Origin of the sequence: Paenibacillus sp. FSL H7-0735 (assembly GCF_038008505.1) — a bacterium.
In the GTDB taxonomy this organism is placed as follows: Bacteria; Bacillota; Bacilli; order Paenibacillales; family Paenibacillaceae; genus Paenibacillus_AQ; species Paenibacillus_AQ odorifer.
Map to the genome: position 1 here is coordinate 5,421,126 of NZ_JBBOZH010000001.1, position 115,343 is coordinate 5,536,468.

A 115,343-nucleotide genomic window follows, 5' to 3' on the forward strand; every position below is an offset into this window, starting at 1 on the left:
CTCAATATAGGATCATAGACAACTTCACCCGCGTAGACGCCGAACCACTTCGCCCATTTTTCGACTGTCTCTTGCAGACGAATCACTGTAAATCCGACCTCACTAAGCTTGAGAAGTCCACGTTCATGTGGAACGATCACTCCGGCCTCCTGCAGCTCTTGCTTCCGCTTCGATTCTTCTCCTTCCCACTGAATGAAGAAGGGAAGTGGGAGCCCGTCTTCTACATCGGCTTCTCCTGCGAATAAGAGCTTCCACTTTAACAGCGTACCGTCCGGTCTTCTGCGACTACCTTCCTCCGGTCCAATTACCTCAAGACCTTGACTGCGCAGATGCGCTGCAAGTCCTTCAATATCATGGGTACGAAGTGCGATTCTGCTAAGCCCTTCCTGGAATCCATCTTCGGCCAACGTTTCTATCAGACCATAACGGCTTGTCCGGTCTCCAAGTGGAAGCAGACTATGATCGTATACACCGATCCACTCGATATAACTGAGATCGAAGTAGCTGAGTGCATTATAAGTCCCAATTTGTTCGTGTCTTCCACCCTGTATGGCACTGATGCCGTAAGGTTCCAATGCTTTAAATACCTGCTCCGGCTGATGTACATAATGAACAATATGGTCAAACTTCAATGTGAACCCGATAATGTCCACCTCCCCTATGGTTTGATAATGATCTTGCCAAAAAATTCTCGCTCTTCAATGATGCGATGAGCTTCCCTGATTTCATCAAGTGGCAATACTCTGTCAATAATCGGTTTCAGCTTGCGACTTTGCACAAGCTCCAGCAGAGTGATCAGATCGCCCGCTTCCCAACCATTGGAGCCGATAATTGTAATTTCACGTACCCACACATATCTCAGATCCGTCACTGCTTCAAAACCAGTCGTTGCACCGCAGGTTAGAATTCGTCCACCTACCCGAGTCGATTTAATACTTTGAGGCCATGTGGCCTTTCCGGTATAGTCAACGACGACATCCGCTCCTTTTTTGCCCGTGTAATTCCAGACTTCTTTCGAGAAATCTGTTTTGTTATAGTTAATGACCAGATCCGCTCCAAGCTCCTTAAGCTTCTCCAACTTGTCATCAGATCCGGCTGCCGCAATAACTTTGGCACCCGCCAGCTTAGCGATGAGCACAGCCGCGTTACCTACACCGCCGCTTGCACCCAGAATCAAAATCGTTTCATTCGCTTGTAGCTTGCCACGGGTAATCAGCATTCTCCAGGCTGTTCCATAAGCAATAGGAAGAGCAGCCGCATCTTCAAAAGAAATCTCATCCGGCAACGGGATCAAATTCTGCGCTGGAACCTTCACATATTCTGCAAGTCCTCCAGTCAGGTCTTCCCCCAGCGCCCCATGACCCGGAATAGATGGATCAATGAGAACCCGGTCACCAGGCTTGGCGTTTAGAACTCCTTCTCCTACTTGTTCCACAACTCCAGAAATGTCCCCACCAGAGATATGTGGCAAAGGGAGCTTTCTCCCCGGAATTCCTCGCCGTACAAAAATATCAAGGTGGTTCAGTGAAACTGCTTCAACCTTAACAACAACTTCGTTTAGCCCCGCTTCGGGTTTCGGGTACTCTCCTACAACAACATTATTGCGATCTCCATGTTCAAGAATAAGTGCAGCTCTCATCGTATATCTTCTCCTCTTAGGTTAAATTTTGAATGACTTGCTCTTTTAAAGACATTCGATCAAGCTTGCCCGGTCCGGTAAGTGGCAAAGCATCTACAAAGATGACTCTGCGGGGATGAGCGTAAGCAGGACCATTCAGGATGAAGAACTGCTTCACCTCCTCCTCCTTAAGTTCACCTCTTTTGCCTGTCACAATGACGGCTATAGGAACTTCTCCCTTTACTTCATGAGGAATGGGCAGGACACAGACATCATCAATCGAAGGATGCTTCAGCAGAATGTTCTCCACCTCTTTGGGATACACGTTCTCTCCGCCTACATTCATCATGTCGTCCTTACGTCCAACAATGTAAACAAATCCATCCTCATCCCTACAAGCTGCATCCCCAGTCTTCAGCCAACCATCTGGTGTAATCTTGCGAGCAGTAACCTCCGGGAGATTCCAATAACCGTCAGCCACTCCCGGGTTGTTCACCCAAAGCTCACCCGTTACATTCGGCCCGACCTCGTTCTCGTGTTCATCCACGATTCGGATCTTACAGCCTGGTACTGGAATACCTGCCGAGCCCGTTCGCTGAACACCCTCCCGGGATTCCAGCACAACGGGTCCCCCTTCGGTAAGTCCATACCCTTCATATACCGGCATCCCCATGAGCAGTTGAACCTCATCCAATAGTTCGCTAGGTGTATCGGAAGAACCGCAGATACCAAAAAGTAAGGACGTAAGATCAAAACCGGGATGCTCTTTAAGATAGTTTATTAACATTCGATAAAGAGCGGGCACTCCCGTCATATATGTAACGCGATGAGTCTCAATGGCTTTCAGGATCTGCTCGGGATCTGCTTTAGGCAATATGACGGCTGAGGCACCAAGCCAAAAAATGGTCTTCATCGTCGTCATGGCATTCTTGTGATAGAGAGGCAGAGAGATGATCACCCGCGTCTCATCCGTTAAACCTCTAAGCTGCGAAGTAGACTGAACATTCCACAACTGCCCTCGGTGAGTTAGCCTGCAGCCTTTGGGATTTCCGGTTGAACCGGATGTATACGGGAGGAAACAGATATCTCCCTCCTCTGACGGGTACAGTTCCAGACTTAAGGACTGCAGAGGAAGCAATTCATCGTAGGACAATGCAACGGGAGTCTTTTGTTCATTCACGCTGGCGCAGCGTACCAGAATAGAGGCTTCACTGATCTGCTGCACAGCCTGTACCTTCTCACTCAGTTCATCATGAAAGATGAGTACACGGCTGCCGCTATTGCGATACACATAAGCTAACGTCTCCGCACCCAGCTTGGCATTCATCGGCACTGGAATAGCTCCGATCGACATCAAGCCGAAGCAGATTTCCAGGAATCGGTAATCATTGTTAAATAATATACTGACACGATCTCCCGGATTAACCCCAAGGGATAAGAAGAAATTCCCCGCTTGATTCACCCGCTGAGTCAGCTCTGAATAATTCAATGTAATCTGGGGTGTGATCAACGCAGTCTTTGAAGGATATCGAGCAGCAGATTCTTGAATGATGCTTGCAAAATTATACGTATTCATAACTCCTCTCCTTCTAGGGCTGACTTCCTAATAGTTATGGTTACTGCTTCGAGCTGAACAATCCTCGGCCTACAGCAACTTCCTTCTCTGTATGATCTGTTACTGAAATATTTACCAGACTAACCGTTCTTCCCAACTTAACTAAATTGGCCTTGGCATGCAGAGCACCTGGCGCAGCTGGTCTTAAATAGTCAATCCGCAGATCAATAGTGGGTGTGGGCAGATTTACCTTGCGATGTACTGCAAAGTATCCGGCAATGTCAATCAGCGTTGCAATAATTCCACCATGAATATATCCAGCATCCCCTGTAACAAACAGATCATTTTCCGGAAGTAAAATCGTAATTGACTCTTCACTTAATTCTTCTACTTGAACATCCAAAAAGCGGTGATACGCCGAGCTTCTAAGCAAGGCTTCAATCTGCTCTCGGTTGATTGCATCTTTCATGCTGTGTCACCCCCTTTTTGTTTGCCAACGAAACATTTTAATCATACTAAACCGATATGATTTAATTGTCAATATACTTTTTTTCATCCTTTTTTCAATTAAAAAGCGTTGACACTGCGCTATTTCTGGATTATAGTTCATACTAATTTCACAATTCCGATAAATCAGATTAAATTAAAAGGAGATAAAGATGAACCATTCAGAGCTGCGCATACATCAAGTGAGATTACCTCTGCCCCTGCGTCTCAATCATATGAATAGTTATCTCATAGAGGATGAAGAGGGATGGAGCGTAATTGATCCTGGTTTAGCTACAGAGGATACCTTAACGGTCTGGACTGAAGTATTGAAAAACTATCATCTGACTTTCGGCGACATCAAAAGGATTATAGTGACTCATTATCATCCGGATCATTACGGCCTTGCAGGTCTGTTTCAGCAGTGGACGGATGCTGCTGTTTACAGCAGCATGGAAACATTTGAATGGGCAGATCGCATCTTTCACAGCGAATCTATCAGGAAGTCTGCTCAATTTAGCCTAAAGTGTGGGGTTCCAGGTTCGCTCGTAAACAAGATGAGTGAACACCATGAGGAACTGTTTACTTGGGTGAAGCCTATCGAGGGAGCCAAAGTGATCCTAGAACCAGAGGAGAACATTCTATTAGGAGGGAAGCAATTTCAAATTAAATTGGGTAACGGTCATGCGGAAGGGAGTATCGGCTTTCTTAACGAGTCAAGCAAATTATTCATAGGTGGTGACCTTCTGCTTGAGAAAATCACGCCTAATATTACGTATGATTACAGTACCAACACCAACCCCCTACAAGATTATTTTGATACCCTACAAATGCTGCGGACATTACAAATCCAAACTGTACTTCCTGGGCACGGCAAAGTATTTGAGTTAGCTGAATCGTTCATCGATGGCGTAATTAAGCATCATCTTGAACGTCTTCAGGAGATCCGGTCCATATGGAGAAACTTAAACGCCGAAGAACTCACCCCTTACGAAATCAGCACCTATTTATTCCCTAAGGTAGTCGATCCTGCTTCCCTAAATTTTGCGCTTGGAGAAACGGTAGCGCATTTGCGGTACTTACAGAAGAGGAATGAGCTTAGCATTATAGAACGAGATGAATCGTTATATTGTGTTTTGAACGATGTTCTATGAGTAGCGGGCGCTTTTTTTGTTTTTGAAGCATGGCCATATAACAGGTTTGTTTTGATGTAGGCTTCTGCCGTAAATAATGAAAAATCAAAAGCCATGCGGGAAATCCCGCATGGCTTTGCAATATTTTTTATCCACTACATGCCTACAGCTGAGGAAACTGCGGCAAAGATTGCCGCCACCAGCCAAAGAATCGGAAACAGCTTGAGAATTACCTTTAACCATTGTCCAAAATTGATCCGGGCGATGGCCAAACCTGCCAGCAGCACACCACCTGTTGGCGAAATGAGATTCGTTAATCCATTTCCAAATTGGTATGCGGTTACTACTGCTTCGCGGTTAACACCCACAAGATCGCCTAATGGTGCAAGCACAGGCATCGTCAAGGCCGCCTCTCCTGATGAAGAAGGAACCAAGAACGTAATAATATTATGCACGACCAGCATGATGGTGGTGAACAAGTAATTCGGCAAGCCCTCAAGCATAGTAGCCAGCCCATTCAAAATGGTATCGATAATCATCCCGTTCTCTGCAACGACGAGGATCCCCCGGGCCAAACCGATAATCACGGCAGCGTAGATAAATTCTCCGCAACCTTTAACAAAATTCTCGGCAATTTCCTTCTGACTCATCCGGGTGACAATCCCCGAAAAAATCCCAAGTACAAAGAAAAGCGCTCCGATCTCGGTCATATACCAGCCTTTGCTCAGTATTCCCCAGACAATTAGCCCCAAGGTAAAGATGAAGCCTCCAATAATTAATTTATCCCGGTTCGAGAAACTTACATCTATCCCTTCGTTCTCCTTGATGAAGTGTTGGCGGTTTAGAATATCATTTTGGAATACCGCTGATTTCTCCGGATTCTTCTTCACCCGCTGCGCATACCACATCGTAAAACCAATCGATATCGCAGTAAAAACAACCCATTCAATAAATCTGAGCCATAGCTGTGGATTTCCCTGCACCCCTGCTACGCCTTGCGCAATCAATACAGAGAAAGGATTAACGGTTGATCCGACATAGCCGATCTGTGTTCCGAGAAATAGAATGAGAATCGCCGTCATGGAGTCAAAGCCCAAGGCAAACATTAACGGTATAAAAATGGCATAAAGCGGAATGATTTCTTCACTCATTCCAAAGGTTGAACCCCCCAGGCTGAAAATCACCATGGCTATCGGAATCAGTAATATCCCTTTACTTTTGAGTCTTCCGGCTAGAGCCATCAGTGCCCGATCAATCGCCCCAGTCTGCAGAATAATTCCAAAAGCTCCCCCTACAATCAGGACGAAGGCGACGACATCAGCAGCATTGATGATTCCTTCTAACGGCGCACTGGCAATTTGGGCAAGTCCTTGTCTCAAATCCCCTTGCTCACTGATTTTGGGAACGGTATGATAGGTTCCCGGGATAATGGCTGTTCTGGAGGAACCATCCACCAGCACTTCCTGACGGTCAAATTGGCCGCTCGGGACAATCCAGGTTAATCCGGCAATAGCCACGATAATCAGAAAAATCAATGTATAACTATGAGGAAGGGACCATTTTATTTTACGTTTAACCGTTTCCATTTCTACCCCTCGTTCCTGGCAGCATCATAGGTGATTTGACCGGCGGTAATTGTCAAAATCACACGTGCATCTCTAATCTCGGTTGCAGCTGTATCCAGAAGATTACGGTCAAATACAGCGATATCAGCAGCTTTTCCAACTTCCAAGGTTCCTGTACTTTCCATACCGCAATGTCTGGCCCCGTTAATCGTCCAGGCCTTTAGGACTTCTGATGCCGGCATCCCCTGCTCGGAATTCCAGCCTCCCGGAGGGGATCCATCAGGGAACAACCGAAAAGAAGCCGCATACAGCGAATCAGGAACACTGGTGAGGAAAAGCGGCAAATCTGTACCTATCGTAATCGGTACATTGGCCTCAAGCATGGACTTGTAATTATAAAACCGGCTTTCATTCTCTTTTCCGGCCACAGCAGCCATATAAGCATCCTCATAAGAAGGATTTAAGAGCAAGATCTGGGCATATACCTCGGCAAAAATCCCGTTCTCCCCCATCCTCTGAATGTCTTCGGGATGTGGATATTCCAAATCGCTGATTGAATGCCTAATCCGCTGTGCTCCCCGGTTACGATTGCAATCTTCGATCATGTCTACTGACTTACGAATTGCTGCATCCCCCTCAGCCGTTAGACAGCATTTGATTCCATGGCTGTCTGCTGCCCGAAATGCCTCTTCTAACCCTTCGTAGTCAACTGACTGCAAGTTTGTAACACCTGGCATATCCGCATAAGGCTCCAGCATATCTCCCGTATGATCAGCTACCACACCATCCAACATCAGCTTATATCCCTGAAACCGAAGAAATTCTCCTTGATAACGCTCTTTGTACTGCAAACCCGTGGAAATATCAAGCGGCTGCAATACAGGTTCAAGCGCAAAATGGACCCGCAACGGCAGCTCTCTCGCTGCTTCCAGCTCTTCAAGGACCGGCAGCAAACCGCTATGCCTGTCAAAGCCTATATCTTTTATCGAAGTGACACCCCGTTTAGCAAGCACTCGGGCAAAGTCCAAAAACTCTTGTCTGACTAATTCCTGATCCTGCATCATGTCATAAAGGAGGAGGGCGCGTGATTCCGCGCTGCATTGGTCAGGGAGAAACTGATACTTATCCTGAGCAAGCTTGTTCATCCAACAATAGCTTTTCGTCAGATTAATGGCGATTACAGCCCTTTCAGTAAAAGCTTCGTCTAATAAGCTTTGCCCCGGAAGCTCGCCCCAACAACCTTCACTCCACCCGTAAGCGTATACATTTTGCTTTGAGGGTATTTTTTCTGCTTCTTGTTTAAGCAACTCTAAAGCCTCTTGAATTGTAGCGACATTCGTCAGATCCACTCCACGGTGCATGGACATGTAACCGGTAAAAAAAACATGGTTATCATGTATACCAGGCATAATGAACGCATCCTTCAGATGATGAACAAATGTTGCCGGTCCTATCCATTCCTCTGCTTCTGCCGGGATTCCAACCGCGACGATTCGCTCCCCTTGCAGGGCAATAAATGCCGGTGAAGCGCCATCTTCTATTCCTGTAAATACTGCATTAGACAACAGTACCCGATCTGCAAAACCATGTTTAACTGCTTCCATGATTTCAACGCCTTTCTGCCGATTAATAATACGACTTATAACGTTATATCGAAGCTTCTGCTTCCCGCTTACCGCAAGAAGCAGAATGAATTATAAAGTAAATTGATAACGGTCACCGATAATGTACTGCTTGCCTACATGAACCGGCTGACTGTCCTGATCATAAATAATAGTGTTCATATAGAACAAAGGATCACCAATGGGAATCTCCAGTAATTTTGCTTGCTGTTCATCAGCCAAGGTGATTTGCAACACCGTTTCTCCCGGCTGATTGGGATAAATATGATAACGTTTCCGCAGCAGCTCATATACCGATCCTTCAAGCTTTTCATCCATTAAGAAAGAAAAACGGTCATACGGATAATAGTTATTTTCCAGCATTAGGGGTCTTTCGCCAGCATATCTTTTACGTTGAATATATAACACCGGTTCACCCTGCTGTATTTGCAGCCGCTCCGCGGTTTCCTGATCGGCTTTAAGTTTAGTTCTCTCCGTAACGACGCTGTGTGATGAAACACCATTGGCTTTGCAGGCCGCCGTAAAACTGATGACATGCTCAATCTTGCGGCCGATCTTTTGTGCGTTGACAAAAGTGCCCTTGCCCTGGCGTTTCGTCAGATATCCCTCATTCACCAATTCCTCTATAGCTTTCCTAACAGTAATTCGGCTGACATTATATGTTTCACTAAGCTCAATTTCAGTAGGAATTTTATCTCCTGAATTAAAGGTACCGTTCGCAATGGCGGATTGGACCGCTTTTTTCAATTGAATATATAATGGCTCTGCCTGCTCTGAATTTAACATGATTTACCCTCACTTGTTATATAACGTTATATTACTCTATTGTTAGAGTAACAAACGATCCTCTTTTTCACAAGCAAAGATAAGTACACATCCGTTGTTAATAAGAAGCCCCGAATCCAAAGGAACCTTCCACCATACAGCTCTTGGCAGCTAATCTGGAGCCTTCCCGCATAGCAGCTTGAATATCACCATCCTTAATCATACTCATTAAAAAGGCAGTAATATAAGAGTCGCCTGCTCCCATCGTATCAACAGCCTCAATAAGCTCAGGGGTCTGATAATAAAAGCTTGCTCCATCATAGGCAATGGATCTGTCTCCCCCGCGTGTTGCCACCAATACTTGGCCTTCTCTTCTGCGTTTAGTCTCAATAAAATTCTGCGTCTCTTCATCTGTCATATGGCTGCAGGAAAAGAAAGCAAAATCTGCATTGCCAATATACCGTTCTACCTGCGCATCCTCGAAGTCATCGGAGAAATCAAAAGAGAGGGGAATTCCCAGTGCATTCAGCTCCGCAAGCAAATGTCCGGTGTGACTATAAAGCCCTGTATGGATGATATCAAACCCGCGGATATATTCTCTGTCGGCTTCACTCAACGCTATTAGATTCAGTCTGGTAACCCCGCCTTCGTTGCTGCCCAGAAATACTCGTTCCCCATTCTCTAAGGTTACCCGTGCACATCCATTCTCTCCGCTATGATGTCTGCAATGTGAGATATCGATTTCCAGCTGCTGCAGCGTATTTTCCACAAGACGTGCCTCGTCATCATCGCCGAAAACACCGAGGAAAGCCGCGTCAGCTCCTTCACCTTTGGCGAAAACACTAAAGTTGAGCGCATTGCCGCCGGGATACATCGTACGCTGATGAACATACTTGTCTACCACATTATCGCCAATACCTAGAACTTTCATGGTTTATCCTCCCGATTAGTAGGCTACTTTCCCCATATAACGGCGGGTTTCTAGCGGATGATTTCTCACCTCGGCAAGAGCCTCGCGATAGACACAAATGATACTGTAGAATAATACCGGATTAAAGAATTCCACAACTTCATCAGCAATTGTACCAATTCCCAGCTCTTTAGCATCAATCACTTCGACTTTCTCTGCATACTGATTCAGGAAAGTCCGTGCCCGTTCATCCAGCTCACGGGTGCGCCCTTCATTAATCATTAGGATGAATGGGGTTTCTTTATCCGTCACTTCAAAAGGACCATGGAAGAATTCACCGGAGTGAATCGCCGCAGCATGCAGCCATTGCATTTCCATCAAAGAACAGATTGCAAATCCATAAGCATGTCCGTACGAAGCTCCACTCGTCAAGATATAATAAAGCTCCTCATTACGGTATTTGTTGGCAAACACACGGGCACGTGGAGCGACCTGCTTTTTACCCTGGTTAATAATGCCATCGATGGCTTCCAATCCTTTTTGAAAAGCTTCAACATGCGCATACCCTTCAGCCGCATCTAACAATTGAGTAGCGAGATCCAGAATGATAGCCATCGGGTTATTTTTCACATTGCTATCATCTCCCCATTCATACAAGAAAGAATAATCAGAGTAATTCAGCAGCGCAGCTTCCTTGTTATGGGTTAGGCCAATGGTGTGCGCTCCATGCTGTTTGGCTACTTGCGCCGCAGCTACCGATTCCGGTGTATTTCCGCCATGGGAACAAACGATTACTACCGATTGTGTGCCCAGACGTTTAGGCAATGCATGAACAAACTCATTCGCCGTATAGAGCCCTGCTACCAGTTTCTTCGCTTCACTATCCAAAAAATATTTCGCGGGATACATATCAACCAGTGAACCCCCACAAGCTACAAAATATACCTCTGAAATCCCCTCTGCCACTTTTTCACGGATACTTTGAACAACCTGATTTGTATTCATTTGATTCTCTCCTTTGATATAACGTTATATAACGTATTGTTTACGAGATAAATATAACCGCTTTCAAAAATGCTGTCAACTATTAATTTATTCAGGTATATTTGAGAAATCGAAGAAACCAGAAGACAAGGATAAGCCATAAGCTAAATGCCGGAGGGTAAATGTTTGTAGGGTTAGAGATCACCAAACCCAATAGATAAGAAGGATTGAGAAGCTGAGTTAGAAGACAAGGAGAAAAACCGCAATAGAGAATCCATGCAATCGCTATGTGCCTAACCTTAGAGGTGAAGATGCACGTGCACAGTTCGTAGTGTACTCACTGCAGACGGAGGGGAAAACGAAGAAGCTACAATTGCGTTTGATAGTCTCGTTCATATCAGCGATTGGAGCAACAGTCCGTTCGCGGAGCGTCTGTCAAATCAACAACTTCAACCCTACTATGAAACAAAGGGTGTCCCAGCCACCATTTGCATGGCTTTTGGGACACCCACTTTCACTTATTACTACTTATTACTACTTATGATTGTTATTCTTTTGAGGATGGTGGTGTTGGCACTGATGTATATTCATTTACTTCAAAAGTAATGATTTTATCGTAAATAATATAGTCTTTACGACTTTTAAAAGGACCTTTGTTATTGGACTGTTTGTCGATTGCAAAGGTTACAGGACCCACGCCTTTACCACGATTCTCATACCATTCCACGAAAGCATTAACTACTGCGATGGACACATCATATTCTTTCTGCTCTCCGGTATTAAGCATAATGAACAGGAGAGCTCTGTCACCATTGTCTTCACCCACATCACCCACGTTAGGCTTAGCGGAAGCTTCATTTGAATTGGCACTCTCCGTTTGTCCGTACAAAGCAGTCACTACATAATAATAGGTTGTTTCGTTCACTACATTGGTATCCAAATAGGTTAGTGTGGTTGAAGGAACAGTAACTAATTTCAAAGAATACGGCCCTCCTGCTGCTGTTCCACGTTTCACAATGTATCCAGTAGCACCATTTACAGCTTCCCACTTTAACGTTACCTGTTTGTTTCCACCTACCGCAGTGAGATTCGTCGGTACTTTCATTTCAAAATTAGGTGTAGCAGAAACCTCATTGGAGAGGCCGCTTTCGCCTGTACCTATTTTCCCTATAACAGTATAATAGTAGGTTTCACCATTTATAACATTACTATCCAAGTAGGTGTAAGTAGTGCCTGTAACGGTTTGGATATCAATGTAAGGACCACCCGCTGTGTCACTTCGTTTTACAATGTAACCTGTAGCATTAGCCACGGCAGCATCCCAATTCAAAGTAACTTTAGCATTCCCAGCAGTCGCAGTAAGATGCGGAATTGGGCTTGCCTCTCCGAAAACGTTGAATTCACGTACATACAAGTTGGCAGTAGTCGTTGATTTGATTACAACGGTATACACACCTGTTAAACGACTCGGAAGTGTTTCAATTACATCATTCGCAGCAGGAGTGTATTCACCGATTTTGATATTATTTTTGTCGTAGAATTGTACGAGTGATTTATAACTACTCGACGCGTTATTTATAATAACCGCTTCAATATCCAGTGGTGCAGAGAACGTATACCAAGCAATGTTTGTACCCATATTTTTTAATGTAGCTGCATTGTTATCTGTTAATTCTCGCACTGTATTAGCTGTCGTGCCTACCGATGCGCCTACATTGATTGGCAATCTATCTAATAATCCTCCGGTATATTTCGTTGCATTGGGTTGCGCACTCATCACATTTGAATTTCCGCTTTCACCTGCTTCATTGTTACTAGTGACGACATAGTAATATGTTGTTCCATTTGTAACCGTGGAATCGCTGTAGCTTGTTCCCTTTACATCGGTAGCGATTGTTGCGAATGGTCCAGTAGCTGATGTAGACCGTTTGACGTTATACCATTTTGCTCCAGTCGAAGTCCAAACAATTTCAGTTAATTTATCCCATCCTGCAGAAAAACTAATTGTCGGTGCATAAGGTGCAGCCGTTGGATTTGAGAATAGGTTGAATTCACGTACATATAAGTTGGCAGCAGACGTTGATTTAAGCACAACCGCATATACACCTGTTACAGGACTCGAGAGTGTTTCTACTCCATCATTCGTAACAGGAGTGTACTCACCGATTTTAGTATTATTGTTATCGTAGAATTCTATCTTTGAACTATAGCTGCTCGACGCGTTATTTATAATAACTGCTTCAATATCTTGTGGTGTAGAGAACGTATACCAAGCAATGTTTGTACCCATGTTTTTAACTGTAGCGGCATTGTTATCTGTTAATTCTCGCACTGTATAAGCTGTCGTGCCTACCGATGCGCCTACATTGATTGGCAATTTATCTAATAATCCTCCGGTATATTTCGTTGCATTGGGTTGTACGGCAGCCGATACAGTGGAGTTAACACTTTCACCTGCTTCATTACTAGAGGCGACGACATAATAATATGTTGTACCATTTGCAACTGTAGTATCGCTGTAGCTTGTTCCCTTTACATCGGTAGCAATAGTAGCGAATGGTCCAGTAGCTGATGTAGAGCGTTTGACGTTGTACGCTTTCGCTCCGGTCGAAGTCCAATTAATTTCAGTTACTTTGTCCCATCCTGCAGAAAAACTAATTGTCGGGACATTAGGTACAGCTGTTGGAGTTGTGTATACGTTGAATTCACGTACATATAAGTTGGTAGCAGACGTTGATTTAAGCACAACCGTATACACACCTGTTATGGGATTCGAAAGTGTTTCTACTCCATCATTCGTAACAGGAATGTACTCACCGATTTTAGTATTATTGTTATCGTAGAATTCTATCTTTGAACTATAGCTGCTCGACACGTTATTTATAATAACTGCTTCAATATCTTGTGGTGCAGAGAAAGTATACCAAGCAATACTTGTACCCATGTTTTTAACTGTAGCGGCATTGTTATCTGTTAATTCTGAGACAGTATAGGAAGCACTACCTACACTGACTCCCACATTCATAGGAAGACCATCCAATACTCCCCCTTTGTATGTAGTTACCGCTGCCGAAGCTGATAGCGGTGGAATCAATTGAAACAGCATTGCAAAGACTACAAATAAATAACTAATTTTTTTCAAGCTTGTTTCCCCCTGTATAGTTAAATTTTGGTTATTGCGATCAACTTATATTATAATACTGCAAGGTGGAATAATTGTGAATACTTACACAAACAGTTTATCCCTTCCAAGGAATACTTTGTGAACGTTTATATCCAGTTAGATCCATTAAAGGGAATACATGATTTTATAATTGCCAAAGACTATGGGACCAACATCAATGTGCATTACTTACAAGTAGATAATTGAACCAAAATCATGTTCCATATATGATAGCTTTATCATTTTTTTCAAGAGAGGCCTCAGTTTTGTGACAATATAAATCAATGAACAGATAAGAGCATTGGAGGTGGTGTTGACCGGACTTAGGGGCGAGAAGCTCGGGGTCGCCTCCAGAGAGGAGGCGCTGGCAATGGCCCGTTCGCAAAGGAGCATATTTGGTGTGCACCTTGCCGATGAGTAGCCTGCCGCCGTGCAGCCTGATGGCGAAAGGCAAGGAAAAGCGGCGGCGTTCAAGGCGGATACCGGACGAATGTCCAGGTGAAACAGTAAAGAGAAGGTCAAGGAACTGCGCTTCACCGCGCATATCGAAGAACATAATGATGACACGAAGCTTTGCCAGGCAGACAAACATCTCCGCTCTGGCAAGCCGGTACAGTTGGTCGTTAGAGCATCGGGCGCAAAGGAAGCCACTGCCTCGAAGGCAGTACTGGAGCGTCTAGTGGCCGATGCGATGTACCTTAATTGAAAGAAAATGTGCGCAAAGAACAGTTAACTAAACTCCAAACTTATGATTTTCATCCCTAGCCGCGAAATATATGTTGGGTTTGTCTACTTATTTGAACCCTCAAATTTCGGAGCGTCACTGCCGGTTTCACGAATATCAACACTGGTGCGGATGTGGGTTGTGCAAATAATTTACCGCAAGGTGGAAAACAATATCTTACTAAACCGAATTCCAGCACCGCATATGGGGCTCAGGCGAGTACTTTCAGCACAATTGAATATGCGCAGATGAGTGTGGTTGACGGATAACTCCTCAAAACCCACCTACTAAGGCGGATTCTTCTAACTGCTCATATGATTCTGTTGAATCAGGGAAATGTTCACAAAGCATTGACGTGCATGGTGTAATCAAAGATTGTATGTTCATTGAGGTTATTCGCTTTCTTCTAATTGATAAACTGTTTAATGCTCTTCCATTGTTGATAGTGCTGCCTTTAACTTTTGTTAAACGTATAACCATTAAAAAGTCTCCTTTACTGTTTAATCAGATACAGTAAAGGAGACTTATATACTTCTACGCAAATTCTGTATTTCTAAGGTTTTCACTATGATGCCGGGGACGTGGCAAGTACCGCATATTTCGAGCCATTGTTTCAAACATCAGCGACCATCGTCCGGTTTCTTCCCCTGCTCTTGGCCAGGTATAACGCTTGATCCGCCTTCTCCAGCAGCCCCTCCCGCTCCAATGCATGAATAGGATAATGGGCGATTCCTAGAGAGATCGTAACCTGTGTCGGGATTGGCCCCCTGCTTTGTTCCATTGCCCGCCGGACTCTTTCAGCTATGGTGAAGGCTTCCTCGAGTCTAGTGTGGGCTAGCAAGATGATGAACTCTTCACCGCCGTAGCGGTGGCAAACATCGTCTGGACGAAACGAGGTAACTATAACATTGGCTACATGTTTCAGCACTTCGTCGCCGATGAGATGGCCGTAGGTGTCGTTCACGAGTTTGAATTTGTCTACATCCAGCACAATGAGCGAAAATGGTTGTCCTGAGTCAATCCACTGACTCATCGTATACTCTAAGGATCTTCGGTTCATTAAACCGGTCAGAGCATCCGTCGTAGCCTCTTGGGTCAGTTGATCCGTCTGCTTCTGAATATCCGTCACGGCAAGCAACACAGCCTTGGTCAGCAGATCTGCCTCTCGGCTCCATTGCGGCTTCGCTTCTGGCAATTCAATCTTCTCCTTGCCCATCCTGCTCACCAGATTTGCCAGGTACACAAAAGGCCGGGCCAGCTTGCGTGCTACGAGAATGACGCCCATCAGGAGTATAATGAACGGAAACAACGAATACCAGAGAATGGTCCGAAGGTGCCCCATCAGTTGATGATGGATGACACTAATCGGCGAAACGACCACAATTCCCCATCCGTTGGCTGGAACGCTGGAGTATCCGGCAAGCATTTCAACGTCACGGGTGTTACGCACTTGCTGTTCCCCACTCTCCCCATTCATGAGTTTCTGCACAACCTTGTTATTGCTAACATCCTCCCCAATGAGCTGCTTATCCGGGTGGTACAACAGATGCCCGCTTGAATCCACAATATAATAATAGGAGCCAGAATCGTCCACGTTATTATCGCCAAAAATCATAGACAAAATATTGTTCTCCTGCAGATAAAATGTGCCGCTCAAAATACCGCGATATGTACCATTCTTGCTAAAAATCGGCTGACTCATAAAAACGATTAGTCTCTTGGTGGTTTGGGTCATGTAGGGGGAGGATATGTAAGGTTTTTTTAACGCCAGAGCTTCCAAACCGACCTTAGAAGTAATATGGTTTCCTACTGACCCCAAACTAGCCGGTACTACATTGCGGATCAGCCCGTCAGCATCGAGCACGGCGATAGAATTGAAGTAATTGCTACTATTGCGCATCAGTTCCAAATTATCATCCACTTGCTTGGGTGTTAAGGTTTCGTCATCGGAGAGTGTTTCAGCACTGTATTCCAAACTGCTGCGCATGGACTGAAATAAGGAATCCATTGTTTTGGTCATTCGGTCAGCGTTGTAGTAATTCAGATGGAGTGTAGTCTCCATCAATGATTGTTTTTTAGACTCGTAAGAGCCAATCAGAAGAATGCTTGAGGTTAGTAGAACCACCAGCGTGACCAAGCCCGTAAGCAGCGATGTGAGACTGAGCTTTTTACTTTGACGCGGCTCGGCTCTTCTCAGTGTAAGCAAACTTTAACCCTCCTTGGTTCTTGAAAACTAGATTAATCAATAATACAACAAATTAAGATGTTATTCGACAGTAATCAATGGGCTCGGATCTCTCATACCACTGTGCGTACCGTTTGATATACGGCGGTTCATGAAAACTTCCATGCTAAAAACTCCCCTCCAGAGCTTGTGATTAGACAAGCACTGAAAAGGAGTGTTATCACCCTGAGTCCTGTGTGTTTGAATGTGATTCCCAGATATACAGAACCTTAGCTTTTGATGGAAGCTTTACTCAAGAAAAACAAAAAAACCTTGATTTCTCAAGGTTTTCACTATGATGCCGAGGACGGGGGTCGAACCCGTACGGTACTCACGTACCGCAGGATTTTAAGACATGGGTTTTTATTGATATGATATGGAACTAAACTCAATAACCTAGTCATATCAAGGACTCAACCCGTTCTTATATTGTTCTCATTTGGACTGGTTTCTACTGGTTGACCTAGAGTCTGTCCCCAGTTCGTCCCCTGCGATTATTTAACAAAACCTTGTATTATAAAGATAAAAATACCACTTATACTATAACCAGAGTTTTGATCCCTTGCAACAGAAATTAAAATCTGTGCAAGGGCTTTTATTTTTTTTTTGGGGTTAGTGCCTGACCTGGTTAATATCTATTTGGTGTAATTGCTTTACTTACTTTGCTCTCATTAATTTGCATATCTAATAAAATCCTAAATGTAATCTATCAATTACTTGATACATGTTAAAATATCTTTGGTTACAGAGAAACGCAAAACCCCACCAGTATAATCACTGATGAGGCATATTTTTACAATCGTATCGGTTGGGTGTCTTATGTCTATATTGAGCTAACGTTTCCCGTTAGCGCAACGACTTACTCTGTTGGATTTCGTGTTCCTCAACATAAAGCGGTATCAGAGAAGGCGGATCGTACCTTATCGCGGCCTTTAAACGACAAAATGGTGCCGATAGCCATAGCCCCATAGCCGCAACGAAATAATGAGCCTAATCCGACAATGCCCGCATGATGTTGGATTTCGCCTCTGCCGCAATTGCTTCATTCCCGTCATCGACCGCTTGCATTAAGATCAGTATGGGGATGTATACCGCGATTAGCCGCGCCAGCAGCTTCGTTTCCTCGTCCGCTCCTCCGTACGTTTCGAAAAACACGCCGCGAGCGTAAGGTGGTAAAAAGCTATAAGCAACGCTCAAATCGCAAGCCGGATGGCCTACGCTCAGATCGCCCCAATCAATGATGCCGGAAACGATCCCGTTCTCATTCACAAGCATATTTTTGAAATGAAGATCGCCATGTAGCAGTGCATTCACCGCCTCGACACGGTCCTTTTGCAGCCTGCTAATATACGCTTCGATCACACCGGACTCCTCCGGCGACAAGTGTTCAACCACCTTCGATAGAAAGCCCTCCAATTTCACTTTGCGCGATGCTATGTCCGTCAAGTTTCGATGATCTTGCTGAACTCCGCACTTCAGCGCCGCCTGCACCGGAAACTCATGCAATCTCCGCAAAAATTTCGCCAGCGTCTCTGCCGATAAAGCCCGGCGTTCTTCCGTCAAACCGATTGGGAAATCTCCTAGCACGTAGGCATAGCCAAGAAATGGTGCCGGGTATTCGTCACTTGCTTCGCCATAAAACAACGGTTTCGGATAGGGGATGGTTATATATGCCTCCAGCTTTGGCAGCAGCTTCCCTTCCATACGAATCGAGCCAACTGCAATCGTTCTTCTTGGAAACCGGAACACGTACTCGTCACCGATGAGAAAAACCGTATTGTCCCAGCCCCAGCCCAGTCGCTTCACTTGCTTCGATGACAGCTGAGGGAATTGTCTGCCGATCAGCGTCCGCGCCTGCTCTTCGTTAACCTCCCACTCCGCATCCCATACATTCGTTCCTCCCATGAATTGTCTGCCTCCTCGTTCCTTACGTTATTTAGATGTTTACATTCCCTAAAAGTTACGCATAACTGCCCGTTAGCTTAAATGAAAAAGCAGCCGGTTGTTTGAGCGGCTGCTTACATGTTTTTATTAAATTAACGTTTCCCATTAGCTTAATGATCATTTACTGATTCAGTACACAAGGGGCATTTGAAATTCCCCATATATTAGTTATCAAGTATTTTTTCCATTATCGCATTTCCATCATTGTTCTCAACTTCTTTATATTTTAGTTTTTTATATAGATTGTAGGCTGGTTCATTGAAATTAAATACACTAAGTCTGAGTTTTCTAATTCCTTTATCTTTGGCATCCTGCTCTATCAATTTCATAGTTTCAAATCCATATCCCTTATTTCTGTAATTTTGCTTAACCAAAAAATCACAAATGAATCCTGATGTATTCTCTTTTTCATACCAAATAAAACCAATTTTTTCTAAACTATGATTTATCATTACATATAAATAATTATTTTTTGTTGATAAACCCATCGGAAGTAGTTCATTGAATTCTTTTTCAGCACATTTATAAGCATCTTTATCGCTACTCATTTTAGATTTGATTAAATCTTTTGCATAGTCATTAACAGACCACTCTTTAAATTTTTCAAATTCATTTTCTGTCATATTTCGAATCTTTATCATTTATTAACCCCTATTCATTTAAATTTCTCGTTCGTATTTTTTCACAAACATGTTCGAGTTGTATAAAAGAAATTCCACTAAATAATCTTTTGCATAAGGCAACAAAATGTTGCGAATGAATTACTTTAAAAGTTTTTTGGGGCCGCTCTTTCAGATAATGCCATATTTACGAACTTCGTAAATAATTCCATATGTAGAGTATTCGCGAATTTATTGAGCCATCCTGCCCGAATCTAATTAGCTTTTCGTTCATCCTCAATTCCAAACAGTACAACAGATGCTTGCCCCACTGGATTTAACTCTATTTTTCACACTTCTTCTGTAAGGCTATTCCAAGCTATTTAACTTATTGATGACATTCTGAAGTCCCTATTTTGTTGACTTCTTGAAACAGAAAATTTCAAATTACTACTCCTAGTTTTGAGAGAACCCGATCCATTTCATCAAAATGTTCTTTGTCGCTTGAAGCAAAAATCAAATTAAAACTATCGTCATTATTCATCACCGTTATTATGCTGTCATCGTAATTCCCATAAAATTCGATGCCAATCCAATGCCGAAAGGAAATATCTTTGTTTTTAAAATTTTCACGAATAAAATCCAAGTCGGTTTGTTCAATGGAATAAAACGATTCACAGCCGTATTCAAGAGCGAATACGGTTTGCAAATAGGCCATCGCATGAAAAAAATCGGTCAATGCTTCAAATTCCATTTTCCATACCTTTTCATCGCAACTCATATAGACAGGGGGATTGGACCTGGATAAATCGTTCCTATGGATTCCCCAGACACAGGCACGCTGATTCTCGCAATAAAAAATTAAATATTCGCTATGCTTGAAGTATTGGAATTGCTCGGGCTTGATCAAACTATCTTGCGTATGATTCAGCCGCTCGTCTTTACCGAGTTCCAAATAATAATCTATAAACACCTGGGGCAATTCACCGAAATTATTTTTAATGGTTTGTATCTCATCATGACTAAACCCGTTTCGTTTCGTAATATGAAACAGCTTTTTAATCATTGTAAAATCAGTCATCCGCATCACACCTTATCCTTGTATAATTTGCTATCGATTGACTAAATTTGTCCAATATTATCATCCTTTGTTAAGGAATTTTTTCCGAAACCAATAAAAAACAAAAAAACCTTGATTTCTCAAGGTTTTCACTGTGATGCCGAGGACGGGGGTCGAACCCGTACGGTACTCACGTACCGCAGGATTTTAAGTCCTGTGCGTCTGCCTGTTCCGCCACCCCGGCATATTATGTGTTGAAGCTTCATACGTTGTTCACATATAACGCGACAAGAAATATAATATCATGAATATCGATAACGCGCAATCCTTTTTCGAAAAAAATTTATTTACAATAAAAATAACCCGTTCAGCCTAAACCGACACGGGTTATTATAGACGGGGATTATCTACGCTCGTCACTTCTGCTTCTCATTCCGGCAAGACCCAAAAGTCCAAGCAGACCGAGCCAGCCCCAGTTAGATCCTTTGTTAGTCGCAGCATTCGTTGTTGTACTAGTTGCACGGTATTTGCCGGTCTGTGTAGTGTTGGTTGCCGGGTTAACAGTGCTGTTGGTTCTGTAGTTATTGCGGGTGTCATTGTAGTTATTGGTGTTGTAGTTGTTAGGTCTGTAATTATCATCGATGCGGATCTTATCTTTCATAATGCTCTCATGCTGATTCATTGTTCCCGTGGTGCCATTCATTAGATTGCCTTCCGTATTCATCATCCGAGTGTGTTCCGCAGTGCCATCCATTCCGGTATTCGCGGCTGGGATACCGCCCAATGCTGCTGATCCAACGGCATTTGATGCATAGCTAGCTCCCATTAGACTCATTGACAGTACAGTACCGCATGCAAGGCTTGTTATCAGCTTGTTCACAGTGTTATGCCTCCCTTTAAGGTTAGTTATCACTGATAATTTCCCCTTGGACGGCACTGTCTATGCATGATGATTTTACTCTTTTACTACATTAACTGTCTTGGTCACAGCATCATAAGTAACCTTTGCTCCAAGTGCCTCAGCCAGCGCACGTATGGGCACATAGGTTATTCCGGTATCGAGAACGCCATCGGTAAGCTTGCGGCCGTTTAGGTTAATGGTCACTGTAACGTCTTTGTTCACCTGATCATCCCCTCCGGTAATCTTTTTTAAAGCCTCTTTGGCTTGGTCCGTCGTTGGACGTTTACCTGCCCGAAGTTGATCTATAGTTAAACCGAAAGTCATCTGCAGATGTGAATAGTCTTTAAAAGAAGTCCAGTCCCCGCCCCATTCTAATCCAAGCCGCTTAGCCTCCTGTACAACCTCTTGCCAATCCGCAGTCTTATCTTTATCACCATCACGTTTGATGTCCCAAGAAAGGCTAGTGCCATTCGGCAGCAAAATCGCAAAATCAAACGCAAGGCCATAATTATGATAGCTGGTACCGCCTTTAGCGTTGGTAACTATCGGCCCCGGTTTGCTTCTACCCTGCGCATACAAAGCATTTTGCTCAGCGATGGTCCGTAGACCCTGAGTAATAACGATAGGGACTCCTCTCGCATGGCTTTGCTGAATCAAAACATTCGCACCTGCCGCCAAGACAGGATGAAGCCCGACCAGACGCGCCGCGGATTTTTCCCTCAATTGCTCCAAAGTCAGCATAGAATCACCCCTTTGGTATATTCAATGATGCCGCTGTCCTATTTGCCTGTACCCCTGTCCCCTTAGGATGATTTCCACAAAAAAGGACAACATATTTAACGAAAGGTGGGAGACATATGGATATTCATAGCGATAGCTATAAAGTTGCAGCCCTTAGTGAACAGGAAGAAGCACTGGAAATTATTCGGAATGCTGAAGCTTCCATTGCACATCTGACCGGTAACCCTACCGTTACCTTAATCGCTTATGAGAAAAGCGAAGGCAACGGTTCTCAGCATTAAACGATGTAGACCTCGACAATATCATCCACATCGATCCACTTCCATTCCTCCGCCCACTGCAGCTTAAACTCACGCGAGTGGGTGTGAATGGAAGTCACAAAGCCACTTAACATCGTATTTTCAAAAGGATCAAACAGAACAACTGTCACTCGTACATGACTCCGCAACGACAAAGCCAGTGTACATTCGATCTCCTCCAGCTTTTGCTCATCCAGAATAGGCTTGATGCGGCGCAGCGTCTCCCGTTCATCTCTTATAATTCTTGTCTTATGCTCCGGCAGCATCATGCGGCTGCTTTCCCACAGCCCGTTTTTTTCCAGCTTTTTGCCCATGGTAACCCCTCCCTTATAATATATCTATTCTTCTGAACACGAACGTATGTTTGTATTATATCCGCATCTTCGCATATTAATCAATAATCAGGAAAAAGATACCTTTTTGAAGGAGCGCTTTTTATCCAAAAGATGTATATCAATGTATATCCATGTAAGCGCAGCAAAAAGACGCTGACAGATAAACTGTGCAGCGCCTGATTTGATTTATTCTTGAACAACATCTCCAGATACTGAGGTAGCTTCACCTTCGGAATCTATAAGTCCAGTTGCTTCTCTTGCCTCATTAAGCTTGGAGATACCGAACAACATCGCTATATCAGCTTTTTGATTCAATTCATTAAATTGCTCAGCCGTAACATTTGCGGAATCTGCGCCCTGAGAAGCCTCTTTTTTTAAAGAATAAGCACTTTCAAAGGAAATTTTAGACTCTTCAAGCAACTTACGAATGTCTTCAGGCAAGCTGGAGGAAATTTTTACTTTCTCGGCTTGATTCGATAAATCAGTTGCGGTACTCTGAAATTGCTTAATTTTCTTCTCCAACTGCTTGTCCGTGAGTTCTCCTGCTGAATAACCAGCAATGGCTTCGTTGAACTCCTCTAAAGAAGATTTTCCCGACTCTTCAAGTTTAGACATTTCATTGTAGAAGTTTTGCACAGTCTCCTGCACTTCTTCTTCCGTGGCAGGTGCCGATGAAGTTGAATTATTGCTGCAGGCGCTAAGGATGACAGTCATCATCAGCATTCCTATTAGTAAAGCTTTTTTCATTATTTATCCCTCCACTTAACAGGATAATGTCGGTTTGTGTAAAGCGCAAATGAAATATATGTAAAATGACTGTTATGTTATAATTATTTTAATTGTGATCAGAAAAGGAGGGTATTTATGCCTTATTGCACCACCTGCGGAGCGGAATACAAGCAGGGCGCTAAATTTTGTGGAGAATGTGGAACCAGCCTTAACGGTACCGCTCCAGTGACCGCCCATCGACCAGCAGAAGATAATCATGTCAATCAAGAAGTTGTGCTCTGGAAAGGCAAACCTGCCGGCATCTCAGATCGACTTAAAGGAATTATAGCTCTTAACACAACTTCATATACCATTACAAGTCAGCGCATTATGTTAAAGACCGGACTTATCGGTAAAAATGTTGAAGAAATCGAATTGCTGCGCGTACGCGATTTATCCGTAAAACAGTCTATCATGGACCGGATGCTTGGCATTGGGTCATTAACTGTATTTTCTGATGATGCCTCAGCGCCTCAGCTTCTTTTTCGAAAAATCCATGATGCCCAAACCGTCAAAGATGTTCTGCGCAAAGCCGTTCGTGACGAGAAGATCGCCAACAACATTAGCTACCGCGAACAAATTTAAGACGCTCATACGTAAAAAGGCCCCGGAAAACCGGGGCTTTTTGCTTGCGCTTGTACACTTGAAGTACTCTTTTTTAAGGAAGATAAAATGCCCCCGCTGGGATAACCCCCTTGATCTGGCTAGGACTCTCCCACTGCAAAACAACCCGGGCGTCGCCCGCATTCTCATAATACTCCACCTTTATTTCATACGGCTTACCTGCTATCAGACTTATGCTTCCTTTTCGTTCCTGGCCGCTCTGATTTACCCAACTATCAATGACTAGCCCGCCATCAATCCATACCCGTATCCCATCATCAGAGTAGGAATAAATCGTATAAATCTCGCTAAAAGCAGCCGTCAGCTTCCCACTCCACCGCACAGAAAACGCATCTACACGAATGGCAGGATCAGGCGAACCTTGTCTCCATGAAAAGTTAATATTGGCATCCGTACGCAAAAGTGCAGGTGTGCCGCTAAGCGTCATGTTATTGTAGTATTGCCCACAGAGTCCACTCTCCAGCACACTATCCCCGATAGCAGCGAAAGCGGCGGCCTCAGCAGCATACTCCTCTCGTGTGAATACCATTTTGTCGTTCATAAAAGCTTTTATCACAGCATCGGTATTCTTCTCATAGAGGAGTTTCCCCCAGGTCAGCTGATAAGACCATTTGGGCTGCGTTTTGGACAACAGTTCAGCAGACGGAAGCTCTCCATTCTCACCAATCGCAATCAGCTTGCCACGACCCAGATCCCATAAATTATCATAATGGCTAATCTTGAAATCCGCGTCATAAATGTCGAGCGCCAGCACATCTACCTTATCACTGCCCGGATAGTATTCTGCCGGCTCATCACACCACTGATTTTTTGCATTTGGACTCCAAACCCACAATAAATTATGCAGCTTATGATAATTGGTAAAACGATCGAACATAAGGTTCCACAATGCAGCGTAATTGCTCTTTTGCCCCCACCAAAACCATCCACCATTCATTTCATGATACGGCCGCCAAAGTACAGGAATCCCTGCGTCATTAAGCTTTTTCAGCGACTGGGCTATCTTATCCAGATCAGCTAACAGCGCATTATACTGGGTGGTACCTGAGGTTATATATTTATCAAAATCAGCATTGCTTAGGCTCGTATTTACATTCCCCCAAGTTGGCGCTGTCCCCGGTAATGCAGCGTGATAACACATCGTTACGATCCCGCCGGCCCTAGACCAGCGTATCGCACTGTTGACGACCCAATTCCGCTGATTGTCAATTAGAGCCTGGGACTGATTATTGATTGCGCCCAGCTCGTAGCCATGAAGCGCAGCATATTGCCCACTGGTATTTTTAAGCTTCTCCATGAGCTCGTCTGCACTTTCCAAATAATCATGTTGGCCGCTTATCACACCCTTTCCCTGCAAGTAATAGAGGGTATTCAGCAATAGCTGAGCCGAGGACGACAGTCCCGAATCCGCCGGAGCCATTTGTAATCTGCGAAAAGCCATCTGCCACTGCACATCGCCCACGAACCTTGATGCTGAATCAACCATCTGACGAATAATCCGCTGCTCCATCTATTCTCACCATCCTTTTAAATCTTTTTAAGTTATAGTATGGGGACAATAGTGACATGAACTCAGCGAATGGACATGAAGTTGTAAAATAAGTTGGGACGATATAAGGAACTGCTGAATAATTTCACGGCTCAACAAAAAAAGGAGCTCAGCGGCTCCTCATTACTTTTTTTCTTATCTCGTGTACCTTAAAGGCAATAGCTCAGTGATTTCATATTTAGCTAATCGGTCATCCTCCGATACAATTATCTTGCAGTCTATTCCGTAATCCGCAATTAACTCTCGGCACATGCCGCAGGGAGAGACTACTTTAATCTCTTTTTCCTCGCTGTCTGGATCAGAATGCCTTACCGCAACAATCGTATCAAATTCCTTATAACCTTCGGATATCGCTTTGCCAATCACCATCGCTTCTGCACAGACTGTAATCCTCCCCATGCTGGCTTCCACATGTACCGCTGTAAAAATCTCTCCTGTTTTAGTACGAAGCGCTGCACCCACATGATGACGCCCCCATTCATAACGTCTGGTAATTATATCTTCGGCAGCCGTAATAAGCGTCTGATCCTCAATGGTAATTATGTACTCCATATCCAGTTACGTCCTCCTTTATTTTACCTAATTATATTAAATCGCACTGAATTATGATATAAGATATACTATTTTAAGTGCCAAAAAAGGAGGAGCAGAATTGAAAGTGAAAAAATGGATCTCCAGTCTCATCATTGTTGCATTACTTGCTTTGGCTAGTTACTGGTTTGAACAAAACGGAGAGCCTACAGACCCCTCGTCTCCATCCAATTCGAGTGTTGTTCAGCTAACCTTCCCATCAGACCGCTATCCTGAGACCGCCAAGCATATTCAGGATGCCATTGCGAAAGGTGAATCCGCCACATGTACGATTAACCGAGAGCAGGCTGAAGAGAACCGCAAAGAGTCCTTAAAAGGGATCCCTACTAAAAAGGGATATGACCGGGATGAATGGCCAATGGCTATGTGTGAGGAAGGCGGCGTTGGTGCCGACATTGAATACATAACGCCAAGCGATAACCGCGGGGCAGGAAGCTGGGTTGGCAATCAGCTGGAGGATTATGCAGACGGAACCCGGGTAGAATTTATGTTTAAATAACGATCTGTCTGACCATCCCCAGGCAACAGAATAGCCCCACCTGGCATTCGCCAGACGGGGCTACACTTCACATCAGCTAACTTAGAATAAGCAAGCTTTAGTGATGATAACCAGCAAGATGAAAAGTACCAGGATTGCTCCTGTAGAAGTCCAAGGACTACACACCGGACCTACTGATGCTGGACTTACTACCGGACCTACGTTACAACCACAACCATGTTCCATACCCATTTTCAATTCCTCCTAATGATTAATGACTACAGCACAAGATATGTAAAAAGGAGATAAGCCGTTTGGGCGAATTGGCAAACAAATGCCAATCACCTAATGAATTGAAGGCGGACAGTCGATAAACAGGATATACACAAAGGAGGTGCAATATGGATATAGCTGCATTATCAATGGCAATGAGCCAAGCATCCTTAGCTCAAAATGTTGGGATACAGGTCATGAATATTGCCAAGAATCAGGCTGAAACCCAGAGCCAAACTATGGTGGAAATGCTGGGCAAAAGCGTTGCTCCGAATTTGGGAAAAACACTTGATATTAGTGTGTAATTGCTTTATGCTAAGGATACATGAGAACGAACGTTCCTATGTATCCTTAGACTTTTTTTACTCTACATAGCCCTTCGGGCTTTTCTTTTGCGCATTTATACGAACATACGATCCCGTTAGTGATTTATTAGTGATTTTAAACGAGGTGAATAAGTTGGAGAACATGAAATCATATTATCAAATGACTGTGCTTGAGAAATGGACGGAGGATTTATACAAGCGATTAAATCTTCATCAGCCTTCGCAAATTTCAATATCGTATATTGCAGAGCGGCTTAATATCTGGGTTCATTATTTGGATGTGAGAAGCAAGAGCATTGAAGCGTCTGCAGGGATGTACAGCCTGTTTATCGACAACCGCCTTCCAGCCAATCTTCAACGGCTAGAGTTTCTTCATGAACTGTGTCATCTACTTCGCCATGGCAGCGATAATCAGACCTTGATGCCAGAGCATTTCACGCGGGCACAGGAGGACGAATCAGAGCGTTTTATCTTGTATGCGGCGATGCCTTACTCCATGATCTCCCGCATGACATTGCCTGAGCAACGGGAAGATGCCATCTCCTATCTTGCAGCAGAATTCCAAGTACCTGCCGAGCTGGCCTTACAGCGGATTGATCAGATCCAAAGACGTGTGTTCCAAGGGCAATTATTGGCCGTGATGGGAAGAAGCGAAGAACGACAGACACATATTCGCAACGGATCACGGAGATAATAAACTTAGTTGCAGTAGTTCTCTGCATATTCATTTATGGTGGAATTTCTCGTGAGGGGGAACGACATGGAAGCCATTAAAGTAATTGAATTATTACTGACTCATCCGGATTATAATGTAGATGCAGTACACCCCGAAATCCCGGATTTTGTGGGCATTGAGACGATTGAGGTGGATCACGAAACGGGGACCTTCTCCATTTTATTGCAAGAACCCAAAGAAGACTAAAAGAGAATCATTATTCTTCATAAGTTAAAAGGCAGCAAATATAGTATGTCCCGGCAATTCTTCGTTCGCCTACGCCTGGATTACTATCGGTATTTGCTGCCTTTTTGTATTACACAACCCCAAATTAAAAACCATAAGATTTTCATCCCCGGCAGCCTCGGACTTGCCTGGTTTTCCAGCACCTTAATTCGCTGCTCCAGCTCCAGTATTTTCTCTTCTTCCTGCGTCATATTCTTACCTCCTTTCTTATTTGTACATTTACAAGATATCTATGAATGACATAATAGTCTCTGTATATTATCTTATACTACATACAAATTATCTATATGGAGGGAATTAATGAAGAAAAATACAAAACTAATCTTCATCGTTCTAATCCTTTTAATCTGTGGAATAACATCCTTAGCCCTCCACTCCTTCCGAAATCATATGAACAGAGAAGTCATTCATTATCTAATAGAGACGAGAAATTATAAGAAGGAAGATTTTTATAAAGTATACACCCAGATTGCCAAAGCTCCCCTCGTAAGTACCACGGTGATTTTCGCAGACGAACCCTACGCAAGATACTTTTATCGAAAAGAAAATGGAAGGATCTATCAATACAGCAGGGCTCCTGTTAAAGGTAATGATCCTAGCTATACATATAAACATATCGAAGAGGATCTCCAGTGAAGGAGTCACTCTATTAAAAAGACGCGTTTGTCCAGCAGTCAGCACTTGGTGCTTGGGCAAATGCGTTTTTTTGATCTCCCCTGTTCTAAATAAGTAACCATCGTTTGCGTAGACAATATTGGCGTGGTGCTTAGCAGCTATCGGACACAGTTGATCTTATGCGTAGCATAACCCTCCATTTCGAAGTGTAACGGACCCCATCGCCTTTATTGGCATGAGAAACACCTTACAAGGCCCACTTTTTAAGGAATAGCGTCACTGGGGTCCGCGAACTTGCTCAAAAGTCTATTTATATGCAAATAACGACTTCTGAGTCCATAACCCTCTGGCGATAATTTATGAATAGGCATCATCTACTCTCAAACACAAAGAAATTTTCTCAGGAACAAAATGTGACCTAATGCCGTCCTAAATGGTGTTATAGGTAAAGGGGGGCACAGTATCATGCAGCGATCCATGACCCGGCCGGGAAATCATGTGATGAAGAGTTACGAAATCTACGCAGATATGCTGTTCCGGATCGCTTTGGTCCATCTAGGCAGCCGGCAAGATGCCGAAGAAGCCACTCAGGATACCTTCATCAAGCTAATAGAAAAAGCGCCAAAGTTCAAAGATGCCGAACATCAGAAGGCATGGCTGATCCGGGTAATCACCAATCATTGTAAAACACTACTGGGCAGAGGCTGGCGCAAGCGCGAGGTTAAGCTGGAGAGCGCTGAGCCAATTGCGGCAGACAGCCCCGAGGATTGGGCTCTGCTGCAGTTAGTTATGGCGATGCCCATGAAGTATAAAACCGTAATCCATCTTTATTATTACGAGGACTATCCCATCCAGGAGATCGGCAAGATTCTGCAGATTAGTCAGTCTGCCGTGAAAATGAGACTTCAGCGGGGACGGCAACGGTTAAAACTGGAGCTGGAAGGAGCGGAACCACAGTGAAGGAAGATCAGTTTCGAACATCATATAAGAAAGCGGTGGATTCGATGAAGCCAGGTGAAGGAATGAAAAAAGAATTGTTCGACAAAATGGAGCAGCGGCAGGAGCGGAAACGTCCGCGCAAGACGGTTTATATCGCGGCAAGTGTCGTGCTCGCCGCAGGAATCGGTCTGGCTGGGCCTAGTATATGGCAGCAGTTGAACAGTCAGAGCTCCCCGGGGCAGGTTGCCCAGGTAACTCCGGGTGTAAGCAATGCTGGCAATTCGGGCACAGCTACATCGGGCAGCATTGTCATTCCCAAGCTGAAACTGCCAGATAAGGAATCTGGCGTGAAGGCAGATATGATCGCCTTGGTCGTGTATAAAAATAATATTTACACACAGTCAGCGACTCGCATCGACGCTGCCGATGCTGCCGCTCTGCGCGGTGACAAGTTAGGACGCACTACAGGCGGCATCAACGAATGGAGCGGTAACGACGAATATATTGAGTTAGCCTCGAACATCGGCGAAACGGATCTCTATTCCGTGAAGGGCTATGACTCCAGCTTCCTGATTATGTCCTATTCGGAAATCAACGGCGAGGTATTCGCTGAACTGTATGAGCACACGAACGGCATCACCATAAACAGCGGCGCCGACCTATTCGGCAAGCTGAATCTTGAAGGCCGAGTTACTTCAGCTCAGTGGGAAAGCTTCAACAGCTGGAACAACGGCCTCCAGCAGCAGGCGCCAATCGCCAATGGCGAGGCGCTTGATGGCTTCCTGACAGCACTCCAAGCGGCTAAACCGCTGGCAGCAGAGCCGCTGATCGAGCAAGGCATCTACGACAGCGAAGACCGCAAGATCATCTATCTGCAGCTGGAAGACAACGCCCGAGTAGAGCTGACGCTGTTCGGTCAAGGACTTGTACGCTACGGTCAGGCACCGGTATTCTTCGAGGTCGAATCCGGGGCATTCCAGCAGCTGTGGGACAGCATGAAACTTTAGGGATGTTGGTGGATACCCAGGGCCTGTGGTTGGGACTGCGGTTGGGATTGGGACTGTGATCGGGACTGCGAAATGCGACTAGGAGTGTGATTGGGATTGGGATTGGGATTGGGATTGCGATCGGGACTGCGACTAGGGCTGTGGTTGGGATCGCGATTGCGATCGGGGCTGCAACTGCGGTTGGGACTGCGGTTGAGATCGCGATTGCGATTGAGATTGCGATTGGGCCAGCGGTCGGAAGCAATTGGGTACATCGTTTCGGTCGCCTTGCTCTCCATTGGAGGAATTTAGCTGACTGCTAACAAAAACGGCGCTGCTTCCAAACCATTTCATGGTTTGGAGCAGTGCCGTTTTGTGCTTTACTGTATGGTTTATGAGCTCGCATACTAGATATGCTGGTTGCAGAGGTGAAACTACTGATTGTTCCTTTATAGGCTACTTCTCATTGTAATTTCTGCAACTACATCTGCGAGGAGCATGGCACTAACGAGCTAACGAACTAACCTCCTTCACCTCGAGCTATCGGACCTAGATGCCGCTATTTGCTGATTTTCAGCCTTTGGAGCATGGTTTCGGACTCCATGGACGCTAATGCCTAGAAAGAGACTCAAATGCGGTACTTTTTATGCCAATAGCGACTATGGGGTCCGTTAGAATTGCAAATGTGGAGAAAAACCTCTTTAAGGGTCAGCTGGGTCCGATGGGAGCCTCATACCAAAAATGCTCCCTAATCAAACGAAGTTTGGTGTTTAGTATAAGTAAGTTTGCAGCAAGAAAGAGTGCCCCAACATGATATGCTCCCCATATAGTAGACAGGTGAAATAATAAAAACCTGTCGCTGTATGGGGAGCATTTTTATGGAACAAAAGAAGTATACAGCACTGGAAAAGTTAACGATTCTCCAAGAAATTGAACGGGGCGACATTGGTTTGAAAGCTGCGGCCCGGAAGTATGGAATATCCAAAAACTCTATAGTGAAGTGGCGGCAACGTTATCAATTGTATGGATACGAAGGGCTGGAAGTCCGAAGCTACAATCGTACGTATTCTGCAGAACTTAAACTCTATGCCGTTAAGGATTATCTCGAGGGAGGATTGTCGCAAAACCAAATCATCTGCAAGTATAAGATTGCAAGTGCAACCCAACTCGCCAACTGGATTAGGAAGTATAATGGTCATAGCAACAGCTTAACAGCTCATTCAGGAGGAACTAAAGCTATGACCAAAGGACGCGTAACCACTTGGCAGGAACGGATAAATATCGTGCTGTACTGCCTTTCGAACGGAGAAGACTATGCGAAGGCGGCAAGCCATTTTCACGTGTCTTACCAACAAGTATATAGCTGGGTAAAGAAGTACGAAGCAGGTGGTGAAGAGGCATTACGAGACGGTAGAGGACGCACCAAAGCGCCTGAAGAACTTACGGAAGCAGATCGCCACAAACTCGCGATGCAAAAGCTGGAATACGAGAATGCACGCCTGCGTGCGGAGAATGCTTTTCTAAAAAAGTTAGAGGAACTCGAAAAGAGGAGGCGTTAAGAACCATTCGCCAGGTGAATATCTACCTGGCCATTCAGGCTGTTCAGCAGGAACAGTCTTGCTCCATTCGGCTTTTGTGTGACATCGCAGGGATTTCACGGTCAAGTTATTACAAATGGTTGAATCGCAAACCCAGTTTTCGAGAGGCTGACAACGAGAAACTGACAGAGGCCATGCTCCTCTTGTATGAGAAGGTGGAACGAACCTTTGGGTATCGCCAATTGACCCTGCATTTGCGCAGACAAATGGATAAATCTATTAACGCAAAGCGAGTGTACCGGCTGATGAGATGCCAAGGTATCCAGTCAGTCATCCGCAGAAAGAGAAAGAAGTATGTAGGCTCCACGCCTCAGCAGGTTGCAGAGAATGTGCTGAACCGTAATTTTGAGGCTGAAGCTCCAAACCAAAAATGGGTAACGGATGTAACGGAATTCAAATACGGCAACGGCAAGAAGGCGTATTTAAGTGCAATAAAAGATCTGTATGACAAGTCCATTGTTGCTTACGTTCTGGGTCATTCCAATAATAATTCGCTAGTTTTTAACACACTGGAATTAGCTTTGCAGGCAGCACCGGAGAGCCGAACCTTACTCCATAGCGACCGTGGTTTCCAGTATACCTCTCTGCATTTTAAGAAGATGCTGGACGATGCAGAACTGAAGCAAAGCATGTCCCGAGTAGGCTGCTGCATTGACAATTCGCCGATGGAATCCTTCTGGGGAACATTGAAATGTGAGAAGTACTACTTACATACCTACCAGACCTTTGAAGAACTCCAAACAGATATTGATACCTACATTCACTTTTATAATAACGAACGGTTACAGGCAAAACTAAACGGCCTCAGTCCCATTGAATTTAGGACTAAGGCCGCTTAAACTACTTTTATTTTTTGTGCTGTCTACTTGACGGGGTGCAGTTCAACAGCTATTTTATCGGATACTGGATAACTCTTTCTTTTTTTCTGTCCATAACAAATCTTTCATACTCCAGAGTCCTTATGTTACTAATCCTCAGTCAAATACAATTCAAATTTCCTCACTATTAAACTATTTCACATGGTAAAATAAACCTGATTTAAATAAAAGGAGAGTACATAATATGGGATTTTTCAAAGGAGTATTACAGGGTCTTCTTACAATAATAGAAGATAGAGAATATCAGAAACTTTCGGAATCAAATACTATAAAAATCGATAATAAATTAACTTATACTCCAACAGTAAACAGACAATTCGCCATCATTGAAATTAAAGGTAATAATTATCTGCATAAAGATAGCATATTGAGCATGAAATTGAGTTCAGGATTTTTATCCATTGGAAACGTTATGATAAGTCGTTCATTAGTGTCAGGAAATCTTGATATGCTTAATTTATCGCAAGATGACTTTAACAATGGCGTTAACCTATATGGAATGATTTCCGATGAACGACAGAATGTAACAGAGATAGTATGTTGCTTGAAAAATGATATTTCCTTAATTCAAGGGTACGTTCAAGAAGCACTCGCTATTAAAAAGAATGAAGCTGAAAGAAAATTCATAATTCAACAAAATGAACAACTTAGGAAAGAAGAGGAAGAAAAACGAAAAAAATCACAAAAAGAATACTTCCAAACGCATATCAAAGAAAAACAAATTATGAAATATGGAATACGTCACACTAAATGCTGGAGATGTCATGCTCCTTTAGGCACTGAGACACACCCTATTCATTATTCTTGTGGTTGGCTCCAGTGTGACTGCGGTGCATGTAAATGCAATTATCACAGATAGTAAAAGAGTATTTTCGTTTTCATCGGTTACTTCTCCTTAGTGGGTACTTGTAAACTCAACCGCGGTGACCGGGGGCTAGAGTTATTGCTGGATTAATTCTTTAGGAAGCAATTCGCCCCAAAGGCAAATCAAAAGTACGCAGTATTTAGAGCATGCTTCTACATTGTGCGTTCAGTCATTCGCGAGCATCTCCTGTTGAGCATTATAGTCCGACTACTACGACATAAAAAAGGAACGCCCACCATGGACGCTCCTTTTTTTCTTATTCGTCTACAAAATTCTAGCTAGTTACGCATTTACACTTTCCGATTTTCGATCCTGTCTTGCGTGTAATGTTTTCATTGCAAATCTTGCTATCGGCTGCGCAACCAACAGTTCAATCCAAAATGCTATACCAAAGTTTCTTGGCCAGATGTGAAGGAAATTTTTAAGTGGATCCAGGCTTATTTGTTTCGTCCCAACCCATGTGCCGATAATTGATAGTAAAATAGATAACACCGTGACATTCAATAAAGTATTCAACAGAATCCTTGCATTAAATCCATCTGTTTGTCCCATGAATTTCGGCATCACTTTCCCGACAATCGGTCCTGCAACTAATCTTACAGATAAAACTACGATCATCCACATAAACGGAATAACCTTTAGTGTATCTATATACACTTCCTTACTGAAGCCACGTTCCAACCCCACAATAATAGGGGCAATAGTGTTTACTGAAATGATTGAAATAATGAGTAAAAATAGTATACCTTCTTTTCCGTTTCTGGGCAGTCTTTTGTCTCCATGCATGTTTGTCATCTCCGTGAATAATATTTCAGATGGCAGACGTATCATGAGACATATATTTTTGGCCCAACAAAAAAGACCAATATCTCTACACACTGATTTAATAATTATAACATTTATTTAAAATGAATGTCAGACCTTCTACTAAAATTTATTAAATCCCCCTTAGCAAGAGCGGCAGTGGCAGAGAAGTAAACTGCCGTACTCTACAAACGACATTAGAAATATCCTAAATTGGTACTCTGATCTCCAGTGGTACTTTGCAAGGTTTTTCAGAATATTATTGATGGTCTTAAGGAACGCTATACGCAAATCGGGGCTAAAAAAAGAATACGAGGACTCATACAAGGAAATTGACTTAGTATGTTGCTACTCTGGTCGGAGCTATATAAAGCTAAAGGTAGCTGCTGAACGACTGGGTATGACTCCAGCGATGTTCAACGAATAATACTCACACCTACTCCCAATCATGCAGGAAGAGGCCGTTGATAAAATTGAAGCAGAACTGAATAAATACGCTGAAAAACAGCTCGAAACTGCAGAAAAATAATTCCCGTTAGCAAATCCGTTAGCAAACTCAAAATTCTGTTCTTTATCCATTCTACTTTCTTATATTGCTAAGCTTATAGACAGCAAAAAACCCTTACAAAGTAAGGGTTTTTGATAAGTGGGCCCTGAGGGACTCGAACCCCCGACCAATCGGTTATGAGCCGACCGCTCTAACCAACTGAGCTAAGGGCCCGGATCTAAAAATATCCGAATGTACAATTGCTGTTGTAATAAAATTGGTTGCGGGGGCAGGATTTGAACCTGCGACCTTCGGGTTATGAGCCCGACGAGCTACCGGGCTGCTCCACCCCGCGTCAGAAATAATATTCAAACAGCGACAATAAATAATATACAGTACAAAATGGGTCTACGTCAAGGATGAATTTGTAAAAGTTCTCAAGGCAAAAATCTAACCCCATATCTTCCTTTGCGGGATCGATAAATTTCCACAAAACTTGGGTCATGGTAGCCATAAATCCAGCCATCTTGCTCCAACCTTTTTGCTAAACAACCTGCTTGAAATCTCGTTCTGAACAGTTTCGCGAAGTATATCCAATTCATGATGCCCTCTTCTCCTTTTTGCAAATTAATCTCACGCTGCTCTGAACTTATCATGCCCAAGTTCCACAAAATAAGCCACCGGAAATCCGGTGGCCGCTACATATTCCAAAACTTAATCCCCTATAGAGTCGAAATAATATGTGGGATCTTTTTCGAGCGTACCCAGCATGGTATTCCCTTGCTTCTCCCAAGCTTTGAGGGCACTCTCCACCGTTCTTTTGCCCTGATAAACTTCTGTGAATAGTTGGCGCCCAACATCGTTAATACGGCTAATTCCAGGCTTCTGTGTTTGTAGGACGTTCATCAAAGGATCATTGGCTGGTAATGGTTTGAGCGTATAGAAGGATTCCAGATTTACTGAAGGTACCTTCGTGGTAATGTAATCCTTACGGGAAGTTAGTTCCCCGCGGGTATGAGCTTTAATTTTGGCTACCTCATTACTGTTGACGAACTTGATCAAATCCCAAGCATCTTCCTTATTAGCAGCCATAGTGTTGATAGCCATCATATTACCTACCCAAGTACCTACAGCCACTCCTGGTTTCTCCTTAAAAGTAGGTACGGTAACGAAACCCCAATCGACGGGACTGTAATTTTTAATTTTTGCTGCATTGCGGCTCACACCTGCAAGCTCATTAAGATAATCGTATTCTCCAATTACCATTGCAGCTTTTCCGGTAAGGAATAGATCCCCTTGGACAGGACTATAGGTGCTCCGTTCTGTTTCTATAAAATCCATACCGTTTAACCCAGGTGTAATTTGCTTTTTCACCAATTGGCTGTAGGTCGTCCAAGCTTGACTCCACTGTGTTTGGTTTACCTCCATCTTATGTCCCTTGTTGTCATACATAGCAAGCTCAAGCGGTGAGACATAGGTCTGCATATCCCAGAAAGGATCGCTCATATAACGGTTCATCGAAAATCCATATATACGCTTATCTTTATTTGTCGATTTCTTGGTCACCTTTTCGGCCAGCGCGAACACTTCATCCCAAGTCATTCCGTCCGTCGGATAACCTACACCAGCAGCATCAAAAATACCTTTGTTAAAATATAACGCACTCGACATAAAGGTCGGTGCTAACGCGTAAAGACTTCCTCCACCCAGCTCACGTACTCCATTTAACATTGTAGGTGCCATATTGCTTAAATCATATTGATCTCGTGCGATAAGCGGCTCCAGCGATTGCACCAGATTATGCTTCACCAAACTCTTCACCAATGTACTATCACCGACGATTACATCAACTGGCTGTGCACCGCCCATAATTGTTCGGATATTCTCCAGATTATCTGGGTTAACCTCTGGATAGGTGCTGTCAAAACGAAGCTCATTCATATTGATGGCTGGAATAATCTCAAGTTTGATTTCAGGATGCTGCAATTCATACATATCTGTAAACTGCTGACGAAAAGAAGAATCGTCTTCTCCAGACCAGAGGCTGCCAATACGTAACACGCGCTGTTCTGTAGATGGCTTAGAAGCCTCTGCCCAGGCTGTATGCCTGCTTTCAGAAATTAAAGGCAATAGGAGTGCTGCACATATTCCAAAGCTTAACCAGCGCCGCCATAGCCTTCTATTATTATTTATATGATTCATTCTTGAACCCTCCCATAAAATACTCAATCCATCCACCTTATGAATAATTACCCATAATTCTAGTAACAGTATATAGCTTTATTCTGGAGGGGAAGTTACAGGCTGTTTAAAGTTATGCTACGATTTCTTCATATTATTTCTATAAAAAACATTCCGGGAGTTTTCTGAGGATCCTGATATGCCTTTCTACGGTAAGATAATTGCACTTTGTGCAACTATTACAGCTGTGTGTGTTGCGCTTCTCCTTTTAATTGCACTATGTGCAGTTAAAAAACGTTATTAGGAGCTTTCGGCGGATTTCTGGCGGATATAATTGCACAAAGTGCAACTATATCGCCAGATCCTCTAAGGAAGGTTAGTTTAAGTGCACGAACTGCAACTATTCTGCGTTTGAGACGACAGCGCAATGGAATCACCGGGGCAAAGTATAGTATTCCAGAGTGTCAGAGCACCTTTTCCTTTTAATTGCACTCGGTGCAGTTAAAAAGAAAAGCCTCCCACCAAAATGTGAGAGGCCCGTCCAATCTATACTTAAATATTTAGTTTAAACGCCAAATGCGGAAGGATCTTTTCTCCAAGATTTCAGCAGTTCCACATCTGTAGCTGCGATCTCGCCTTGTGTAAGAGCCACATCAATCAATGTGCTGTAGTTGGACAAGCTTTGTAATGGCATTTCAGCGGCAGCAAAAGCATCGACCGCACGATCCAGCTCGTAGCTGAAGATTGCCAATACAGCCAACGCTTCTGCGCCTGCTTCTTGCACAGCTTGAGCTGCTTTGATGGAGCTTCCACCAGTGGAGATCAAGTCCTCGATAACAACTACCTTTTGCCCCGGCTTAATTAGGCCTTCGATCTGATTCTGCTTGCCGTGACCTTTAGCTTTATCGCGGATATAAGCCATTGGCAGATTGAGTTTATCAGCTACCCAAGCTGCGTGAGGAATGCCTGCGGTTGCTGTACCTGCGATCACCTCTGCATCTGAATACTGGCTTTTAATAAGCTCAGCGAAGGCATCAGCAATATAGTTACGTACCTCTGGGTAAGCCATAGTCAGACGGTTATCGCAATAGATCGGGGATTTAATACCAGAGGTCCAGGTAAAAGGCTCCTGCGGTCGCAGTGCCACCGCTCCTATCGTAAGCAGATAACTTGCTACTTGTTCACTTCTATTTAATGTACTCATGCTAGGGTCATCTCCTCAATAATATTTAGTGCTGCTTGACGTGGATCAGCTGCAGTTGTAACAGGACGTCCCACCACCAGGAAGTGGCTGCCTTGCTGAATGGCTTTGCCCGGCGTCATCACCCGGGACTGGTCACCTAAGGATGCACCTGCTGGGCGGATACCAGGTGTAACTGTGCAGAATGCGGGTCCACAAGCCTCTGCGATCGCTGAGGACTCTTGTGGTGAAGCCACTACCCCATCCAGACCTGCAGCGGCTGCCAGCTTAGCGTATCTGACTACAGTATCTGCTACGTCTCCTGCGATTCCAATTTCGTTATTCATCACTTCTTGGCTCGTGCTGGTTAGCTGTGTAACTGCGATAATCAAAGGCATTTTAAGCGTAGCATTCCCATTAACTACTGAAGCAGCGCCTTCACGGGCTGCAGCCATCATTGCCGAGCCTCCAGCGGCATGTACGTTAAACATATCTACACCGAGGTTCGTAAGGCTTTCTGCCCCGCCTTTTACCGTGTTAGGAATATCATGCATTTTGACATCTGCAAATACAGAATACCCCCGAGATTTCAGTTCATTAATGAATTCCGGTCCTGCTGCATAGAAGAGCTGCATTCCCACTTTCATATAACAAGGAATCCCTTCCAGCTTGTCAATCAAGGTTCTTGCCCCAGCAACATCAGGGTAATCCAAGGCGATCATCAAGCGATTCGCCATTTCATTCCACTTTGCATCTCCCTGTCCCATAACCGTTCTCCCATCCAGTGCAGACTTAAATCCACACTCTTCATTTATTAGCCCCTAGGCATAGCGGAACGGTCTGCGTAAACGCAAACCGCCCTATGCATCTTTATGAGATTAGTTTAATTGTCCGACAAAAGCAGGCATGGACTGTGACGAGAAGTTGATCGTCTGCAGCATTCTGAGCAGTGCCGTTACTGTATCGAGTGATGTCATACATACGACGCCATTCTCAACCGCTTCACGACGGATACGGAATCCATCACGCTCTGGTGTTTTCCCTTTAGTCAGTGTATTAAAGACGAAGTTGGCTTGCCCACCACGAATCAAGTCGAGAATGTTCGGTGCACCTTCATCCAGCTTGTTCACGTTCATTACGTTGAGACCTGCTTCTTCAAGCGCTTGAGCGGTGCCTCCGGTAGCAATGATCTTGTAACCCAGCGAGTGGAAGCCTTTCATAAGCTCCACAGCTTCTGCTTTATCTTTATCTGCCACTGTAACGATGATAGCGCCAGTTGCTGGAATTTTCATTCCTGCTCCGATTAGACCTTTATACAAAGCTTTTGCATACAATTTATCGCGGCCCATAACCTCACCCGTCGATTTCATTTCAGGTCCGAGCGTTGGTTCTACTCTACGCAGCTTGGCAAAAGAGAACACCGGCACTTTAACCGATACATAATCACTTTCCGGCCATAGACCTTCTGTATAACCGTCATCTTTCAGCTTGCCGCCGAGAATGATTTTGGTTGCCAGATGCGCCATTGGAATTCCAGTTACTTTACTCAAGAATGGAACCGTACGCGATGAACGTGGATTTACTTCAATGACGTACACTTCATTCTGATAGATGACGAACTGGATGTTGACCAGACCAATCGTTTTCAGTTCCTTAGCAATCTTGATTGTGATCTCTGCAATTTTTGCTTTCAGACCTTCATCCAGATATTGCGGAGGATATACAGCGATGGAGTCACCGGAGTGAACGCCTGCACGCTCAACATGCTCCATAATCCCTGGAATAACTACCGTCTCACCGTCACAAATTGCGTCTACCTCAACCTCTTTACCAAGCATGTAACGGTCAATCAATACCGGATGCTCCGGATTCACCTTAACCGCTTCTACCATGTAGCTAAGCAATTCCGCATCATTATATACAATTTCCATTGCGCGTCCACCAAGTACATAGGAAGGACGTACCAGCACCGGATATCCAAGCGATTGTGCAGTTTCTACTGCTTGATCTACGTTGATAACCGTCTTACCTTTTGGTTGGGCAATATCCAGACGAGCCAGCAAAGCTTCGAATTTCTTCCGGTCTTCAGCTTCGTCAATACTGTCTAGGCTAGTTCCGAGAATCTTAACGCCAGCCGCACTTAATGGTGCAGCAAGGTTAATGGCTGTTTGGCCTCCGAATTGTACGATAACTCCAATCGGATTCTCTTGCGCAATTACGTTCATTACATCTTCAAAGAATAAGGGTTCAAAATACAACCGGTCCGAAGTATTAAAGTCCGTAGATACAGTCTCAGGGTTATTATTGATAATAACCGCTTCATAACCTGCCTTCTGAATCGCCCACACTGCATGCACAGTGGAGTAATCGAACTCAATCCCTTGACCGATCCGGATTGGACCCGATCCAAGTACGATAACCTTTTGTTTATCGGAATGAATGACTTCATTTTCAGTCTCATAAGTAGAGTAGTAGTAAGGTGTAGAAGCTTCGAACTCAGCCGCACAGGTATCTACCATTTTGAATACAGGCGTTAATCCTCGCTCTAAACGAAGCGCGCGTACATCAGCTTCTTTGATGAATTTAACGTTCGCTTGTCCTTCTGCACGAATCTCAGCAATCGCACGGTCTGTAAAACCTCTGCGTTTAGCTTGATACAGGGTTTCTGCTGATAAGCTTTCATCCCCACGGATAACCTCTTCAAAGTTGATCAATCCCTCGATCTTGGACAGGAACCACCAGTCCACGTTAGTGATATCTTGAATCTCTTGCAAGCCAAATCCGCGGCGGAAGGCTTCCGCGATCAAGAACAACCGCTCATCATCAGGTTTTGCCAGACGTTCACGCAGGACGCTTTCTTCCAAATCTTCAGCGCCCGGCAGGCGGAAACGGTGTACACCGATTTCCAGGGAACGAATTGCTTTATGAATGGACTCTTCGAAGGTACGACCGATGGCCATAACTTCTCCAGTTGCTTTCATTTGTGTGCCCAGCTTACGGTTCGCATGAATGAACTTGTCGAACGGCCAGCGTGGGATTTTGCTTACGATATAGTCAAGTGTAGGCTCGAAGCAAGCATAGGTCTGTCCAGTAACTGGATTGACGATTTCATCAAGTGTGTAACCAAGCGCGATTTTGGCAGCCATTTTGGCAATCGGATAACCGGTTGCTTTCGAAGCCAAAGCCGAAGAGCGGCTGACACGTGGATTTACTTCGATTACATAATATTGATAGCTTTGCGGATCCAGTGCGAACTGCACGTTGCAGCCACCCTCGATATTCAGCGCACGAATGATTTTGAGTGAAGCGCTGCGCAGCATTTGATATTCACGATCGGATAACGTTTGGCTAGGTGCCACAACGATACTGTCACCTGTATGCACACCTACCGGGTCGAAGTTCTCCATGTTGCAGACAACGATACAGTTGTCGTTCGCATCACGCATAACCTCGTATTCAACTTCCTTCATGCCGGCAATACTTTTCTCCACCAAACATTGTCCGATCGGGCTATAACGAATACCTGCTTTGACAGTCTCAAGCAGCTCTTCTTCGTTGTCGCAGATCCCGCCGCCGGTGCCGCCAAGCGTATAAGCCGGGCGTACAATTAGAGGGAAACCAATTTCCTCAGCGAATTTCATCGCTTCATCTACTGTGGTAATAATAGTGCTCTCTGGTACAGGCTGTTCCAGTTCGCGCATCAGATCACGGAACAAATCGCGATCCTCTGCTTTTTCGATGGACTCAAGCTGGGTACCTAGAAGCTTAACATTCTCTTGCTCTAGTACTCCTGCACGAGCCAATTCTACAGCCATATTAAGACCTGTCTGTCCTCCCAAAGTTGGCAACAAGCCATCTGGGCGCTCCTGACGGATGATGCCAGTTACGAATTCAAGGGTAATCGGCTCGATATAAACTTTATCAGCCATATTGGTGTCAGTCATGATAGTCGCTGGGTTACTGTTGATCAGCACAACTTCGACGCCTTCTTCTTTCAGGGCCTGACAGGCCTGCGTTCCGGCATAGTCAAATTCTGCGGCTTGCCCGATAACAATCGGTCCAGAACCGATTACTAATATTTTTTTAAGCTTTTCATTCTTAGGCATGTTATAGAGCTCCTTTCACGGCTTCAAGCTGTTTTACTGTAGGTTTTGGCGCCGTGATTCTGGCGTTTGCCGCAAGCTGCGCCTGGCGCGAGCTTACAGGTGTGTTAGCTTTATGATCAGCGATCATCTGTAAGAAACGATCGAATAAGTAGCTGCTGTCATGAGGTCCCGGTGCTGCTTCTGGATGGTACTGTACTGAAAACGCAGGATAACGGGTATGTTTAAGTCCTTCAACGGTCTTATCATTATTATTAATGTGAGTAACCTCTAGATCCGTGCTCTTCACAGAGTCTTCATTCACTGTGTAGCCATGGTTCTGAGAAGTAATGAAGCAACGTCCGCTCTCCAATTCTTTAACCGGATGGTTACCGCCACGGTGTCCGAATTTCAGCTTCTCTGTATCCGCGCCACAAGCCAGTGCAAACAGCTGGTGACCTAAGCAGATACCGAAGATTGGGTATTCACCAAGCAATTCTGAGATCGTCTTCACTGCGTGTGGAACGTCTTTCGGGTCCCCAGGGCCGTTGGACAGCTGGATACCATCTGGATTGAGGCGACGAATCTCATCAGCAGTTACGTCATGAGGTACAACTACAACATCACAACCGCGATTGTTCAACTCGCGTAAGATACCAGCCTTCGCTCCGTAATCTACCAGCACGATGCGTTCTTTAGTTCCTGGGCTATTGTACATGCTTGGAGTAGATGTGCGTGCTACCTGATTGCGCAGTTCTTCAATTGAAGTGTCGCCCATCATTTCCATCAATTCCTCTACCCGTTTGTTAGAGGTAGTCAGGATCGCCTTCATTGTTCCGTAGTGGCGAATAATCCGCGTCAACATCCGGGTATCAATCTCGCTGATTCCAGGAATATCGTATTCTTTCAGCAGGTCGTCCACACTGTATTCTGCGCGCCAGTTACTTGGAACTTCTTCATGACGACGCACTACAAAACCGTGTACGAAAGGTCGAACAGATTCGAAATCATCCCGCGTAATCCCGTAGTTCCCGATCAATGGGTACGTCATGGTAACGATTTGTCCGCAATATGAAGGGTCAGACAGCACCTCTTGATATCCTGTAATTCCTGTGTTAAAAACAACCTCGCCTGTCTTTTCACCTTCAGCGCCAAATGCGGTACCTGTAAATAAAGTTCCGTCTTGAAGCAGCAATCTCGCCTGCATTCCCTTCCACTCCTTCATGTTCTGTAGTCTAATACGTATGCCTTGCATGCCTTCCGGAGTGTACGCGCTCAAATTGCTGATCCGCAAAGATCAGCAATTTCGCCTCACCAGTCCGCTAGTTTTTCTCAGTCCATACGGCTTTGCCGTCCACCCAAGTTTTTACTGGCCAACCCTTAAGCTTCCAGCCGCCAAAAGGTGTGTTGCGTCCTTTGCTTGCGAAGGAACCTGGGTCTACTTCTTTTTCCTGCTCCAGATCGATGAGTGTCAAATCTGCAGGAGCTCCGATCTCCATAACCCCGGTGTTCAATCTGAATACCCGTGCAGGATCGGCAGTCATTCTTTGTACTAGTAAGGATAAATCCCATTTTCCGGTTTCTACAAACGCCGTGTATAAGAGGGGGAAAGCTGTCTCGAATCCAACGATACCAAAAGGTGCCAGCTGCATTCCTTTCGCTTTCTCTTCCTCACTATGTGGCGCATGATCTGTAACAATCATATCTAGTGTGCCATCAAGCAACCCTTCGATACACGCCTCAACATCGCGGCGGGAGCGCAGCGGCGGGTTCATTTTCCAATTGGCGTCAAGGCCTGGAATATCGTCTTCAGCAAGAAGCAAGTGATGCGGACATACCTCAGCAGTTACTTTAATGCCGATCTCTTTTGCTTGGCGAATCAGCCGCACCGACTGTTCAGTACTGACATGGCATACATGGTAATGAACGCCTGTCGCTTCTGCCAGCAAAATATCGCGTCCAACATGGATCGCTTCTGACTCATTCGGAATTCCTTTGAGGCCATGCCTCTTAGCGAACTCACCTTCAGCTACACAGCAGCCCTCAACCAGCGAGTTATCTTCGCAGTGAGCAATGACTGGCATATCGAGCGATGCTGCGATGTTCATTGCATCTTTCATCATTTGAGCACTTTGTACGCCCACACCGTCGTCTGTATAACCAATAGCTCCAGCTTCTTTGAGCGCCGCAAAATCCGTCAACTCACGTCCGAGCTCATTTTTCGTAATGGCTGCATAAGGAAGCACTTTAACTAGTCCTGCTTCACGCGCCTTGTCTTTCACAAATTGCACGATCTCCGGGCTATCTGTCACCGGACGAGTATTTGGCATACATGCAATGGTTGTAAATCCGCCTTTAGCAGCTGAGCGACTTCCGGTTTCCACTGTTTCCTTGTGTTCAAATCCCGGTTCACGCAAGTGCACATGCATATCAATGAGTCCCGGAATGAGCAGCTTACCTTCAGCATCAATGATCTCCGTGGCTTCTCCGATAGCTTCATTTCCGTCGATTATAGCCGAGATCACACCATCCTGTAGTTCGATGTGTTTGCGCTCAAGCAAGCCTTCCTTATTCAATACGCTGGCGTTTCTAATAATCACTGTCATGATTCTACCTTTACCCTCAGATCACAGCTGCGGGCCCTCTCGTTATTATATAATAAAAATTCATCTTTGTGTATATTTATTAGTCTCTATACGTTAGCATTCTGTAAGCTTATAGTAAAGCTCTTTCGAGAACCGCCATCCGAACCGGTACGCCATTAGACATTTGCGGGAAAATCCGCGATTGACTGCACTCTACTACTGCATCATCAATCTCTAGATTCCGGTTAACCGGAGCTGGATGCATAATGATTGTGTCTTTGGCCAGCTTAGCTGCCCGCTCTTCTGTTAGACCATAGTGGCTACGGTAATCTTCAGCAGACAGCTTAATGCCGGAAGTATGGCGCTCAAGCTGTACTCGAAGCATCATTACTACATCCGCTTTAAGAGCTTCTTCCATAGTTACGTAAGGCGCATACTCCATAAGCTCAGGAGCCTTCATATTATCCGGTGCGCAGAACTGCACCTTGGCTCCCATTTTCGTAAGCCCCCAGAGATTAGAACGCGCTACGCGGCTATGCATAATGTCCCCAATGATGGAGACTGTCAGGCCTTTTAGTTCCACAAAGGTTTTGGTCATGGTGTATAAATCAAGCAGCGCCTGCGTAGGATGTTCATTGTTGCCGTCGCCCGCATTGATAAGCGGTATGGACACCTTCTCAGCTAACTGCTGCAGCACACCTGCAGGCTTCAAACGCACAACTCCGGCATCGATCCCCATCGATTCCAGTGTGCGCACTGTATCGTAGATCGACTCCCCTTTTTCTACACTAGAAGCTGCAGCCGTAAAATTAAGTACTTGCGCACCTAGTCGTTTCTCTGCCATCTCGAAAGAGAAGCGTGTGCGTGTGCTGTTCTCAAAAAACATGTTAGAAATAAAATGGGAGTTCAAGATGGGCGTCAGCTTTTCACTTTGATTGTCCCAAAATGCTGTTCTGTCAAGCAGTTGGATAATTTCCGACCGGTCAAGCTCTTTGATTCCCAGCAGACTACGTTCCTTTACCTTGGTAAGTGTCATGTTGTTATCGTTCCTCCCGGTTTGAAATAATGTAGACCTCATCTTTGCCGTCGTATTCCTTCAGCGCCACTTCAATCTGCTCGTGCTTTGAGGTAGGTACATTCTTACCGATGTAGTCCGGCCGGATCGGCAGCTCGCGGTGTCCGCGGTCAGCCAGTACTGCCAGTTGAATCATTCGTGGGCGTCCGCAATCCATCAAAGCGTCCATCGCCGCGCGGATGGTTCGTCCGGTGTAAAGTACATCATCGAACAAAATGACTTTCTGATCATGGATGCCAGCACTTCCTGAAGTAATAACGACGTTACTCTTCACTACTGCTTCACTGCCTTCCACTTCACGATCATCCCGGTAATGTGTGATATCCAGCTCACCGTATGGAATCTCGACGCCTTCAATCTCCTTGATGCGCTCAGCGATACGCTGTGCCAGATACACACCTCGTGTCCGAATGCCGACCAGCAGACAATTTTCGATACCTTTGTTCTTCTCCAAAATCTCATGAGCAATACGCGATAAGGCCCGGCGGATCGCCGTTTCATCCATAATGACATTTTTCTCAGTAACCATAATCTTGTCACCCTCCAGCTTGTTCGCCTATTCAAGTTCCCGGAAATCAAAAAACTCCTTGCCTATAACAGGCAAGGAGTGAAATCCGCAGATGAGGAAGATGACGGCCGCGCGCATAAAAAGACAGTTCCGTATTTACACACGGATACCTTTCTAAGAGTCGCGAACCTCGATTCACGTTACCTTGCCAGCCTCACAGGACTGAATTAAAGGCGCTATTCATTTAACAAGAATTATGACAGAACAACCCCCTCATGTCAACTTTCTCTGCCTAAACTTTTGCACTTCTCTTCCTTACTTCTATTAACAACAAGGGGAAAGCGGTACTCAGTATATCTGCATAAAAAACGAGGCTGAACCCAAATAGCCGTTTCATGGCTTTTGGGACAACCTCGTTTATGTTCTTAACACTACTTGATGTCCAAATGGTTCAAGAGGCGCACCTAGTAATGCTGAAAATGATGCAATTGGTGAGGTTCTTATATAGTAATTAGGGAATTTCTCCCTGAAAGTCAGTGATTTCTGTTCATCAGACTTGTAATTAGGGAAAACTTCCCTAATTGTTGGCCGATTCAGTGATTAATATAGAAAACCCCTGATTATTAGGGAGTTTTTCCCTGATTTCGTAAATTCAGAGCGAATATCGGCTAATTTCAGGGAGTTTTTCCCTAATTAGTTTATAACCCACTCTTTACTTCACACAAACACAGAACGCATATAGCTCACCACACAAGTCCGCCACACAAGTCCACTGCACAAATTCCACCGTCACAGCTACCACAAATCATCTACTGCAAGCTGTACGAAAATCACACACAGCATTGATCCACCACCCACCCCAATAGTACAGAACACGACACGTGGCATATAGTCATAAGGCACAGCAACATCCACATTTCCTATTCAATAAAAAAGAAGCTGCCCCCAAGTAGAATTCACTACTTTTCGGACAGCCTCATTAATTTCAATAACAATGCTTAAAACTCAAATTCCACATCGCTAAGACGTCTTTGAATTTCAGAGATGACACGTCTCTCTTCCTCTTCACCTTTAGCAATAAAGGTAACGGAGAAACGAACAAATGGACCTGCATCATCCCAAGGCACAGTGGAGATCAGCTTCTCACGAATCAGGAATTGGGAGAAATCCTCACCGGATTCAAAGCGACGGCCGCCTTTGATTCCCTTAGGTGCAGCGACATACAGGAAGAAGGAACCTTTTGGCTTCTCAGCCTTAAAGCCAAGGCTGTTCAGTGCATCAACCAGCAGGTTGTGACGACGGGAGTATTTATCCGCAATCGCTTCAGTAATCTCCGGATGAGCAAGACCATAAGCCGCTGCTTTTTGAATCGCGATAAATTGGCCGGAATCGTTATTATCCTTCACATCGCTGAAAGCTTTAACCACTAGCGGATTACCAGCCACAAAACCAATTCTCCAACCCGTCATATTGTAAGACTTAGAAAGAGAATGCAGCTCTACACCCACATCCTTTGCACCTGGAACGGAGAGGAAGCTAAGTGGCTTCAAACCGTCATAGGTCAAGGCAGCATAAGGTGCGTCATGGATAACCACTACATCGTATTTTTTCGCCCATGCAACGACCTCAGCAAAAAACTCAGGAGTGGCACTAGCGCCCGTTGGATTGTTTGGATAGTTTAGATAAAGAAGCTTAGCTTTACGAGCAATGTCTTCCGGAATTTCGTTCAAATCTGGAAGGAATTTGTTCTCCTTCTTCAGCTCCACTGTAAATACTTGTCCACCCAAATATTTAGTATGTGTACCCAAGACTGGATAACCCGGCACGGTCATAATCGTGATATCACCTGGATTGATAAAACAAGATGGCAACATAGCCAGCGCAGGCTTCGATCCGATGGAGTGAACTACTTCCGTGTCTGGATCAATACCTTTCACCCGGAAAACTTCCCGCAAATATTCAGCAGCAGCAGTCTTGAATTCGGCAATTCCGTTGTCCGCATATCCGCGGTTTTCTTCCTTCGCTGCTTCTTCAGCAAGCTTAGCTACGATACCCGCATCCGCCATCTCATCCGGCTCGCCTACGCCCATATCAATTAGTTCAATGTTAGGAAAATCCTGTTTTGCGGATGCTTTAGCACGTTTGATTTTCTCGAATTTATAAATCGAAGTGTCTTTGCCATAATTGGCACCGCCGATGCGGTCTGCAAAATTAGTCTGAATGAAGCTATCTTGGTATTGTTCAATACTCATACTGTCATCTCATCTCCTGAATATCTATTCTACTTTTAAAAGAAACGGCTTCGCCGTCCCTTGGATGGCGTATGTTTCCGGATATCCGTTTCATTATAAAAATAAGGATAAAGAATAAGGCATTACCCTTTCTTTATCCTTATGTTTTTAAATATGCCGTAAAGTAGTGTTCAATACCATAGACTAATTATCACTTCATTTGTACTTATCTGCTGCGTAGTGTGAACAGGACTTCTTCCATGTCCTCCGGAATAGGTCTGCTGAATTCTTTATATTCACCTGTGGTAGGATGAATAAATCCGAGCACCGCCGCATGCAACGCTTGTCCATTCATCGTAGTGCCCTTGCTGCGTCCATATATCGGATCACCTACAAGTGGATGGCCAATGAACTTCATATGTACCCTGATCTGATGCGTGCGGCCAGTCTCCAGCTGCAGCTCCAGCAGTGTACAATCTCCGAAGCGTTCCATTACTGTAAAATGGGTCACGGATTTTTTGCTGTTCTTTTCGGTTACTGTGTATAGCTTGCGATCATGTGGATCTCTGCCAATCGGTGCGTCAACAGTGCCCTTATCATGCGACAAGTTGCCGTGTACGACTGCAATATATCGGCGCGTAACACTATGCTCTTTAAGCTGTGCGGCAAGTGAGGCATGACTGGCATCATTCTTAGCCACCATGATAAGACCAGAGGTATCCTTATCGATCCGATGTACAATACCTGGACGAATCTCACCGTTAATGCCGGACAGATCCTTACAGTGATACATCAGCGCATTTACTAAGGTGCCTGACGGATGTCCCGCAGCTGGGTGCACAACCATGCCCCGGGGTTTATTAATCACAATGACATCGCTGTCTTCATATACAACTTCAAGAGGAATGTTCTCCGCGATCAAATCCGTTACTTCTGCTTCAGGGACAACAACGCTAACCACGTCGCCTTCCGATAGCTTATAGTTGGCTTTCACTGGCTTGCCATTAACCGTAACGTTACCGCCGCTGATCCACAGCTGCACCTGAGAACGGGAAATTTCTTCTTCCCATGATTCCGTAATATATTTATCGATTCGCTCCCGCGCGTTCTCTGCCGAAACGGTCCATTCCGTGACGTCCCTCTCTTCTTCGCTCGTAGATGCCGCTTGGTGATTGACGTCTTTATTCAAATCATTCATTCCCTTCTCTTACTTCCTTTGCTTCTTTTACTTCTTTTATTTCTGTAATTTCTTCGCCGTTTTTAAGGTCACGAAAAGAATCCAGAAGAATCAATCCAACCCCAATGACGATACAAGAATCCGCCACATTAAAAATCGGGAAGCTATAGCTCCCAAAATTGAACAGAAGGAAATCAACAACCTCACCATTGATTATCCGGTCCAGGAAGTTACCGATAGCTCCACCCAGTACAAGCCCTAGGGCAACAGATAACAGCTTCCGCGAGTGTCTAGTCTTGTTCAAATACCAAACGATACCACTAACCACTACAACCGTAACTAGAAAGAAGAACCATTGCTGACCTTCGAGAATCCCAAAAGCAGCCCCGCGATTGCGATGAGAGGTAATCAGGAAAAAATCTCCGATAACAGAAATCTGTTCTCCGATCTCCAGACGTGTAGCAATGAGATACTTTGTCCCTTGATCCACCAAAAATACAATAAGAGCAATCAAATAGTACACCACAGAAGTTGTCACTCCGTTCTTATTTTTCCCGCTAAATGCGGTACGAATACTGTTTAAAGACTTGTATATTGTAGCACAGCCCTTAAAGAATCGTCTATTGCGGGACATCCGCTAAGTTCAATCTTGGGGACTATTTTCCAGCGGTAAAATCCCTGCTCTCCGGTCAACCTAACAGAAGAACCATCCGGTGTTATCCGGCAAGTCGGAATGATTCTTATAAAAGGTACAGAAAGGAGCTTTCTCATTATGACGCACCTGACAGTACAGCAGCTCTCAGAGCTACGTGCACGATTGGAAAAAGATCGGGATACGATTCAGCGCAGGCTTCAGAATAATGAGCATTACGGCTTAGATGAATCCATGCGGGATGGTTCCGGAGAACTTTCCGAGAATGACAACCATCCAGGAGATGCAGCCACCGATTTGTATAATCGCTCCATGGACATTTCACTGTTAGAACGGGACGAGCATGAGCTGGACGATATTGAAGCTGCTTTATCCGCTATGGATAATGGCACTTATGGGATATGCAAGGCTAGTGGTGAGCCGATCCCTTTTGAACGTTTATCTGCCATCCCTTCCACACTTTATTGTAAAGAGCACAACCCGCGGCAAAACGCACCTTTCACTCGTCCAGTGGAAGAGGAGCTGTTATCTCCACCTTTTGGACGCACCAGTCTGGATGAGCGCGACGATCAAAACGGTTTTGACGGCGAGGATGCCTGGCAGATTGTTGAAAGCTGGGGTACCTCGAATTCTCCCGCCATGGCGGAGGGCAACAATATTGATTCTTATAATGATATGGAGATTGAAGCCGATGAGCTAGAAGGCTGCGTAGAGCCTTGGGAGAACTTTATCGCCACAGATATCACGGGCAACAATCTGATTGTAGTGCCGGGACGGAGCTACCAGCGTTATTTGGACAGTGACGAGGCAACCCATAGTCTTGATCCTCTCGAGGAAGACTAAACACAGATGTCCCATACACAAAATCATTTAAACGGCGTACTGTTCCAGTTTTAAGGAATGGTTCGCTGTTTTTAATCTTAACGTTTCGATGGCTATTTGAACTCTAGCTGACGCTGTACAATCCGCACAATATCCGCAATATAATCCCCAATGATCGGTAGATTGAGCGCGCCTAGTCCCTGAAGGATATAAATAATCGTTGCCGCAAAAAAAGTAAAACCCAGTGCAATCCCAACTCCCCGAGCTGCTCCAAATAAAATATTTCTCCAAATCAACCGCCAAGGTGAATATAGTAGATCCGTATATTGATAAATTCGGGATTTTTCCAAAATATGAGCCCACTCAAAGGTCAATCGGTACATCGTATTCATTTTTTCTTCCAGCGGAATATCCTCGGGATTACGCGGATCTGCTGTTAGATACTCAGGATTAACTTCAGGAAAAGCCTTATTCTCCTTTTCCTTGTCTGGGTTATTCTTATTGCCGGATGTCTTAATGGAGATTCTCCTCTTGTTTCCCTCCACAGCTACGGCTCCTCTCATATGTCTTTCCTTCGCTACAAAGTAAACGAGCCCGGCCAAAGAGAATTCATCTCCTTAAGCTCGGGACTCGTTAGTTTTGCGCCGAAATATAAAGACTATATTTCCCGCATAAACGGAAGATCTCCGTTTACACTTATGCCGCTAGTATATGCTGTTTTGGGACAGGTAATGCAGAATTATGCTTCGATATGGATACCGATTGATTTATCACCGACTTCTACCGTCTCAAAAGCATGTTCTCCATCAAAATCAACCGTAGTCACAAGTACATTGTCTCGCAGTACATTGTCAAATGCTGTAACAGCTGCTTTTAGCTCATCGTCTAACTTCAAAGTGAGTGCGATCCGTTTCTCGATCGGCAGATCCAGACGTTTACGGTAATCTTGAACCGCACGAATAATCTCACGAACCCAGCCTTCTTGTTCAAGCTCAGGCGTGATTTCGGTATTGAGCGCAACCGTAACTCCATATCCGGAAGCTGCGGCGAAACCTGCTTTGGCTTGTTTTTCAACAAGCAGCTCTTCAGAAGTGATTACAAGCTCTTCACCTTCAGGTGTCGCAATCGCGATTGAGCCGTCTTGCACCGCTTTACGGGTAGAGTCACTATCCATAGCTTTCAGAAAGCCTTGCAGGAAGCCTACGTTTTTACCGTATTTTTTACCGGCAACCTTAAGATTCAGCTTGAGTGTGAAATCAACAAATCCGCTGTCACTGTTCTCCAGCACGATGTTCTTGATGTTGATCTCGTCTTTGATGATCTCTTCATACTCAGACAAATGGAAGTCACGGTTCATCGAAACGATCAGCTCGGACAGCGGTTGACGATTCTTAATGCCTGTTTCGTTACGTACGTTACGCGCCAGCTCAACGATCTGTCTTGCACTTTCCATATCCTCTTCCAGCTCTTTATCGATCAAGTTCTCGTCAGCAACCGGGTAGTCTGCCAAATGCACACTTTCTCCGCCGCCAAGGTTCGTGAAGATATCTTCGGACAACATCGGTGTAAATGGAGCCATCAAAGTCGCTGTCGCCAAAAGCACATGAGTCAACGTACGGTAAGCATCCAATTTATCTTCACCTAGACCACTACCCCAGAAGCGGTCACGGGAACGACGGATATACCAGTTGCTCAGCTCATCCACAAAGTTCTCAATCGCTCTAGACGTATTTACGAAGTCATTTACCGCAAGTCCTTTATCCACCAAAAGAATCAAGCTGTTCAGACGGGACAGGATCCAGCGGTCCAACTTATGTTTTGATACCTTAAAAGGATGATCGGCTGGGTCGTATCCATCGATGCCCGCATAAAGCGTTAAGAAGGCATGTGTATTCACCAGCGTATCCACTACTTTAGATTTTGTCTCACCTACAAGACCACGCGAGAAACGTTTATTATTCCACGGTGCACTGTCGGACAAAATAGCCCAACGGAATGCATCCGTGCCGTAATCGTTCATGATTTCCCAAGGATCAATAACATTGCCTTTGGATTTGGACATTTTTTGACCATTCTCATCGAGGATATGACCGTGAGCAATAACTGCTTTATATGGAGCTTTACCCTTAAACAAGGTGGATACTGCAAGCAAGCTGTAGAACCATCCGCGGGTTTGGTCGATCCCTTCACAGATCATATCTGCCGGGTACTGATCATTCAGCTTATCCTCGTTCTCAAATGGATAATGGCTTTGTGCAAAAGGCATTGAGCCACTGTCGAACCATACGTCGATCACTTCCGATGTACGAACCATCTCTGCACCTTCGCTAAACGGACTGCGCAGCTTGATCTTATCCACGAAAGGTTTATGCAGCTCGATATCTTCCGGAACATCACCAATCGCCATCGCTCTTAGCTCTTCAATGCTGTGTGGTGCAAACTCTTTGCCCGTTTCTTGACATACCCAGACGTTGAGGGGTGTACCCCAATAACGGTTACGGCTGATATTCCAGTCAACCAGTTCATCCAAGAACTTCCCGAAACGACCTTCACGTACATGCTCAGGGTACCAAGCCACACTGTTGTTGTTAGCAATCAGCTGATCTTTGATCGCTGTAGTGTTGATGAACCAGCTGTCTGTTGCGTAATACAAAAGTGGTGTATCACAACGCCAGCAGAACGGATAGCTATGCTCGTATTTCTCTTTACCGTAAAGCAATCCTTTTTCAGACAAAACCTTAATGATATCCAGATCGCAATCCTTAACAAAACGTCCCGCAAAATCAGAAACTACATCCGTATACTTACCGGAATTATCAACCACATTTACGAAGCTGATGCCATTCTCACGGCAAGTCTTGTAGTCATCTTCACCATGTGCTGGTGCCATGTGTACGATCCCTGTACCACTGGAATCTGTAACGAAAGAAGCACCTACGATAACATTACTTTTCTCTGCCTTAATATATCCGAATGGAGGTGCGTAAGTTTTACCGATAAACTCGGAACCTTTATGTGTAGAAAGGACTGTGTGCTCGCCTTTCATTACTTCTTCGACCAAGTTTTTAGCAACGATGTACACACCATCTTCTTGTTGCACACGTACATAATCCATGTCCGGGTTCATAGCTAGCGCCATATGGGCTGGCAAGGTCCAAGGTGTTGTCGTCCAAGCCAATACGTAGTCTCCGCTGTCATCCAGCTTGAACTTCGCAGTTGCACTGAGATCCTTAACGGTTTTGTAGCCTTGGGCAACTTCATGCGAGCTTAATGTAGTCTGGCAGCTCGGGCAATACGGGCTAACACGGTGTCCGCGGTAAAGCAACCCGTTCTCATGCACTGTAGCCAAGATGTTCCATACACTTTCGATATAGGTGTTATCCAAGGTTACGTAAGGATTATCTAGATCTGTCCAGTATCCAATCGCTTCTGTAAATTCACGCCATTGCTTCTCATAACCGAAGACGCTGTCTTTACATTCCTGGATGAATTTTTCTACGCCATATTCCTCAATCTCTTGTTTACCGGAGATGCCAAGCTTCTTTTGTACGCCTAGTTCTACTGGCAGACCGTGTGTATCCCAGCCTGCTTTACGTACTACGCGGTAACCTTTCATTGTCTGGTAACGACCGATGAAATCCTTGATTACCCGTCCCAGCACGTGTCCGATATGCGGCGCACCGTTTGCTGTTGGCGGACCTTCATAGAATACATAGTTTGGACGTCCCTCACGGTTCTCCATGGACTTGCGGAACGTATTCTCTTCGTTCCATTTCTTCAATATGCGGACATCTCTTGCCCGCGCCTTTTCTCTGACATCTACTTTTTGCATGTGATGGTCAATCCTTTCATGGATTAGTCTATAAAGCTCTTTTCGATCCTTGGGCGATCCTGGCAGCAGCTGCCACTTCTTTGCCCTGGCACCCGAGCTGCGATCCCGTAGGGCAGCAATCGCTCGGGGGCTTCGGCGGCATTGCGCAGCAACCGCCCCTTCTTTCCGGGCACCCGAGCCGCGATCCCGTTAGGGCAGCAATCGCTCGGGGTGCCAATGAGCGACCTTGCGCAGCTGGTCGCGCACCGCTCTTGCCCTGGCACCCGAGCCGCGATCCCGTTAGGGCAGCAATCGCTCGGGGCGCCAATGAGCGACCTTGCGCAGCTGGTCGCGCACCGCTCTTGCCCTAGCTCCCGAGCCGCGATCCCGTTAGGGCAGCAATCGCTCGGGGTGCCAATGAGCGACCTTGCGCAGCTGGTCGCACACCGCTCTTGCCCTGGCTCCCGAGCCGCGATCCCATAGGGCAGCAATCGCTCGGGGCGCCAATGAGCGACCTTGCGCAGCTGGTCGCTCACCGCTCTTGCCCTAGCTCCCGAGCCGCGATCCCGTTAGGGCAGCAATCGCTCGGGGCGCCAATGAGCGACCTTGCGCAGCTGGTCGCGCACCGCTCTTGCCGTTAAGGCCCCGCAGGCGAACCCGCCAGGGGAGCCTAAGAAGGGCCGCTCCTTCAGCCACATGATTCCGTTCGTTTCCACCACCGTACCTATTTGCACGAGGCTTTACTTTGCGGGTGTCCAGAGGGCGGCAGCCCTTGGGGTCCCCCTTAGAAAGGGGGATTTAGGGGGATGGCCGCCCCGGAACAACAAAATAAGCGTCATCCCACCCCCAAAGGGGCGAGACGACGCTCGCGATACCACCCTAATTCTGCGCATGAGCACATCCTTAAGGGGAGTGTATTCAGCACAATCTCAGTCCTGCGCGTAAATCTTGTGCACAGGTCCGGTGTAACGTCCGGCAGACGGTTAAGCTTACGCACGATCAACGCTTCAGCTTAACTTCTAGGGGAAGATCTTCCGGCAGGGCTCGAACAATCGGCTCTCAGCAATCGCCGACTCTCTGGAGAACGTTACCTTGTCGTACTTGTCCCGTCATCGAATACATATAAACATTATACAGATATGTTCTATTTATAGACTTTTTGAATCTAAATGTCAACAGCCATTCGCCCAATCTAGCTATTAAGGACGTACTTGCAATGGAGTTCACTTTATTATGGTCTATTTTATCGGAAAATAAAAATAGAGGGAATAGCTCCCTCTATTTAGCCAATTATCGTCTGAAACCTTTAGATGCGATGAAGAACATCATCCTTGAAGGCTACGTTCTCGCTCGCCTCACGACTCTCTAAGGCATTCCAGTCATCCTGTGATAACAGCTCCAGCTGAGCTTCCACTAATGTCCGGAAACGAGTGCGATAGATCGAAGCTTGCTTACGCAATTCTTCAGTCTCAATAGCAACCTTACGGGATTTGGATAACGCTTCGTTAATAATCCGATCGGCGTTTTTCTCCGCTTCCTTGATAATGAGTTGGGATTCCTTCTTGGAGTTGTTCTTCACATCATCCGCCGCTTCCTGAGCGACTAAGATCGTCTTCGATAAACTTTCTTCAATATTCACAAAATGATCCAGACGCTCTTGAATAGACAAAAGCTGATTCTGCAGTTCCTTGTTCTCACGGATGACGCTTTCGTAATCCTTGATCACTTGATCTAGAAATTCGTTGACCTCGTCCTCATCATAACCGCGAAGTCTCCGAGAAAACTCCTTGTTATGTATATCGAGCGGTGTTAATGGCATGCTGTGCACCTCCTAGAAATTTCGGACCTTCTTTATCTCTAAATCGCAACTAAGCGGCAGACAAAGAAGAAAGACTGTACTTCAAGTAAAGGCAGAAGGTGTTTCTGTGTTCCGCCTGCCATTTATGGTCCGCCTCTTCTTTAAAGTATCGGCGTCCAGCTTTAAAAATGTTTGATTCCCTCGAAATAATCAATTTCGACAAGTAAGACCGTATTCCTGCAAGGGATTCACACAAATTTACCAATCTGAACACGGTATCGGCCCTTTTTCGTCAAACTGCCGACCTCTAGCACCTTGAAGCGACCGAAGCCTTGAATAGATACCATGTCACCATCCTTAAGACTGCAGGATGGGTCTTCCTCCACTTTCCAGTTTACCCGAACGCGTCCAGCCTTGATGGGAGCAAGAATTTTGCTTCGGCTAAGCCGTGTTACATCTGCGGCAATGCCATCCAATCGCAGGGACGCTACAGTCAAATCCATCACTTCCAGCTTAACCTCACTATTACGCAAGGCGGAAAGGGGTAATACTTCCGTACTTACCTGTATCCGGTGCACTCCAGTTAAATTCATAGCTAAATAATCTGCAATATCAGCAGCGACTACAACATGACAACCATCGTCCAGAACATGAATATCACCGATTTTGCCTCGTTTAACGCCCAGCCCCAGAATAGAACCCATGTAGTCCCCGTGCTCCAAGGCCAGAAACTTCTGCTCCCCTGAGGTTATCGCAAGCACCTTCAGCTCCATGTCTTCCTGATCCAGATCACGATAATCAGGGGCGACAAGCGCTCGCTTCCGCTCTGCCTCAGCATGTCCACCCTCCCATTTAACAATCACGTCAGGATGGCGGTTAACTAAAGTTTGCAGAATAAAACCTTGGCGGGGATCGAGAAATTCAGTTAATTTAGTCTCATGATATTCTCCAGCGTTGGTAACCCATTCAAAGGCCTTGTCCACAAATTGACGTTCATCGGGATGAAAATGCCCGTAAACTTCGTTCTTCATCACAGATGCCTAAAAAATCAAATGCAGGATAGATTTAAGTCCGCCTGCTGCGAATTCCAAGACAAGTAATGCAATGATTGGAGAGATATCAAGTGTACCGAAGAGCGGTGGAATAAACCGTCTGAAAGGTGTTAAATACGGCTCTACGAGTTTGCTTAGCAGTTCTCCAATGAAGTTATCACGAACGTTGGGTAACCAGGACATTAGCACATAGAAAATAATCATGTAAAAATAAATATTAAACAAAATATCGATAATGTAATCAATTTGAAGCAAAGCCCATTCACCTCATTCTGTTATAGTCTTGATCGTCACCTAGGATTTCTGTAATGGAGCCTTGAATTTCAACAGTATCTGGAGTGCACATAAATATATTGCCCCCAATTTTAGAGATTCCTCCCCCAAGGGCATAAACAGTTCCACTGAGAAAATCAATAATTCTCATTGCTTGATCATTGCGAACACGCTGCAGGTTAATTACTACCGTCCGATGCGAACGGAGATGATCAGCAATCTCCTGTGCCTCATCATATGAACGTGGTTCATATAATACAACCTTGACATTTTTTTGCGAATGGATACTGACAACGTTGCCCCTTTGATTTTTGCGGGTTTCTACAGGGGCCGGCTCATACTCATCCTCTTCGTGGATTTGCTCCCGCTCCACAACTTCCTCTTCCTCCTGCAAGCCCAAAAAACTCATAAATCGGTTCATAACGCTCATCACGATCCCTCCTAATGGCCTACTAACACCGTACCCAGGCGTACCCAGGTAGCTCCTTCCTGTATCGCCACTTCAAAATCATTCGACATTCCCATGGACAGCTCCGTAATCGGCTCAGGTGTCAAAGCAAGTTGATTAAGCTCATCGCGCAGCTCACGAAGTCCGCGAAATACAGGACGGGTAAGCTCTGGATCACCTTCTAAAGGTGCCATCGTCATAAGTCCAATTACCTTAACGCGGTCCAAACTAGCGATTTCACGTAAAAATCCAGGTACTGCCTCAGGTGACAGACCGAACTTCGTATCTTCGCCAGAGATATTCACTTGAAGAAACACATTTACTTCCTGATCGGCGGCAAGCGCCTTTTTGTGTAATTCTTGCGCCAGAGACATCCGGTCCAAAGAGTGTATATATTGAAATTTTCCAATAACGTCTTTAACCTTATTGGTTTGCAAATGCCCGATAAAATGCCATGTCCCTTTGTCCCCTAAAACCTTCCATTTGTGCTCAGCATCCTGCCAGCGACTCTCGGCAATATGCTCTAGTCCTGCCTCCAATACGGAGGATACCATTTCCAGAGAAACATATTTCGTCACTGCAATTACCTTGACGTCATTACGATCCCGGCCGCTTGCCGCGCAGGCACGTGCTACACGTTCCTCTACCTCAGCAATTCTCTCCTGCAGTGTTAAAGACAACTTTCAACTCTCCTTTATTCCGATCCAGCTCGTCATTCTGCCTGTAATACCGTTTTCTTTGCGATATGAAAAAAACAAATCACGATTACAGCTTGTACACCATGTTGTACATTCGATATGAGTCGGCAATATTCCTGCTTTTATCATAATGCGTCGATTCATTTCTTTCAAGTTTAGCAAGTATTTACTCTGATCAGTCTCTGAGGCTCTGTAAAGCTCCACAGCATCGAAAGTTTCTATACCCTCATTCAAGCTGCCCTCCAACTGGCGAACATGCTCCATCACATAATCATCCACCTCATAACAGCAGTCGCCAATGGATGGACCGATCGCTGCCACAATATCATGTGGATTGCTGCCGTATACCGTTTGCAGCTTATTCACCATGGCTGCGGCAATCTGAGCCACCGTCCCTTTCCAGCCTGCATGCGCAAGACCGACGACTCTACGCACGGGATCATAAAAATAAAGGGGCACACAATCCGCATAAAAAGAAGTCAACAAAACCCCGGGCACATCCGTCAGCAGACCGTCCGTGGCTTGAAATGCCGATGCTCTGTCCTGTTGTCCCCGCCCACGGTCTACTTCCTTTACCACAGCTATCTCTGCCCCATGGGTTTGTTCTCCACAGGTCCATGCTTCCGGTTTGAAATCAAGAGCTTCGGCAAGCGCTCTCCGATTGCTCAGGACAGCTTCAGGAGCATCCCCAACGTGAAACGCACAATTCAGGCTGTCATAGGGCGCCTTGCTAGCCCCTCCCTGTCTACCAGTAAACCCCGCTGTAATTTCGTTATGCTCCACTCGCCACGGCTCCAGATGGAGCAGCATAAGCATTTCTTTCCCCTGCACAAACGGTTCCATTTCCTCACCTCCGCCTTAGTGTACCACATGTAAATACCCGTACAAAGTGACGCTTAAGCCAGATCGCCTAAATTCTTAAATAAAAAAACAAAAAACGCACCTAATTAATAAGTGCGCCGTTCGCTGCGATCTCCCCGCTCCAGATACATCGTTTCCCGCTCTTCCTGTCCCGGAGACATCCGTGACTCTTCAATCTTCACGAGCACTACATCGGACCCGATCTTGACTATATTCCGCCATGGAATAATCAGATCTGTCCCGCCTCCGAACAATCCCATAAACCGAGTGTATCCGGGTATAACGATGGCATCTATGACACCACGGCGCAAATCAAGCTCCAGATCACTAATCTGCCCCAGCCGCTTGCCATCTACAATGTTGATAACATCCTTCGTCTGAAAATCAGAGATTTTCATTTTTTTGGCAGACCCTTGATAATCCTCGTTCATCTCACCACCCCTGTACAATCCGACCTATAGTCCAATATATGATACGGAAGCTTGTCTACATTCATTAAAAAGAGGAGATCGCCCAAAATCCTTAACCCGGATTCTGGAATATCTCCTCATGGCTACTGCTCTAAGATTTCACGTGTTTTTGCATTTGCTGAATCGCAGATTTCTCCAAACGTGAGACCTGTGCCTGTGAAATGCCAATCTCGTCTGCGACCTCCATCTGTGTTTTCCCTTCGAAAAACCGCATGGATAAAATTCGTTTCTCCCTTTGTCCTAACTTACGCATCGCTTCACGTAATGCAATTTCTTCGATCCACGACACATCCTTATTCTTATCGTCGCTAATCTGGTCCATTACATAAATAGGATCGCCGCCGTCATGATAGATCGGCTCGAATAAGGACACTGGATCCTGAATGGCATCAAGAGCAAATACAACATCTTCCTTCGGCACACCCAGCGCTTCTGATATTTCGAATATCGTCGGTTCCCGCGAGTTCTGATTGGTCAGACTATCACGTACCTGGAGCGCCTTGTAAGCGATATCTCTGAGAGAACGTGATACCCGAATCGGGTTGTTATCACGCAGGTAACGCCGAATCTCACCGATAATCATCGGAACTGCATATGTGGAGAATTTAACGTTTTGTGATAAATCGAAATTATCAATGGCTTTCATCAGACCGATGCAACCCACCTGGAACAAATCGTCAACAAATTCTCCCCTATTATTGAACCTCTGGATAACGCTTAGAACAAGTCTAAGATTACCGTTTACCAATTTCTCTCTGGCGGATCGCTCGCCCTGCTGCTGCAGCGAAGTGAACAGTTGCCGCATTTCCACATTCGTTAGAACAGGCAGCTTAGCAGTATCCACACCGCAAATCTCGACTTTATTACGGGTCATGATGATTTACCTCCCAAGGAGAAACATTACTGTACATTATCTCCCGGGCTCGCCATTTTATTCCTTGCTAATTTCACCTTACACCATCTTGTTAAACTCCTTGCGCAGCCGCTTGATAATTCTTTTCTCCAGCCGCGAAATATAAGATTGGGAGATGCCAAGCAGATCGGCCACATCTTTTTGTGTCTTTTCTTCGCCTCCGCGCAGGCCAAATCTCAGCTCCATAATGAGTCTTTCCCGGTCACTCAGCTTTTCCAGTGCCTTTTGCAGCAGCTTGCGATCAACCTGTTCTTCTATGTTCCGATAAATGGTATCATTTTCCGTTCCTAATACGTCAGAAAGCAATAATTCATTGCCATCCCAATCAATATTAAGCGGCTCATCAAAAGAAACCTCACTCCGTGTCTTGCTGTTCCGCCGCAGATACATCAAGATTTCATTCTCTATGCAGCGGGATGCATAAGTAGCCAGTTTTATTTTTTTCTCAGGATCAAAAGTGTTCACAGCCTTAATTAAGCCAATAGCGCCAATCGAAACCAGATCCTCGATATTGATGCCGGTATTCTCAAATTTTCGAGCGATATATACTACCAAGCGAAGATTGCGCTCAATCAACATCGCACGAACAGCTGCATCGCCGCTAGACAGCCGCTGAAGCAGATATTCTTCTTCTTCCCGTGTCAGCGGTGGAGGAAGTGCCTCACTCCCGCCAATATAATAGATTTCCTGACTCTTCAGCCCTAGTAGAAACAGCATGCGGTAATATTGCAGCTGCAGAGCAATTTTCCATTTGACCATTATTTGTTCCTCCTCCAAGAAGTGCACGGTTCGCGTGTGAAGCTTTCAAATCCCGCTTTCAGCCATCAGAAGTTTGGTTCAGCTAGCTTTAAAGATTAGGAAGGCAGTGCTGCATCAATAGCGCTCTCTTTTTGAGTCAAATCAGGATGTATTACAGCCCGATAGGCTCCATCCCCCGACAATGTCCCACCATCCAGCCCGATCAAGACTCTTTTACAATAAAAGATATCTTCACCAAGCTTTATCGTCACCTGATCAGGCTTCAGTGCAAGCATAAATGATGCCCCCCGGTTAACTCCCCTGTAAGGCACCAGTCGCATCCTGTCCTGCCAAGCAAACGACTGCCCGTCCGTTTCTAGTAAAAGTTTGTCCGCTCCGTCCTGAGTGAGTCTACCTTTCCATGTTTCAGGCAGATGTCCCTCCCAGAGCGAAGATTCCATAACCATCACCGGTATGCGGGTCAAAGGATCACAAAGCCGGTTACCTGTGTCTAGCAGGCCGGGACAGGAAACAGTCACTCCATCAATTTCTACTACCACCTCACCGATATAGGTTTCAAGCTGCTCCCTTCTGATTCGTGAGGAGTGCACTGCCTTGAAGCAGATTAACACCAGGGGAAATACTGCAATTACAAACCAAAAACCAATCTTTAGGCGGTAAGCATGCCCTCCTGAAGCAGTGAACATAATACCATTCCAAATATCACCGGAGCTCTGCAGCAAATAGTGAATACCTACAATCCCACCAGCAGCTGCGAAGTTGATAATATAAAAAGCTCCCATAGTGCGAAGGTAGCTTTGCAGACTCCCAAAACCAAAGGCAATCCATAGCATAACCACCGACAATCCAAACTTAATGAGGAAGGTATACATGAAAGACAACTCCGGCACAAACATCATCACCACATAGAGCGCACCAACCAGAGCTGAGAGGACTAGCCGCCACCATGATATCCTCAGCTTGACCATCCAGCCTGTCAGCCACAATAGAATTCCGTCGATCACTAGATTGGCGGCGAATATCAAGTCAATATAAACAACCAGTGCATTCACCTGCCTACTATGGCGGAATCTATCCTGTAGCCAAAATGGATCAGGCTCTGTTTTTTGGACGATATGATTAGTATAAAAAGTCTCGCTTTCAAAGTCTGTCTAAACTTGGGGGGCATTCTTGAGGTTTTTTTGTCGAGTTATAGCGTGGGAGGGTTTTATTCCTTCTGAACAGCATTTCACATAAAAAAAGCACCGCAGTACCCTAGCTCTATTAGCTGGATAATACGGTGCTTTCATATCTTCTTGATAAAAATATTTAACTAGTCGTTGTTGCTACGATTACGGTTACGCAGGAACGTCGGAATATCCAACTGATCTGACGTGTTCTGATTCCCGAACGGACGCAGATTAGCAGCGTTCTTATCCGGTGCTGCCGCTGGCTCGTTATTCGTCGAGACCGGACGACGTCCTGGAGCTTCAGGCGATGGTTTATGTTCAAAGCCAGTAGCAATTACTGTTACTTTGATATCATCCTTCAGGCCTTCATCAATTATCGCACCAAAGATCATATTCACTTCAGGATCAGAGGCGGATGTAACGATCTCAGCCGCTTCATTGACTTCGTATAGGGAGAGGTTAGATCCTCCCGTAATATTCATGATTACGCCGCGGGCGCCTTCAATAGACGTTTCCAAGAGTGGGCTCATGATGGCTTTACGTGCTGCTTCAGACGCACGGTTCTCACCATTTGCTATACCAATTCCCATAAGCGCTGAACCGCGCTCTGTCATGATCGTCTTTACATCCGCAAAGTCAAGGTTAATCAGACCAGGAACCTTAATTAGGTCAGAGATACCTTGAACAGCCTGCCGGAGAACATTATCTGCTTCACGGAAAGCTTCCAACATCGGTGTTTTCTTATCAACGATCTCAAGCAAACGGTCATTTGGAATGACAATTAGCGTGTCGACTTTTTCTTTCAAAGCTTCGATTCCAAGCATTGCCTGGTTATAACGTTTTCTTCCTTCAAAAGTGAACGGGCGAGTAACTACACCCACAGTCAGGGCTCCACACTCTCTAGCAATTTCAGCTATAACTGGCGCCGCACCTGTACCTGTACCGCCACCCATTCCTGCAGTAACAAATACCATATCTGCACCTTTAAGGGTATTCGAAATCAGATCACGGGATTCCTCCGCTGCTTTCTTACCGACTTCAGGGTTGGCGCCTGCACCCAAACCGCGGGTCAGCTTGTCCCCAATCTGCAGCTTGTGCTCCGATTTGGCCATATGCAACGCTTGGGCGTCTGTATTAACCGTAATAAATTCTACACCCTGAACGCCGTTTTCAATCATCCGGTTGACAGCATTACTACCTCCGCCGCCCACGCCGATGACTTTTATTTGCGCCAAGCTCTCCATTTCAAAATCAAATTCTAACATATTGTTCCATCTCCCCCTCAATGTGCTTGGATGGCCGGTCCAAGTATATCTGGACTTACACTTATATAAACTCGCTAAACATATTTTTTAGACGCTCCACAAATCCGGGCTTCTGAACAGTTTCCTGACTCGGAGTGGCGTTCTGCTTGCTCCGGTTGACCGTCTTTTTGTTGCTGCTTCCACCACTGTTTCTTGCTCGGAAACTACGGACAACATTATGCAGAATACCGACACCGCCGGTAAACCCAGGGTCCCGTACACCGATATAATCCGGCACGGCGATGCGTACAGATGCAGCCAGCTCGGTCTGAGCAGCCTTCAATACACCCGGCATCGAGACAGTCCCACCTGTAAGTATATAACCTCCAGGCAGTTCACTGTAACCAAGCCGTTTAACTTCTTGACGAATCAGGTGGAATATTTCTTGCACCCTTGGCTCGATAATTGCCGCCAGATCCTCTTGGTTAAATTCCTTCTCCACGTTACTGCCAATGCGCAATACCTTGAAGACAACGTCTGAGGCTGCATCGTCAATCCATGCGCAACCATATTTAAGTTTTACCTTCTCCGCTTGATCAGTAAGCGTCCGAAGTCCGTAGGCAATATCATTGGTTACGAATTCTCCTCCGATCGGAATCGTGGAGGTTGCACTAAGAGAACCCTCTTCGTATATGGCTATTGTTGTTGAGCCCGCACCAATATCAACCAGAACAGATCCCATCGATTTCTCGTCCTTGGACAGCGCCAATCCACCAGCTCCAAGAGACATCAGCACAAGATCCTTTACCTTCAGCCCTGATTTCTCAACACAGCGTAGTAGATTATGTATTGGCGTCTTAGCACCCGTAATGATTGTTGCCTCAACTTCCAGACGAACACCAATCATTCCGCGTGGGTCTTGAATTCCTTCAAGACCATCGACGATAAATTGTTTGGGAACAACATCAATCACTTCACGCTCCGGAGGCATAGCAATGACTTCCGCAGCTTTAATTACGCGATCGATATCATCATCGCCGATTTCACGATCCTCATTCTGAACGGCCACAACACCGTGGCTGGATTGCAGGCCAATATGATTACCGGAAATGCCTACATAAACCTCTGATATTTGAATACCCACCATCTGCTCTGCATGATCTATAGCACTTTTGATCGATTGCACAGTTTGGTCGATATCGACAATCGCGCCTTTACGTATTCCTTCCGAATCAGCAGATCCAACGCCAATAATATTAAAGGTTCCATTGGTAACTTCCCCAATTATTGCCCGAACTTTGGATGTACCGATGTCCAAACTAACAATGATGTCATTGTTGCTCAAGTCCTATGGCACCTCCTGTTATAATCATAATTAATTGCATTACCTTATCCCGGTCCCGGGAAACTTCTCTGTACATATTCAACATACCTAATCCTTTCCCTCTTTTTTCTACAAATTTTTTGAACGGAATAATATTCCAACATCCCCAAATGTGAATAGTTACTCATATGTTATTGTAAAAATAGCAATTATCACAAGAAATATCGGCCTAATTGGTCATTTCAACCAAATATAGTACTATATCTCAAAAAAATCGAAGAAAAAAGAGGGATATAGCTTCTTGCCCGTAACTCCGATTGTAGCATTTTTTTAACTCTATTAGTAGGGACTATTTACCTCCACACTACTCTTGCGCAACATCTTCTTCATCGCTTTCAACCTGAAAAGGAACATATGAATCGGCTTCTAGCATTTTAATGAGTCCAGGCTGTTCAGTCTCTATAATCTGATTCAAATAGGACACCTTGCTCTTTAGCAAAGAGATGGCTGTAATCACCTCAAAACGGGATCTAGTATAGAGCTTGATCCGGTCTGGAAAAGACAAGGTTGGCGAAGGAACAATCTCAGAGATATCACTTGTCAATTCATTAGGAATGCTTGCTAATGCTTGACAAAGCTTAGCCTTATTCGGATCTTCCGGGTCCCAGTTCGTTAATATAGGTTTCTCAACAGCAATTCCAGTCTCATTAACAGGCACTGCAGCTCCACTGGACAGAATCGCCTTTAAGAGGCCTCCCTGTTCCAGTTCATAAGCTACCGCAGGGAATTCCTCAATCTTTACTGTGATCACCCCGGGGAAATCCTTCTGCACGCTGACGTCTTTAATCGTCTTAAGCTTCAGCAGAGATTCTTCCACAGCTTTAGTTGATACAGCAAAGAATTGCCCACCTATTTTAATTCCACTTTGTGAGAGTAACTCTTCACTAGTAGAATACTTGCTACCTTGAAAATCTATCACTGTAATATGGCTAATAGACGATCTGAAAAAAATCACAGCAAGAAGCGCAGTGAACAGCAGCAGCAGGATCGCCGTAATCTTACGGCTCATTTTTTTCTTAGGCTTGTCCTCTTTAAGAAGAGGTAATCGGGTTGTAGTCATTCTCATATCTCCGTAATAAGGCCCTGTCTCCTTCTCTGAGAGATCTGGAAGGAGACAGGGAGCTTTAATTGGCCAAATCAAGTGGATCCGTTACAGGCACCTTACGGCTTATACGCGCGCCAAGCTTCTGAAACAGCTTCTCTATTCCATCATAACCACGGTCAATGTGATGCGCTTGCTCAACGACCGTAGTCCCTTGTGCAGCAAGCCCGGCAATGACCAGAGCTGCACCCGCCCGCAAATCAGTAGCTTCCACAGTAGCACCATACAATCTCTGAACGCCGCGAATAAACGCACGATTCAAATCGATAGAGATGTCAGCACCCATCCGGGCCATTTCTTCCACATGTTTGAACCGTCCCTCAAACACCGTCTCCTTGATCACACTAAAACCATCGGCGAGCGACAGCAGCACCATGACCTGAGATTGCAGATCCGTCGGGAAAGAAGGATAAGGAGAGGTTACAATTCTCTCAACCGCACGCGGACGCCCCATGCAGCTGACATTAATTATATCATTGCATACTGTGATTTGAACACCAGCCCGCTTAAGCACATGAATAAGCGAAGTCAGATGCCCGGCGTTCGTATGTGTCAAGGTCACATTCCCACGTGTAGCTGCCGCAGCAATCATTACAGTTCCAGCCACTATCCGGTCTGGGATTACCTCGTACGTACAGGGATATAAGTTTTTGACACCCTGGATCGTAATGGTATCCGTGCCTGCACCGATAATCTGAGCACCCATACTATTCAAAAATTGCTGTAGATCCTGTATTTCCGGCTCTCTTGCTGCTCCCGATATCGTCGTTGTCCCCTCTGCCTTGGCGGCAGCCATCATAATATTCTCCGTGGCTCCAACACTTGGATAGTCGAGATGAATATCACTCCCTACAAGCTTTGAGCCCCGACAGGATATTCGTCCGTTGCTTTCCTCGATCTCCGCCCCCAGTGCTTTAAGACCCTGCAAATGAAGATCGATTTTACGCTCCCCGATCGCACAGCCACCAGGCTGATAGATCGTTACCTCACCAAATCTGGATAACAGCGGTCCCATTAAAAAAATGGAAGATCTCATCTGCCGCATCAAATCCTCAGGTACATGAGATGTCCCCACGGCTGACGTATCTATCGTCACCGTATCCTCTTGATGCACGCACCTGCAGCCCAGCCGATCCAAGATGTCTAGCATAGTCTCGATGTCCAGCAGCTTCGGCACATTATGCAGTGAGTGAACTCCTTCGGCCAGCAGGCTTGCCGCTAGAATCGGCAGCGCCGCATTTTTTGCTCCATGGATACGAATGGTGCCTGACAGGGGACTTCCACCCTCAATCACCAATTTGTCCAATGTATCACCTCCGAGATTACCGCTCACCCACCACAAACACTTCCGATACAAGGTCATATGAAATGTACAAGATTATCCTGCACTACCTTTCAGGTTAGGAAGTGTTCTGGGTGATTGTCACGATTATAGGATTATCCTATGTTCGTTCCTCCAAGTGTGTGACAGAGAGCTGCCAATAAGGAAAATACCTCTCAAAGGTAAATGGCTTAAGACTGTTTACCGGCTAGTCTTCGGAGTTCGTTAGTGACAATGGCAGCAGAATCCCTTTTGCCCAGTCGTTTGGAAGCCTCAGACATTTTTTGGCGTACAGCTTCAGTTCCAATGATTGCTTGCACAGCTTCATAAAGCGCCTTACCATTCAAATCCTTCTCAAGCAGCACCACAGCGGCCCCTTCGCGTTCCAGCTGTCTTGCATTCGCCTCTTGGTGATTGTTCGTCACATTAGGAGAAGGGATAAGTACAGAAGGAATACCCAGCGCTGTAATCTCAGCGAGAAAGGATGCCCCCGCCCGATTTACGATTAAGGAGGTACAAGCCAAGACCTCCGGCATATTGTGAACATAAGGTAGGACATGCAGCCAGTTCGGTGTGCTACCCAGCTTCTGACGCAATTCAGCACGGGTATCCTCAAAATAAGGCTCACCTGTAACGTAAACATAATGAACACCATTACCCTTACCCACAAATGGGGCCATTTCAATCATGGCTTTATTAATAGCCTTAGCCCCTTGACTGCCGCCAACAACCAAAACAACCGTGCTGTTATCCGGAATGCCCAGCGAGGCAAACCCCCGTTGTGGACTAGCCGTAGTAACCGTCGTTGCCCGAGGATTACCTGTGTAGATTACGTGCTTGCTCCCCGGAAAAGCAGATTCTGTCCCTTCAAAGCTTACGGCCACTGTACTCGCGTAACGACTTAGAAAACGATTTGTTAAACCAGGGATAGCATTTTGCTCATGGATCAAGGTTGGGATACCCAGCCGGGATGCAGCGTAAACGACTGGACCACATACATAACCGCCTGTACCAATTACAACATCAGGCTTAAACTCTCTTAACATTTCTTTGGAAGCCTTAACGCCCTTTAAAAAACGCATCACCGTCTTGACGTTGTCCATGGACAGCTTGCGCCGAAAGCCAGTGATGTCGATAGATTTGAAAGGGATATTCTCTTGGGGAACAAGCTTGCTCTCTAAGCCACGCGTTCCACCAATATACAGGAAGGTAGATTCACTATCTTCTGCTTCCAGTTGTCTAGCAACAGCGACTGCGGGATAGATATGACCACCCGTGCCTCCGCCGCTTAATACGATACGCATGTCTTTCACCTCGCATAACGGGATAAGTTCAATAGAATGCCCAGGGAGGTTAACATCAGTGTAAGCGAAGAACCTCCATAGCTAATCAGAGGAAGCGTAATGCCTGTTACAGGCATTAGACCGATGACCACACCAATATTAATAATGACTTGCACAGCCACCATACAGACGATGCCAACGGCCAAATAGCTTCCAAAACGGTCAGGCAGACTCATCGCCACCTTCATTCCGCGCCAGATTAGAATAAGAAACAGGATCAACACAGCCAAACCACCGATAAACCCCAGTTCCTCGGCCAATATAGAAAAAATAAAATCGGTCTGCGGCTCAGGTACATAACTGTACTTCTGCCGGCTCATTCCAAGTCCGAGACCCCCAAGCCCTCCAGGGCCAATCGCGTATAGCGACTGAATAATCTGGTAGCCTGCACCGAGGGGATCGGACCAAGGATCAAGAAAAGCGGTTATCCGCTGCAACCGGTAAGGTGCTGCGGCAACCAAAGCAACAAACCCAGCCACGCCAGCTACTCCTAGTGAGAGTAGATGTTTCATTCTTGCCCCAGCTGTAAAGACCATCATCAAGGCTGCGCCAAACATAACGGTACCTGTACCCAGATCCGGCTGGAGCATAATCAGTGCAAAGGCTGATCCGATAAGCGCTAACGGTGGAAGTAAGCCACGAGTGAAGGAGGTGATATCATACTCTTCTTTTCCCAGCCAATTCGCCAGAAATAGAATCATCCCCATCTTCATAAACTCGGAGGGCTGAATCCCGAAGGAGCTGATTCCGAGCCAGCTGCGCGCTCCCCCGCGAACTACACCAATTCCGGGAATAAGCACCATAACGAGCAGGATAAAGCAGACAATCAATGCCGGCTTAGCCAGCTTTTTTAACACTTTGTAGTCTGTATTCGCTGTAACAAACATTGCAACAAGTCCCAGTCCTGCAAACAAAAGCTGCCTCTTTACAAAGTAAAACGAATCTCCATAATTGCGGAAGCCTAAAACAGATCCGGCACTGTATACCATCACCATGCCGATTACCAGCAAAGAAAGAATGGGAATCAGCAACCAAATATCGGGAGCATGACGAGTTTTGTTCATCAGGAGCACACCTCTTGCATCCGTAGTAGGGGCTTATCCACCCCCCTACTTAAAGGTTATGCACCGCCTCTTTAAAAATACACCCGCGCTCTTCATAGGATGTAAACATATCCCAACTAGCACATGCAGGAGACAGGAGAACGATATCTCCTTCTTCCGCCAGAGCGGAAGCTTCCCGCACAGCTGCTTGCAGCACGGCGGCGGCGCTCTCCCCATTATCGACGGAGATAATCTGCTTTAATCCTGCCAGCTGTGCTACATTTATTAGCTTGTCCTTGGTTTGTCCTAACGCCACCAAAGCTTTGACGCGTCCGCTCAGGACAGGCAGCAGCTCCATATAATCGGAGCCACGGTCTAATCCGCCAGCGATCAATACCACCGGACGCTGAAACGATGTCAAAGCCGTAATTGTCGCTTTGGAGTTCGTTGCTTTGGAATTGTTGTAATAAGCGGCTCCAGCCTTATCAGCTACATACTCCAGGCGGTGCTCCACACCACGAAAAGAAGAAAGCACTTCGCTTAATAGAGAGGGGTCAGCTCCAGCGGCAATAGCAATTCCACAGGCAGCCAGCGCATTCCCCACATTAAAGCGGCCCGGAAGAGCGATGGAATCCACATCCGCGATTATCGTTTCCTTGTCCGCAGATTCGCGATAGATAATGTGGCGCTTCAGCTCATCATCTTGCCCCGTAATATAGGACGGGCTAACAAATACTCCATGAGGCAGCTCCTCAAACAAGGAGAATGGAAGAATCGAAGCCTTCACATAGGGCACAAGTTCCCGGCAGACAGGATCATCCCAGTTCAGCACTGCTGTATCCGTAGCTAATTGATTAGCGAACAGCTTGGTTTTGGAATCCACATAATCTTTCATGCTTCCATGATAATCCAGATGAGTCTCTGCAATATTCAGCAGACAGCCTATCTTTGGCCGGAAGGTCTCCGTACCTTTGAGTTGAAAGCTGCTAAGCTCGACCACCATCCAGTTATCCTCTGTAGCCTCTTGTGCAGCCTGACAAAGAGGCGTACCAATGTTGCCCGCAACTATAGGGTTCATTCCCGCAGCTTCCAGCATATGGCCTACCCAGGTCGTCGTTGTCGTCTTGCCATTGGAGCCTGTGATGCCGATCATCGGCGCTGCACAAAGTCGATAAGCCACCTCTACCTCTGTGACCACTTCAATTCCAAGCTCAATTGCCTTTTGTACAGGGGGCGCAGAATAAGGAATGCCTGGATTTTTGATTACCAGACTTACACCTTCATGAATAAGTCCTTCCGGATGCCCGCCGCATATAACACAAATTCCCAAAGATTCCAATTCGGAAGCTTCGGGACTTTGATCTCTTTCCTTTTTGTCGTTAACCGTAACTATAGCGCCGCGTTCATGCAGCACTTTAGCCACCTGGACACCGCTTTTAGCAAGCCCAAGAACCACAACTTCTTCACCACGATACATATCTGGATGTTTCATTCTCTACAACCCCTTGCTAATAAATAGTCCCACAGCAGCCAACACCAAACTAACCGCCCAGAACGAAATTACCACACGCCACTCCGACCAGCCACCAAGCTCAAAATGATGGTGAATCGGGCTCATTCTGAATACACGTTTGCCACGGGTTTTAAATGAAACCACTTGAATCACAACGGATAACATTTCAATTACAAAGACACCGCCTATGATGAGAAACAGCAGCTCACTCTTCGTGACAATAGCAATAGCACCTATAGCACCACCAATACCAAACGAACCCGTATCCCCCATAAACACTTTAGCAGGGTGGGCATTGAACACAAGAAAGCCTAATACAGCACCAATCATTGCCGCAGCACATACACCTGCCGCAATAGACGTAGCTTGCATTGCCACCACCGCGTATGCGGCCAAGGCAATGGCACTGACACCAGACAACAGTCCATCGACTCCATCTGTAAAGTTAACGGCATTCGTCACTGCCATCATCATAATAATGATGAATGGATAATAGAACCAGCCACCCCAATCAAAGCTGAAATCAGTACCTGGTACGCTGATACTTGTACTGTGTCCGGCATAAATCAGAAGACCGCACATCAGAGCACCAACCAGCAGCTGTCCAAATAACTTTTGACGTGCTGTGAGCCCTAAGGAACGCTTAAATACAATTTTGATATAGTCATCCAAAAACCCGATCAATCCAAAACCAAGCGTAGCTACGAGCAGAACGTAAAAATCTGTATTCACCACAGAAAATTTCAGATAAGACAAGGTAAAAGCTACGATAATCACGATACCGCCCATAGTCGGCGTTCCCGCTTTCTTCAAATGGGTTTGCGGTCCGTCATCTCGCACCTGCTGTCCGAATTTCATCCTGCGCAGAAGCGGAATGAAGAGCGGAGCGGCAATGACCGCAAGGATAAAGGAAACAGCAATAGTCAATAACAATAGTTGATAATCCATGGGTACACCCCCTCCAATGATTTAGGTCTGTTGAATATCTTTATTTAGGCTCTGAAGCACTTCCTCGAGCTTCATTCCTCTTGATCCTTTAAATAGAACAATATCCTTAGCACTGCATTTCTCTAGAAGGACAGCGGTTAGTTCCGCTTTATCTGTAAAAGCTTTTACGCGCTCTTTGCCGAATTTCTCTTCTGCTGCTTTGGCAATATGAACGGATAATGGTCCGTAAGTACATACAAAATCAGTTAATGAAGGGTCAAGGTAGTAGCCTATTTCTTGATGAAATTCTACTTCCTCCGGCCCAAGTTCCAGCATGTCCCCGAGCACAGCGATTTTATTGCCACTGCATTTCATAGATTGCAGGACATCTATAGCCGCCTTCATAGAAGTAGGGCTGGCATTATAAGCATCGTTTAAAAGCGTAAGTCCGGAGGAAGTTCGAATCACTTCAATCCGCATGCCCGTCAACTTGAGCTTGCTTAGACCGTCCTTCATATTCTGCTCCGTAACCCCATAATGACGAGCAACCGCTAGTGCAGCCAGAGCGTTAACAACGTTATGCTGACCTGGCAGCGGTAATGTAAAAGCATGTTCCTTATGACGGCTTGACGTGAACGTCATGCCACCAGTATGGGACATCATCCCTGTTGGATAATCATCATTATCCTCATTTAGACCAAAACGGAAGGTTCTCATCCCTTCTGGAGCCTTAAAAGTGGACTCTTGCATTACCTCAGTCAGCAGCGGTTCGTCACCGTTATAAATCAGCAGTCCCCCCGGCTTCAGCCCCTCAGCAATCTCCAGCTTGGCGCGGGCTATTTCTTTACGTGACCCCAGCTGCAGTAAATGCGACTCGCCTACATTAGTAATTACCGCTACGTCAGGTTCAGCCAAAGAAGCCAGCAGAGCAATTTCTCCCCGCGAGCTCATCCCCATTTCAAGTACAGCGATCTCTGTATCCTCAGCCATGGATAAAATAGTAAGCGGAAGACCGATATGATTATTGAAATTCCCCGCTGTCTTGTGCACTTTGAACTGCACTTCAAGCAGAGACATAATGATATCTTTTGTTGTTGTTTTCCCGTTGCTGCCCGTAACAGCGACAACCTGCGGAGCCACTTCCTTCAGATAAGCAGCGGACAACTTCTGGAGAGCCTCCAGCGTATCTTCAACAATAATAACTCCGCCACCTTCAGGTACCGGTCCTTTATCGCGTTGCCACAAGGTTGCGCCAGCACCAGCAGCCAGTGCTGCGGCAGCATAGTGGTGACCATCGAATTTGTCTCCAGATAGAGGCACAAACAGGCAGCCGGGTGTGATCTTACGGGAGTCGGTAACGACTCCCGTAAGGGTTGTATTCATAGCTTCGACAGCAGCAGGTTCCCCTGCGCACATGGCAGCAATATTTTCAAGCGTTCTTGTAATCAATAGTTTCGGCCCCTTATAACTTCTTTAGCGACGATGCGGTCATCGAAATCATGAACCACTCCGCCAATCAGTTGATAGGTCTCATGACCTTTCCCCGCAATCAATACTACATCGCCAGGGCTTGCCATTTCAATAGCCTTCCCGATAGCTTCTCGGCGATCAACAATCATATGATACCGGTCAGAGGTGACTCCATCCTCTACTAGTCCTGCTTCTATATCCTTCAAGATTAGTTGAGGGTCCTCCGTCCGAGGGTTGTCAGAAGTTACGAATACCATGTCGCTATATCGTGCAGCGATCTTCCCCATTAATGGACGTTTCGTCCGGTCTCTGTCTCCGCCACAGCCAAACACTGTAAGCACTTTGCCGGTAGCAAATTCGCAGACCGTCTTTAATACATTCTCTAGCCCGTCTGGTGTATGTGCGTAGTCAACGATAACAGCAAATTCCTGACCTTCATCCACTGACTCCACCCGTCCAGCTACACCATCGATTGCCTCAAGACTAGTCTTGATATCAGCCAGAGAGACATCTTCCAATAAAGCAGCTGTAATCGCCGCGAGTGCATTGTAGACATTGAACTTTCCAACCATACGGAGCGAAATGTCCGTCTTCCCCTTAAACGTATCCACATGGAAAAAAGTTCCTTTTGCAGTGATCGATATTTGCGAAGCTCGGACATTAGCGTTGTTATCAATGCCATATGTAATCACTTCCGCCGCAGTTTGGGCTGCAAAATATTGACTGGCTTCATCATCCGCGTTCAACACCGCATATTTGCGTTCTTCCTTCCACGGAGAGATCACATTTCCTAATCTGGAGAAAAAGAGCCCTTTAACCGCCCGATACTCCTCCATTGTATGATGATAATCCAGATGATCTTGGGTTAAGTTCGTAAAAATTGCCGTACGGAAGTCCGCACCCTTCACACGTCCTTGCTGAAGTGCGTGAGAGGATACTTCCATTACGCAACATTCCACACCTTTGGAAGCCATATCATGAAGGGACCGCTGCAGATCTAGCGACTCCGGAGTTGTGCCTGACATAGGGTAGCTTTTGCCGTCATAGCGCATTTGAATCGTTCCAATCAGACCTGTCTTCATATTCTGATCCTGCATAATCCGCTCAATGAGATAAGTCGTTGTTGTTTTGCCGTTTGTGCCCGTCACCCCGATCATTCTCATCCGGCTGCTAGGTGAGCCAAAGAAAGCATTCGACATGACAGACATCGCAAACCGGCAGTCATCCACAACAATCTGCGGGATATCAAGCTCCAGCTTGTGCTCACATACAATAGCCGCCGCTCCGGAGGCTACTGCTTGCGGCGCATATTTGTGCCCGTCCACGGTGTGGCCAGGCAAACAGATGAATAGATCTCCCGGGCCTACACGGCGGGAATCCGTCTGAAGATCAGTAATCTCCACATCTCCATCCCCGTATAGTTGCGAAGTAGCAAGACAAGCAGATAATTCGTTAACTTTCATAGTAATCCCTCACTCTACATTTTCGGATACGAGCTGAAACCTTATACCTAAATCATTATTCACTAGATGCTCCCATATAAATCCTGATGGTTGAGCCCTGTTCTACTCTGGCCCCAGCCTTAGGAGCTTGATTGATGACCGTATTTCCTGTGCCTGAACGTGCAAGATTAAAATTCATATTTAAATCCTCATAGATATCCTGCACCGTTGCTCCGGTAAGATCAGGTACGGTCACTATCGGAGTTTCGCCATACTTATAAGTTTTGGGAAGCTGATCACTGCGCTCCGGAACCTTCATATAGTGCAGCGAGTCTTCCAAAATATTTTGCACGATTGGAGCTGCAACCACACCCCCAAATTGAATCCCTTTCGGATTATCCACGGCAGTGTACACAACGATCTGAGGATCATCCGCTGGCGCAAAGCCAATAAAAGAAACAATGTGCTCTGTTGGAGAATAACGTCCATTTACAACCTTCTGTGCAGTACCCGTCTTGCCACCTACACGATAGCCGTCAATAAAAGCCGGCCGTCCTGTGCCTTTGGCAACCACGCTCTCAAGTGCTGCCCGCACCTTCTTGGATGTTTCCTCCGAAATGACCTGCCGCACAAGCTCTGGCTTCACCTCTGATACAGTCTCTCCCGTAACCGGGTTAACCCATGCTTTTGTTACATGTGGTTTATAGAGATTGCCACCATTGATAGCTGCGGATACCGCAGCTATCTGCTGAATAGGCGTAACCGAAACCCCTTGGCCGAAGGCTGTAGTCGAAAGCTCTACCGGACCTACTTGACTGAGCTTGAACAGAATGCCATTAGCTTCCCCATTCAGATCAATTCCCGTTTTACTGCCAAAACCAAAATCACGAATATATTTGAAAAGTGATTCTTTTCCCAGCCGTTGCCCTAAGGCGACAAACCCAGGGTTACAGGAGTTCTCAACTACCTGTAAAAAGGTTTGACTACCGTGGCCGCCCTTTTTCCAGCAGCGCAGCTTTGCGCCCGCTACCTCGATAAAACCCGGATCATAGAAATGATCGTTCTGAAGATCTACTTTACCTTCCTGCAGCGCAGCAGCCAGAGTAATGATTTTGAACGTTGAACCAGGTTCATAGGTCATCCAGATAGGCAGATTCCGGTTGTAAATCTGCGCATCATATTCCTTGTATGATGCTGGTTCATACCCCGGTCTGCTAGCCATGGCTAGTATCTCACCATTCTTCGGATTCATAGCTATAGCCCAAGCACCCTGCGCCTGATATTTTACCATAGCCTGATCCAGCTCACGTTCCATAATGGACTGGATCTGTTTATCAATCGTCAGCTCCAGATTAAGTCCGTCTTGAGGGGCAGAATATTTCTCAGATGAGCCAGGCATAAGTCTTCCGCCTGCATCAGACAAATAAGAAATATTGCCGGCTATGCCTTTGAGCAGATTGTCATATATACTCTCTACTCCTGTAATACCCTGGTTATCTATACCTGTGAAGCCTAAAATATGCGCGGCTAAATCGCCGTAAGGGTAATATCTTTTGCTATCCTCAGCGACAACGATGCCCGGCAGCTGCAAATCACGGATGCTCGCGGCAAGATCCATCGTAATTTTGCGGCCGCCGGGCTGAAGTTTCACCGACATTTCTTTTTTGGACAGCAATGTCATCAGCTTCTCCTCAGTCATCCCAAGCAGTGGAGCTAATTGCTGTGCTGTCTTTTGCTTCTCTTTTACCTGCACCGGTACTGCATACACTGTAGGTGTGGTGATATTAGAAACGAGCGGCACACCTTCACGATCCATAATTTCACCACGTTTAGCGGTAAAAGGAATATTGCGGCGCAAGGAATCTTCTACCTTCGCAGTCAATTCCTCGCCTTGAGATAATTGCACATACGCAAGACGCACGACCAGCGAACCGAATAACACTGCCAGTCCCAGCAATGTCCACAGCATTCTCCGCCGTGTTACGACTTTGGAAACCTTCATTCCGTTCTCCCCCACTTTCAACAATAGACATGAGCTCTTATCTTCATGACTATTCGGGACAAACAGGGGTTAGAACAAGCTATGTTCCGCTCTCGGAATCTGTCCCCTCATCAGCAGGCGGGGCCACGGGAATATCTTCGCCATAATCATTTAATGGCTTCATTTTCAAAGTGACCAAGGTCTTGCCATTTTGCGTTCCTACAATCTGTTCTGAGACGTAACCTTCTCCGTCTACCGCAATCTCTACTTTTAGTAGAGTTAGAATTTCAAGTGCATCACGCAGGGATTCCCCTTTTAAATCTGGAATGGTAGGCTGAGCCCCCTGCGGACTTAATAAATAGATCCGTTGCCCTGTAGCAAGCTTCGTACCTGCCTCAGGATATTGACTCTCTACAGCAGATCCTTCTCCGACCACTACATAATCGAAGCCTTGATCCAAAAGTGCTTCTCTTGCTTCCTTCATCGTCTTGTCTGTTAGATCTGGTGTAGTCCGAAGTGCGACTGTTTCAGTCTTAGCCGGCTTTTTGCTGCTGCTATCACTAGCCTCAGACGCCAGCTTAGGTACTCCCATGTATTGCAGAGATTGGGATACAATCTCTTTAAATACTGGAGCAGCTGCCTTACCGCCGCCAACCTCAACGTTCGGTTCGTCAATAATGACAATAACAGCGATCTTTGGATCATCAACAGGAGCATAACCAATAAAGGAGACAAGTACTTTGGATTTCACATAATCCTTACCTTCAACCTTGATAGCCGTTCCTGTCTTTCCTGCCACGCGATAGCCGTCAATATAAGCGTTACGCCCTGTTCCTTTTACTTGGTCAGCAACAACCTGCTCCAAATATTCACCCGTTTTCTTGGCGCTTTCCTCATCAATCACCTGACGCACTACACTAGGCTGAGTAACCTTTGTCTCACCAGTGTTAGGGTTTGTGACCTCCTTAACTACATACGGAGTCATCAACTTCCCCCCATTAGCTATAGCAGATACGGCAACTAGCTGCTGAAGTGGGGTTACTAGCACTTTACCGTGTCCATATGCGAGTGTCGCAATTTCTATAGGACGTCCAAGGTTAGGGTTAACCACCCCGCTTACTTCTCCTGGCAGATCGATTCCCGTTTTCTCATTGAAGCCAAAATCATTGATATACTGTAATAGCTTGTCCTGTCCGAGCATTTCATATAGCTTAACAAATAGAACGTTACTAGAACGTTTCACACCTTCAAGAAAACTGATTTGCCCCCATCCAGCATGATTAATATCATGCAGTGCCTTACTATATCCCTTTATCCGGATGGACCCGGACAAAAATGTCGCAACAGGATCAAAAAGCTTCTCTTCTACTGCGGCGGCAAGCGTTACAATTTTGAAGGTGGAACCAGGCTCGTATTTAGATTTAATAGCATGATTATAGAATCCCGCCCCATCGGCCCCGGTTTTCCAAAATTCATTTGGATTATAGGTAGGCATATTGGCTAATCCCAAAATCTCCATCGTGTTCGGATCAGCAGCAATGACACTCATACTTTTTGGCTTATATTGCGCATACGCCTTTTGCATGGCCTCTTCTATATAATGCTGGATCGTACTATCGATTGTAAGCTTGAAATTACTTCCATTTACTACTGGCTTATAGGTATCTTGTGAATCCGGCAATTTTACCCCTTGACCGTCACTTTGATAAAGCAGCTTGCCATCGGCACCCTTAAGCTCCGTATCAAAGTATTTTTCCAGTCCCATGATAGCATTGCCGTCCCTATCTGTATAACCTAAGATATGTGCAGCTAATTCATCTTTTGGATAATATCGTTTCTGCTCTCTAACAAGCCCAATACCGGTCTCTTGAATTTTATGTTCTTTACCTAGGGCTACATAAAATTCTTTCACCTTATCGGCAAGCTCCTGATCAATCTTCCAGCCTTCATTACGTATTTCACGGTTCTTGAGGTAAGCACCCGTCTTTTCGTCCTTGGCTTCAACCAGCTTACGCAGCTCATCCTCTGGTTTGCCTAGCAATTCGTGTAATCCTGTGATGACCTCTTCCCCGATGCCTTGTTGTTGAATCACTTCAGGATTCACCACCACGGTATAAGCAGGGACATCGCTAGCGAGCACACTCCCGTTACGGTCAGAAATCGTACCTCGCTCCGCTTTGATAGTTGAGGTATGTGCCCAAAGTGTGGCGGCCTTTTCCTGCCATTCCTCACCTTGCATAACTTGAATCCAGAACACTCTAACGATCAAAACAAGAAAAAAGAGGGTAATACACCCTCCTATAAACAGCGTGCGAAGTTTTATTCTTTTCAGCATAAGCGAACCTCACAACTTTTTTTATTGCGATCTTGCCAATCGCTCACTAATTATCACCTGGAGTCGTTGCCGAGCTTGCCGGAATATAGATTGTTGCATTCTCATCCGGAGACACATAACCAAGATCCCGTGCTTTTTGGGCGACTTTCTGCTCTAGATTCTGCTTTTCCATCTGATACGTAGAAATCTGCTTCTTGGCTGTTGCAATATCCTGATCTAATTTCTGAGCCTGCAAGTTCAAATCATAAATTTGGACGTAACGTGAAATCAGGGTGATCGCCACCAGAACGCATACTCCTAGCGTCAGCATATACAAAAGTTTCTCTTGCAGCGGAAGTACTCTTCGTCTGGTAACTACTTTTGTCTTCTCGCGGTAAAGGGGGTTTACCTCTTCTTTTCTTTTGGGCTGAACTGCTAAATTGCCGCGGGTATAGGCCATCTCTGACTCTCCTTTATCGTCAATTACAATTTTTCTGCAATGCGCAGCTTAGCTGAGCGGGCTCGGGTATTAAGCTCAAGCTCTTCTTCAGAAGGCACAAGCGGTTTACGATTGATTAACTTAAGCGTGCCTTTCGCGCCGCATACGCAAAACGGAAAGTCAGGCGGGCATGTACATCTGCTTAAATAGCTGCTAAAAATTTGCTTGCAAATTCGGTCTTCGAGCGAATGAAAGGTGATGACGGATACTCTGCCTCCTGGTGCAAGGCAACGTACTGCACTATGTAGCCCTTCTTCAAAAGCACCCAATTCGTCATTCACAGCAATCCTTAATCCTTGAAAGCTACGTTTAGCGGGATGCCCTCCTGTTCTTCGAGCAGCTGCCGGGATACCTTCCTTGATCAGTTCTGCTAATTCTCCTGTTGTCTCAATAGGAGCTTCTTCTCTTCTGTCTACAATTTTTCTAGCGATTCTCCGCGAGAATTTCTCTTCTCCATATTGGAAAAGAACACGGGCAATCTCCTGCTCGGACCATGTATTCACAATTTCAGCAGCCGTCAAAAGTGCTGACTGATCCATGCGCATGTCCAGCGGAGCATCATGATTGTAACTAAAGCCTCGTTCCCCTTCGTCAAACTGGGGAGAGGATACGCCAAGATCAAAGAGCACTCCATCTACTTGGGGAATACCATCTGTTTGTGGCACAAAGGGCACATCCTTAAGTACACTCTCCAGATCACGGAAGTTAGTCTTAATAGTCACAACCTTGTCTCCGTATTCCGCTAATCTTTCTTTTGCGTTCTCCAAAGCCCAATCATCTTGATCCAAACAGATTAAACGGCCTTCGCCGCTAAGCTTGGAAGCGATAAGTGAGCTGTGTCCCGCTCCACCGAGAGTGCAATCTACATAGATTCCGTCTTTTTTGATGTGCAGCCCTTCTGTCGCTTCTTCCTTAAGCACCGTGATGTGGTGAAACAAGCTGCATCCCTCCAGGACAGTATTCGTTATTGTGTTTTATAGATCAAAATTGAAATCCACCAATTTCTCAGCGATTTCGTTGAACGATTCCTCGGACTGTTCGAAGTACTGTTCCCAAAGCTCTTTGTTCCAGATTTCCACCCGGTTCGAAACGCCCAGAATGACACAGTCTTTGTCCAGTTTGGCATACTGCCGTAAATTAGCCGGCAGATTTACCCTTCCCTGCTTATCCCAAACACATTCAGTTGCACCTGAGAAAAAAAAGCGGCTAAATGCGCGGGCATCTGATTTCATCAGCGAAAGGCTTTTAAGCTTTTGTTCCATGATTGCCCATTCTTCCATGGGATAAACAAACAGGCAGGAGTCTAGGCCGCGGGTCGTCACGAAGGAGGTTCCGAGCAATTCACGGAGTTTAGCCGGAATAATGATTCGGCCTTTGTCGTCAATGCTGTGTTGATACTCTCCCATGAACATCCTTTTTCCCACCCCTAATCCCCGAATCCCCACTTTACCCCACTTTTCACCACTTAAGCATAATAGATTCGCCATTAAAAATCAAAAACCTTTTTCTGGCCAAGGAAATTTTTCCTAAATCAGATAGCTCGTTTCCCGAAAAACATTTCTCCACAGAAAAAAGCCATACAATCGGAATCTTGTCCGTTGCATGGCTTTGTTAAAAAAGTTGCTTCAGTTCAAGGTACACTGGTTAATACACTTTATTGTTATGCGTTCAGTTATTAATCGTTCAAATTCCAGCTGTCCAAATAATCCACTTGCGCCGGAGTCAGGCTATCGATGTTAATGCCCAGACTTTCCAGCTTATAACGTGCTACTTGCTCATCCAGCTCATAAGGAACATTTTCAACTTTTACGCCAATGCTCTTATAATTATCATTTACATATTTCAGCGACAGCGCCTGGAGCGCAAAGGTTGTATCCATAATTTCAGCAGGGTGACCATCAGCAGCACCCAGATTTACAAGTCTGCCTTCGGCAAGCAGATATAATTTACGTCCGTCACGAAGCTGGTACTCTTCGATATTTTTGCGAACGGTACGTTGGGATACGGATCTTTCCGACAGCTCAGGCTTATTCACTTCAACGTCGAAATGGCCCGCGTTGCACATGATTGCGCCATCCTTCATCACATCATAATGTTCACCGCGAATTACATAACGGTTACCAGTTACTGTAACGAAGAAATCACCAACCTTAGCTGCTTCCAGCATTGGCATTACTTCAAAACCGTCCATATGTGCTTCAACGGCTTTAATCGCATCAACTTCTGTGACAACCACTTTTGCTCCAAGCCCTTTGGCGCGCATGGCAACACCTTTACCACACCAGCCGTAACCGACAACAACTACTGTTTTACCCGCTACGATAAGGTTGGTTGTGCGAATAATTCCATCCCAAGCCGATTGGCCAGTGCCATAACGGTTATCAAACAAATATTTGCAGTAGGCATCATTAACCGCGACCATTGGGAACTTCAATACGCCTTGCTTTTGCAGAGCTTTTAGACGAATAATCCCGGTAGTTGTTTCTTCAGCACCCCCGCGAATATTCTCCATCAGATCAGGACGCTCCGAATGCAGCAATGTAGCAAAATCCCCACCGTCATCAATAATCAAGTCCGGTTTGCTCTCCAGTGCCTTGATATTAAGGGCTTTAAATTCTTCAGGAGACGGATTGTATTTAGCAAATACAGTGATTCCATCCTCCACAAGCGCTGCACATACATCATCCTGTGTAGAAAGTGGATTCGAACCTGTAATGGTTACATCTGCACCACCAGCTTTGACAACCTTCGCCAAATAAGCGGTTTTAGCTTCCAAATGCAATGTGATCGATACTTTCAGACCTTTAAATGGCTGTTCTGCTTCAAACTGCTCACGAATACGGTTCAGTACCGGCATATGCTGGCGAACCCAGTCGATTTTCAAATGCCCTTCCGGTGCGAGTGACATATCAGCCACGATACTATTTTGTTTAGATGAACTCATTATGAAACCTCCTAAAAGTTTTGTGAGCGTTACTACATTGATCTACTTCGTACAAAACTCACTTCGTAAGCATAAGCTTAGTTTTGTGGAAAGCGATACTTCCATTACATATAAATGATGCGATGTGTTCCACTGTAATCCGGTTCAACCGTCATTAGCTCATCCAGCCAAACAAGCCCGTACCGGTTCAAGTAATACATGATATTGTACACTCTTTCCTGCAGTTTACCCAGTGGCATTAATGACAGCTCGATTCGCTCCCATTGCCGGATTGCAGCTTCGTTCTGTTTTGCCATTGCATCTTGGGCTTTCGCCTGTAAAAAAGTAATCTGATCTAGAATCTTCTCTTTATTGTTATTCCCCAGCTTAAGCAGACCGGCCTGAACCGTTCCAAGCTGCTCAATCAGCGGTTCGTACATGGCGGCAAATGAGGTTTTGGTTTCTTCAAAACGGCGTTCAATCCCGAGCTCATCCTGTGCGGCCAGCCATTCATGTCTTTTATGATCCAGTCCTTGTCTTACATCCTCAAAGCTAAGTTGATATTTGTCCATATGCTTGTGCAGCGTACCTTCTACGACAGTAAAAGACATTCTAGGGATAATTAACGGCATTTCTCCCCCAATGGTCTCAAACGCACGGCGCGGAATGGCCCAGTAAGCAATCTCACCTTGACCCAGCACCGTTGCCAGAACAGGCAGCACATAATCCTGCATAAGTGGACGTGTCAGCACATTGTTGCTAAAGCGTTCCGGATGTGCCTGCACCTCCTCAAGTAATTCATCACGGGTAAAGGATACCTGACCCTTGCGATCCGTAAAGATTCCGTCCTTCTTGTGAAGCAGAAGCCGTGTACCTTCATGAATATAAAAGAGGTTGGCATTGCCAGCTGTAACATCAGCCTGAAGCTCATATCCAGCGCCCACAATATCAGAAGCAGAATTCATATACGCTGTTTCCAGTGCATCATTCTGCATAATTAGCGAAGTGAAAAATGGCTGTTCTAACTTACGTAAGTTGGGATCAGCAGAATCAAGCAGAATCAGACCAAATTTACCAAATAATGAACCCATCAGCTTGGCAAATGCATCCGTCATACTATCAGCTCTAAAAGAAGAAGTGCGAATGAATTCCATGATCTGCGGCTTAAAGTCGCTTTCCTGAAGCAGACCGTCTAACTGTTCTACTACCTGCTGCCAGCTTTCCTCTTCTACACGAATATCACTTACTGAGGAGCGTTTCTCTTCTGACTTTTCTATCTTAATCTTAGTAATCTCCTGCGTACGATTCAGTACATACGTATGATTCACTTCATCCCAGTCATGATCTTCACCTGCAATCCAGAATAAAGGAACTACAGGTCGGCCGAGTTGTTCAGCTGCTTCTTTTGCCGCCATAATGGTAGTTGCAGCTTTATATACCACTAACAGGGGTCCAGTAAATAGTCCGCTTTGCTGCCCACCTGTCACCACTAATGTCCCCGGCTGCTCTAAGAGCGCCAGCGAAGCCATCACCGCATCATGCGAATTATGCTTTTCATTATATTGTCGTAGACACCCAGCAATCTGAGTCCGGTCGGCACGAAGGCTTTCTCTGCTATCTAGCCAATCGGCCCGTCTACTTCTACTTTCTTTATTGCGGAAATCCCCACCGTACAAATGACTAACCTTTTCAAAATGATCTATATAGTCGCGCGAGAGTGCAGATCCACCCTTGAGCGGTTCCGTTACAATATTCATTCGCTAGTGCCTCCAGTTCTACTAAGCAGTTATATGTAAATCCAAGTTCGTAAAAACTCTCTATGATTGTATCCAAAGTCAGGAGCCGCGTCAAAGCAAAACATGTCTTGATATCAGCAACACAGGTACAGCCAACTGTTCAATTATACTATAAAATCATTAAATAATATCCTAAATACATACAAGAGGCGAGAGCATAATGCTCCCGCCTTTGAAAACCTAAGTATAAATTATGCGAATTTTTTGCTGACAAAGTGGCCTTTAGATACTTCTACTAATTCAAAGTCACTGTCATTGGTCTTATCGTTAGCAGAATAAATAGGGCTGCCAAGCTCATCATGCAAGTGAATACGTTTTTTGTTGACTTCAATTTCCGGGTCCGGAACTGGAATAGCCGACAATAGGGATTTAGTATAAGGGTGGATAGGATTTGCATATAGCTCTTCACTTTCCGCCAACTCAACCATTTTACCCAAGTACATAACTGCTACGCGATCACTGATATGTTTAACCATGGACAGATCATGCGCGATGAAAAGATAAGTCAATCCCAGACGATCTTGCAATTCTTTAAGCAAGTTAACGACCTGAGCTTGAATGGATACGTCAAGTGCGGAAATCGGCTCATCACAAACGATGAACTTAGGATTAACCGCTAACGAACGGGCAATCCCGATACGTTGACGTTGTCCACCGGAGAATTCATGCGGATAACGGGTTGCATGGTCATGATTAAGACCAACCATATCCAGCAGTTCTTCAATCCGTTTCTTACGTTCTGCACGGCTGCCAGCCATTCCGTGAATGTCCAGTGCCTCGCCGATGATATCAGAAACCGTAAACCGCGGGTTAAGCGATGCGTACGGATCTTGGAAAATCATTTGCATGTCACGGCGCATAGCCTTCATTTGATTTCCAGGTAATTTATAAATGTCTGTACCATTATATTTCACACTTCCAGCAGTTGGCTCATACAAGCGAAGAATCGTACGTCCAGCAGTAGTCTTACCACAACCGGACTCACCTACCATCCCAAGTGTCTCGCCCTCACGGATCGTGAAGTTAATATTATCAACAGCCTTAAGAACCTTACCTTTACCTACATTAAAATATTTCTTAAGACCTTCTACCTCTATTAGGTTCTTACTCAAGAGTACTGCACCTCCTTGGCCATCGAATGCAGATTCCAGCAACGCGCCATATGCGTTTCGCTGAATTCTGTGGCGCCGGGATCGATTTGTTCGCACACATGCATCGCTTCATTGCAACGAGCAGTGAACGGACAGCCGATCGGCGGCTTGATCAGATCTGGCGGTGTGCCGATGATCGGAATAAGCGGCTCGCCTTTCTTTTGGTCCAGACGCGGCATTGAGCGCAGCAGACCTTTGGTGTATGGATGTTGTGGATTTTTAAAGATTTCCCATCTTGTTCCGGTCTCCACAACCTCACCTGCATACATTACAATCACCCGATCACACATGCCAGCAACTACGCCGAGATCATGTGTAATCAGAATAATGGAGGTACCTAGTTTTTGCTGCATCTCTCTCATAACTTCCATGATCTGCGCCTGAATGGTTACATCTAGAGCCGTTGTAGGCTCATCCGCTATCAGCAAAGCCGGACGGCAAGCTAACGCGATTGCGATCATTACACGCTGGCGCATACCGCCTGAGAATTCGTGGGGATATTGGTTAAAGCGAGCCTCCGCATTTTTGATGCCTACTAATTTCAACATCTCCATACCTTGCTTTTTCGCTTCGGCCGCTGACATTTTCTGATGTTTAATCAAAACTTCAGTGATCTGTTTGCCCACTTTGATGGTTGGGTTCAGAGAAGTCATCGGGTCTTGAAAAATCATGCCAATATCTTTACCGCGAATAGATTCCATTTCTTTCATGCTTTTGTCTAGCAGATTCTGTCCTTGAAAAATAATTTCTCCCTTTTTCACTTTAGAAGGTGGAGAAGGGATCAAACGCATAATCGATTGAGCAGTTACACTCTTACCGCTGCCGGACTCGCCGACGATGGCAACCGTTTCGCCTTTGCCAATTTCAAAATTCATACCACGGACAGCTTGTACTTCTCCGCCCTTAACAAAAAAGGAAATATGCAAATCTTTGACTTGTAAAATAGGTTCCATCCATATTCCTCCTATTTCTTCAGCTTAGGATCAAGCGCGTCACGAAGACCATCACCGAAAATGTTGAAAGAAAGCATTGTTAAGCTGATTAGGATCGCAGGGAACAAGAAGCGCCATGGATAGTACAGCCAGCCGGTGAGTGAGTCATTGATCATCGATCCAAGTGAAGCAACAGGAGCTTGTACACCAAGACCCAAGAAGCTTAGGAAGGCCTCAGCAAAGATAGCATTTGGTACAGACAGTGTAATGGTTACGATAATCGGACCAACCGCGTTCGGCAGAAGGTGCTTGAACAACAGTCTCGCAGAACCAGCACCCATGGAACGGGACGCCAATACGAATTCGCGATTCTTGAGCTGCATAATTTCTCCACGCACAATCCACGACATCGTAATCCAGCCTGTAATGGTTAGAGCTAGGATGATTGTTCCAAGACTTGGCTCAAGAACGACCAAGAGCAAGATTACAACCAGCAAATATGGAATAGAATACAAAATTTCAGAGAATTTATTCATAATATTATCTACACGGCCGCCGAAGAAGCCCATAATGCCTCCGTAGATAACACCGATGAACAAGTCGATGGCTGCCGCAGCAAGACCAACGATCAAGGAGATCCGTGCACCGTACCAAGTACGAACAAAGATATCACGACCAAGATCATCCGTTCCAAACCAGTGATCGGAGGAAGGGGGCTTGTTGGTGCTCATCAAATCATTAGAATAATAGTTATATTTCGAGATAAAAGGTGCAAAAATCGCTGCAAGTACAATCAAACCCAGGATACCGAGCGCAGTCATCGCCATTTTATTTTGACGCAACCGTTGCCAAGAGTCTTTCCAAGCAGAGAGACTCTCACGCTGGATAACTTCGGCTTCTTTTTCATCCACACCGACTTTTTGAAAATCTTCCGGTTTTAGATTTAGCAAGTTATTTTCAGTAGCCACTCTTTAGCCCTCCTTTCCTCCACTTAATTTCATACGTGGGTCAATCAATACATAAGCAATATCAGTAATAAAGCGGGCAACCATGAGTAATACACCATAGAAAATGGTTATCCCCATAATAACGGTATAGTCACGGACACCAATCGCTTCCACGAACTGTTTACCAATACCCCCAACACCAAAGATCTGCTCGATAACAACCGAACCAGTTACGATGTTAGCTGTCATTGGACCCATATAAGTAACAACAGGTAGAATTCCGTTACGAAGTACATGACGGCTCAGAATAGCCATCCAGCTCAATCCCTTTGCTTTAGCCGTTTTGATATAATCCGCATTCAAAACTTCAAGCATGCTTGAACGGGTCAAGCGGGCGATAAAGGCGATCGGCTGTGCCGAGAGCGCGGCCACGGGTAAGAAATAATAGATTGGCCCTTTAAAACCTGAAACCGGTACCCAACCCAGTTTGAAAGCAAATACGTACTGCAGTAATGACGCGACTACAAAGCTCGGAACCGCAATCCCCAGAACTGCCAGCACCATAGCTGCGCTGTCAATAAACTTTCTGTGATAGAGTGCCGCCAACATGCCGAGAAATACTCCGACAATAACCGCCACAACGATTGCGACGAGTCCCAGCTTCAGCGACGCTGAAAAGGTTTGACTGATCAAATGTGATACATCTTGATTTAGGCGTTTCATTGAGACACCTAGGTCACCTTGGATAATATCACCTAAATACTTAAAATACTGATGAGAGAGCGGCTTGTCCAGACCATATTGTTCCATCAGACGTGCTTTAATTTCTGGCGGTACCTTCTTTTCAGAAGTAAACGGATCCCCCGGAATAGCTTTCATCAAGAAAAAGGTAGCTGAAATCAATACAAATAGAGAAACCAACATATAGAAAAACTTATTTGCGACATAACGAACCATCCCCATCACACCTCCTCCGACAATTTTTGATACACATAATAATGATTTTATGAAAAAAACGGATTTTTGTCTATTTTCTATATATGTTATTAATAACATTAATTAACAAATAGACAGGAGTACAAAAAAAAGGGATATATATGGAATTCCACATATATATCCCGAAGTATTCTGCAACTTCAGTCAACTAACTATTCTGTTGTAATTACTAAAGCAATATCTTAGTGCTCAAGCAAGTATCCGCGAGTCAAGTCAATTGCACCACTAAAGTCAAGAGTAACACCTTTAAGGTACTCTTTAGTCAGGGAGTTGTTAGTGTAGTAGTACAAAGGAATCAGAACCATATCTTGCTCGATGAGCAATTTTTCAGCTGCAGCAAACTTTTCTTGACGTACTGCCAAGTCAGTACTTGTTTTAGCTTCGCTGATCAATTTGTCATACTCAGGGTTAGCGTAACCAGTATCATTGTTACCGCCACCTGTTACCCACATATCAAGGAAAGTCATTGGATCATTGTAATCCGCAGTCCAACCAGCACGAGCAACTTGGTAGTTCAGGTTTTGACGGTTTTCAATAAATACAGCCCACTCTTGGTTAACGGTTTGTACGTCGATACCAAGATTGTTTTTCCACATATCAGCAATCGCCAAAGCGATTTTCTTGTGACCTTCACTTGTGTTGTAAGTCAGGGAGAATGTAGGCAGTTTATCCATACCTTCTTCTTTCAGACCTTCAGCAAGCAATGTTTTAGCTTGTTCTAGATCTTCAGTGAAGTAGCTATCTTTAACTGCTGTACGGTATTCACCATCAGCACCAGCGATACCTGGAGGTACAAAACCGAATGCTGGGAATTGTCCACCTTGAACTACATTGTCAATCAAAGCTTGGCGGTTAAGCGCCATTGCAAGAGCTTTACGGATTTTAGCGTTTGTGAATGGTTTTTCAGTGATATTGAATTCGTAGTAGTATACGGAAGCAATACCTTTACGGCTGAATTCGTTAGGAAGTTCTTTTTGTACGATTGGAATTTGTTCTGATGGAATTTCACCAGTTGGTCCGCCCGCACGATCATATTCACCGTTCTTGTAGCTGAGCAGTTCAGTTGCACCGCTGTTTACAAGGGAGAAATCGATAGCGCTAAGTTTAATGGAATCTTTATCCCAGTATTTATCGTTTTTAGTTACAACAAGAGTTTGACCAGTAGTCCACTCAGTAAGAGTGAAAGCACCGTTAACGATCATAGAATCTTTGCTTGTTGCCCATTTAGGATTACTCTCAATGGATTTGTGTACAGGGTAATAAGTGTAGAAGGAAAGCAATCCAAGGAAGTAAGGAGTGGAGGATTCAAGAGTAACTTCAAGAGTTTTCTCATCAATCGCTTTGACACCTACTTGACTGAAATCAGTAATTTCCTTGTTGTAGTACTTTTCAGCATTTTTGATGTAGTACAATTGATAAGCGTAAGGCGCAGCAGATGCAGCAGCAGGATCGAGCACGCGTTTCCAAGCGCGAACGAAATCTTCTGTTGTTACAGGATCGCCGTTACTCCATTGTGAATCACGGAGTTTGAAAGTATATACCAGACCGTCAGCGGAAACTTCCCAGCTTTCAGCAACACCTGGTTCAGCTTGACCTGTTTCATCATTCATGCGAGTCAAACCTTCGTACATTGTTTTCAGGACAGTGTTAGCTTGGCTATCTTGCGCCAATCCTGGGTCAAATGTTGGAGGCTCAGAACTAAGGTTAATTCTCAATGTTTGGTCAGCAGCCAATTTTTCTTCTGTAGCTGCATTACCAGTTGCCGTGTTACCAGTGTTAGCATTGTTACCTTTATTGCCGCTGTTTGCATTGTTTCCGCCGCAGCCAGCAAGCACTGTGCCGATAACAAGTACTAATGCAATCATTAGCAATAGACTTTTACTCTTCTTCATCTAGCAGTTCCCCCTAAATAGAATGTGGTATATGGTTTATGATTATACAACCAGTGGTCAAAAAAATCTAGTGCAATGTTTTCAGAAAATATTTTTTTTTTAAAACTTTAAACTTTTGTGACGTTGACGCTTCACCGAAGCAGTGGAACGTTACATCGCTTGTGATATGTAGGTAATTAGCCCAACAAACATAAATAATAAATATCCGACGCTCATAAAAAAGAACGAAAGTCTCCAAACTGCCCGAAATAACCGCTTCCCATCTACCTTTCCTTTCATCCGATTTTGAGCTCCGCCAATCAGTCCAGCGGATATTAATACAATAATTAGTATAAGGTAAAACCCAAAACCGGAATTAAAGATGTTATTAAACAATGCGGAGACCGACAATAATAAAAAAAATGTGGTCACGTCCATAGCGAGCATAAAAGTTTTCTTTTTATCTTTTTTTAAGCCTTTTCCAATGAAAAAAACAATCAAAAACGGCACAATCGGAATAACGCTTAAAGTAATAACCGAATCCATCAGCAGTCCCATAGCTTCACCTCTCCCCAGAGATCATACCCCAATACCTTCTACTAATTGGCAGAGCCAGCGATTTAATGGTGCCGACACTCCAGATCGTTCTGCCATTTCTACAAGACTTCCATTGATCCAACGAATTTCTGTGGTTCTTGAAGCAAGTACATCTGCCAGCATAGATGAAATATTGCCAGACGTTAACCGGCACACCTGAAGGATGTTATCCCAAGCATCCTTATCATAAGTAATTTCACAGAAATCATACACCATTGTTGCTTCTTCAAAAACTTCCTTCATTAATTGGAGGCGTTGCTCTGAAGACAGCAGCTTCCCATTTGGAATACGCCAAATCGCCGTGAGTGGATTAATAACGGCATTGATCAAGAGCTTCCGGTAAATCATGGTATCCACTTCATTCGACAAAAAGGCTGCGAATCCTGCCATTATGAGAACTTCTATTAAATTATTCGCTTTTAAATCATTATGTATGCTATGAGCTTGTCCATCCCCTGAGCTCCATTTTCCTATCCACACCTCCCCTGCTCCTGCATGAATGACCTCAGTTAATGATTTGCGCTTCGCAGCCTCCGTAGTCACAGCTACATATAAATTGGCGTCCGGCAACAAGCCCCCCAACATCTCCATATGTCCTGTACCATTCTGAAAACATATCATATGTACTTGCTCTTCCTTAAGTAGGGATAGAAATTCAGGCAAATCATTATGTAGAGTATTCTGTTTAACCGTCACCACGATCCAATCACTCGGCTCTTCTAGATAAGCACCAGCGAACTCCCCTATTGGCGCGGATACAAACTGATCTTCCGAAATTGTTATCGGCTCGCGTTCATCCTCGTAGGTAACCGTTAAGCCATCACGCCCTAATCGTTGGCATTGTTCTACCCCTCGGCACCACAGTCTCACATCATTCCCGGCTTGGATCAATCTCCCTGCCAGCAGCAGCCCGAGTGAACCTGCACCAATTATATCAATTTTCATATAACCCTCCTGCTGATCTTAAGCACAATTTTTCTAAGTATACCAAAAACCCCGCAAGTGGTGCTTAAAAAGCAGACCACTTGCGGGATTGTTAGTTAACCTATCGTTTATTCAATGCGTTCTAAATTTCCGTTACCATCCATTTTGAAACGAGTCTTCATTTCTTCTTCTTCTTCATTTAAGAAAGCAAGCCTGCGAGCACGATCCATAATCTGAATTAAAGCTTTGTAATCATCGTTGACTACCCGGTAGTCGCTTTGAGCAAGATTAACCTCTTTAGACAACCGCTCATTCTCAGATCGTAATTCTGTTAATTCATCTTCCTTCTCGCGCAGATCTCTTTCCAGCATTTTCAGCTGACGTCCTGCTTCCTGGATCGTACCCTTCCATTGTCTTAAGAAACGAATGACCGCATCAATGGATAATGTGTTTTCACTTAATCCCTCACCGCGCCCAAATTCCTCATCGACATCACCCAGAATCAGACCAGCTACTTGCGCTCCTCTTACTGACGGCTGCTTTTTCAGGTAGCTACGCTTTTGACGCTGCCCTTTAGCAATACCGATTGCACCTTCATAACTTTTCCGAACACAACTGTTCCAGCGGAATCCGCAAGCGGCCGAAGTTCTGCCGATTTTTTCACCCACCTCTTCAAAAGCGGCAAGCTGTGTGCTGCCCTCCCGAATGTGTCGCAAAGTTACTTCTGCCAATATTAGATCATCTTCTGCACTCCAAGCGTCCTGTCTAACGGCTGTCATAAAGCCAAACCTCCTAACAACGTCATGAAATAACCATCTCCATAACCGGCAGTTCTGCCGGGTAGTGAATAGGGATAAAAGCTGCTTACTCCATTTCTATGCTTCTCATAGAGTTCATAGAATCTATTTGATACTAATTTGTATTTCCATTATCTGCGTACATCATACGCATAAAACTATAAATTCTCTTTTTTAAAGCGCTAATCACTCAGGTCAATTATAAAAATCACATTTTTTGAAGATTAGTGCATTTTTTTCAATGAATTCGTTTACACATAATTATGTTGAGGGTATAATAAATCGAAGGAATATTCGTGAGATACATACTGGAAGGGGGACTCTCTCTTGGACCGCATGTTTCGGGTATTAGGTTTTTTCACATTAGCTATTGGATTGATGGCTTTCGCCGGAGGTCTAACAGAAATGGCCTTGCTTTTCTTTTTGCAAACAGCATTTTTCGTAATACTTGGCTATATGAAATTTACTGAAAAAACTTATGTTCTTCTCTTCTGGGCATACATGATTCTGACTTTCACCGGATTTAGTTATTGGACGATCTTTCAAATGGGTCTTCCACTATAAATTGCAGTACTCTTTTGGAGCGGATGAGGTCCTTATCTTATAAGGATCACTTCCGTTTTTTTGTTTGTATGCTATTTTAGAAGGGTTAAACATATTATTAGTACATACATATATCATTTCAAAAAAAGGTGGTGGTGTGGTGCGCTCCCGCAATTTACAAAGCCGCATGATTGCAACCATACTAATTCTCTTCTGCTGTACTTTGTTTCCGTTACAACCTGTGAAGTACTTGTCTGCCGATCCTAGCGGTGATTTTTTCAACTCTGCTATACCAGATAATGAAGAAACCCGTAAACTACTTGAACAGACCTTGTCTTCTGCAGAAATTGAACGTGAAATCATCAAGATTACAGCCGAACAAAAAGCGCTTGAACAAAAGGTAGAAAGCTTGAACAGACAAGCTACCCAGAAAAAAACAGCCATTGCGGACCAACAGGAACGGGCAGGTGCAGTTGTGCGTTCTTATTATATGGGGGATAGAGATAATCTTCTGGTCGCGTTTTTTTCAGCAAAAAGTATCAGCAGATTCCTGGCTCTGTTCGATTATTATGAGATTATTATTGGGAATGACCGCGATATTCTCTCACAATATGAAGAACAATATAAGGATTTGAAGGATACCATTCAGACTGCGAAGCGAAACTCGGAAGAGCTCGCCCGGCTGCGCACGGCTCTGGAGGAACAGCAAGTTCGGGTAAACGCGCTCAACAAGGAAATTGAGGGTGGGATTAAAAATAGCAGCGATCCTGAAAATATGAGTACTCTACTTAAAGAATTCACATTATATTGGGAGAATATCGGCCTGCACGAGGTAAAAACATATTTCAAGGCGTTATCCTCCGCAATGAATAAACTACCACAGTTTGTTCAGAATCGAGAGGGTGTACTGACTCGAAAGGGAATGACTTATGAGCTAAACCTGAAGGAAGAGGATTTGAATGAATTTTTGCAATCACAGAATTCGCTGTTTAAAGACTTCGCCTTTCATTTCAATGACGGTTCAATTACTGCCACTGGAAAAAGCGGAGCGCTAGCTCTTTCACTGACCGGTCACTACACCATTCAGGAAGAACCGATCAACGGCCTTATATTCCAAGTCGATCATATTGTATTTAATGGTCTTGAATTGCCTGACACGACAAGAAAAACGTTGGAAGAAGAATTTGACTTAGGCTTTTATCCTGGAAAAATAGTATCTTTCCTTCGTGCCACGGCAGTAGATAGCCAAGAGGGCGTCTTGCATGTTAAGCTTTCCATTTCATTTTAGGCCTTCTTTTAGATATTCTTTGTAGCCTTCCGCATCTATCTGCCCTGTTAATAGTAATGATACAGCTTCAACAACCTTACTCCAGCCGCCCTGTGACTCATCCTCCGGGGCGGTTTCTTCTGTCAGCAATAGCTCAACATCGAAAGGAAGTTTGTATTTAAAAGCATGCTCCGAACGATAAAGAACATCAAGCGCCGGCAAGCTCCCCGTATTCTCCAACCAATCCAACTGAGCATCCTCTGAGGTGATAAAAGTCAGCCAATTCACAGCTTCCTTTGGACTTTGAGATTGAGCTGGAAGGGCAAAAGATCGACTGTAACAGGATTCAAACCCACCTCCGTTATTGGCAGTCAGCGCCGGAACAGCAGCAAGGGATGAATTACCATGCTTCTGCCACTCGGATAACGGTAAAGAAGCAACCGCGACACTACCTCCTTGTAGCATATCCCAGACATCTTTATTGTAGCGGCTGGTGAGATAAAAATAACTGCGGGCGTTCTGAGTCCAATTCAACACTTCTTGGTTATCTGCTAACAAGCTGCTATTCATGCTCTCCATTACCGCTGACAATCCATAAGGATTACGGGTATCCATCGCGAGTAAATATTTTCCTTGCTCTTTAAGCACATTCTGAAGCAGGATATTCCACTCTTCGAGGCTTTTGGGTAATGCATTAAAACCCAGCTCCGCCAGCCGTTGTGGGGAATAAACGAGCACGTAAGGATCTATATCTAACGGGACTCCCCAATTATATCCATTCCACTGCATCAAGGGGATCAACTGTGTTAACGGTGCACTCCCCGGAACGCTCTGATACACATCCATCGGCAATAAATATCCACGTGTGGCCCAGTCCAGTATGCTTCGTCCATCTGCCATGACTATATCCGGGCTGTCCCCGATCGTTAAATCATGCTTCAATACCTCATCGGCATCCTCAATATCCACATTGCTTAAAATAACCTTTACTCCACTTTCTAAGGTATAACGGTTGCTAAGGAGCTCCAGTTCACTAAATTCTTCGCTATTTAACGATACTCTTATATGTAAGCTATCTATAGTTCCCTCATCTCCGGAAGAGGGATTGGTCGACTGACTTTGCGGTCTTTTCATAGGACGTGGATCGTTACTGGTACTCAATTCCATACTGGGCGACAGGCTTGTCAGCGATAGTAGTAAAATTGCAAAAAGCAGCCAATAATTTTTGCGTTTCAGCACGATTTCCCACCTTCCCTTTTGATTGGTCTCCCCTATTTTACCAAACCCTCCGGTGCTTGTCTTTAGTTTGTGAAACCGTTCTCTTTCTATTATATGGGTGAAACGCTCTAAAACCTCCTAAATTCCTCTGCCGTTTCCGGGCGGGCAGGAAAAAGCCGGGAGTGTTTGCTTCTCCCGGCTGAAAATTGGATTCATGAACGGCTAGAGTAGATCCGCGGCCAATTGCGCCAAGCGGGAACGTTCACCTTTTTCCAAAGTAATATGTCCGCTAATCCCTTGCTGCTTAAACTTCTCGACGATATAGCTCAGTCCGTTGCTCGCAGCATCCAGATATGGATGATCGATTTGCTCCGGATCGCCCATTAGAATGACTTTACTTCCTTCTCCCGCTCTGGAGACAATGGTCTTCACCTCATGACGGGAAAGGTTCTGCGCCTCATCAATAATAATGAACTGTGATGGGATTGAACGGCCGCGAATATAGGTTAAGGCTTCTACCTGTATACTGCCTAACCCCATTAAGATTTTATCGATATCGCCAGCTTTTTTGGTATCGAACAGGAATTCCAGATTATCATAAATAGGCTGCATCCAGGGTCTAAGCTTCTCATCCTTCTCACCGGGCAAGTAACCAATGTCCTTACCCATAGGAACAACCGGACGGGCGATAAGCAATTTTTTGTATTTATGTTCATCCTCCACTTTGAATAGTCCGGCTGCAAGCGCCAATAACGTCTTCCCTGTCCCAGCCTTACCCGTGATCGTTACGAGCGGGATTTCATCATTTAGCAGCAGCTCCAGTGCCATTCGTTGTTGAGCATTACGGGCGCTGATCCCCCAAACCGAATCATTGCCCAGATAGAGTGGCTCCAGACGTGTGGCATCACTATTCACTTTTAGAAGAGCTGATTTGCCAGTGCCAATCTCATCCTTGAGAATCACAAATTCATGAGGGTACAACGGATACGACAACGCGAGCTGTTTTACCGTCAGAGAGCGGTGACTATAATATTCATCAATCAATGCGGGATGCACCTGCAGAGATTGGTAACCAGTGTATAGTTCATTTAAGTCTCCAGTACGATCTGACAAATAATCCTCTGGCGTAATTCCAAGTACATCCGCTTTAATACGAACCAGTACATCCTTGCTCACAAGCACAACGGGACGCGGATCAGGCTTCTCATTCTCTTCATTCAAATAATTGAGCGCAACAGCCAAAATCCGATTGTCGTTAGACACCTCACCAAACATTTCCTGTACCTTCACAAAACTGCGATGGTTAAGTTCTACCTTCAGCTTGCCTCCATGCTCCAGTTCCACACCGCTATGCAGATGACCTAGTTCCCGGAGTCCATCGAGCAATCGGGATACCGTACGGGCATTCCGACCGATTTCGTCAGCATTGCGCTTCTTGGAGTCGATTTCTTCCAGCACAACAGCCGGAATAACCACCTCATGCTCCTTGAAAGAGAAAATTGATTTGGGGTCGTGCAAAAGCACGTTGGTATCTAGCACAAATATCTTGTTCATATTATCCCCTCCACAGCGCCTGGTTTGATTGATCATACATAACTCTTTCCGCCAAGGGAAAAGATAAGGTACAGAAACGATTCATTGGCTGAAAGGAGTAATCACATATGAGAAAATCAATATGTCTGTTGCTGGTACTGCTGCTACTGACAAGCTGCGGTATCGCTAATAAAAAGACATCACCCTCTCCTCAGAATAAACAATCTGCGAATGCTGTAAAGGGTACGGGGAACCATGAGGTTCGGCAATTGTCCAATGATGGTGCGACTAATCCTAAAGCCACCTCAAAAGCTGGTCAAGCCGTCAATGTTAATGGAGAAAATGAAATTGCACTTAAGGATCATTTTGAACAGTTGGCCAAAAGAGTTCCCGGTGTAAATGGCGCACACTGTGTAGTCATGAACAAAGTTGCCATTGTTGGTCTTGATGTAGAAGGTTCTCTAGGCCGCTCACGTGTAGGAAGCATCAAATATTCTGTAGCAGAAGCTATCCGCAAAGACCCAAGAAGTGTACGGGCGCTTGTCACAGCGGATATGGATCTCTCCAGCAGATTAGCGGAAATGAGCCGCCATATCTCCAAGGGACATCCGATTTCCGGATTCTCATCCGAGCTGGCTGATATTATCGGACGAATCATGCCACAGCTGCCAGAGGATACCAAGCCGCAAAGAAATGCACAGTAGTGGATAAAGGACAAAAGAAGTCCTTAGAATTCAAAAAAAGCCCAGTGATATTTTCACTAGGCTTTTTTCATGGCAGCAAATACTTGTCCGTCCAACTTCTCAGCGGCACGTCCATCATAAACTTTCGCATATCTTGGGGCGGAGTCAAGCTGCGCGCCGTAAAAAAGCGCGTTGCGGACCGCTTTAATTTCAACATCAAAACAGCACATCTTAAAGGGAACATCCTCTAGCGGGTCCTGCCTTACAGCAGCACTACCGTTTATGGCATAAACAGTTCCTTCACCAAACACAGTTATAGTTATTAATGGATTAACCTTCATATTATTCACAAGTCTTGAACGATGATCAATAGCCAAACGCACAGTACTAGGACTAACAGCATAAAGCCACGAAATAGCTGTGGATGTTGGACCGCCTGTCTCCGCATCAACTGTGTTTAGAAGAACAAAGGTTTCCGATTGCAGCATCGATAGCAAAGTTTCATTCAGCTGAGCAACGGCTTCGGACATAAGTACTGGCCCCCTATGCGACGTTAATTCATTCGATTTATTATATTATAGCACAGGCTGAAACTTGCATTCAATTTTAGCTATGGAAGATATTAAGGTCCTCAAGGCGTCTCAGCAGTTGTCGAATCAGCTCCAGTGGAAATTCCTGCAATTCGATCCTGCAAGCTTTTCTTAGCGGCCTCCAACTCCTCATCATTAATATATACATATGGACTTCGCCACGTTCCAGTAACCGGCTTGAATTCGATATTCTCTTTGGAAATCTTCCAATACGTCGCAATCATATCTTTGATTTGCGAATTTTCGATATCTGTCTTCATGTTACTGTCCACTGCATCAAGCACCTTGCCGATTTTTAATACGCCACCAAGCGATTGCATCTGATCCACCAGACTGTTCAGGACTTCGTTCTGGCGTTTGTTGCGATCAAAATCATCTGAAGCGTTAGTCTTAGGCTTGCAATTGGATTTACGATACCGCACATAGTCCAATGCATTTTTTCCATCCAGCTCTGCCGGACCCTTTTTCAGATTGATATTCGTGCCGTCCACAGTGTCTGTATAACACATATTTTCACTAATATTTACTTCGACTCCCCCAAGCTCGTCCACCACATCCCGGAAGCCCTGAAAATCAAGAATCGTTGTATAATCTACATCAATGTCCAAATACTTACCCATCATCGTCTTCATCTCGTCTTCAGCCAGTAGACCGGAGGATTTCTCCTTACCCTTGAAGCGAGCATAAAATTCATTAATCTTCGTTTTCTTATAGCCGCTTAGCTCCACATAGGTATCACGAGGAAGCGAAACAATAGTCGCTGATTTGGTCTTAGGATTAAGTGCTGCAACCATGATTACGTCAGTCAAATAAGACTCGTGTTTAGGTCTGTTATCCGTTCCCAGTATAAGCATCGTCAGTGGCTTTTCTGAAGCAGATTGCCCTGGAGCAACCGTACCCTCAACCCCTGCATTAAATACGCCATGCTCAAGCTTCCAATACAGATAACCGCCATAACCCAGCACGCCGAGGATCGCAATAATTAGCAAAGTTAACAATACTCTAACTAATCTGCCAAAAAAACCTCTCTTTTTCACTTTCTTTTTCGTTTTTTTCTTAGAAACACCCTTCACAGGCTGTTTTCTATTAGTAGGTTGTTGCCCGTTTGCTCTTGGAGGTAAACCGTTGTTTCTTGTACTCATAATAGAATAAAGTCCTTTTCATTTCATTTAGAATTAGAATTGCTACATTAATTAGACGATCCTTAAGGTACAAAAGTTGCGATTACGATCTCTTCGCTGCTGCCGCAGCCTTTCTCTTCTGTCGAGCTTCTACTATATAACGTATCCGTACCATCAGCATTAATCCGACAGCAACCAACAGACATTGGATAATCGGAAGCTTATCATGTTGGAAAATTAGGAGCATGCCAGAGCCAATCGCCATCATTATGTAGAGCATGATTTCCTTGCCAATCGATAACTTTTGATTCACACGAAAGACTTGATTATAAACAAAAGTAAGCAATATAAAGATAACAATATAAGCGACGATTGGATGCTCAGCGAACCACACCTGCATAGATAACCGCACTCCTCCCAAATTTAAGATACGTTTACATTATATCATCAGTAGGGGAATTTTTTGTTTCTTATATTAAAAAAAGCCGCCGGATGCAATAATCCGGCGGTCTTATTCATAAGCATGTGTTTACGCGTTGGCTTGTGCTGTTTTACGTTGTTTCTCTACACGTTCGCGTTCGCCTTTGTTCAGAATCTTTTTACGCAAACGAATGGATTTAGGTGTAATTTCACAATATTCATCATCGTTCAAATATTCAAGTGCGCCTTCCAAAGAGAAGGTGCGTGGTGTCTTCATTTTTACAGTATCATCTTTGCCTGAGGTACGCATGTTGGTAAGTGCTTTTTCCTTACAGATGTTAACGATAATATCGTTATCACGGGTATGCTCACCTACGATCATACCTTCATAAATTTCTGTACCTGCATCCAAGAAGAGAATACCACGATCCTCAACACCCACGATTCCGTATTGAGTTGTTGATCCAGTCTCACTTGCTACAAGCACACCTTGATGACGTCCGCCAACTTGACCAGCAACCAGTGGAGCATAGCTGTCAAAAGCATGGTTCATAACGCCGTAACCGCGTGTCAAAGTCAAGAAGTAAGTGTTGTAACCAATCAAACCACGTGCAGGAATCAGGAACTCCAGACGTACTTGACCCGTACCGTTGTTAATCATATTGACCATTTCGGCTTTACGAGTACCCAGACTCTCCATAACAGAGCCCATGCTTTCTTCTGGAATATCAATCATTAGACGCTCAAGCGGCTCCATTTTGACACCGTCGATTTCTTTAATGATTACTTGTGGTTTAGAAACTTGCATTTCGTAACCTTCACGACGCATATTCTCGATCAGAATACCAAGGTGAAGCTCACCGCGTCCAGAAACGATAAATGCGTCAGGACTATCAGTTTCTTCCACTCGCAAGCTCACATCTGTTTCAAGTTCTTTAAAGAGACGCTCACGTAGTTTACGGGAAGTTACCCATTTACCCTCTTTACCAGCAAAAGGACTGTTATTCACTAGGAATGTCATTTGCATGGTTGGCTCGTCAATCTTCAGAACCGGAAGTGCTTCAGGGTTTGCAGGATCAGCAATGGTCTCACCAATGTTGATGTCCTTGATCCCTGCAATAGCAACGATATCCCCTGCGCCCGCTTGCTCTGTTTCAATACGTTTCAAACCTTGGAAGCCGAACAATTTCTCGATACGTGCAGTTTTGCTCTTACCATCACGCATAATAACTGTTACAGATTGACCTTGTTTGATCACACCGCGGTTAACACGTCCAATCGCAATACGACCCAAGTATTCGTTATAATCCATCAACGTTACGAGGAATTGAAGCGGTTCTTCAACACTTTCGGTTGGAGCTGGAATATGTTCAACGATGGTTTCGTAGAGCGAAAGCATCGTTTCATCTTGTTTCTCAGGATCCATGCTTGATGTACCATTAAGAGCAGATGCATAAACAACCGGGAATTCCAATTGTTCGTCATTTGCTTCAAGTTCGATGAACAAATCGAGCACTTCATCAATAACTTCCTTAGGACGAGCAGCTGGACGGTCAATCTTGTTCACGACAACGATCGGTGTAAGTTTTTGTTCCAATGCTTTACGCAGAACGAATTTCGTTTGCGGCATGCAGCCTTCATAAGCATCAACAACCAGCAATACACCGTCAACCATTTTCATGATCCGTTCTACTTCGCCACCGAAGTCAGCATGTCCAGGTGTATCCACAATGTTGATCAAAAACTCTTTATAAGTAATTGCTGTATTTTTAGCTAGGATTGTAATTCCACGTTCCCGCTCGATATCATTAGAGTCCATAGCACGTTCTTGCAAGTGCTCATGGGCGCTGAAGATCCCCGATTGTTGAAGGAGCTGATCGACGAGTGTTGTTTTGCCATGGTCAACGTGGGCAATGATCGCAATGTTGCGAATATCTTTTCTTGAATGCATGATTTGTATCCAAATCCTCTCATTTATCAAATTAAAACAGTTAAAATTCATAGCATGTCACGGCAGTCTCACAAAAGAAGCGCCAGGCAGAAAGCCGACGCTTCAACATAACATTAATATTATAGTGAAAGTACCATGAAAAGCAAGTCTTTTTATGAAAAAACAGTTACCAATTTCCGTTTTTTTTCACAAGATCCTACAGCAATTAGCTTCGATACCATCTATTCCGGCCACGTGCTCTGCCTCGACCTGTAATCAGCCAAATTCCTACAGCTATTAATACAATCCCGATCAGGTAGATCGCGCCGGTGCCCATAAGGCTGAAAATACAAAGTGCAAGGCTTAGTAAGCCTAATGTTACAGCAATTGCTGACAGTCCACCCGTCCGTCTTGGTTCATAGATAGAATATTCATACAAGCCCACGGCAAGACCAAGCAACAGCACAGGCCATAAGTTACTCATAAGCCCCCATCCCCAAATATTGCAAAGGCCAAACAACAAACCGTACACCGTTAATATCCCAGCAGGAACCAATACTGAGGCCGAAGCACGACGGCTGAAAAATAACATGTGCAGCACTATTCCTGGAATTAAAATCACTAGAGGCCAAAGCGCGCGGCCCAAAAATCCGAAGACGCCCAGCTTACCTAATAAAATCACGATGCCAGCAGCAACAATAAAAATTCCTAGCTGTATATCTTTCTTTGAAGACATCCTTCACCCATCCCTTCAATTTCACGTCTACCTCATTTCCTCGTCACCTTATAGCCTGAAAGCGACAGGATTCTTACTCATATATTATCCGAAACATACACAAAATGCCATCACTCCCTGTGATTAATCAGTGTCTATAAGCACTTCTGATCGCGCAAAAAAAACGGACAATTCCAATTTATGGAGATGTCCGTTTAGTATTGCCTTTTATTGCAGTTTATTAACCTGCAGATGTTTTTCTGCGTTTAATTGCTCCCGTAACCACAACTAATATGCCTAAGGCAATGGGCAAAAAGGAATGTAAGGAGGGGAATAAAAAGGAGAGCATCGTCCCTAATTTTGCATCCTGAAGCAACATATCCCCTGCTGTAAACGCCAGTATATAAGCACCGATAAATACGAGCACTGGAAACCGGTGCAGCCAGCCTACAATGATGCCGCTTCCCCACACTACTATCGGAATGCTGAGAGCAATCCCGATGACAATTAAAGCTAAATCTCCTTTAGCTACTCCCGCAATGGCTAGTACATTATCCAGGCTCATAATAAAGTCCGCTACAAGAATCGTTCGGATTGCTTTCCAGACTGAGGAAGATTCCCTTACTCTGAGATCCTCCTCTTCCTCCAACAGCAGCTTGAACGCTATCCATAGCAGCAGCATCCCCCCTCCAGCCTGAATATAAGGGATTTTTAATAGCAATACCGCAACAAAAGTAAGCAAACACCGCAGAACAACTGCGCCTGCTGAGCCCCACCATACCGCAGTCTTTCGGTGCTTCGCCGAAAGATCCTTGCTGGCCATTGCGATAACCATTGCATTATCTCCGCTCAGCACCAGATTGATCATCAATATTTCACCAAGGAGCAATAATGAATCCATTCGCACTTACCTCCCCGAGTCACATGTAACTACTTGTATGTTCGGAAATGACAAGCTATGCTTCCTGTCCAACTTTTTTTGAGCGTGAACGCATGTTGGCTCCTTTTTTTGCGTATACAAAACTAAGCATATTTTGCAGCTCAATCTAACAAAACTTGGGAGTGACTTCGCTTTGAATACATCCATCTGGGAGTTTATATTATCGCTGCTCAACATTATTTTTCTAGATCTTATTCTGGCGGGAGATAATGCCATTGTGATCGGACTTGCAGCGCGTAATTTACCGTCCGACACGCAAAAAAAGGCTATCGTATTTGGAACAGCAGGCGCTGTAGTGTTGCGGATCTTCGCAACGATTCTGGTCGTATGGTTGTTGAAAATCCCCTGGTTACTGCTTGCCGGTGGGATTTTACTCATTCTGATTGCCTATAAGCTGTTAACCAGTGAGAACACTTCAACAGATATCAAGGCAGGTCAAAGCTTGTGGTCCGCTGTAGGTACAATCATTTTAGCTGATGCTGCCATGGGCCTTGATAATGTGATCGCCATTGCCGGAGCTGCCAAGCATAATATCTCACTGGTTATCATAGGACTGCTGATCAGTGTTCCCATCGTGGTGTGGGGAAGTACCCTTTTTATTAAATTAATCAACAAATATCCATGGATCATTTATATTGGTTCTGCTGTCTTAGGCTTTACTGCTTCAAGTATGATGACAGATGAACATCAGCTTGCGCCATTTTTTGATCATCATCCGCTGCTCAAATATCTGTTTATAATCGTGATCATTATAGGTATCTTGGCAGCGGGACATTGGAAACGCCAATCAAAACCAGAAGAGCCTCAGGAGGGCACAATCGTCTAAACCACAAAAAACTGCCTCAGAACGTAGATTTCACTACACTCCAAGGCAGTTTTTTGGTTTATTATTTTAGAACCATTCTTCCTGTAATCCCGCCTCGACACTTACAACATCACTAGGCTTCTCATCTCCATAAGGAGTGATTAACACGGTCTCTGTGGCTTCAATCGCCGCTTCCAGAAGTTCAGAATATCCCGGAAGCGTAGCCTCTATCTTATCCACAATCCGTAAATTCGGATTTGTTGTAGGTGATTTTGGAACAAATAAAGTACAACAATCCTCATAAGGAAGGATAGACAACTCATAGGTGCCGATGTTCTTCGACAGGTCCACGATATCACTTTTGTCCATCATTACCAGCGGACGCAGAAGGGGGAGGGTTGTCGCCCGGCCAATCACGTTCATGCTTGGCAAGGTCTGGCTAGCGACTTGTCCCAGACTATCCCCGGTTACAATCGCCAATGCACCTTCGCGCTCAGCAAGCCGGGTAGTAATTCTCAGCATTGCCCGCCGCATCAGTGTAATAATCAGATTATCCTGGCCGATGCCGGTAAAGGAAGTCTGCAATTCTGTAAAGGGTACCAGATGCAGCTTGATTACACCCGCATAACGTGACAATACCCGCGCAAGATCCACAACCTTTTGTCTAGCAAGCTCGCTTGTATAAGGATAACTGTAGAAATGCACGCACTCCACTTCAAGTCCGCGCCGCATGGATGACCAGCCTGCTACGGGACTATCAATGCCACCGGACAGCAATAACATCGCTTTTCCGTTAGTGCCTAATGGAAATCCACCTACACCGGCAATATTTTCACAGAAAATATAAGTATGTCCCTGACGAATTTCGACCCTCAGCTCTAATTCAGGCGATTTAACGTCTACGGTGAGGCCAGGATATCCTTGCAATAGTGGTGTCGCGATCAGTTTATTCATCTCAATGGAGCCGTAAGGGAACTCTTTCCATACCCGCCGAGCATTAACCTTAAATCTGGTGCCCGGAGCAGGCGCGATTATCTCCAAAAATTGACGGCTTACCGCTACAATATCCTCAAGCTCTGACTTAGAAACCTTCACTGGACTGACAGAAGCAATGCCAAAGACATTCTTCAGTGCTTGTACCAATTCAATCGCAGATTCCCCGTTCAGTTCCACGTAAATTCTTCCGAATTCCTTGCTCAGAACTACGTTTGGATAAGGCTTAATCAATTCCTTCACATGACGCAGTACGGTTTTTTCAAATCGGGTACGATTTTTGCCCTTTAAAGTAAACTCCCCAAAACGCAGGAGCAGCATATCAGCGTATTCTATACTATGGGCTCTGCCTTCTGCAGATTCCTTGTTCATCATGCTCATTTGTTACTTCATTCCTCCTTCAGCAATCTTTAAAGCTTGTACCGCACTGGTTAATGCTTGCTCAAGCGCAGAGACATCCTCATCTGTATGACTGTCGCCAAGGCTAATACGAATCCCACCTAAAGCACTGGAGACATCTTTACCCATAGACAATAACACACGACTAGGCTCAGCCAGTCGTGAGGAGCAAGCCGAGCGGGTGGAGACTACCATCCCCAGTTCCTCCAGCTTGCGGGCGAATACCTCTCCCTTCATGCCAGGGTAAGAGAAATGCACAATATGGGGAGCTCCATCCTCTCTGCTGTTTATAACAAATTCAGGAACGGTGCGCAAGAAGCGTAATAATCGATATCGGAGTGGAACCAACTGGGCAACGAAGGTTTCGCGCTGCTCACCACTCATGCGGATAGCTTTGGAGGATGCGACAATCGCAGGTACATTTTCAGTTCCAGCGCGTTGTCCTTCTTCATGAGAGCCCCCTGTAAGCAATGGGAATAGCTTAATTCCATCTTTGATATACAGTAATCCCACTCCACGTGGGCCTCGAAGCTTATGAGGAGACAGGCTATAAAGATCCACCTGCCAATCCTTTAGATCAACTGCAAGCTTACCATATCCCTGAACACCATCTACATGAAATAAGGTTCGCGGATTCACAGCTTTAATCAGCTTACCCATCTCTTTAAGCGGTTGTATCGTTCCAATCTCGTTATTGACATGCATCACACTAACAAGCACTGTGTCGCGCCGGACAGCAGCAGCTACGCGCTCAGGATCAACAACGCAAGTGCTATCGGGTGCTACAAAAGTAACCTCCCAGCCCATTCGCTGCAATTGCAGGAAACTCTCATATACAGAGGGATGCTCTATTTCTGTAGTTACCAAATGGCGGCCTCTAGACTGATATTGCAGAGCAGCGCCTTTTATCGCCAAATTATTGCTTTCCGTTGCACCAGAAGTAAATAGAATCTCCTGCGGTTGTACAGATAAAGCAGCAGCGCATACTTCACGCGACCGTCTGATCAGCTTACCCGCTTCACTGCCCGCACGGTGCAAAGAGGAAGGGTTCGCATAATGCAGCTTCATAATTTGTTCCATCGTCTGCACCACTTCTTCATAGGGCGGTGTAGCGGCGGCATAATCCCAGTAAAGCATATGTCAAATGTCTCCTTTACTTCGTTGAGTGAACTTATTATCGAAAAAGGATCAAACGGTGTTTCCCGTTTGATCCTTTTTATTATACCGCGTATTGAGCGCGAGCGCGTTCTATTTTGAAGATATAAGACTGTGTCTCTTTTGGAAGCAGGCTAAGTTTCTCCAATAATTCCTGATCATTGGTTACTCCAAGATCTGTTACCCGTCCCGGCCCTGCGTTGTACGCTGCAAGTGCCATCTTTTCCTCTCCGCCAAAGCGTTTCAGTTGATAAGATAAATAACGTACGCCGCCATCAATGTTTTGCGCCGGATCGAACGAATCAGTAACCCCTAAGCCGCTCGCGGTGCCATCCATAAGCTGCATTAAACCTTTAGCCCCTGCCGAAGAGACCACATTAGGATTAAACGAAGATTCAGTATCAATCACTGCTTTGATCAGATCAATCGGCACGCCATATTTAGCACTCGCCTTCTGGATGAGATCATCATAGCTTGTAGGTGTAGAACCCGTTATTTCCCCGGAAATTATGTTATTGAAGGTTTCTGTTGTCCCACCTATCTGCTGCCATAACAAGCTGCTGACTGAAGTTGCATCCGGGAGAGAGGTCAAATAGCTTGAACTTTCACTACTCGTTGACATTGCCTGAAGCATTGTCGCAAATCCAGAAGCTGAAACCCCCGTTGACCGTTCATTTCCATTCGCGGAGCTAGTTTTTTCGGTTGTAGCCTTAAGGTTGATCCATTTAAGCTGCCCTAACCCGTCGGTTACAGCGGGATTGATCTGCATGCTGGCGCACTCCTTTTTTTGTCCTACTCGAATCATATATAAGGTTTCGCGTTGAAATTTCGATGAATTACGGCTTAATCTTACATTTTATCTGAGATTATTGCTATATGTTGGAATGAAAAAACAGACTTCAGACCCTGATATTTAGGTCTAAAAGCCTGTTTAGATCAAATCCATTCAGTTCTTTTTAGCGCGCAAAGGGAATCATCACGAAGTAGCTTAGTGTCGCAACAATCCCTAAGCCCATTGCCCATGCCCCAAGCGTTTTTTGCTCTTTGACATAGGAATAATAACCAACTACGGCAGCGATGGGTCCGAGAATAAAGGACCAGATGAACAATGAGGCGATTCCCATCCCCAGTCCAACATACCCCATTACCCGGCTTCCACTATATTCCGCTTCACTGTCCTTGCGCTCTTCCACTATACGCGGGGCATCCCGTACCTGCATTGGAACCGGATTTACCTCAGCAGCGTATTCTTCGCGATGCTCTCTGTCCCGACGAGGATAGTCCACTCTCCGCGGACGAAGAGTGACTTTTCTCGGACCGGATTGTTCCCGTGATGAGCTTGATTCATTATCCTTTTCTGTGTCCATTCTGGCGGCCTCCTAAGCGTTCGGCTTAAACGTCAGACAACATGTTGCAGATGATGTACTGGCATGATCGCGGTGACCTTCATTCGTCATTTCTTCAGCATATTCTTCCTTATAACCATTGCCTACGTGCTTATCGATCTCAATGACAATTTCTTCAGCCCGGCATAAATTATGCTCGCCCCAATAATGACAATTGCTCACGCTACATTTTACTAATGGTTTTTCACTCGACATAATTATCACCTCGGCTTCATTATGTCCGCTCCATTTACCCGCTATTCGACAGAGTGGTTTCCAGTTGATGTATCGAGACAGGCTTTCAATCCACGCAAAAAAGGACCAGCTCATCGTCATTACAAAATGACAAAGTGCTGATCCCTTTAGATCACTATTTAGAAGTTAAACCTGATTTTGCATACGTTTCTCGGTCAAATAGTCGTTCTCATAATAAATGAGATCATCGCGAAGATCTTCATACGTTTTGGTGATTTCTAGGATGATATCACGTGCGGGACGTACTGGCTTTTTGCGGAAACGGATTGCATCCTGACCAGTATACGCGTAACGGCCATCTTCAGAATAGCTTTCATTTTTCGGATAAAAGAAGTTGTTCACGCCATAGTGATATACATTATAAAGCGCTTTCTGTGCAAAAGATTCATCGAATGTCGCACGACGCAGCGCAACGCCTAATTTCTCATATGACATTTCTGAGAACACTAATAGATGACGAAGATCGGACAGAAAACCTTGGTAAAATTGTACAGTTTCCTCATCTCCCTCAACTACAAGCTGAGGCAATGCATGCTCATTTAGAAATACTTCCATTTTGTCGATTACCACTTTAAGTTTATCTCTCGTCGATTCACATAATTTCTGCACATTGGCTGCTGACATAGCGGTTGCTCCTCCTTATTATTCCCTGCTCTTGTAGTCAATAAAGTTAATCCTCTGAAAGAAACCGCCCTAAGGACGTATCTCTTTATTCTTGCAATATCAGGATGTGAACACAGAGAAGTCTAACCTTCTGAACAATTATTAAGAACAACATCTAATGAGGTATCTCTTACACAATCAAGAAGACAATTCGAGATACTTATTCTCTCTGATATTATCATAAAAAACGTTAGGAAGGTATCCTTTTCTAAGATGCATAAAAGATACGCTCTCTTCTAAACCTATAGACATTACATTGCATAGAGGAGCGGAAATCATGTCACGAAAAAATCTAACAGTTGCAGGTTTGGTTACAGCAGCTTTTACAGTTGGGTTACTTACCTTTGCCCTGCGGCCTGCCACTAATGGGACGACCAGAGATGCCGCTAAAGTCGCTGTTCAGAATCCGGTTCCAACTTCAGCTTTGCATTCACCTCCAAATCCCTCTCAGGAAAAAACATTAAAGAAAACCTCCTTAGGCCAGGATGTGGAGGCGACAGATCATCTGAATAGAGTCGATGTCAGTAGACATTTAACTAAACTCCTGTCTGAAACAGACGGGATGTCTTCGATTCATGATAAATCAGTGTATGCGAAACGATTGCAGCAAGACCACGGGTTTATCTCCATGCTGATGTGGATCGATTTTCGCACACAAAAGACTGAGACCTTTAAGTCATCTTTTCCAAAAGGAACCGAACAGGAGAACAAGCAGCTTCAAAAATATCTCAATACGACAAAATCAGCAATCCACGGTCATCAATCCTATGAATCTCCAACGTTTACAATCTGTAAAGAAAAATATTACTTTATCGCTCAGCGGAACAAAGAAAAAAATGTAGGGATTATTGCACTTATCAACCAAAAGGTGCTTGGGCGTGTGGCAGACCATCAGCTGAAGAACCTGCGTCTCATTCCGTATCCTAAGGAAGGCAAATACCATGTGGAATCAGTCCATACCGATAACTTAAAGGACATTACGGTCAAGACAGGCCATGATAACGAAAATGCCAGCCATTTTTATGAGAATGAAATTGTAGTCCGTTTTCAGGGAAATGCTCCGACTCAAGGACAGCTCCAGACGATAACCGCCGATATCCACTGCAAGCAGCCACGCAAGCTGGGATATGCCTATATCTTTCGCTCTGAGAAGATGACCTACTATCAGCTCAAATCCTATTTCACCAACAAATGGCATCCCGAATATACGGAACCTCACTATATGTATTTAACCAATGATACCATCACTAAAAACGCTGAAGGAACTGTCACTCCTAACGACATGTTATTCTCCACTTACCAATGGAACCTCCCGGCGATTGAAACCGAGCTAGGGTGGAATCTTTCCAAAGGCAGCAAAGAAGTGGTTGTGGCCGTGGTGGATACGGGAGTACAGATTAATCATCCTGATTTACAAGGTAAGCTTTTAACTGGTTATAATGCCATTACCAATGGTTCCACACCCGAGGATGATGTAGGTCACGGTACACATGTATCTGGAATCATTGGCGCACTTGTTAACAACGGGGAAGGTGTAGCTGGCATCAGCTGGTACAATAAGATCCTCCCTGTAAAAGCGCTAGATAACTCAGGTGCCGGAACGACTTATTCCGTAGCAGAAGGTATCATATGGGCAGCTGACAATGGTGCAAAGGTTATTAACTTAAGTTTAGGGAATTATGCCGACTCTCAGTTCCTTCATGATGCGATTAAATACGCCTATGACCGGGACATCGTGCTTGTGTCTGCAGCAGGCAATGATAATACAGAGCGGCCTGGATACCCTGCAGCTTATCCCGAAGTGATTGCAGTGGCTGCTACAAATGCTTCAGGGGAAAAAGCCTCCTTCTCCAACTACGGCGATTATATTGATGTCGCTGCACCCGGAGAAAGCATCGCAAGCACCTATCCGGACAGTCAATATGCCGCTTTATCCGGCACGTCAATGGCCAGTCCCCATGTCGCTGCGCTGGCGGGTCTGGTACGTTCACTAAATCCTAATCTGACGAATAAGGAAGTTATGGACCTTATGACCAAAAACGCTGTGGATCTGGGAACTTCCGGCCATGATAAATATTTTGGCTGGGGTCAGGTCGATATTTATAAAACGCTACAAGCGGCAAGCGGCAATCAAGTCCCATTGCAGCTTTTCCCTCAACATGTACGCCAGCAAATGAATCAATTAAAACAAAAAACAAAGAACACCCCTTAACCGTGTCATTGCAAAAACCGGCCAAGTAACTGAAGAAACCGCTGCAACCCTTCCTCCATCTCCGGTTCCTTCATTTGAGAATAGCAAAGACGGATGTGGCGGGAAGGCGTTTCCGCAGAGTAACAGACATCACCGGGTAAAAAAGAAATGCTCTCCTGTTCCGCCAAGTCATGCAGGCTTGCGATATCAGGAGAAGGGGGCAGCTCCAGCCAGAGATTAAGTCCTCCCTCTGGTAGCATATAGTTCACTCCAGGCGGCGCGTACAGCTTCAGAAGCTTCGCCGCCTTTTCCATACGACCACGCAGTGTAATTCGTAGCTGTGCTGCGTAGGCGTCGTATTTTTCAGCGATGAAGGGTAATACAGCCTTCTGTGTCAGCAAGGGACTTCCTAGGTCACTCGCAGATTTAGCGGCGATCAGCCGGGACAGAATATTTCCTTCTGCTGCTACACAGGCGATTCGGCAACCAGGAGCAAGTACTTTGCTAAAGCTTTTCATATAGACTACATGTCCATCGGGATCCATTGATTTAATCGCCCTAGGTGGAGGTGCATGGAAATATAAATCACTAAATGGGTCATCCTCAACAATGAGGCAACGGTAGCTGCGCGCTAATTCCAGCAGTCGTTGCCTTCTTGTGATGCTCATAGTTACGCCGCTTGGATTTTGAAAAGTAGGGATGGTATAAATTAGCTTTGGGGGTCTTTGATCACACATTTTTGTAAGAACATCCACCCGCATCCCTTCACTATCCGTAGGTACAAAAATCATCTCTGCACCTCGTCCCGCAAATACATCAATAGCACCAGTATAGCTAGGCGCCTCAAGATAGACTGTATCTCCAGGACCAACAAATGTACGAGCCACCAGATCAATGCCTTGCTGGGTCCCGCTGGTTATCATCAAATCGGAAGAAGTGAGTGAAACCCCACGCGATTTCAAATGTTCTCTCATGACATTCCGCAGCTCAAGATCTCCCTGAAAATTCCCGTAGGTTGCCATAAGCTCCGGTTGCTCTTTGACCAAGGAGGTGTAGGTGTCACCGATATCGTGAAGCGGCAGCAGCTCACTGTGGATGGCGGCTAAATGAAAGGGATATTTCACTTCCGAAACATCAAAATTCCGCCAAAGCTGAGCCCGCGGCAAATAATCATCATATAAATCCTGCCAGCAACCCTCTTCGTGACGTCTATTATGGGTTGGATCGGCTACAAAGCAGCCTTTGCCCTGTCTGCAGTAAATAAGTCCTCGTCTCTCAAGCATATCGTAAGCCTTGCTTACTGTAACCTGACTCACGTTCAATGTTATAGCTAGACTTCTAACGGAGGGCAGCCGGACACCTTGCTGAAGCAGTCCTGATGAGATCCGCTGACTGAGGGTTTCACTGATTTGATGGGGCAGAGTTTTGCTGCCGCTGCGATTCAAATCGATATGCATGAACCCTTCACCTCCACTGTTATATTCAACGCTTTACTGTTATACAGCGCTCCTATTATGATAGCATCAAATCGAAAGGTGGAGAACTAATTTATGGATATCAAATACTCAACGGCAGCCAATCATCTAGGGTCATCAGCAGTTCGGGAGATTCTAAAAGTTACACAGGGCAATGACATCATTTCACTTGCAGGCGGGCTGCCTGGGGAGGATTTGTTTCCCTTGGAGGCCGTACGCGATGCCTATAATCGTGTGCTCTCCAGCGATACCTCAGCGCTTCAATATGGGCTAACCGAGGGTTTTACTCCACTACGTGACAAAATCGCTGAAAGACTTACCCGGCAAGGTATCCCGGTTACATCCTCTGAGATGGTGCTGACTACAGGCTCACAGCAAGCTATAGATCTGTTATGCAAAATATTGCTGGATCCCGGCGATGCAGTTTTTG

106 protein-coding genes, 3 tRNA genes, 1 pseudogene and 1 other annotated feature (2 of these 111 cut by a window edge) are annotated in these 115,343 nt (G+C 45.1%); of the genes and pseudogenes, 21 read left to right on the plus strand and 89 right to left on the minus strand.

Translation table 11 applies throughout. The features are described 5' to 3' along the window. The 4 genes in view from NSS82_RS24630 to NSS82_RS24645 are tightly spaced (at most 40 nt apart) and all read right to left on the minus strand, a layout consistent with a single transcriptional unit that may run on beyond the window. A protein-coding gene (locus tag NSS82_RS24630) for a VOC family protein (protein ID WP_169744797.1) crosses the window boundary here: on the minus strand, positions 1-653 show its 5' portion. It extends 190 nt beyond the left edge of the window; only the first 653 of its 843 coding nucleotides appear in the window; the start codon lies at positions 651-653; the stop codon falls past the left edge of the window. A 5-nt stretch (positions 654-658) separates the two neighbouring features. Beyond that, the gene (locus NSS82_RS24635) at positions 659-1,639 is read right to left on the minus strand and encodes a zinc-binding dehydrogenase (RefSeq protein WP_076272228.1); all 981 of its coding nucleotides are present in this window, start codon (positions 1,637-1,639) and stop codon (positions 659-661) included. A 16-nt stretch (positions 1,640-1,655) separates the two neighbouring features. Continuing rightward, entirely contained in the window at positions 1,656-3,194 is a 1,539-nt protein-coding gene (locus NSS82_RS24640) for a class I adenylate-forming enzyme family protein (protein WP_076272229.1), read from the minus strand. A gap of 40 nt (positions 3,195-3,234) precedes the next feature. Further along, positions 3,235-3,642, minus strand: a complete 408-nt coding sequence (locus NSS82_RS24645) for a PaaI family thioesterase (RefSeq protein ID WP_076272230.1) — start codon at positions 3,640-3,642, stop codon at positions 3,235-3,237. Positions 3,643-3,832: 190 nt separating this feature from the next. On the opposite strand from NSS82_RS24645, the gene NSS82_RS24650 reads away from it, so the two are divergent. Further along, positions 3,833-4,813, plus strand: coding sequence for an MBL fold metallo-hydrolase (locus tag NSS82_RS24650; protein WP_076272231.1), 981 nt, complete (start codon positions 3,833-3,835; stop codon positions 4,811-4,813). 134 nt (positions 4,814-4,947) lie between these two features. Here the strand turns inward: NSS82_RS24650 and NSS82_RS24655 are convergent, their stop codons facing one another. The 6 genes from NSS82_RS24655 to NSS82_RS24680 all read right to left on the minus strand — a co-directional run bounded on the left by NSS82_RS24655 (position 4,948) and on the right by NSS82_RS24680 (position 13,780). Continuing rightward, on the minus strand, positions 4,948-6,378 hold the full coding sequence (locus NSS82_RS24655) for a YfcC family protein (protein ID WP_076272232.1): 1,431 nt from the start codon (positions 6,376-6,378) through the stop codon (positions 4,948-4,950). A gap of 2 nt (positions 6,379-6,380) precedes the next feature. Beyond that, positions 6,381-7,961 (minus strand): amidohydrolase, encoded by a 1,581-nt coding sequence (locus NSS82_RS24660; protein WP_076272233.1) that lies wholly within the window; start codon positions 7,959-7,961, stop codon positions 6,381-6,383. Between the two features lie 90 nt (positions 7,962-8,051). Further along, on the minus strand, positions 8,052-8,765 hold the full coding sequence (locus tag NSS82_RS24665; RefSeq protein ID WP_076272234.1) for a GntR family transcriptional regulator: 714 nt from the start codon (positions 8,763-8,765) through the stop codon (positions 8,052-8,054). A 97-nt stretch (positions 8,766-8,862) separates the two neighbouring features. Further along, complete coding sequence (locus NSS82_RS24670; RefSeq protein ID WP_076272235.1) at positions 8,863-9,675, minus strand: fructoselysine 6-kinase; 813 nt, start codon at positions 9,673-9,675, stop codon at positions 8,863-8,865. A gap of 15 nt (positions 9,676-9,690) precedes the next feature. Beyond that, positions 9,691-10,659, minus strand: a complete 969-nt coding sequence (locus NSS82_RS24675; RefSeq protein ID WP_038572772.1) for an SIS domain-containing protein — start codon at positions 10,657-10,659, stop codon at positions 9,691-9,693. Positions 10,660-11,185: 526 nt separating this feature from the next. Continuing rightward, positions 11,186-13,780 carry a fibronectin type III domain-containing protein gene (locus NSS82_RS24680; protein WP_076272236.1) on the minus strand — a complete coding sequence of 865 codons (2,595 nt, stop codon included), beginning with the start codon at positions 13,778-13,780 and terminating at the stop codon, positions 11,186-11,188. A 301-nt stretch (positions 13,781-14,081) separates the two neighbouring features. Here NSS82_RS24680 and NSS82_RS32730 point away from each other — a divergent pair. Then, positions 14,082-14,489, plus strand: a pseudogene (locus tag NSS82_RS32730) (translation initiation factor IF-3); the annotation flags it as partial. Positions 14,490-15,138: 649 nt separating this feature from the next. On the opposite strand, the gene NSS82_RS24690 reads toward NSS82_RS32730, so the two are convergent. The 7 genes from NSS82_RS24690 to NSS82_RS24720 all read right to left on the minus strand — a co-directional run bounded on the left by NSS82_RS24690 (position 15,139) and on the right by NSS82_RS24720 (position 21,994). Continuing rightward, positions 15,139-16,731: a sensor domain-containing diguanylate cyclase gene (locus NSS82_RS24690; protein WP_076272237.1), complete on the minus strand. Its 1,593-nt coding sequence runs from the start codon at positions 16,729-16,731 to the stop codon at positions 15,139-15,141. A 1,008-nt stretch (positions 16,732-17,739) separates the two neighbouring features. Further along, positions 17,740-18,654: a phosphotransferase gene (locus NSS82_RS24695; RefSeq protein ID WP_038572780.1), complete on the minus strand. Its 915-nt coding sequence runs from the start codon at positions 18,652-18,654 to the stop codon at positions 17,740-17,742. A gap of 203 nt (positions 18,655-18,857) precedes the next feature. Continuing rightward, complete coding sequence (locus tag NSS82_RS24700; protein WP_339203594.1) at positions 18,858-19,316, minus strand: GNAT family N-acetyltransferase; 459 nt, start codon at positions 19,314-19,316, stop codon at positions 18,858-18,860. A 418-nt stretch (positions 19,317-19,734) separates the two neighbouring features. Beyond that, positions 19,735-20,373 (minus strand): hypothetical protein, encoded by a 639-nt coding sequence (locus tag NSS82_RS24705; RefSeq protein WP_076272244.1) that lies wholly within the window; start codon positions 20,371-20,373, stop codon positions 19,735-19,737. Positions 20,374-20,510: 137 nt separating this feature from the next. Beyond that, positions 20,511-20,596 (minus strand) — tRNA-Leu (locus tag NSS82_RS24710). A 159-nt stretch (positions 20,597-20,755) separates the two neighbouring features. Further along, on the minus strand, positions 20,756-21,232 hold the full coding sequence (locus tag NSS82_RS24715) for a WGxxGxxG-CTERM domain-containing protein (protein WP_052097266.1): 477 nt from the start codon (positions 21,230-21,232) through the stop codon (positions 20,756-20,758). Positions 21,233-21,307: 75 nt separating this feature from the next. Beyond that, a complete protein-coding gene (locus NSS82_RS24720) occupies positions 21,308-21,994 on the minus strand; it encodes a M15 family metallopeptidase (protein WP_076272238.1) in 687 nt (228 codons plus the stop codon). A gap of 116 nt (positions 21,995-22,110) precedes the next feature. Here NSS82_RS24720 and NSS82_RS24725 point away from each other — a divergent pair, with 116 nt between their 5' ends. Continuing rightward, on the plus strand, positions 22,111-22,275 hold the full coding sequence (locus NSS82_RS24725; RefSeq protein ID WP_169744799.1) for a hypothetical protein: 165 nt from the start codon (positions 22,111-22,113) through the stop codon (positions 22,273-22,275). On the opposite strand, the gene NSS82_RS24730 is transcribed toward NSS82_RS24725, so the two are convergent. Beyond that, entirely contained in the window at positions 22,272-22,607 is a 336-nt protein-coding gene (locus tag NSS82_RS24730) for a YolD-like family protein (protein ID WP_076272239.1), read from the minus strand. The two genes, NSS82_RS24725 and NSS82_RS24730, sit on opposite strands and share 4 nt — an antisense overlap. A gap of 207 nt (positions 22,608-22,814) precedes the next feature. Further along, positions 22,815-23,375 (minus strand): hypothetical protein, encoded by a 561-nt coding sequence (locus NSS82_RS24735; protein ID WP_076272240.1) that lies wholly within the window; start codon positions 23,373-23,375, stop codon positions 22,815-22,817. Positions 23,376-23,492: 117 nt separating this feature from the next. On the opposite strand from NSS82_RS24735, the gene NSS82_RS24740 reads away from it, so the two are divergent. Continuing rightward, the gene (locus NSS82_RS24740; protein ID WP_036683346.1) at positions 23,493-23,981 is read left to right on the plus strand and encodes a PH domain-containing protein; all 489 of its coding nucleotides are present in this window, start codon (positions 23,493-23,495) and stop codon (positions 23,979-23,981) included. A 73-nt stretch (positions 23,982-24,054) separates the two neighbouring features. Here NSS82_RS24740 and NSS82_RS24745 read toward each other — a convergent pair whose 3' ends face one another. Together NSS82_RS24745 and NSS82_RS24750 are read right to left on the minus strand one after the other, a co-directional pair. Further along, positions 24,055-25,530, minus strand: a complete 1,476-nt coding sequence (locus NSS82_RS24745; protein ID WP_038572819.1) for a glycosyl hydrolase — start codon at positions 25,528-25,530, stop codon at positions 24,055-24,057. 174 nt (positions 25,531-25,704) lie between these two features. Further along, entirely contained in the window at positions 25,705-26,121 is a 417-nt protein-coding gene (locus tag NSS82_RS24750; RefSeq protein WP_038572821.1) for a cytidine deaminase, read from the minus strand. 106 nt (positions 26,122-26,227) lie between these two features. Here NSS82_RS24750 and NSS82_RS24755 point away from each other — a divergent pair, with 106 nt between their 5' ends. After that, positions 26,228-26,659 (plus strand): NucA/NucB deoxyribonuclease domain-containing protein, encoded by a 432-nt coding sequence (locus NSS82_RS24755; protein WP_036683407.1) that lies wholly within the window; start codon positions 26,228-26,230, stop codon positions 26,657-26,659. Between the two features lie 81 nt (positions 26,660-26,740). Here NSS82_RS24755 and NSS82_RS24760 read toward each other — a convergent pair whose 3' ends face one another. Beyond that, positions 26,741-26,890, minus strand: a complete 150-nt coding sequence (locus NSS82_RS24760) for a hypothetical protein (protein ID WP_155288175.1) — start codon at positions 26,888-26,890, stop codon at positions 26,741-26,743. A 149-nt stretch (positions 26,891-27,039) separates the two neighbouring features. On the opposite strand from NSS82_RS24760, the gene NSS82_RS24765 reads away from it, so the two are divergent. From NSS82_RS24765 to NSS82_RS24775, 3 genes are all read left to right on the plus strand, one after another. After that, positions 27,040-27,216, plus strand: a complete 177-nt coding sequence (locus NSS82_RS24765) for a YjfB family protein (RefSeq protein WP_076098563.1) — start codon at positions 27,040-27,042, stop codon at positions 27,214-27,216. A 163-nt stretch (positions 27,217-27,379) separates the two neighbouring features. Further along, a complete protein-coding gene (locus NSS82_RS24770; protein ID WP_038574762.1) occupies positions 27,380-27,931 on the plus strand; it encodes an ImmA/IrrE family metallo-endopeptidase in 552 nt (183 codons plus the stop codon). A gap of 66 nt (positions 27,932-27,997) precedes the next feature. Further along, positions 27,998-28,159, plus strand: a complete 162-nt coding sequence (locus NSS82_RS24775) for a hypothetical protein (protein ID WP_155288176.1) — start codon at positions 27,998-28,000, stop codon at positions 28,157-28,159. An 83-nt stretch (positions 28,160-28,242) separates the two neighbouring features. Here NSS82_RS24775 and NSS82_RS24780 read toward each other — a convergent pair whose 3' ends face one another. Next, a complete protein-coding gene (locus tag NSS82_RS24780; protein WP_155288177.1) occupies positions 28,243-28,389 on the minus strand; it encodes a hypothetical protein in 147 nt (48 codons plus the stop codon). A gap of 109 nt (positions 28,390-28,498) precedes the next feature. On the opposite strand from NSS82_RS24780, the gene NSS82_RS24785 reads away from it, so the two are divergent. From NSS82_RS24785 to NSS82_RS24810, 6 genes are all read left to right on the plus strand, one after another. Next, entirely contained in the window at positions 28,499-28,834 is a 336-nt protein-coding gene (locus NSS82_RS24785) for a hypothetical protein (RefSeq protein ID WP_036683354.1), read from the plus strand. A 444-nt stretch (positions 28,835-29,278) separates the two neighbouring features. After that, positions 29,279-29,773 (plus strand): RNA polymerase sigma factor, encoded by a 495-nt coding sequence (locus NSS82_RS24790; protein ID WP_038572823.1) that lies wholly within the window; start codon positions 29,279-29,281, stop codon positions 29,771-29,773. Further along, positions 29,770-30,759: a hypothetical protein gene (locus tag NSS82_RS24795; protein ID WP_081386554.1), complete on the plus strand. Its 990-nt coding sequence runs from the start codon at positions 29,770-29,772 to the stop codon at positions 30,757-30,759. The genes NSS82_RS24790 and NSS82_RS24795 overlap by 4 nt, the downstream gene beginning before the upstream one ends. Positions 30,760-30,845: 86 nt before the next feature. Then, positions 30,846-31,061, plus strand: coding sequence for a hypothetical protein (locus NSS82_RS24800; RefSeq protein WP_178944177.1), 216 nt, complete (start codon positions 30,846-30,848; stop codon positions 31,059-31,061). Positions 31,062-31,616: 555 nt separating this feature from the next. Next, positions 31,617-33,175, plus strand: a protein-coding gene (locus NSS82_RS24805; protein WP_094903917.1) for an IS3 family transposase whose coding sequence is annotated in 2 segments (ribosomal slippage) — positions 31,617-32,250 and positions 32,250-33,175 — 1,560 coding nt in all. Because the reading frame shifts where the segments join, the coding sequence is not laid out codon by codon here. Between the two features lie 223 nt (positions 33,176-33,398). Continuing rightward, entirely contained in the window at positions 33,399-34,073 is a 675-nt protein-coding gene (locus tag NSS82_RS24810; protein WP_036683363.1) for a hypothetical protein, read from the plus strand. A gap of 288 nt (positions 34,074-34,361) precedes the next feature. Here the strand turns inward: NSS82_RS24810 and NSS82_RS24815 are convergent, their stop codons facing one another. The 14 genes from NSS82_RS24815 to lspA all read right to left on the minus strand — a co-directional run bounded on the left by NSS82_RS24815 (position 34,362) and on the right by lspA (position 50,915). Further along, positions 34,362-34,865, minus strand: a complete 504-nt coding sequence (locus NSS82_RS24815; RefSeq protein WP_038572831.1) for a hypothetical protein — start codon at positions 34,863-34,865, stop codon at positions 34,362-34,364. A 665-nt stretch (positions 34,866-35,530) separates the two neighbouring features. Then, positions 35,531-35,604 (minus strand) — tRNA-Ile (locus NSS82_RS24820). A 44-nt stretch (positions 35,605-35,648) separates the two neighbouring features. Continuing rightward, a tRNA-Met gene (locus NSS82_RS24825) sits at positions 35,649-35,725 on the minus strand. 359 nt (positions 35,726-36,084) lie between these two features. Continuing rightward, positions 36,085-37,572, minus strand: a complete 1,488-nt coding sequence (locus NSS82_RS24830) for an ABC transporter substrate-binding protein (RefSeq protein WP_038572833.1) — start codon at positions 37,570-37,572, stop codon at positions 36,085-36,087. 544 nt (positions 37,573-38,116) lie between these two features. Beyond that, a complete protein-coding gene (gene pyrE, locus NSS82_RS24835) occupies positions 38,117-38,755 on the minus strand; it encodes an orotate phosphoribosyltransferase (RefSeq protein ID WP_076273607.1) in 639 nt (212 codons plus the stop codon). Next, positions 38,752-39,498: an orotidine-5'-phosphate decarboxylase gene (pyrF, locus tag NSS82_RS24840; protein ID WP_036683371.1), complete on the minus strand. Its 747-nt coding sequence runs from the start codon at positions 39,496-39,498 to the stop codon at positions 38,752-38,754. The genes pyrE and pyrF overlap by 4 nt, the downstream gene beginning before the upstream one ends. Before the next feature lie 111 nt (positions 39,499-39,609). After that, positions 39,610-42,837, minus strand: a complete 3,228-nt coding sequence (carB, locus tag NSS82_RS24845) for a carbamoyl-phosphate synthase large subunit (protein ID WP_036683372.1) — start codon at positions 42,835-42,837, stop codon at positions 39,610-39,612. Between the two features lies 1 nt (position 42,838). Next, positions 42,839-44,020 carry a glutamine-hydrolyzing carbamoyl-phosphate synthase small subunit gene (carA, locus tag NSS82_RS24850; protein ID WP_051491286.1) on the minus strand — a complete coding sequence of 394 codons (1,182 nt, stop codon included), beginning with the start codon at positions 44,018-44,020 and terminating at the stop codon, positions 42,839-42,841. A gap of 115 nt (positions 44,021-44,135) precedes the next feature. Continuing rightward, a complete protein-coding gene (locus NSS82_RS24855; protein WP_076273608.1) occupies positions 44,136-45,419 on the minus strand; it encodes a dihydroorotase in 1,284 nt (427 codons plus the stop codon). A 109-nt stretch (positions 45,420-45,528) separates the two neighbouring features. Then, positions 45,529-46,434 (minus strand): aspartate carbamoyltransferase catalytic subunit, encoded by a 906-nt coding sequence (locus NSS82_RS24860; protein WP_076103789.1) that lies wholly within the window; start codon positions 46,432-46,434, stop codon positions 45,529-45,531. A gap of 4 nt (positions 46,435-46,438) precedes the next feature. Beyond that, the gene (gene pyrR, locus NSS82_RS24865) at positions 46,439-47,002 is read right to left on the minus strand and encodes a bifunctional pyr operon transcriptional regulator/uracil phosphoribosyltransferase PyrR (protein ID WP_036683379.1); all 564 of its coding nucleotides are present in this window, start codon (positions 47,000-47,002) and stop codon (positions 46,439-46,441) included. 977 nt (positions 47,003-47,979) lie between these two features. Beyond that, entirely contained in the window at positions 47,980-49,233 is a 1,254-nt protein-coding gene (locus tag NSS82_RS24870) for an LL-diaminopimelate aminotransferase (protein WP_076103788.1), read from the minus strand. Positions 49,234-49,438: 205 nt separating this feature from the next. Next, positions 49,439-50,410, minus strand: a complete 972-nt coding sequence (locus tag NSS82_RS24875) for an RluA family pseudouridine synthase (protein WP_038572843.1) — start codon at positions 50,408-50,410, stop codon at positions 49,439-49,441. Further along, entirely contained in the window at positions 50,403-50,915 is a 513-nt protein-coding gene (lspA, locus tag NSS82_RS24880; RefSeq protein ID WP_036683603.1) for a signal peptidase II, read from the minus strand. Before lspA ends, NSS82_RS24875 begins: the two co-directional genes overlap by 8 nt. Positions 50,916-51,161: 246 nt before the next feature. Between lspA and NSS82_RS24885 the strand changes: the two genes are divergently transcribed. Next, entirely contained in the window at positions 51,162-51,884 is a 723-nt protein-coding gene (locus tag NSS82_RS24885; protein WP_036683605.1) for a TraR/DksA C4-type zinc finger protein, read from the plus strand. A 92-nt stretch (positions 51,885-51,976) separates the two neighbouring features. Here the strand turns inward: NSS82_RS24885 and NSS82_RS24890 are convergent, their stop codons facing one another. The 37 genes from NSS82_RS24890 to NSS82_RS25070 form a co-directional block, all read right to left on the minus strand. Next, a complete protein-coding gene (locus NSS82_RS24890; RefSeq protein WP_282579970.1) occupies positions 51,977-52,267 on the minus strand; it encodes a DUF5665 domain-containing protein in 291 nt (96 codons plus the stop codon). A gap of 335 nt (positions 52,268-52,602) precedes the next feature. After that, complete coding sequence (ileS, locus tag NSS82_RS24895) at positions 52,603-55,695, minus strand: isoleucine--tRNA ligase (protein ID WP_036683608.1); 3,093 nt, start codon at positions 55,693-55,695, stop codon at positions 52,603-52,605. 826 nt (positions 55,696-56,521) lie between these two features. Next, positions 56,522-56,796 (minus strand) — a binding site (T-box leader). A gap of 184 nt (positions 56,797-56,980) precedes the next feature. Next, positions 56,981-57,493, minus strand: coding sequence for a DivIVA domain-containing protein (locus tag NSS82_RS24900; RefSeq protein ID WP_051491297.1), 513 nt, complete (start codon positions 57,491-57,493; stop codon positions 56,981-56,983). 227 nt (positions 57,494-57,720) lie between these two features. Continuing rightward, positions 57,721-58,503, minus strand: coding sequence for a YlmH family RNA-binding protein (locus NSS82_RS24905; RefSeq protein WP_038572849.1), 783 nt, complete (start codon positions 58,501-58,503; stop codon positions 57,721-57,723). A gap of 9 nt (positions 58,504-58,512) precedes the next feature. After that, positions 58,513-58,779, minus strand: coding sequence for a YggT family protein (locus NSS82_RS24910; RefSeq protein WP_036683616.1), 267 nt, complete (start codon positions 58,777-58,779; stop codon positions 58,513-58,515). Between the two features lie 7 nt (positions 58,780-58,786). Continuing rightward, on the minus strand, positions 58,787-59,227 hold the full coding sequence (locus tag NSS82_RS24915; protein WP_036683619.1) for a cell division protein SepF: 441 nt from the start codon (positions 59,225-59,227) through the stop codon (positions 58,787-58,789). Positions 59,228-59,238: 11 nt separating this feature from the next. After that, positions 59,239-59,925, minus strand: a complete 687-nt coding sequence (locus NSS82_RS24920; protein WP_038572851.1) for a YggS family pyridoxal phosphate-dependent enzyme — start codon at positions 59,923-59,925, stop codon at positions 59,239-59,241. Positions 59,926-59,928: 3 nt separating this feature from the next. Then, a complete protein-coding gene (gene pgeF / locus NSS82_RS24925; RefSeq protein WP_038572853.1) occupies positions 59,929-60,786 on the minus strand; it encodes a peptidoglycan editing factor PgeF in 858 nt (285 codons plus the stop codon). Between the two features lie 104 nt (positions 60,787-60,890). Continuing rightward, a complete protein-coding gene (locus tag NSS82_RS24930; RefSeq protein ID WP_036683628.1) occupies positions 60,891-61,235 on the minus strand; it encodes a YlmC/YmxH family sporulation protein in 345 nt (114 codons plus the stop codon). A gap of 130 nt (positions 61,236-61,365) precedes the next feature. Next, a complete protein-coding gene (gene sigG / locus NSS82_RS24935) occupies positions 61,366-62,148 on the minus strand; it encodes an RNA polymerase sporulation sigma factor SigG (protein ID WP_036683631.1) in 783 nt (260 codons plus the stop codon). 78 nt (positions 62,149-62,226) lie between these two features. Then, complete coding sequence (gene sigE, locus NSS82_RS24940) at positions 62,227-62,949, minus strand: RNA polymerase sporulation sigma factor SigE (RefSeq protein WP_036683937.1); 723 nt, start codon at positions 62,947-62,949, stop codon at positions 62,227-62,229. Positions 62,950-63,041: 92 nt separating this feature from the next. Beyond that, positions 63,042-63,989 carry a sigma-E processing peptidase SpoIIGA gene (gene spoIIGA, locus NSS82_RS24945; protein ID WP_036683940.1) on the minus strand — a complete coding sequence of 316 codons (948 nt, stop codon included), beginning with the start codon at positions 63,987-63,989 and terminating at the stop codon, positions 63,042-63,044. Between the two features lie 269 nt (positions 63,990-64,258). Continuing rightward, positions 64,259-65,380, minus strand: coding sequence for a cell division protein FtsZ (ftsZ, locus tag NSS82_RS24950; RefSeq protein ID WP_036683633.1), 1,122 nt, complete (start codon positions 65,378-65,380; stop codon positions 64,259-64,261). A gap of 61 nt (positions 65,381-65,441) precedes the next feature. Next, entirely contained in the window at positions 65,442-66,704 is a 1,263-nt protein-coding gene (ftsA, locus tag NSS82_RS24955) for a cell division protein FtsA (RefSeq protein WP_036683637.1), read from the minus strand. Positions 66,705-67,047: 343 nt separating this feature from the next. Next, complete coding sequence (locus NSS82_RS24960) at positions 67,048-67,803, minus strand: cell division protein FtsQ/DivIB (protein WP_038572856.1); 756 nt, start codon at positions 67,801-67,803, stop codon at positions 67,048-67,050. Between the two features lie 64 nt (positions 67,804-67,867). After that, entirely contained in the window at positions 67,868-69,151 is a 1,284-nt protein-coding gene (murA, locus tag NSS82_RS24965) for a UDP-N-acetylglucosamine 1-carboxyvinyltransferase (RefSeq protein ID WP_036683642.1), read from the minus strand. Positions 69,152-69,357: 206 nt separating this feature from the next. Then, the gene (gene murG / locus NSS82_RS24970) at positions 69,358-70,470 is read right to left on the minus strand and encodes an undecaprenyldiphospho-muramoylpentapeptide beta-N-acetylglucosaminyltransferase (protein WP_036683645.1); all 1,113 of its coding nucleotides are present in this window, start codon (positions 70,468-70,470) and stop codon (positions 69,358-69,360) included. A gap of 5 nt (positions 70,471-70,475) precedes the next feature. Then, the gene (spoVE, locus tag NSS82_RS24975) at positions 70,476-71,573 is read right to left on the minus strand and encodes a stage V sporulation protein E (protein ID WP_036683647.1); all 1,098 of its coding nucleotides are present in this window, start codon (positions 71,571-71,573) and stop codon (positions 70,476-70,478) included. 49 nt (positions 71,574-71,622) lie between these two features. Beyond that, positions 71,623-73,044 carry a UDP-N-acetylmuramoyl-L-alanine--D-glutamate ligase gene (gene murD / locus NSS82_RS24980; protein ID WP_036683650.1) on the minus strand — a complete coding sequence of 474 codons (1,422 nt, stop codon included), beginning with the start codon at positions 73,042-73,044 and terminating at the stop codon, positions 71,623-71,625. Between the two features lie 3 nt (positions 73,045-73,047). After that, a complete protein-coding gene (gene mraY / locus NSS82_RS24985; protein WP_036683653.1) occupies positions 73,048-74,013 on the minus strand; it encodes a phospho-N-acetylmuramoyl-pentapeptide-transferase in 966 nt (321 codons plus the stop codon). A 21-nt stretch (positions 74,014-74,034) separates the two neighbouring features. Next, a complete protein-coding gene (locus NSS82_RS24990; protein ID WP_038572862.1) occupies positions 74,035-75,441 on the minus strand; it encodes a UDP-N-acetylmuramoyl-tripeptide--D-alanyl-D-alanine ligase in 1,407 nt (468 codons plus the stop codon). Beyond that, complete coding sequence (locus tag NSS82_RS24995; RefSeq protein WP_038572864.1) at positions 75,438-76,925, minus strand: UDP-N-acetylmuramoyl-L-alanyl-D-glutamate--2,6-diaminopimelate ligase; 1,488 nt, start codon at positions 76,923-76,925, stop codon at positions 75,438-75,440. Before NSS82_RS24995 ends, NSS82_RS24990 begins: the two co-directional genes overlap by 4 nt. 55 nt (positions 76,926-76,980) lie before the next feature. After that, entirely contained in the window at positions 76,981-78,906 is a 1,926-nt protein-coding gene (locus NSS82_RS25000; protein WP_036683661.1) for a stage V sporulation protein D, read from the minus strand. 79 nt (positions 78,907-78,985) lie between these two features. Then, positions 78,986-81,220: a penicillin-binding transpeptidase domain-containing protein gene (locus NSS82_RS25005; RefSeq protein ID WP_076103782.1), complete on the minus strand. Its 2,235-nt coding sequence runs from the start codon at positions 81,218-81,220 to the stop codon at positions 78,986-78,988. Positions 81,221-81,266: 46 nt separating this feature from the next. Beyond that, a complete protein-coding gene (locus NSS82_RS25010; RefSeq protein WP_036683668.1) occupies positions 81,267-81,659 on the minus strand; it encodes a septum formation initiator family protein in 393 nt (130 codons plus the stop codon). 23 nt (positions 81,660-81,682) lie between these two features. Further along, entirely contained in the window at positions 81,683-82,636 is a 954-nt protein-coding gene (rsmH, locus tag NSS82_RS25015; RefSeq protein ID WP_036683671.1) for a 16S rRNA (cytosine(1402)-N(4))-methyltransferase RsmH, read from the minus strand. 36 nt (positions 82,637-82,672) lie between these two features. Beyond that, positions 82,673-83,110: a division/cell wall cluster transcriptional repressor MraZ gene (mraZ, locus tag NSS82_RS25020; RefSeq protein ID WP_036683674.1), complete on the minus strand. Its 438-nt coding sequence runs from the start codon at positions 83,108-83,110 to the stop codon at positions 82,673-82,675. Between the two features lie 263 nt (positions 83,111-83,373). Next, positions 83,374-84,645, minus strand: a complete 1,272-nt coding sequence (locus NSS82_RS25025) for an adenosylhomocysteinase (protein WP_170914265.1) — start codon at positions 84,643-84,645, stop codon at positions 83,374-83,376. A gap of 101 nt (positions 84,646-84,746) precedes the next feature. Continuing rightward, on the minus strand, positions 84,747-86,378 hold the full coding sequence (gene bshC, locus NSS82_RS25030; protein WP_038572869.1) for a bacillithiol biosynthesis cysteine-adding enzyme BshC: 1,632 nt from the start codon (positions 86,376-86,378) through the stop codon (positions 84,747-84,749). A gap of 230 nt (positions 86,379-86,608) precedes the next feature. Next, the gene (locus NSS82_RS25035; RefSeq protein WP_036683682.1) at positions 86,609-87,529 is read right to left on the minus strand and encodes an ABC transporter ATP-binding protein; all 921 of its coding nucleotides are present in this window, start codon (positions 87,527-87,529) and stop codon (positions 86,609-86,611) included. Beyond that, a complete protein-coding gene (locus NSS82_RS25040; RefSeq protein WP_036683686.1) occupies positions 87,526-88,521 on the minus strand; it encodes an ABC transporter ATP-binding protein in 996 nt (331 codons plus the stop codon). The genes NSS82_RS25035 and NSS82_RS25040 overlap by 4 nt, the downstream gene beginning before the upstream one ends. An 11-nt stretch (positions 88,522-88,532) precedes the next feature. Further along, positions 88,533-89,468 (minus strand): ABC transporter permease, encoded by a 936-nt coding sequence (locus tag NSS82_RS25045; protein WP_036683689.1) that lies wholly within the window; start codon positions 89,466-89,468, stop codon positions 88,533-88,535. A gap of 3 nt (positions 89,469-89,471) precedes the next feature. Continuing rightward, positions 89,472-90,404: an ABC transporter permease gene (locus NSS82_RS25050; protein ID WP_036683691.1), complete on the minus strand. Its 933-nt coding sequence runs from the start codon at positions 90,402-90,404 to the stop codon at positions 89,472-89,474. A 221-nt stretch (positions 90,405-90,625) separates the two neighbouring features. Further along, complete coding sequence (locus tag NSS82_RS25055) at positions 90,626-92,335, minus strand: peptide ABC transporter substrate-binding protein (protein WP_036683694.1); 1,710 nt, start codon at positions 92,333-92,335, stop codon at positions 90,626-90,628. A gap of 150 nt (positions 92,336-92,485) precedes the next feature. Beyond that, positions 92,486-92,872, minus strand: a complete 387-nt coding sequence (locus NSS82_RS25060; protein WP_036683696.1) for a DUF3397 domain-containing protein — start codon at positions 92,870-92,872, stop codon at positions 92,486-92,488. Positions 92,873-92,893: 21 nt separating this feature from the next. Next, on the minus strand, positions 92,894-93,856 hold the full coding sequence (locus tag NSS82_RS25065) for a ketopantoate reductase family protein (RefSeq protein WP_036683699.1): 963 nt from the start codon (positions 93,854-93,856) through the stop codon (positions 92,894-92,896). Between the two features lie 107 nt (positions 93,857-93,963). Beyond that, positions 93,964-94,614 (minus strand): RsfA family transcriptional regulator, encoded by a 651-nt coding sequence (locus tag NSS82_RS25070; protein ID WP_036683702.1) that lies wholly within the window; start codon positions 94,612-94,614, stop codon positions 93,964-93,966. 345 nt (positions 94,615-94,959) lie between these two features. Here NSS82_RS25070 and NSS82_RS25075 point away from each other — a divergent pair, with 345 nt between their 5' ends. Both NSS82_RS25075 and NSS82_RS25080 read left to right on the plus strand, forming a co-directional pair. Beyond that, positions 94,960-95,196 carry a DUF2626 family protein gene (locus NSS82_RS25075; RefSeq protein ID WP_036683705.1) on the plus strand — a complete coding sequence of 79 codons (237 nt, stop codon included), beginning with the start codon at positions 94,960-94,962 and terminating at the stop codon, positions 95,194-95,196. A gap of 139 nt (positions 95,197-95,335) precedes the next feature. After that, positions 95,336-96,463: a coiled-coil domain-containing protein gene (locus NSS82_RS25080; protein WP_235219499.1), complete on the plus strand. Its 1,128-nt coding sequence runs from the start codon at positions 95,336-95,338 to the stop codon at positions 96,461-96,463. Here NSS82_RS25080 and NSS82_RS25085 read toward each other — a convergent pair. Further along, the gene (locus NSS82_RS25085; RefSeq protein ID WP_036683707.1) at positions 96,455-97,681 is read right to left on the minus strand and encodes an extracellular solute-binding protein; all 1,227 of its coding nucleotides are present in this window, start codon (positions 97,679-97,681) and stop codon (positions 96,455-96,457) included. The two genes, NSS82_RS25080 and NSS82_RS25085, sit on opposite strands and share 9 nt — an antisense overlap. A gap of 201 nt (positions 97,682-97,882) precedes the next feature. After that, on the minus strand, positions 97,883-99,214 hold the full coding sequence (locus NSS82_RS25090) for a PhoH family protein (RefSeq protein WP_076103780.1): 1,332 nt from the start codon (positions 99,212-99,214) through the stop codon (positions 97,883-97,885). Positions 99,215-99,321: 107 nt separating this feature from the next. Here NSS82_RS25090 and NSS82_RS25095 point away from each other — a divergent pair, with 107 nt between their 5' ends. Then, positions 99,322-99,897: a YhcN/YlaJ family sporulation lipoprotein gene (locus tag NSS82_RS25095; protein ID WP_036683713.1), complete on the plus strand. Its 576-nt coding sequence runs from the start codon at positions 99,322-99,324 to the stop codon at positions 99,895-99,897. 56 nt (positions 99,898-99,953) lie between these two features. On the opposite strand, the gene NSS82_RS25100 is transcribed toward NSS82_RS25095, so the two are convergent. The 6 genes from NSS82_RS25100 to NSS82_RS25125 all read right to left on the minus strand — a co-directional run bounded on the left by NSS82_RS25100 (position 99,954) and on the right by NSS82_RS25125 (position 105,553). Then, entirely contained in the window at positions 99,954-100,406 is a 453-nt protein-coding gene (locus tag NSS82_RS25100; RefSeq protein ID WP_036683715.1) for a pyridoxamine 5'-phosphate oxidase family protein, read from the minus strand. A gap of 101 nt (positions 100,407-100,507) precedes the next feature. Further along, positions 100,508-101,608: an LCP family protein gene (locus NSS82_RS25105; RefSeq protein ID WP_076222920.1), complete on the minus strand. Its 1,101-nt coding sequence runs from the start codon at positions 101,606-101,608 to the stop codon at positions 100,508-100,510. A gap of 82 nt (positions 101,609-101,690) precedes the next feature. After that, positions 101,691-101,987: a YlaH-like family protein gene (locus NSS82_RS25110; RefSeq protein WP_036683721.1), complete on the minus strand. Its 297-nt coding sequence runs from the start codon at positions 101,985-101,987 to the stop codon at positions 101,691-101,693. Between the two features lie 129 nt (positions 101,988-102,116). After that, positions 102,117-103,958 (minus strand): translational GTPase TypA, encoded by a 1,842-nt coding sequence (gene typA, locus NSS82_RS25115; RefSeq protein WP_036683723.1) that lies wholly within the window; start codon positions 103,956-103,958, stop codon positions 102,117-102,119. 205 nt (positions 103,959-104,163) lie between these two features. Further along, a complete protein-coding gene (locus NSS82_RS25120) occupies positions 104,164-104,673 on the minus strand; it encodes a hypothetical protein (protein ID WP_036683726.1) in 510 nt (169 codons plus the stop codon). Between the two features lie 220 nt (positions 104,674-104,893). Continuing rightward, positions 104,894-105,553, minus strand: a complete 660-nt coding sequence (locus tag NSS82_RS25125) for a TerC family protein (RefSeq protein ID WP_036683728.1) — start codon at positions 105,551-105,553, stop codon at positions 104,894-104,896. A 172-nt stretch (positions 105,554-105,725) separates the two neighbouring features. Here NSS82_RS25125 and NSS82_RS25130 point away from each other — a divergent pair, with 172 nt between their 5' ends. Then, entirely contained in the window at positions 105,726-106,418 is a 693-nt protein-coding gene (locus NSS82_RS25130; RefSeq protein ID WP_076098540.1) for a TerC family protein, read from the plus strand. Positions 106,419-106,484: 66 nt separating this feature from the next. Here NSS82_RS25130 and thiI read toward each other — a convergent pair whose 3' ends face one another. The 6 genes from thiI to NSS82_RS25160 form a co-directional block, all read right to left on the minus strand. Further along, positions 106,485-107,771, minus strand: a complete 1,287-nt coding sequence (gene thiI / locus NSS82_RS25135; RefSeq protein WP_081386609.1) for a tRNA uracil 4-sulfurtransferase ThiI — start codon at positions 107,769-107,771, stop codon at positions 106,485-106,487. Between the two features lie 3 nt (positions 107,772-107,774). Then, the gene (locus tag NSS82_RS25140) at positions 107,775-108,926 is read right to left on the minus strand and encodes a cysteine desulfurase family protein (RefSeq protein WP_076272660.1); all 1,152 of its coding nucleotides are present in this window, start codon (positions 108,924-108,926) and stop codon (positions 107,775-107,777) included. 82 nt (positions 108,927-109,008) lie between these two features. After that, positions 109,009-109,713, minus strand: a complete 705-nt coding sequence (locus NSS82_RS25145) for a lytic transglycosylase domain-containing protein (protein ID WP_038572880.1) — start codon at positions 109,711-109,713, stop codon at positions 109,009-109,011. A 187-nt stretch (positions 109,714-109,900) separates the two neighbouring features. Continuing rightward, positions 109,901-110,311, minus strand: a complete 411-nt coding sequence (locus NSS82_RS25150) for a hypothetical protein (RefSeq protein ID WP_256718519.1) — start codon at positions 110,309-110,311, stop codon at positions 109,901-109,903. 12 nt (positions 110,312-110,323) lie between these two features. Then, a complete protein-coding gene (locus tag NSS82_RS32735; RefSeq protein WP_370510525.1) occupies positions 110,324-110,665 on the minus strand; it encodes a DUF1540 domain-containing protein in 342 nt (113 codons plus the stop codon). 45 nt (positions 110,666-110,710) lie between these two features. Further along, positions 110,711-111,208: a YpuI family protein gene (locus tag NSS82_RS25160; protein ID WP_036683764.1), complete on the minus strand. Its 498-nt coding sequence runs from the start codon at positions 111,206-111,208 to the stop codon at positions 110,711-110,713. A 316-nt stretch (positions 111,209-111,524) separates the two neighbouring features. On the opposite strand from NSS82_RS25160, the gene NSS82_RS25165 reads away from it, so the two are divergent. Next, the gene (locus NSS82_RS25165) at positions 111,525-113,459 is read left to right on the plus strand and encodes a S8 family peptidase (protein ID WP_076272661.1); all 1,935 of its coding nucleotides are present in this window, start codon (positions 111,525-111,527) and stop codon (positions 113,457-113,459) included. A 5-nt stretch (positions 113,460-113,464) separates the two neighbouring features. Here the strand turns inward: NSS82_RS25165 and pdxR are convergent, their stop codons facing one another. Continuing rightward, positions 113,465-114,895 (minus strand): MocR-like pyridoxine biosynthesis transcription factor PdxR, encoded by a 1,431-nt coding sequence (pdxR, locus tag NSS82_RS25170; protein ID WP_076272662.1) that lies wholly within the window; start codon positions 114,893-114,895, stop codon positions 113,465-113,467. A gap of 93 nt (positions 114,896-114,988) precedes the next feature. On the opposite strand from pdxR, the gene NSS82_RS25175 reads away from it, so the two are divergent. After that, positions 114,989-115,343 carry the beginning of an aminotransferase-like domain-containing protein gene (locus NSS82_RS25175; RefSeq protein ID WP_038572889.1) on the plus strand. The gene runs 866 nt beyond the window's last position, so only the first 355 of its 1,221 coding nucleotides appear in the window; its start codon is at positions 114,989-114,991; the stop codon falls past the right edge of the window.

Bases quoted from the DNA above. Each gene is read 5' to 3' on its own strand.
- NSS82_RS24810 (WP_036683363.1), top strand. From the start codon at position 33,399: ATGGGATTTTTCAAAGGAGTATTACAGGGTCTTCTTACAATAATAGAA.
- NSS82_RS24870 (WP_076103788.1), bottom strand. From the start codon at position 49,233: ATGAGTATTGAACAATACCAAGATAGCTTCATTCAGACTAATTTTGCA.
- NSS82_RS24660 (WP_076272233.1), bottom strand. From the start codon at position 7,961: ATGGAAGCAGTTAAACATGGTTTTGCAGATCGGGTACTGTTGTCTAAT.
- carB (WP_036683372.1), bottom strand. From the start codon at position 42,837: ATGCCTAAGAATGAAAAGCTTAAAAAAATATTAGTAATCGGTTCTGGA.
- NSS82_RS24720 (WP_076272238.1), bottom strand. From the start codon at position 21,994: ATGCTGACTTTGGAGCAATTGAGGGAAAAATCCGCGGCGCGTCTGGTC.
- NSS82_RS24785 (WP_036683354.1), top strand. From the start codon at position 28,499: ATGAAGAAAAATACAAAACTAATCTTCATCGTTCTAATCCTTTTAATC.
- NSS82_RS24640 (WP_076272229.1), bottom strand. From the start codon at position 3,194: ATGAATACGTATAATTTTGCAAGCATCATTCAAGAATCTGCTGCTCGA.
- NSS82_RS24725 (WP_169744799.1), top strand. From the start codon at position 22,111: ATGGATATTCATAGCGATAGCTATAAAGTTGCAGCCCTTAGTGAACAG.
- spoVE (WP_036683647.1), bottom strand. From the start codon at position 71,573: ATGAACAAAACTCGTCATGCTCCCGATATTTGGTTGCTGATTCCCATT.
- NSS82_RS24635 (WP_076272228.1), bottom strand. From the start codon at position 1,639: ATGAGAGCTGCACTTATTCTTGAACATGGAGATCGCAATAATGTTGTT.
- NSS82_RS25105 (WP_076222920.1), bottom strand. From the start codon at position 101,608: ATGAGTACAAGAAACAACGGTTTACCTCCAAGAGCAAACGGGCAACAA.
- NSS82_RS24655 (WP_076272232.1), bottom strand. From the start codon at position 6,378: ATGGAAACGGTTAAACGTAAAATAAAATGGTCCCTTCCTCATAGTTAT.
- NSS82_RS24770 (WP_038574762.1), top strand. From the start codon at position 27,380: ATGAAATCATATTATCAAATGACTGTGCTTGAGAAATGGACGGAGGAT.
- NSS82_RS25140 (WP_076272660.1), bottom strand. From the start codon at position 108,926: ATGCTTTACTGGGATTATGCCGCCGCTACACCGCCCTATGAAGAAGTG.
- pyrE (WP_076273607.1), bottom strand. From the start codon at position 38,755: ATGAGTACATTAAATAGAAGTGAACAAGTAGCAAGTTATCTGCTTACG.
- murG (WP_036683645.1), bottom strand. From the start codon at position 70,470: ATGCGTATCGTATTAAGCGGCGGAGGCACGGGTGGTCATATCTATCCC.
- NSS82_RS24790 (WP_038572823.1), top strand. From the start codon at position 29,279: ATGCAGCGATCCATGACCCGGCCGGGAAATCATGTGATGAAGAGTTAC.
- NSS82_RS25040 (WP_036683686.1), bottom strand. From the start codon at position 88,521: ATGGAACCTATTTTACAAGTCAAAGATTTGCATATTTCCTTTTTTGTT.
- pgeF (WP_038572853.1), bottom strand. From the start codon at position 60,786: ATGGAACCGTTTGTGCAGGGGAAAGAAATGCTTATGCTGCTCCATCTG.
- NSS82_RS25065 (WP_036683699.1), bottom strand. From the start codon at position 93,856: ATGAAAATTGATATAATTGGTGCAGGTTCACTCGGGCTGCTGCTGGCA.
- ileS (WP_036683608.1), bottom strand. From the start codon at position 55,695: ATGCAAAAAGTAGATGTCAGAGAAAAGGCGCGGGCAAGAGATGTCCGC.
- NSS82_RS24705 (WP_076272244.1), bottom strand. From the start codon at position 20,373: ATGACTGATTTTACAATGATTAAAAAGCTGTTTCATATTACGAAACGA.
- NSS82_RS24645 (WP_076272230.1), bottom strand. From the start codon at position 3,642: ATGAAAGATGCAATCAACCGAGAGCAGATTGAAGCCTTGCTTAGAAGC.
- NSS82_RS24830 (WP_038572833.1), bottom strand. From the start codon at position 37,572: ATGAATCATATAAATAATAATAGAAGGCTATGGCGGCGCTGGTTAAGC.
- NSS82_RS25060 (WP_036683696.1), bottom strand. From the start codon at position 92,872: ATGGGACTGCTGATGGATTCGGTTATTACTTTAAGCGTTATTCCGATT.
- NSS82_RS24885 (WP_036683605.1), top strand. From the start codon at position 51,162: ATGACGCACCTGACAGTACAGCAGCTCTCAGAGCTACGTGCACGATTG.
- NSS82_RS24650 (WP_076272231.1), top strand. From the start codon at position 3,833: ATGAACCATTCAGAGCTGCGCATACATCAAGTGAGATTACCTCTGCCC.
- NSS82_RS24960 (WP_038572856.1), bottom strand. From the start codon at position 67,803: ATGACTACAACCCGATTACCTCTTCTTAAAGAGGACAAGCCTAAGAAA.
- NSS82_RS24905 (WP_038572849.1), bottom strand. From the start codon at position 58,503: ATGAAGAACGAAGTTTACGGGCATTTTCATCCCGATGAACGTCAATTT.
- NSS82_RS24695 (WP_038572780.1), bottom strand. From the start codon at position 18,654: ATGGGAGGAACGAATGTATGGGATGCGGAGTGGGAGGTTAACGAAGAG.
- ftsZ (WP_036683633.1), bottom strand. From the start codon at position 65,380: ATGTTAGAATTTGATTTTGAAATGGAGAGCTTGGCGCAAATAAAAGTC.
- NSS82_RS24745 (WP_038572819.1), bottom strand. From the start codon at position 25,530: ATGGAGCAGCGGATTATTCGTCAGATGGTTGATTCAGCATCAAGGTTC.
- NSS82_RS25160 (WP_036683764.1), bottom strand. From the start codon at position 111,208: ATGTCAGCAGCCAATGTGCAGAAATTATGTGAATCGACGAGAGATAAA.
- NSS82_RS24775 (WP_155288176.1), top strand. From the start codon at position 27,998: ATGGAAGCCATTAAAGTAATTGAATTATTACTGACTCATCCGGATTAT.
- typA (WP_036683723.1), bottom strand. From the start codon at position 103,958: ATGCATTCAAGAAAAGATATTCGCAACATTGCGATCATTGCCCACGTT.
- NSS82_RS25095 (WP_036683713.1), top strand. From the start codon at position 99,322: ATGAGAAAATCAATATGTCTGTTGCTGGTACTGCTGCTACTGACAAGC.
- NSS82_RS24875 (WP_038572843.1), bottom strand. From the start codon at position 50,410: ATGAATGATTTGAATAAAGACGTCAATCACCAAGCGGCATCTACGAGC.
- NSS82_RS24740 (WP_036683346.1), top strand. From the start codon at position 23,493: ATGCCTTATTGCACCACCTGCGGAGCGGAATACAAGCAGGGCGCTAAA.
- NSS82_RS24780 (WP_155288177.1), bottom strand. From the start codon at position 28,389: ATGACGCAGGAAGAAGAGAAAATACTGGAGCTGGAGCAGCGAATTAAG.
- NSS82_RS24735 (WP_076272240.1), bottom strand. From the start codon at position 23,375: ATGAAAAAAGCTTTACTAATAGGAATGCTGATGATGACTGTCATCCTT.
- NSS82_RS25000 (WP_036683661.1), bottom strand. From the start codon at position 78,906: ATGAAGGTTTCCAAAGTCGTAACACGGCGGAGAATGCTGTGGACATTG.
- mraY (WP_036683653.1), bottom strand. From the start codon at position 74,013: ATGGATTATCAACTATTGTTATTGACTATTGCTGTTTCCTTTATCCTT.
- NSS82_RS32735 (WP_370510525.1), bottom strand. From the start codon at position 110,665: ATGACGATGAGCTGGTCCTTTTTTGCGTGGATTGAAAGCCTGTCTCGA.
- NSS82_RS24815 (WP_038572831.1), bottom strand. From the start codon at position 34,865: ATGCATGGAGACAAAAGACTGCCCAGAAACGGAAAAGAAGGTATACTA.
- pyrR (WP_036683379.1), bottom strand. From the start codon at position 47,002: ATGGTTACTGAGAAAAATGTCATTATGGATGAAACGGCGATCCGCCGG.
- murD (WP_036683650.1), bottom strand. From the start codon at position 73,044: ATGAAACATCCAGATATGTATCGTGGTGAAGAAGTTGTGGTTCTTGGG.
- carA (WP_051491286.1), bottom strand. From the start codon at position 44,020: ATGCAGGCGAGATTGCTGCTTCAAGACGGAACTTTATTTACAGGTACC.
- bshC (WP_038572869.1), bottom strand. From the start codon at position 86,378: ATGAATATTGTAACGGAACCGCTCAAGGGTGGATCTGCACTCTCGCGC.
- NSS82_RS24860 (WP_076103789.1), bottom strand. From the start codon at position 46,434: ATGACACTTACCAAGGTAAAGGAACGTAGTCTGCTGGGAATCAAAGAG.
- NSS82_RS24915 (WP_036683619.1), bottom strand. From the start codon at position 59,227: ATGAGCGTTATGAACCGATTTATGAGTTTTTTGGGCTTGCAGGAGGAA.
- NSS82_RS24765 (WP_076098563.1), top strand. From the start codon at position 27,040: ATGGATATAGCTGCATTATCAATGGCAATGAGCCAAGCATCCTTAGCT.
- NSS82_RS24665 (WP_076272234.1), bottom strand. From the start codon at position 8,765: ATGTTAAATTCAGAGCAGGCAGAGCCATTATATATTCAATTGAAAAAA.
- NSS82_RS24670 (WP_076272235.1), bottom strand. From the start codon at position 9,675: ATGAAAGTTCTAGGTATTGGCGATAATGTGGTAGACAAGTATGTTCAT.
- NSS82_RS24760 (WP_155288175.1), bottom strand. From the start codon at position 26,890: ATGGGTATGGAACATGGTTGTGGTTGTAACGTAGGTCCGGTAGTAAGT.
- NSS82_RS24995 (WP_038572864.1), bottom strand. From the start codon at position 76,925: ATGAAAGTTAACGAATTATCTGCTTGTCTTGCTACTTCGCAACTATAC.
- NSS82_RS25165 (WP_076272661.1), top strand. From the start codon at position 111,525: ATGTCACGAAAAAATCTAACAGTTGCAGGTTTGGTTACAGCAGCTTTT.
- NSS82_RS24750 (WP_038572821.1), bottom strand. From the start codon at position 26,121: ATGGAGTACATAATTACCATTGAGGATCAGACGCTTATTACGGCTGCC.
- sigG (WP_036683631.1), bottom strand. From the start codon at position 62,148: ATGACCCGTAATAAAGTCGAGATTTGCGGTGTGGATACTGCTAAGCTG.
- NSS82_RS25125 (WP_036683728.1), bottom strand. From the start codon at position 105,553: ATGGATTCATTATTGCTCCTTGGTGAAATATTGATGATCAATCTGGTG.
- NSS82_RS24930 (WP_036683628.1), bottom strand. From the start codon at position 61,235: ATGAACGAGGATTATCAAGGGTCTGCCAAAAAAATGAAAATCTCTGAT.
- NSS82_RS24700 (WP_339203594.1), bottom strand. From the start codon at position 19,316: ATGACAGAAAATGAATTTGAAAAATTTAAAGAGTGGTCTGTTAATGAC.
- NSS82_RS24675 (WP_038572772.1), bottom strand. From the start codon at position 10,659: ATGAATACAAATCAGGTTGTTCAAAGTATCCGTGAAAAAGTGGCAGAG.
- NSS82_RS25120 (WP_036683726.1), bottom strand. From the start codon at position 104,673: ATGTCTTCAAAGAAAGATATACAGCTAGGAATTTTTATTGTTGCTGCT.
- NSS82_RS25090 (WP_076103780.1), bottom strand. From the start codon at position 99,214: ATGAACAAGATATTTGTGCTAGATACCAACGTGCTTTTGCACGACCCC.
- NSS82_RS25050 (WP_036683691.1), bottom strand. From the start codon at position 90,404: ATGGTTCGTTATGTCGCAAATAAGTTTTTCTATATGTTGGTTTCTCTA.
- mraZ (WP_036683674.1), bottom strand. From the start codon at position 83,110: ATGTTCATGGGAGAGTATCAACACAGCATTGACGACAAAGGCCGAATC.
- NSS82_RS24730 (WP_076272239.1), bottom strand. From the start codon at position 22,607: ATGGGCAAAAAGCTGGAAAAAAACGGGCTGTGGGAAAGCAGCCGCATG.
- NSS82_RS25150 (WP_256718519.1), bottom strand. From the start codon at position 110,311: ATGGACACAGAAAAGGATAATGAATCAAGCTCATCACGGGAACAATCC.
- NSS82_RS24855 (WP_076273608.1), bottom strand. From the start codon at position 45,419: ATGACAGTGATTATTAGAAACGCCAGCGTATTGAATAAGGAAGGCTTG.
- NSS82_RS25145 (WP_038572880.1), bottom strand. From the start codon at position 109,713: ATGCAGATCAATCCCGCTGTAACCGACGGGTTAGGGCAGCTTAAATGG.
- pdxR (WP_076272662.1), bottom strand. From the start codon at position 114,895: ATGCATATCGATTTGAATCGCAGCGGCAGCAAAACTCTGCCCCATCAA.
- pyrF (WP_036683371.1), bottom strand. From the start codon at position 39,498: ATGGGACAGGGAGATGCAAAGTGGAATGAAATGGCGAATCGCTTGATG.
- NSS82_RS25070 (WP_036683702.1), bottom strand. From the start codon at position 94,614: ATGACAGCCGTTAGACAGGACGCTTGGAGTGCAGAAGATGATCTAATA.
- NSS82_RS25010 (WP_036683668.1), bottom strand. From the start codon at position 81,659: ATGGCCTATACCCGCGGCAATTTAGCAGTTCAGCCCAAAAGAAAAGAA.
- NSS82_RS25005 (WP_076103782.1), bottom strand. From the start codon at position 81,220: ATGCTGAAAAGAATAAAACTTCGCACGCTGTTTATAGGAGGGTGTATT.
- NSS82_RS25100 (WP_036683715.1), bottom strand. From the start codon at position 100,406: ATGTCCGAAGCCGTTGCTCAGCTGAATGAAACTTTGCTATCGATGCTG.
- NSS82_RS25110 (WP_036683721.1), bottom strand. From the start codon at position 101,987: ATGCAGGTGTGGTTCGCTGAGCATCCAATCGTCGCTTATATTGTTATC.
- NSS82_RS25055 (WP_036683694.1), bottom strand. From the start codon at position 92,335: ATGAAGAAGAGTAAAAGTCTATTGCTAATGATTGCATTAGTACTTGTT.
- NSS82_RS24900 (WP_051491297.1), bottom strand. From the start codon at position 57,493: ATGCCATTAACACCGCTCGATATACATAACAAGGAGTTTTCTCGGAGA.
- thiI (WP_081386609.1), bottom strand. From the start codon at position 107,771: ATGAGCATGATGAACAAGGAATCTGCAGAAGGCAGAGCCCATAGTATA.